The organism is Rhizobium sp. WYCCWR 11128, from assembly GCF_013416305.1.
GTDB classification, from domain to species: domain Bacteria; phylum Pseudomonadota; class Alphaproteobacteria; order Rhizobiales; family Rhizobiaceae; genus Rhizobium; species Rhizobium indicum.
In genome coordinates this window covers 282,627-397,969 of record NZ_JACCEZ010000003.1, presented here as the reverse complement: position 1 = coordinate 397,969, position 115,343 = coordinate 282,627, and the positions used below count along the sequence as shown (strand labels likewise).

98 protein-coding genes, 1 tRNA gene, 1 pseudogene and 1 riboswitch (2 of these 101 cut by a window edge) are annotated in these 115,343 nt (G+C 61.2%); of the genes and pseudogenes, 61 read left to right on the top strand and 39 right to left on the bottom strand.

Annotated elements, in window-relative coordinates:
* The 3 genes from HX898_RS14245 to rsfS all read right to left on the bottom strand — a co-directional run.
* Positions 1-1,046: the 5' portion of a murein hydrolase activator EnvC gene (locus HX898_RS14245; protein WP_138331943.1), read on the bottom strand. 355 nt of this gene lie to the left of the window's left edge; 1,046 of the gene's 1,401 nt are visible here — the first part of the coding sequence; the start codon lies at positions 1,044-1,046; its stop codon lies beyond the left edge, outside the window.
* A 173-nt stretch (positions 1,047-1,219) separates the two neighbouring features.
* Entirely contained in the window at positions 1,220-1,702 is a 483-nt protein-coding gene (gene rlmH, locus HX898_RS14240) for a 23S rRNA (pseudouridine(1915)-N(3))-methyltransferase RlmH (RefSeq protein WP_171600271.1), read from the bottom strand.
* 117 nt (positions 1,703-1,819) lie between these two features.
* On the bottom strand, positions 1,820-2,263 hold the full coding sequence (gene rsfS, locus HX898_RS14235; RefSeq protein WP_032984631.1) for a ribosome silencing factor: 444 nt from the start codon (positions 2,261-2,263) through the stop codon (positions 1,820-1,822).
* 210 nt (positions 2,264-2,473) lie between these two features.
* Here rsfS and HX898_RS14230 point away from each other — a divergent pair, with 210 nt between their 5' ends.
* Positions 2,474-2,851 (top strand): winged helix-turn-helix domain-containing protein, encoded by a 378-nt coding sequence (locus HX898_RS14230; RefSeq protein ID WP_027668016.1) that lies wholly within the window; start codon positions 2,474-2,476, stop codon positions 2,849-2,851.
* Here the strand turns inward: HX898_RS14230 and modC are convergent, their stop codons facing one another.
* From modC to obgE, 7 genes are all read right to left on the bottom strand, one after another.
* A complete protein-coding gene (gene modC / locus HX898_RS14225; RefSeq protein WP_180194931.1) occupies positions 2,852-3,919 on the bottom strand; it encodes a molybdenum ABC transporter ATP-binding protein in 1,068 nt (355 codons plus the stop codon).
* Positions 3,916-4,617, bottom strand: coding sequence for a molybdate ABC transporter permease subunit (modB, locus tag HX898_RS14220; protein WP_138332029.1), 702 nt, complete (start codon positions 4,615-4,617; stop codon positions 3,916-3,918). The genes modC and modB overlap by 4 nt, the downstream gene beginning before the upstream one ends.
* 253 nt (positions 4,618-4,870) lie before the next feature.
* Positions 4,871-5,662 (bottom strand): molybdate ABC transporter substrate-binding protein, encoded by a 792-nt coding sequence (gene modA, locus HX898_RS14215; RefSeq protein ID WP_180194930.1) that lies wholly within the window; start codon positions 5,660-5,662, stop codon positions 4,871-4,873.
* Between the two features lie 527 nt (positions 5,663-6,189).
* Positions 6,190-6,870 carry a nicotinate-nucleotide adenylyltransferase gene (locus HX898_RS14210; RefSeq protein WP_180194929.1) on the bottom strand — a complete coding sequence of 227 codons (681 nt, stop codon included), beginning with the start codon at positions 6,868-6,870 and terminating at the stop codon, positions 6,190-6,192.
* Positions 6,845-8,128, bottom strand: coding sequence for a glutamate-5-semialdehyde dehydrogenase (locus HX898_RS14205; RefSeq protein WP_180194928.1), 1,284 nt, complete (start codon positions 8,126-8,128; stop codon positions 6,845-6,847). Before HX898_RS14205 ends, HX898_RS14210 begins: the two co-directional genes overlap by 26 nt.
* Positions 8,121-9,290 carry a glutamate 5-kinase gene (proB, locus tag HX898_RS14200; protein ID WP_180194927.1) on the bottom strand — a complete coding sequence of 390 codons (1,170 nt, stop codon included), beginning with the start codon at positions 9,288-9,290 and terminating at the stop codon, positions 8,121-8,123. The genes HX898_RS14205 and proB overlap by 8 nt, the downstream gene beginning before the upstream one ends.
* Entirely contained in the window at positions 9,277-10,371 is a 1,095-nt protein-coding gene (gene obgE / locus HX898_RS14195; RefSeq protein ID WP_012759481.1) for a GTPase ObgE, read from the bottom strand. The genes proB and obgE overlap by 14 nt, the downstream gene beginning before the upstream one ends.
* A gap of 84 nt (positions 10,372-10,455) precedes the next feature.
* On the opposite strand from obgE, the gene HX898_RS14190 reads away from it, so the two are divergent.
* The gene (locus HX898_RS14190) at positions 10,456-11,322 is read left to right on the top strand and encodes an endonuclease/exonuclease/phosphatase family protein (protein ID WP_180194926.1); all 867 of its coding nucleotides are present in this window, start codon (positions 10,456-10,458) and stop codon (positions 11,320-11,322) included.
* A gap of 92 nt (positions 11,323-11,414) precedes the next feature.
* On the opposite strand, the gene HX898_RS14185 is transcribed toward HX898_RS14190, so the two are convergent.
* From HX898_RS14185 to rplU, 4 genes are all read right to left on the bottom strand, one after another.
* Entirely contained in the window at positions 11,415-12,002 is a 588-nt protein-coding gene (locus HX898_RS14185; protein ID WP_180194925.1) for a GNAT family N-acetyltransferase, read from the bottom strand.
* A complete protein-coding gene (locus tag HX898_RS14180) occupies positions 11,999-12,655 on the bottom strand; it encodes a GNAT family protein (RefSeq protein WP_027668026.1) in 657 nt (218 codons plus the stop codon). Before HX898_RS14180 ends, HX898_RS14185 begins: the two co-directional genes overlap by 4 nt.
* Positions 12,656-12,781: 126 nt before the next feature.
* The gene (gene rpmA / locus HX898_RS14175) at positions 12,782-13,051 is read right to left on the bottom strand and encodes a 50S ribosomal protein L27 (RefSeq protein WP_003543909.1); all 270 of its coding nucleotides are present in this window, start codon (positions 13,049-13,051) and stop codon (positions 12,782-12,784) included.
* Positions 13,052-13,085: 34 nt separating this feature from the next.
* Positions 13,086-13,403, bottom strand: a complete 318-nt coding sequence (rplU, locus tag HX898_RS14170; protein WP_003543907.1) for a 50S ribosomal protein L21 — start codon at positions 13,401-13,403, stop codon at positions 13,086-13,088.
* 304 nt (positions 13,404-13,707) lie between these two features.
* Here rplU and HX898_RS14165 point away from each other — a divergent pair.
* Positions 13,708-13,797, top strand: a tRNA-Ser gene (locus tag HX898_RS14165).
* A gap of 142 nt (positions 13,798-13,939) precedes the next feature.
* Here the strand turns inward: HX898_RS14165 and HX898_RS14160 are convergent.
* The 4 genes from HX898_RS14160 to HX898_RS14145 all read right to left on the bottom strand — a co-directional run bounded on the left by HX898_RS14160 (position 13,940) and on the right by HX898_RS14145 (position 18,043).
* On the bottom strand, positions 13,940-14,080 hold the full coding sequence (locus HX898_RS14160) for a hypothetical protein (protein ID WP_180194924.1): 141 nt from the start codon (positions 14,078-14,080) through the stop codon (positions 13,940-13,942).
* Positions 14,077-15,708: a glycosyltransferase family 39 protein gene (locus HX898_RS14155; protein ID WP_180194923.1), complete on the bottom strand. Its 1,632-nt coding sequence runs from the start codon at positions 15,706-15,708 to the stop codon at positions 14,077-14,079. Before HX898_RS14155 ends, HX898_RS14160 begins: the two co-directional genes overlap by 4 nt.
* A 301-nt stretch (positions 15,709-16,009) precedes the next feature.
* On the bottom strand, positions 16,010-16,570 hold the full coding sequence (locus HX898_RS14150; RefSeq protein WP_129422107.1) for a thioredoxin domain-containing protein: 561 nt from the start codon (positions 16,568-16,570) through the stop codon (positions 16,010-16,012).
* A gap of 36 nt (positions 16,571-16,606) precedes the next feature.
* Entirely contained in the window at positions 16,607-18,043 is a 1,437-nt protein-coding gene (locus HX898_RS14145) for a DUF6880 family protein (protein WP_138331933.1), read from the bottom strand.
* A 201-nt stretch (positions 18,044-18,244) separates the two neighbouring features.
* Here HX898_RS14145 and HX898_RS14140 point away from each other — a divergent pair, with 201 nt between their 5' ends.
* Positions 18,245-18,499, top strand: coding sequence for a DUF2934 domain-containing protein (locus tag HX898_RS14140; protein WP_130718321.1), 255 nt, complete (start codon positions 18,245-18,247; stop codon positions 18,497-18,499).
* A gap of 33 nt (positions 18,500-18,532) precedes the next feature.
* Here HX898_RS14140 and HX898_RS14135 read toward each other — a convergent pair whose 3' ends face one another.
* Positions 18,533-19,096, bottom strand: coding sequence for a GNAT family N-acetyltransferase (locus HX898_RS14135; protein WP_138331932.1), 564 nt, complete (start codon positions 19,094-19,096; stop codon positions 18,533-18,535).
* A 141-nt stretch (positions 19,097-19,237) separates the two neighbouring features.
* On the bottom strand, positions 19,238-19,882 hold the full coding sequence (locus tag HX898_RS14130; protein ID WP_138331931.1) for a ThuA domain-containing protein: 645 nt from the start codon (positions 19,880-19,882) through the stop codon (positions 19,238-19,240).
* A gap of 268 nt (positions 19,883-20,150) precedes the next feature.
* Here HX898_RS14130 and galE point away from each other — a divergent pair, with 268 nt between their 5' ends.
* Complete coding sequence (gene galE, locus HX898_RS14125) at positions 20,151-21,134, top strand: UDP-glucose 4-epimerase GalE (protein ID WP_138331930.1); 984 nt, start codon at positions 20,151-20,153, stop codon at positions 21,132-21,134.
* Complete coding sequence (locus HX898_RS14120; protein ID WP_180194922.1) at positions 21,112-22,656, top strand: alkaline phosphatase family protein; 1,545 nt, start codon at positions 21,112-21,114, stop codon at positions 22,654-22,656. Before galE ends, HX898_RS14120 begins: the two co-directional genes overlap by 23 nt.
* 124 nt (positions 22,657-22,780) lie before the next feature.
* Here the strand turns inward: HX898_RS14120 and HX898_RS14115 are convergent, their stop codons facing one another.
* The gene (locus HX898_RS14115) at positions 22,781-23,278 is read right to left on the bottom strand and encodes a DUF1993 domain-containing protein (RefSeq protein ID WP_138331928.1); all 498 of its coding nucleotides are present in this window, start codon (positions 23,276-23,278) and stop codon (positions 22,781-22,783) included.
* A gap of 375 nt (positions 23,279-23,653) precedes the next feature.
* On the opposite strand from HX898_RS14115, the gene HX898_RS14110 reads away from it, so the two are divergent.
* The 13 genes from HX898_RS14110 to opgC all read left to right on the top strand — a co-directional run bounded on the left by HX898_RS14110 (position 23,654) and on the right by opgC (position 44,987).
* A complete protein-coding gene (locus HX898_RS14110) occupies positions 23,654-24,583 on the top strand; it encodes a sugar ABC transporter substrate-binding protein (protein WP_180194921.1) in 930 nt (309 codons plus the stop codon).
* 69 nt (positions 24,584-24,652) lie between these two features.
* Positions 24,653-26,194, top strand: coding sequence for a sugar ABC transporter ATP-binding protein (locus tag HX898_RS14105; protein WP_138389377.1), 1,542 nt, complete (start codon positions 24,653-24,655; stop codon positions 26,192-26,194).
* A gap of 34 nt (positions 26,195-26,228) precedes the next feature.
* Positions 26,229-27,254, top strand: coding sequence for an ABC transporter permease (locus HX898_RS14100; protein ID WP_011653996.1), 1,026 nt, complete (start codon positions 26,229-26,231; stop codon positions 27,252-27,254).
* Between the two features lie 249 nt (positions 27,255-27,503).
* Positions 27,504-28,562, top strand: coding sequence for a dipeptidase (locus HX898_RS14095; RefSeq protein WP_029874673.1), 1,059 nt, complete (start codon positions 27,504-27,506; stop codon positions 28,560-28,562).
* A gap of 37 nt (positions 28,563-28,599) precedes the next feature.
* Positions 28,600-30,243, top strand: a complete 1,644-nt coding sequence (locus HX898_RS14090; protein WP_180194920.1) for an ABC transporter substrate-binding protein — start codon at positions 28,600-28,602, stop codon at positions 30,241-30,243.
* An 18-nt stretch (positions 30,244-30,261) separates the two neighbouring features.
* Positions 30,262-31,329 carry an ABC transporter permease gene (locus tag HX898_RS14085; RefSeq protein ID WP_062939914.1) on the top strand — a complete coding sequence of 356 codons (1,068 nt, stop codon included), beginning with the start codon at positions 30,262-30,264 and terminating at the stop codon, positions 31,327-31,329.
* Positions 31,326-32,261 (top strand): ABC transporter permease, encoded by a 936-nt coding sequence (locus HX898_RS14080; protein WP_180194919.1) that lies wholly within the window; start codon positions 31,326-31,328, stop codon positions 32,259-32,261. Before HX898_RS14085 ends, HX898_RS14080 begins: the two co-directional genes overlap by 4 nt.
* Positions 32,258-33,091: an ABC transporter ATP-binding protein gene (locus HX898_RS14075; RefSeq protein ID WP_180194918.1), complete on the top strand. Its 834-nt coding sequence runs from the start codon at positions 32,258-32,260 to the stop codon at positions 33,089-33,091. Before HX898_RS14080 ends, HX898_RS14075 begins: the two co-directional genes overlap by 4 nt.
* Positions 33,088-33,837, top strand: coding sequence for an ABC transporter ATP-binding protein (locus HX898_RS14070; protein WP_138389381.1), 750 nt, complete (start codon positions 33,088-33,090; stop codon positions 33,835-33,837). Before HX898_RS14075 ends, HX898_RS14070 begins: the two co-directional genes overlap by 4 nt.
* Before the next feature lie 162 nt (positions 33,838-33,999).
* Positions 34,000-34,188 carry a hypothetical protein gene (locus HX898_RS14065; RefSeq protein WP_020052143.1) on the top strand — a complete coding sequence of 63 codons (189 nt, stop codon included), beginning with the start codon at positions 34,000-34,002 and terminating at the stop codon, positions 34,186-34,188.
* Between the two features lie 127 nt (positions 34,189-34,315).
* The gene (locus tag HX898_RS14060) at positions 34,316-34,480 is read left to right on the top strand and encodes a hypothetical protein (RefSeq protein ID WP_003543858.1); all 165 of its coding nucleotides are present in this window, start codon (positions 34,316-34,318) and stop codon (positions 34,478-34,480) included.
* 648 nt (positions 34,481-35,128) lie between these two features.
* Positions 35,129-43,648 carry a glucoamylase family protein gene (locus HX898_RS14055; protein WP_180194917.1) on the top strand — a complete coding sequence of 2,840 codons (8,520 nt, stop codon included), beginning with the start codon at positions 35,129-35,131 and terminating at the stop codon, positions 43,646-43,648.
* Between the two features lie 100 nt (positions 43,649-43,748).
* Entirely contained in the window at positions 43,749-44,987 is a 1,239-nt protein-coding gene (gene opgC, locus HX898_RS14050; RefSeq protein ID WP_180194916.1) for an OpgC domain-containing protein, read from the top strand.
* 50 nt (positions 44,988-45,037) lie between these two features.
* Here the strand turns inward: opgC and HX898_RS14045 are convergent, their stop codons facing one another.
* The 3 genes and pseudogenes from HX898_RS14045 to HX898_RS14035 form a co-directional block, all read right to left on the bottom strand.
* Positions 45,038-45,391 (bottom strand): VOC family protein, encoded by a 354-nt coding sequence (locus HX898_RS14045; protein ID WP_138331916.1) that lies wholly within the window; start codon positions 45,389-45,391, stop codon positions 45,038-45,040.
* Between the two features lie 421 nt (positions 45,392-45,812).
* Positions 45,813-46,332: pseudogene (locus HX898_RS14040) on the bottom strand (IS5 family transposase); the annotation flags it as partial.
* 166 nt (positions 46,333-46,498) lie between these two features.
* Entirely contained in the window at positions 46,499-48,262 is a 1,764-nt protein-coding gene (locus tag HX898_RS14035) for a glucan ABC transporter ATP-binding protein/ permease (protein WP_138331914.1), read from the bottom strand.
* Between the two features lie 318 nt (positions 48,263-48,580).
* Between HX898_RS14035 and HX898_RS14030 the strand changes: the two genes are divergently transcribed.
* From HX898_RS14030 to HX898_RS14020, 3 genes are all read left to right on the top strand, one after another.
* Complete coding sequence (locus HX898_RS14030) at positions 48,581-49,336, top strand: LuxR family transcriptional regulator (RefSeq protein ID WP_138389385.1); 756 nt, start codon at positions 48,581-48,583, stop codon at positions 49,334-49,336.
* Positions 49,337-49,551: 215 nt separating this feature from the next.
* A complete protein-coding gene (pyc, locus tag HX898_RS14025) occupies positions 49,552-53,016 on the top strand; it encodes a pyruvate carboxylase (protein ID WP_138389386.1) in 3,465 nt (1,154 codons plus the stop codon).
* Positions 53,017-53,205: 189 nt separating this feature from the next.
* Complete coding sequence (locus HX898_RS14020) at positions 53,206-53,778, top strand: NAD(P)H-dependent oxidoreductase (RefSeq protein ID WP_180194914.1); 573 nt, start codon at positions 53,206-53,208, stop codon at positions 53,776-53,778.
* 157 nt (positions 53,779-53,935) lie between these two features.
* On the opposite strand, the gene HX898_RS14015 is transcribed toward HX898_RS14020, so the two are convergent.
* The 4 genes from HX898_RS14015 to HX898_RS14000 form a co-directional block, all read right to left on the bottom strand.
* Complete coding sequence (locus HX898_RS14015; RefSeq protein WP_138331910.1) at positions 53,936-54,697, bottom strand: amino acid ABC transporter ATP-binding protein; 762 nt, start codon at positions 54,695-54,697, stop codon at positions 53,936-53,938.
* The gene (locus HX898_RS14010; protein WP_180194913.1) at positions 54,694-55,374 is read right to left on the bottom strand and encodes an amino acid ABC transporter permease; all 681 of its coding nucleotides are present in this window, start codon (positions 55,372-55,374) and stop codon (positions 54,694-54,696) included. The genes HX898_RS14015 and HX898_RS14010 overlap by 4 nt, the downstream gene beginning before the upstream one ends.
* A gap of 201 nt (positions 55,375-55,575) precedes the next feature.
* A complete protein-coding gene (locus HX898_RS14005) occupies positions 55,576-56,349 on the bottom strand; it encodes an amino acid ABC transporter substrate-binding protein (RefSeq protein ID WP_131663109.1) in 774 nt (257 codons plus the stop codon).
* Positions 56,350-56,499: 150 nt separating this feature from the next.
* The gene (locus HX898_RS14000) at positions 56,500-57,369 is read right to left on the bottom strand and encodes a DMT family transporter (protein WP_180194912.1); all 870 of its coding nucleotides are present in this window, start codon (positions 57,367-57,369) and stop codon (positions 56,500-56,502) included.
* A 212-nt stretch (positions 57,370-57,581) separates the two neighbouring features.
* Between HX898_RS14000 and HX898_RS13995 the strand changes: the two genes are divergently transcribed.
* The 4 genes from HX898_RS13995 to hisC all read left to right on the top strand — a co-directional run bounded on the left by HX898_RS13995 (position 57,582) and on the right by hisC (position 62,037).
* Entirely contained in the window at positions 57,582-58,358 is a 777-nt protein-coding gene (locus HX898_RS13995) for a DeoR/GlpR family DNA-binding transcription regulator (RefSeq protein WP_180194911.1), read from the top strand.
* A 63-nt stretch (positions 58,359-58,421) separates the two neighbouring features.
* The gene (locus HX898_RS13990) at positions 58,422-59,612 is read left to right on the top strand and encodes an MFS transporter (RefSeq protein WP_180194910.1); all 1,191 of its coding nucleotides are present in this window, start codon (positions 58,422-58,424) and stop codon (positions 59,610-59,612) included.
* A gap of 96 nt (positions 59,613-59,708) precedes the next feature.
* On the top strand, positions 59,709-60,959 hold the full coding sequence (gene ispG, locus HX898_RS13985; RefSeq protein WP_180194909.1) for a flavodoxin-dependent (E)-4-hydroxy-3-methylbut-2-enyl-diphosphate synthase: 1,251 nt from the start codon (positions 59,709-59,711) through the stop codon (positions 60,957-60,959).
* Between the two features lie 16 nt (positions 60,960-60,975).
* Positions 60,976-62,037 (top strand): histidinol-phosphate transaminase, encoded by a 1,062-nt coding sequence (gene hisC, locus HX898_RS13980; RefSeq protein WP_180194908.1) that lies wholly within the window; start codon positions 60,976-60,978, stop codon positions 62,035-62,037.
* 9 nt (positions 62,038-62,046) lie between these two features.
* Here the strand turns inward: hisC and HX898_RS13975 are convergent, their stop codons facing one another.
* Positions 62,047-62,961 (bottom strand): polyprenyl synthetase family protein, encoded by a 915-nt coding sequence (locus HX898_RS13975; RefSeq protein ID WP_180194907.1) that lies wholly within the window; start codon positions 62,959-62,961, stop codon positions 62,047-62,049.
* Between the two features lie 135 nt (positions 62,962-63,096).
* On the opposite strand from HX898_RS13975, the gene mtgA reads away from it, so the two are divergent.
* The 5 genes from mtgA (at position 63,097) to HX898_RS13950 (ending at position 66,258) form a co-directional block, all read left to right on the top strand.
* Entirely contained in the window at positions 63,097-63,834 is a 738-nt protein-coding gene (mtgA, locus tag HX898_RS13970) for a monofunctional biosynthetic peptidoglycan transglycosylase (RefSeq protein ID WP_128460421.1), read from the top strand.
* A 146-nt stretch (positions 63,835-63,980) separates the two neighbouring features.
* Positions 63,981-64,703 (top strand): DUF1868 domain-containing protein, encoded by a 723-nt coding sequence (locus HX898_RS13965; RefSeq protein ID WP_138331903.1) that lies wholly within the window; start codon positions 63,981-63,983, stop codon positions 64,701-64,703.
* A 13-nt stretch (positions 64,704-64,716) separates the two neighbouring features.
* Positions 64,717-65,364 (top strand): glutathione S-transferase family protein, encoded by a 648-nt coding sequence (locus HX898_RS13960; RefSeq protein ID WP_138331902.1) that lies wholly within the window; start codon positions 64,717-64,719, stop codon positions 65,362-65,364.
* Positions 65,365-65,519: 155 nt separating this feature from the next.
* Complete coding sequence (rpmF, locus tag HX898_RS13955) at positions 65,520-65,705, top strand: 50S ribosomal protein L32 (protein WP_003543812.1); 186 nt, start codon at positions 65,520-65,522, stop codon at positions 65,703-65,705.
* A gap of 145 nt (positions 65,706-65,850) precedes the next feature.
* The gene (locus tag HX898_RS13950; RefSeq protein WP_138331901.1) at positions 65,851-66,258 is read left to right on the top strand and encodes a hypothetical protein; all 408 of its coding nucleotides are present in this window, start codon (positions 65,851-65,853) and stop codon (positions 66,256-66,258) included.
* On the opposite strand, the gene phaR is transcribed toward HX898_RS13950, so the two are convergent.
* Positions 66,253-66,825, bottom strand: a complete 573-nt coding sequence (gene phaR, locus HX898_RS13945; RefSeq protein WP_029870831.1) for a polyhydroxyalkanoate synthesis repressor PhaR — start codon at positions 66,823-66,825, stop codon at positions 66,253-66,255. The genes HX898_RS13950 and phaR overlap by 6 nt on opposite strands.
* Before the next feature lie 238 nt (positions 66,826-67,063).
* Between phaR and HX898_RS13940 the strand changes: the two genes are divergently transcribed.
* Positions 67,064-68,245, top strand: coding sequence for an acetyl-CoA C-acetyltransferase (locus HX898_RS13940; RefSeq protein WP_012759437.1), 1,182 nt, complete (start codon positions 67,064-67,066; stop codon positions 68,243-68,245).
* 71 nt (positions 68,246-68,316) lie between these two features.
* On the top strand, positions 68,317-69,042 hold the full coding sequence (locus tag HX898_RS13935) for a beta-ketoacyl-ACP reductase (protein WP_138331900.1): 726 nt from the start codon (positions 68,317-68,319) through the stop codon (positions 69,040-69,042).
* A 601-nt stretch (positions 69,043-69,643) separates the two neighbouring features.
* Here HX898_RS13935 and HX898_RS13930 read toward each other — a convergent pair.
* Complete coding sequence (locus HX898_RS13930) at positions 69,644-69,901, bottom strand: YMGG-like glycine zipper-containing protein (protein ID WP_003589657.1); 258 nt, start codon at positions 69,899-69,901, stop codon at positions 69,644-69,646.
* Between the two features lie 27 nt (positions 69,902-69,928).
* Positions 69,929-70,084 (bottom strand): DUF3309 family protein, encoded by a 156-nt coding sequence (locus tag HX898_RS13925; protein ID WP_007632343.1) that lies wholly within the window; start codon positions 70,082-70,084, stop codon positions 69,929-69,931.
* A gap of 823 nt (positions 70,085-70,907) precedes the next feature.
* Here HX898_RS13925 and HX898_RS13920 point away from each other — a divergent pair.
* The 5 genes from HX898_RS13920 (at position 70,908) to HX898_RS13900 (ending at position 77,295) form a co-directional block, all read left to right on the top strand.
* Entirely contained in the window at positions 70,908-74,144 is a 3,237-nt protein-coding gene (locus tag HX898_RS13920) for a helicase-related protein (RefSeq protein ID WP_180194906.1), read from the top strand.
* 2 nt (positions 74,145-74,146) lie between these two features.
* Positions 74,147-74,551: an RNA-binding S4 domain-containing protein gene (locus HX898_RS13915; RefSeq protein WP_180194905.1), complete on the top strand. Its 405-nt coding sequence runs from the start codon at positions 74,147-74,149 to the stop codon at positions 74,549-74,551.
* 194 nt (positions 74,552-74,745) lie between these two features.
* On the top strand, positions 74,746-75,084 hold the full coding sequence (gene fdxA, locus HX898_RS13910; protein WP_180194904.1) for a ferredoxin FdxA: 339 nt from the start codon (positions 74,746-74,748) through the stop codon (positions 75,082-75,084).
* Between the two features lie 393 nt (positions 75,085-75,477).
* Positions 75,478-76,050 carry a CarD family transcriptional regulator gene (locus HX898_RS13905; RefSeq protein ID WP_003543775.1) on the top strand — a complete coding sequence of 191 codons (573 nt, stop codon included), beginning with the start codon at positions 75,478-75,480 and terminating at the stop codon, positions 76,048-76,050.
* A gap of 381 nt (positions 76,051-76,431) precedes the next feature.
* A complete protein-coding gene (locus tag HX898_RS13900; protein ID WP_012759432.1) occupies positions 76,432-77,295 on the top strand; it encodes an RNA polymerase factor sigma-32 in 864 nt (287 codons plus the stop codon).
* Positions 77,296-77,349: 54 nt separating this feature from the next.
* Here the strand turns inward: HX898_RS13900 and HX898_RS13895 are convergent, their stop codons facing one another.
* The gene (locus HX898_RS13895; RefSeq protein WP_129422071.1) at positions 77,350-78,894 is read right to left on the bottom strand and encodes a M48 family metalloprotease; all 1,545 of its coding nucleotides are present in this window, start codon (positions 78,892-78,894) and stop codon (positions 77,350-77,352) included.
* Between the two features lie 391 nt (positions 78,895-79,285).
* Positions 79,286-80,824, bottom strand: a complete 1,539-nt coding sequence (locus HX898_RS13890; RefSeq protein WP_180194903.1) for an MDR family MFS transporter — start codon at positions 80,822-80,824, stop codon at positions 79,286-79,288.
* Positions 80,825-80,940: 116 nt separating this feature from the next.
* Between HX898_RS13890 and HX898_RS13885 the strand changes: the two genes are divergently transcribed.
* From HX898_RS13885 to HX898_RS13870, 4 genes are all read left to right on the top strand, one after another.
* The gene (locus HX898_RS13885; RefSeq protein ID WP_180194902.1) at positions 80,941-81,468 is read left to right on the top strand and encodes a MarR family winged helix-turn-helix transcriptional regulator; all 528 of its coding nucleotides are present in this window, start codon (positions 80,941-80,943) and stop codon (positions 81,466-81,468) included.
* Positions 81,469-81,525: 57 nt separating this feature from the next.
* A complete protein-coding gene (locus HX898_RS13880; protein WP_180194901.1) occupies positions 81,526-82,182 on the top strand; it encodes a thiamine diphosphokinase in 657 nt (218 codons plus the stop codon).
* Positions 82,183-82,185: 3 nt separating this feature from the next.
* A complete protein-coding gene (locus tag HX898_RS13875; protein ID WP_180194900.1) occupies positions 82,186-84,003 on the top strand; it encodes an ABC-F family ATP-binding cassette domain-containing protein in 1,818 nt (605 codons plus the stop codon).
* Positions 84,004-84,123: 120 nt separating this feature from the next.
* Complete coding sequence (locus HX898_RS13870) at positions 84,124-84,753, top strand: DUF5666 domain-containing protein (protein WP_180194899.1); 630 nt, start codon at positions 84,124-84,126, stop codon at positions 84,751-84,753.
* A gap of 71 nt (positions 84,754-84,824) precedes the next feature.
* Here the strand turns inward: HX898_RS13870 and HX898_RS13865 are convergent, their stop codons facing one another.
* Entirely contained in the window at positions 84,825-86,714 is a 1,890-nt protein-coding gene (locus tag HX898_RS13865) for an ABC transporter ATP-binding protein/permease (protein ID WP_171600246.1), read from the bottom strand.
* A gap of 114 nt (positions 86,715-86,828) precedes the next feature.
* Positions 86,829-86,906: riboswitch (SAM riboswitch) on the top strand.
* A gap of 48 nt (positions 86,907-86,954) precedes the next feature.
* Here HX898_RS13865 and metA point away from each other — a divergent pair.
* From metA to HX898_RS13835, 6 genes are all read left to right on the top strand, one after another.
* Positions 86,955-87,878, top strand: coding sequence for a homoserine O-succinyltransferase (gene metA / locus HX898_RS13860; protein WP_138331891.1), 924 nt, complete (start codon positions 86,955-86,957; stop codon positions 87,876-87,878).
* A gap of 226 nt (positions 87,879-88,104) precedes the next feature.
* Complete coding sequence (locus HX898_RS13855; RefSeq protein ID WP_180194898.1) at positions 88,105-89,127, top strand: aldose epimerase family protein; 1,023 nt, start codon at positions 88,105-88,107, stop codon at positions 89,125-89,127.
* A 165-nt stretch (positions 89,128-89,292) separates the two neighbouring features.
* Complete coding sequence (locus HX898_RS13850; protein WP_003543751.1) at positions 89,293-90,066, top strand: GntR family transcriptional regulator; 774 nt, start codon at positions 89,293-89,295, stop codon at positions 90,064-90,066.
* Positions 90,063-91,094, top strand: coding sequence for an SIS domain-containing protein (locus HX898_RS13845; protein WP_180194897.1), 1,032 nt, complete (start codon positions 90,063-90,065; stop codon positions 91,092-91,094). Before HX898_RS13850 ends, HX898_RS13845 begins: the two co-directional genes overlap by 4 nt.
* Positions 91,094-92,245 carry an N-acetylglucosamine-6-phosphate deacetylase gene (gene nagA / locus HX898_RS13840; RefSeq protein WP_180194896.1) on the top strand — a complete coding sequence of 384 codons (1,152 nt, stop codon included), beginning with the start codon at positions 91,094-91,096 and terminating at the stop codon, positions 92,243-92,245. Before HX898_RS13845 ends, nagA begins: the two co-directional genes overlap by 1 nt.
* Positions 92,246-92,262: 17 nt before the next feature.
* The gene (locus tag HX898_RS13835) at positions 92,263-92,991 is read left to right on the top strand and encodes an SIS domain-containing protein (protein WP_130822695.1); all 729 of its coding nucleotides are present in this window, start codon (positions 92,263-92,265) and stop codon (positions 92,989-92,991) included.
* A gap of 221 nt (positions 92,992-93,212) precedes the next feature.
* On the opposite strand, the gene efp is transcribed toward HX898_RS13835, so the two are convergent.
* Entirely contained in the window at positions 93,213-93,782 is a 570-nt protein-coding gene (gene efp / locus HX898_RS13830) for an elongation factor P (RefSeq protein WP_012759420.1), read from the bottom strand.
* 149 nt (positions 93,783-93,931) lie between these two features.
* On the opposite strand from efp, the gene epmA reads away from it, so the two are divergent.
* From epmA to HX898_RS13785, 9 genes are all read left to right on the top strand, one after another.
* Complete coding sequence (gene epmA / locus HX898_RS13825) at positions 93,932-94,993, top strand: EF-P lysine aminoacylase EpmA (protein ID WP_138331887.1); 1,062 nt, start codon at positions 93,932-93,934, stop codon at positions 94,991-94,993.
* Positions 94,990-96,042 (top strand): lysine-2,3-aminomutase-like protein, encoded by a 1,053-nt coding sequence (locus HX898_RS13820; RefSeq protein ID WP_171600242.1) that lies wholly within the window; start codon positions 94,990-94,992, stop codon positions 96,040-96,042. The genes epmA and HX898_RS13820 overlap by 4 nt, the downstream gene beginning before the upstream one ends.
* Positions 96,043-96,305: 263 nt before the next feature.
* Entirely contained in the window at positions 96,306-96,557 is a 252-nt protein-coding gene (locus HX898_RS13815; RefSeq protein ID WP_003543737.1) for an acyl carrier protein, read from the top strand.
* Positions 96,557-97,738, top strand: a complete 1,182-nt coding sequence (locus HX898_RS13810; RefSeq protein WP_138331885.1) for an acyl-CoA dehydrogenase family protein — start codon at positions 96,557-96,559, stop codon at positions 97,736-97,738. The genes HX898_RS13815 and HX898_RS13810 overlap by 1 nt, the downstream gene beginning before the upstream one ends.
* Before the next feature lie 5 nt (positions 97,739-97,743).
* Positions 97,744-98,652 (top strand): amino acid--[acyl-carrier-protein] ligase, encoded by a 909-nt coding sequence (locus tag HX898_RS13805; RefSeq protein ID WP_138331884.1) that lies wholly within the window; start codon positions 97,744-97,746, stop codon positions 98,650-98,652.
* Positions 98,643-99,635: a DUF1839 family protein gene (locus tag HX898_RS13800; RefSeq protein WP_180194895.1), complete on the top strand. Its 993-nt coding sequence runs from the start codon at positions 98,643-98,645 to the stop codon at positions 99,633-99,635. Before HX898_RS13805 ends, HX898_RS13800 begins: the two co-directional genes overlap by 10 nt.
* 16 nt (positions 99,636-99,651) lie before the next feature.
* Positions 99,652-102,132 (top strand): glycoside hydrolase family 2 protein, encoded by a 2,481-nt coding sequence (locus tag HX898_RS13795; RefSeq protein ID WP_180194894.1) that lies wholly within the window; start codon positions 99,652-99,654, stop codon positions 102,130-102,132.
* Positions 102,133-102,177: 45 nt separating this feature from the next.
* Complete coding sequence (locus HX898_RS13790; RefSeq protein WP_171600239.1) at positions 102,178-103,356, top strand: glycosyltransferase family 4 protein; 1,179 nt, start codon at positions 102,178-102,180, stop codon at positions 103,354-103,356.
* An 82-nt stretch (positions 103,357-103,438) separates the two neighbouring features.
* Positions 103,439-106,750: an oligosaccharide flippase family protein gene (locus tag HX898_RS13785; RefSeq protein WP_180194893.1), complete on the top strand. Its 3,312-nt coding sequence runs from the start codon at positions 103,439-103,441 to the stop codon at positions 106,748-106,750.
* 342 nt (positions 106,751-107,092) lie between these two features.
* Here the strand turns inward: HX898_RS13785 and HX898_RS13780 are convergent, their stop codons facing one another.
* The 3 genes from HX898_RS13780 to HX898_RS13770 all read right to left on the bottom strand — a co-directional run bounded on the left by HX898_RS13780 (position 107,093) and on the right by HX898_RS13770 (position 109,736).
* Complete coding sequence (locus HX898_RS13780) at positions 107,093-108,271, bottom strand: glycosyltransferase family 4 protein (protein ID WP_180194892.1); 1,179 nt, start codon at positions 108,269-108,271, stop codon at positions 107,093-107,095.
* 251 nt (positions 108,272-108,522) lie between these two features.
* Positions 108,523-108,759, bottom strand: a complete 237-nt coding sequence (locus tag HX898_RS13775; RefSeq protein WP_003543721.1) for an Lrp/AsnC ligand binding domain-containing protein — start codon at positions 108,757-108,759, stop codon at positions 108,523-108,525.
* A gap of 68 nt (positions 108,760-108,827) precedes the next feature.
* Positions 108,828-109,736 carry a LysR family transcriptional regulator gene (locus tag HX898_RS13770; RefSeq protein ID WP_180194891.1) on the bottom strand — a complete coding sequence of 303 codons (909 nt, stop codon included), beginning with the start codon at positions 109,734-109,736 and terminating at the stop codon, positions 108,828-108,830.
* An 84-nt stretch (positions 109,737-109,820) separates the two neighbouring features.
* Between HX898_RS13770 and HX898_RS13765 the strand changes: the two genes are divergently transcribed.
* The 4 genes from HX898_RS13765 to HX898_RS13750 form a co-directional block, all read left to right on the top strand.
* Positions 109,821-111,251, top strand: a complete 1,431-nt coding sequence (locus HX898_RS13765) for a VOC family protein (protein ID WP_180194890.1) — start codon at positions 109,821-109,823, stop codon at positions 111,249-111,251.
* Positions 111,252-111,318: 67 nt separating this feature from the next.
* Positions 111,319-112,602, top strand: a complete 1,284-nt coding sequence (locus HX898_RS13760) for an FAD-binding oxidoreductase (protein WP_138331875.1) — start codon at positions 111,319-111,321, stop codon at positions 112,600-112,602.
* A 26-nt stretch (positions 112,603-112,628) separates the two neighbouring features.
* Complete coding sequence (locus HX898_RS13755; RefSeq protein ID WP_171600236.1) at positions 112,629-114,167, top strand: aldehyde dehydrogenase family protein; 1,539 nt, start codon at positions 112,629-112,631, stop codon at positions 114,165-114,167.
* Positions 114,168-114,366: 199 nt separating this feature from the next.
* Positions 114,367-115,343, top strand: the 5' portion of a protein-coding gene (locus HX898_RS13750; protein ID WP_138331873.1) for an iron ABC transporter substrate-binding protein. The gene runs 40 nt beyond the window's last position; 977 of the gene's 1,017 nt are visible here — the first part of the coding sequence; the start codon lies at positions 114,367-114,369; its stop codon lies off the right edge, out of view.

The window sequence follows — 115,343 nt, the reverse complement described above, 5'->3', positions numbered from 1 at the left end:
ATGGCCTCGTGCCCGGTGCCGTCGGCATCGCCGAACTGGCGCAGGATATCGCCCGTAACGGGCACCTCCAATTTCGCCTTCAATTCTCCGAAGGGATATGCGGGCGCAATGCGGTTTTTATCGGGCACGCCGCTGTCGGCAAGCGCCTTGGCCTGGGCGCGCTGCTCGTCCGTCAGCAGCTTGCGGTTCTCCTCGGCCTGACGGGCGGCAGCGGCGGCATCCCGCACCGAAGCGATCTCGGATTCCATCGAGGCGACCAGGCCTTCAAGGCTCGTCGCCTTGCCCGCCAACTCCTCGGAACGTTTCCTTTCTGCTTCCAGTTCGGCGGCGTTGCTGCGGCTGAGCTTGTCGTTTTCGGCAAGCAGCAGGTCCATGCGCCGCTCTTCCTCGATGCCATCAGTCATCGTCCCGGTCAGCGAGGCCTTCTCGGCAGCACTTGCGGTCTGCAATGCGGCGAGGCTTGCGAGGTCTGCGGCAAGCTTGTCGGTTTCCTTGCGGATGCCGGGCACGACGGCGCCGAGCAGAATGGCGCTGCGCACGGAGGCGAGCGCGTCATCGGGGGTAACGAGCAAAGCGGGCGGCGGATTGCGGCCCATACGCTGGAGCGCTGCCAGCACCTCGGCCAGCAGGCCGCGGCGCTCGTGCAGGGAACGGCGGATGCCATCCTCCTTGACGCCAAGATCGGCAAGCTTCTTCTCGCTTTCGAGGATCTGCTTTTCGAGCGTCTTGCGGCGGGCGGCGGAATCAATCAGTGCCTGGCGGATGCTTTCCGTGCTCTTTTCGAGATCGGCAATGCTCTGCTGAAGCGCACTCACTTTGTCGGTGGAGAGGCTGATCGTTTTCGACAGGGTTTCGAGTTCGGCACGAGTCTGATCACGCTTGGTGGCAAGTTCGGCCGCCGGATCGGGCGGCGGCGGCTCGGCTGCCGGCTGCGGTGCTGATTGTGCCGCCTCGGGCGCGGCATCCTGCGCCCGGACGATGAACGGATTTGCCGACACGACAATCGCCGCTACACCGACGCCGGCCGCGATAGCCGGCAGGATCATGCGGTGTCGCCTGGTGGATGCTCTCGTCATGCGTGTTGGGGCACTTTCTCAAATCGCGCGGAGACTAAGCTGATTTGGTGCGCTTTGCCATAACGTTTGCAGGAGAACGGGCTGCCTAGCAAAACACGGCTGCGTGACATTGCGATTGTCGACGCATCGGGGCCGACGCGGCATCAGACGCGGTGATAGGGGTGGCCGGACAGGATGGTGACGGCGCGATAGAGCTGCTCGGCGATCAGTGTGCGCACGAGCTGGTGCGGCCAGGTCATTTTGCCCAGGCACAGCGTGGCGTCGGCACGGTCGTAAAGGGAGGGATCGAGGCCATCGGCGCCTCCGATCGCGATGGTCAGATCGCGTTTGCCCTGGTCGCGATAGGAGCCGAGCAGGTTTGCGAAGGCTTCGCTGTCGAGCGCCTTGCCGCGTTCATCGAGAAGAATGAGGATACTGCCATCGGCAAGCGATTTCAGAAGCATCGCCGCCTCATCCCGCTTGCGGGTCTCCGCATTGGACGCGCGGCTTTCGCCAACTTCGGCAACACGGGTCAGTTCGAGGCCGACGGCAGGGCCGGCCTTGGCGAAACGGTCGAAATAACGGGCGGCAAGATCCTTTTCAGGGCCGGACTTCAGCCGTCCCACCGCAAAAAGACCTATTCGCATTCATCCGCTCCCGCTCATGCAGCACATCGGGCGCACACCACGCCACCGGCCGGCTTATCTGTTTGCCGGCCAGCCAATGCCACGTCTCAGGCGCCGGACAGAATGCCGGCTCGCCTGTCAGTGCCGTGTTTCTTCATCCATATCCGGAGCCGCCCACATCTTTTCGATGTTGTAGAACTCGCGGATTTCGGGACGGAACACATGCACGATAATGTCACCGGTGTCGATCAGGACCCAATCGCCGCCTTCCTGACCTTCGACGCGGGCCGTACCGAGGCCGTCGTCCTTCAGGTCGGTGAGCAGGTGATCCGAGATCGCCATGACATGTCTGTTCGAGCGGCCGGAGACGACGATCATGTAGTCTCCCAGGGCCGATTTTCCGGCAATGTCGATGGTGACGATATCTTCAGCTTTGGAGTCCTCGAGGCTTGCGAGGACGGTTTCTAGGGCACGGGCGGCGGCATCGGCGCCACGTTCCGCACTCTTCGGGATAACGGCAAGCGTTTTTCCCTTGGCGTGTACTGTTGTCAGTGCTTTCCCTTTCCTGGAATGACAAACTATGCACAACACAGATCCGATCGAGACCGGATCATGGTTAAGATAGGCATCAAACCATTAATGTTTCAAGACATGCTAAGGTACAGAACGGCCGAAAATCCGCTCTACCGTTCGAATTGAAGTATTTGACTGCTTGGGGCGGCCTTGTGCGGGCGGTGTACAGTTTCCATGCCGCAGCGTAAAGTGCGGCAAATTCCACGATCTCCAGATTCAATGACCGACTCAGCCGCAAAAACACTCGTGCCCGTCCTGCGAATCAGTTTCCCGGACGAGGATCGTCTTGGCCATGGCAAGATGGAACTGCTGGAGCATATCCGCCAGACCGGATCGATCTCGGCGGCTGGGCGGGCGATGGACATGTCTTATCGGCGGGCATGGCTGCTGGTCAGCGAGATGAACCGGATGTTTAACGAACAGGTGGTGGAATCGCAGCGCGGCGGGCAAAAGGGCGGCGGCGCGGTGCTGACGCCGTTCGGCGAGGAATTGCTCGAGCGTTTCCGTCGGATGGAAAAGACGGTGCGCACCAGCCTTGCCGAGGACCTCGCCTGGCTCGAGGCCAAGCGCAACCTGCAGCAGGGCGAGCGCGGCTGATCAGGCCTCCAGGGCAACCGTCTTGATGACGGCGAAGACCGCCCTTCCCGGTTGAAGATCCAGACGCTCGCAGGACAGCGTGGTGATCCGGGAAAGAATGATATCGCCGCCGCAATCGAGCCGGATTTCCACCGTTCCGTCCTCGGTCGACGACATCCCGTCTATCCTTGCTTCCAGGATATTCAGCGCGCTCAGCCCCTCGGGCCTTGCTGTCGCCAGCATGACATCGCGGGAGGGAATGCGGATGCGGACCGATTTGCCGGGCGCAAGGGCCGCACCCGGAATATGGAGCTGACAGGATTTCAGCGCGACCGTCGATAGATGGTGACGCGCATCGAAGCTTTCCACCGTGCCTTCCAGCAGTGCGCCCGCTTCCCGCCGGTCGGAGGCGGTGGAGGGGCGGCTCAATATGCCGATAGCGGGGCCGGTCGCTTCCACCTTGCCGTCATGCATGACGACGACTTGGTTGGCCAGCCGTGCCACCTCGGCGATCGAGTGGCTGACATAGACGATCGGGATGTCGGTTTCGTCGCGCAATCGCTCCAGATAAGGCAGGATCTCGGCCTTGCGCGCCTCGTCGAGGGCGGCGAGCGGCTCGTCCATCAGCAGCAGGCGGGGCGAGGAGAGAAGGGCGCGGCCGATGGCGACGCGCTGCTTCTCGCCGCCTGAGAGTTTTGCGGGGCTGCGCTCCAGCAGCGTCTCGATGCCGAGCAGGTCGACGATGCGATCGAAGCTCTCGCCGCGCGCCGTTCTCGCCGCGAACCAGCGGCCATAGAATAGATTGGCGCGAACGCTGAGATGCGGGAAAAGCCGCGCTTCTTGAAAGACATAACCGAAGCGGCGGCGATGTTTTGGGACGAAGAGGCCGGTTTCGGTTTCGGTCAAGGCCTCGCCGTCGAGGACGACGCGGCCTTCGTCCGGGCGGGCGAGGCCGGCGATGATGCGAATCATCGAGGTCTTGCCGGAGCCGGAGCGGCCGAACAGCGCGGTGACGCCCCGCTCGGAGGTGAAGGCGGCATCGAGCGAAAAAGCACCGAGCCTCTGTTTTGCCGCGACGATCAGCGTCATTCCGGGTCGATCCTCCGGCCGGCGAGGCGGGCGAGGAATTCGGAAGCGAGCAGGGCGGCCATGGAAATGACGACCGCGACGAGCGTCAGGCGGAGCGCGCCGGCATCGCCGCCCGGCACCTGGGTGAAGGTGTAGATCGCCGCCGACAGCGTCTGGGTTTCGCCCGGAATGTTGGAGACGAAGGTGATCGTCGCGCCGAATTCACCCATCGCCTTGGCAAAGGAAAGGATCATGCCGGCGATGATGCCGGGCAGGGTCAGCGGCAGGGTGATCGTCAGGAAGACCCAGACAGGGCCGGCGCCGAGCGTTCCGGCCGCTTCTTCCAGCTTGCGGTCGACCGCCTCGATCGACAGGCGGATGCTGCGCACCATTAGCGGAAAGGCCATGACGGCGCAGGCCAAGGCCGCGCCCGTCCAGCGGAAGGAGAGAACAATGCCGAAATATTGGTCGAGCAGGCTGCCGATCGGACCGCGGCGGCCAAACAGGATGAGGAGAAGAAAACCCGTGACGACCGGAGGCAGGATCAGCGGCAGATGAACGACGCCATTCAGCACCGATTTGCCCCAGAAGCGGCCACGGGCAAGCAGCAGAGCGACGAGGATGCCGAAGGGCAGGCTCGCCAGCATGGCGACGATCGAGACGCGCAGGCTGAGCAGGATCGCCGTCCATTCCTCATTGCTCAAGCCCAGAGCGTCCAACAAGCGCTTTTTTTCCTCTCAAAAATGAAGGCTCGCACATGCAAGCCGTTTGTTGCCAAATCTCGCTCTTTACTCTGCGTCATCCTCGGCCTTGTGCCGAGGATCTGCTGCCTATCCAAAATCGACCGGATGCAGATGCTCGGGACAGGCCCGAGCATGACGATAGAGGAGTTGGCGGTCTTCGTCAGTAGACTGAAGCATCGTGATGTGAGCCTCAAGTCAGGCACTGAAAATCCGCAATCACCCCAGCTTATCACTTGAGGATGGTGAAACCCTGCGCCGTGAAGAAGGCGGCTGCCTTGTCGGATTTCAGGAAGTCGAGATAGGCTGATGCATCCGGGTTCTTGCTCTCGGCGAGGATTGCGATCGGATAGATGATCGGCGGATGGGAATCGGCGGGGAAGGTGCCGACGATGGCGACACCCTTATCGGCTGCGGCATCCGTCTGGTAGACGATGCCATAAGGCGCTTCGCCGCGCGAAACGAGGGCAAGGGCGGCGCGCACGCTTTCGGCGCCGGCGACCTTGGTTTCGACCGATTTCCAGACGCCGAGCTTTTCGAGCGCGGCCATGCCGTATTTACCGGCTGGAACCGATTTCGGCTCACCCATGGCAAGCCTGCCGTCACCCAAAAGCCCGGCAAGATCGAAGCCTTGCTTGATCTCGACCGGTTTTGCCTTGTCCTTTTCGGCAACGAGCACGATGCGGTTGCCGAGCAGGTTGGAACGGGTATCGGCCTTGATCAGGTTCTTCTTGGCGACGTAATCCATCCAGCCGAGGTCGGCCGAGATGAAGATATCGGCGGGGGCCGCGTTTTCGATCTGCTTGGCAAGCGCGCCGCTCGCCGCATAGGAGGTGACGGCGTCCTTGCCGCTTTCCTTCGTCCAGGCGGCATTGGCGGCGTCGAGTGCATCCTTGAGGCTCGCCGCCGCAAAGACGGTGAGTTTTTCGGCTGCGGCGGCAGGCGCCGGAAGCGCTGCTGCGCCAAGCCAGAAGGCCATGATCGCGGCGGTTGCCAGTTTCATCCATCGGCGGCGGTTTTGCATGATTCATTCCCCGGAGTTCGAAATATTGCGACGAATATAACGGGCGAGGCATCTTGGCTAGGGATATATCCAGGAAAATATAACCGTATTGGACCGCGGTGTCCGCAACGACCCAATCGTTACGCGTTGTCGAAGTGCATGGCTTGAGCCGCAGCGTGAGATCCATAGGGTTGAAATACCCGAGCGACAGGTTGGCAAACCGCAGGGACTCCCGGCGGCAGAGCATGCTCCGTCGATTTCTGCCAAGAAAAACGGCAATGCCAAAGCCATGAGGCTGCGCAGGATTGCACGCGATGCATTGCTGCAATGCACCAATCGATATTCATCTTCCTGCGAAATATGCTACAACACACTCATCGAAACGGCTTCTCCTCCTCCCATAGCCGTTCGGTAGGATCGACAACACTCCTCCTCCCAGTTGTCGATCGAGTTTATAAGCCCGACGGATCCTCCCCCGTCGGGCTTTCTCGTTTTCGGGATCTTCTGAAATCAGGCCGGCGCATGCGTCTTGCTGGGCGCGCGGCGCTCTATTCGGCGTCGCTGTGCGACGAGCCGTTGCGGATTGCCGTCGAGCTCAGGCCGGAGCGCGGTCCGTGGATGAAGGTCCAGGCCGGCGCACGCTTCTTCCAGAGAACACGGGCGTCATCCTCATCGACCCGGGCGAAATCAAAGGTCCTGGCCATTTTCGAGGACAGGAAGGACAGCGTCGCGCCCGGCCGATCGATCACCGCGATCGGGAAGGTGCGGGCAATCTCCTGCCATTTCTGCCATTTGTGAAAGGTCTGCAGGCTGTCTGCGCCCATGATCCAGATGAAATGCACATGCGGATTGCGGGCCTTGACGCGGGCAAGCGTGTTGGCGGTGTAGCTGGTGCCGAGCGTCTGTTCGAAGGCGGTGACCTTGATGCGGGGATCGGGGGCAACATGCTCGCTTTCGGCAATGCGCTCGGCAAGCGGTGCGAGCTGGTTGCGGCTCTTCAGCGGATTGCCCGGGGTGACCATCCACCAGAGCTGGTCGAGGCCAAGCCGCTTGAGGGCGATTTCGGCGACGAGCGCGTGGCCCTGATGCGGCGGATTGAACGAACCGCCGAACAGACCGACGACCATGCCGCGCTCGCTGTGCGGCATGCGGAGATAGTGCCGGTCCACATTCTCGGTCGTCACGTCAGGTTCGGTCGTCACGTCAGGGCCGCGTCTGTCCGGCACCATGCACCCGATATTTGAAGGAGGTGAGCTGTTCGACGCCGACGGGGCCGCGGGCATGCATCTTGCCGGTGGCGATGCCGATTTCCGCACCCATGCCGAACTCGCCGCCATCGGCAAACTGCGTCGAGGCATTGTGCAGCAGGATCGCCGAATCGACTTCGGTGAAGAAACGCGCGACGACGGCGGGGTCCTCGGCGATGACCGCCTCGGTGTGGTTGGAGGAATAGGTCTGGATATGGGCGATGGCGCCCGATATGCCGTCGACGACGGCAACCGAAATGATTGCGTCGAGATATTCGGTCGACCAGTCCTCCTCGGTCGCGGCCTTCAAACCCGGTGCGACCTTCAGCACTGTTGGCGAAGCGCGGATCTCGCAGCCGGCCTCCGTCAGAACCTCGAGCAGCGGCGTCAGATGCGTGCCGATCGCGGTGCCATCGACGAGCAGGGTTTCGGCTGCGCCGCAGATGCCGGTGCGGCGCATCTTGGCGTTGACGATGATCTTTCTCGCCATTTCGATATCGGCCGAGGCATCGACATAAATGTGGCAAAGGCCTTCGAGATGGGCAAAAACCGGCACACGGGCCTCGCTCTGCACGCGGGCAACCAGGCTCTTGCCACCGCGCGGCACGATGACGTCGATCGCCCCGTCGAGGCCCCGCAGCATGGCGCCGACGGCGGCGCGGTCGGTGACCGGCACGAGCTGGATAGCATGCTCTGGAAGTCCCGCCGCCTTCAAGCCTTCGACCAGACAGGCATGGATAGCCTGCGATGAACGGCGCGAATCCGAGCCGCAACGCAGGATAACGGCATTGCCCGCCTTGAGGCAGAGGGCGCCGGCATCCGCCGTGACGTTCGGTCGGCTTTCGAAGATCACGCCGATGACGCCGAGCGGCGTGCGAACGCGCTCGATCTTCAAGCCGTTCGGTCGGTCCCAGGCAGCGATGACTTCGCCGACCGGATCGGAAAGGGCGGCGATGGCGCGGATTCCCTCGGCCATTTCGGCGATGCGCTTGTCGTTCAGCGTCAGCCGGTCGACGAAGGAAGCGAGCATCTCGGTGCCTTCGATGTCCTTCAGGTCCTTGGCGTTCTCGGCAAGAATCTGTGCCTTATTCGCCAGGATCGCATCGGCCATGGCGTTCAGCGCGCTGTTCTTCGCCTCGGTGGACGCAAAGCCCAGCGGTCGTGCGGCAGCCTTTGCCTTGCGGCCGATGTCGTTCATCAGCACGTCAATGTCAGGGCCCGGCGCAACGGTATCAAGCATAGCTCGCGTCCTTCTTCTGCCTTTCCGATTTCGATCCGATCTGCGCGGTCATCACCATGTCGTCGCGATGGACCATGGCGGCGCGCCCGGCATAACCGAGAATGGCCTCGATCTCCGCCGACTTGCGGCCGGCAATGCGACGGGCGTCGTCGGCATCGTAGCTTACCAGACCGCGGGCGATCTCGCGGCCGGCCGGGCCGATGATCGCCACCGTGTCGCCGCGGCTGAAGAGGCCGGAAACGCTGCGAACGCCGGCGGGAAGCAGGCTCTTGCCGGCCCCGAGGGCGGTGACGGCGCCGTCGTCGACATGCAGTTCGCCGGCCGGCTGCAGCTGCCCGGCAATCCAGGTCTTGCGGGCGGTAACGGGTGTGCCCGATGGCGCGAACCAGGAGGAACGCGCGCCGTTTTCGATCGCCGACAGCGGGTTGTCGGTCTTGCCGGAGGCGATGATCATGGCGCAGCCTGATGCCGTCGCAATCTTGCCGGCATCGATCTTGGTGCGCATGCCGCCGCGCGAAAGCTCGGAGGCCGCACCTCCGGCCATCGCCTCGATCTCCGGGGTGATTTCGGCAATCGTTTCCAGGAACGTCGCGTTCGCATCGAGATGGGGCGGCGCGGTGTAGAGGCCGTCGATATCGGAGAGAAGAATGAGCAGATCGGCGCCGGTCATCGTCGCGACGCGGGCGGCCAGCCGGTCGTTGTCGCCATAGCGGATCTCGCTGGTGGCGACGGTGTCGTTTTCGTTGATGATCGGCACGGCGCCGATCTTCAAAAGCTGATTGATGGTGGCGCGTGCATTGAGATAACGGCGGCGCTCCTCGGTATCGCCGAGCGTCAGCAGGATCTGGCCGGCGACGATCTCGTCGCGTGACAGGCTTTCCGACCAGGCGCGCGCCAGGGCGATCTGGCCGACGGCCGCCGCCGCCTGGCTTTCCTCCAGCTTCAGCGCGCCCGAGGGCAGGTCGAGCACCGAGCGGCCGAGCGCGATTGCGCCCGAGGAGACGACGAGCACGTCGATGCCCTTGGCTTTCAGGCCTGATATATCGGCGCACATGGCGTCAAGCCAGGCTTTCTTCAGCCCGGCTTTGCGGTCGACCAGAAGCGCAGAGCCGATCTTGATGACAATGCGCCGGTAACGGCCAAGCGGCTTACGGCTGGTCATCGTCCTCGTCCCCACCCTTGTCCTCGCCCTCATCGGTGACGACCATGTCGCGATGGCGCAGCTTCGGCACCTTGGCCGGCTTCTCCTCGGTATTGGCTTCGACGATGATGTCGCGGAGTGCGCGCAGCACCTCGGTCATGCCCTTGCCGGTGACGGCCGAAATCTGGAATGGCGTCTTGCCGCAGGCCTTGGCCAATTCCTTGGTCTTCTTCTTCAGTTCGGCATCATCGAGCACGTCGATCTGCGACAGCGCCACGATCTCAGCCTTGTCGGTCAGATCGTTTCCATAGGCTTCGAGCTCGTGCTTGACCGTCTTATACGCCTTGCCGACCTTTTCCTCCTGGGCGGAGATGAGGTGGAGCAGCACGCGGGTGCGCTCGACATGGCCGAGGAAACGGTCGCCGATGCCGACACCTTCATGGGCGCCTTCGATCAGGCCCGGAATATCGGCAAGGATGAATTCGCGCTCGTCGATGGTGGCAACACCGAGATTGGGATGCAGCGTGGTGAAGGGATAGTTGGCGATCTTCGGCCGGGCCCGGGTGACTGATGCCAGGAAGGTCGACTTGCCGGCATTCGGCATGCCGACGAGGCCGGCATCGGCAATCAGCTTCAGGCGTAGCCAGATGGTCTTTTCCTCGCCGGGCAGACCGGGATTGGCCCAATCCGGCGCCTGGTTGGTCGAAGTCTTGAAATGGGCGTTGCCAAAGCCGCCATTGCCGCCATGGGCAAGGCAGTAACGCTGGCCTTCGACGGTCAGGTCGCAGATCAGCGTTTCCTGATCTTCCTCGAAGATCTGGGTGCCCACGGGAACCTTCAGCGTCACGTCGCTTCCATTGGCGCCGGTGCGGTTCCTGCCCATGCCATGGGTGCCGATCGTCGCCTTGAAATGCTGCTGAAAGCGGAAATCGATCAGCGTGTTCAGGCCGTTGACGGTCTCGACCCAGACGTCGCCGCCGCGTCCGCCGTCGCCGCCATCCGGGCCGCCGAACTCAATGAATTTCTCGCGTCGGAAGGAAACGCTGCCGCCGCCGCCGTCCCCGGACTTGATATAGACCTTTGCTTCGTCGAGAAATTTCATTTTACTTCCAATATTCAGTGGCAGTTGGACGGCCCGTCTTGGCCCATTCGATATAGGCGGTTCCGACGGAGGTCAAAGATTATCGTGAATTTTGCGAGCTATAACATACAGTACGGCTTCGGTCTCGACGGCAGATACGATCTGGCGCGCATTGCCCGAAGTCTCGAGGGAGCCGATGTCATCGCGCTGCAGGAGGTGACCCGCGGCTTCTCGCGCAACGGTTTTGCCGACATGGTGGCCGATGTTGCGGCCTTCTTTCCCGACTATTTCTGGGTGTATGGGCCGGCTTGCGACATGCATGTCGAAGCGGCGGGAGGCGGGCTTCAGCCGGTGCCGGGTACCCGTTTTCAGTTCGGCAATATGGTGCTGTCGCGCTGGCCGATCCTCTCGACCCGAACGCTGCTTCTGCCGCGCAGCCGGACGATCGGCAAGATCAATCTGCAGCGCGGCGCAACCGAGGCGGTGATCGACACACCCGGCGGTGCGATCCGCGTCTATTCCGTGCATCTCGACCATGTCTCCGCCGACGAGCGCATCCGCCAGCTGCAATTCTTGAACACGCATATCAATGCCTTCGTCCAGGAGGGTGGGTCGCTGACGGGGGGTGGTGAATTCGACCTGCCGGAGCCGCCGCTGCCGGAGGATTATGTCATCATGGGTGATTTCAACATGGAGCCGGAATCGCCGGAATATTGCGCGCTTGCTGGGGCTGGCAGCGGATATTACGGCCGTGTGGCAAGGATCGGCACGCCGGTCGACGCCTTTGCGGCGCTGGAGGCTTACTCTCCGGAGAGCTACAGCTGGATGGATCCTGAAGATCACGGCAAACGCATGCATCTCGATTATTGCTTCGTCAGTTGCGGCCTGCAAAGCCGGTTGAAATCCGCCCGGATCGATACGCGATCCGTCGGTTCCGACCATTTCCCTCTATGGGTCGAGATCGGTGATTGATGGAGACGCCGCCAGTGCGGCGACGCCTCCTTTCTAGTCCTGGAGCATGATGTTGTCCGAAAACCGCGTACACTTTTCGGCATCATGCTCTATCAGGCGACCTTTCGCGGCGGCAGCATGCCCGGCTGCAGCACGGTTTCGATGTGCGACACCATGGTGTTGCGGGCGAAACAGTAGATTTCGCCGCAACCCGTCATGCGGAAACCGAGCTTCTCCTGCAGTCGCAGCGAAGCCGGGTTGTCGGCGAAGACGCCGGAATGGACCGGTGTCTCCGGCATGCGGCGCGAGAAGCGCTCGATGATCGCTGCCACCGCTTCGCTCATATAGCCGCGCCGCCAGTAGTAGCGGTTCAGCCAGTAGCCGAGGTGCCAGCGACCGTGGCGCAACTCGATCGAGACGTTGCCGATATGGACATCGTCCTTGCCGGTGATCGCCAGCGGCCAATCGGGCAGGGTGCCCGAGGTGACCGGGATCAGCCAGTCCAGCGCATCCTGCCGGTCGAACGGCGCGGGTACGCGGGACAGCATGCGCGTGACCGCGAAATCGGAAAGCGATTCCGCGATATCAGGCGCATCGCTCAGCCTGTGGGGGCGGAGCGTCAGCCGGGCGGTCGAGATAACCGGCGCGGGGCCGGGCATCATCGGCTTGGCCTCAGGCCTTTGCAGCGCAGTCGTGCTCATGCGATGTTCCCCCAGCTTCTGAGGGACATCCAGGTCTTGCGGTCGAGCCTGTACCATTCGACCGGCACGTTGCTGCCGAGCGCCAGCGAGGCGGCGAGCCCCGAACCCTGGAACTGGAAGCCGCACTTCTGGATGACGCGGCGCGAGGCGACATTCATTACCCGGCAACGGGCGTCGATCTGGTCGACGTCCTGACGGGTCCTGAATACCATATCGACCAGGGCATGGCAGGCCTCGGTCGTATAACCCTTGTTCCAATAGGGCTCGCCCAGCCAATAGCCGATCTCGACGGTCTTGCCGTCTGTCTGCGGCTCAACACCGCAGCAGCCGATAAAGGCGCCGTTTTCGGCCTTGGTGATCGCATAGACGCACTTGCCAATCTCGCCATTTTTCGTGCGACGCACGAAGTCGGCAGCATCATCGGCGGTATAGGGGTGCGGCATACGCGATACCATGGTGGCGACTTTGGCGTTATTGGCGAGATGGGCAAGGGCGTCGATGTCTTCTTCGTGAGGCGCGCGCATGACGAGCCTTTCCGATAACAAGACAGGGCAATCGGTCCTTAACCGTTCCGGCCTCAGCCGCTCCGTGGAAGACCGCTGGTCTTCCCGGGGAGACCGTGATTGGTCTACCCTTAACAATTCGCCTTGCATGGTTCAGTCCTCCTTGAGGGGTAAAGAAAAAGGGGAGATGGCGCCCCATCTCCCCTGTTTTCTAGACTGAACCTGATACGGCCAGCCGGGTCGATGAGACGCCGGCTGTTTTTGAGCGCTACCGGCTTATTCCGCTGCTTCCGCTTTCGGCATGACAGACACGTAGACGCGACCGTTGGCCTTGGTTCGGTAGTTCACATTGCCGGCGGTAAGCGCAAAAATCGTGTGATCCTTGCCGAGGCCGACGTTGGAACCCGGATGCCACTCAGTACCGCGCTGACGCACGATGATGTTGCCTGCAATGACGGCTTCGCCGCCGAACTTCTTCACGCCAAGGCGCTTGGACTGAGAATCGCGACCGTTGCGCGATGAACCGCCAGCTTTTTTGTGTGCCATTGGAGTTCTCCTTTAAAACCTTGTCTCGTTGATCTTACTTGGCAGCCACGATGTCCGTGATACGGACGACCGTGTGATGCTGACGATGGCCGCGCGAACGCTTCGAATTCTGACGGCGGCGCTTCTTGAAGGCGATGACCTTCTTGCCGCGGTTCTGTTCGACGACTTCTGCCTTGACAGAGGCGCCGGTTACGAAGGGCGCACCGATCGCAGCGTCGGCGCCTTCGCCGATCACGAGCACTTCGGTGAATTCAATGGAGTCGCCAGCGGTGGCTTCCAGCTTTTCGATGGTCAGCACGTCGTTGGCTGCCACACGGTACTGTTTACCGCCGGTCTTGATGACTGCGAACATTTTTTATCCTTTCATGTTCGTTCCAGCGCTCCCCGCTAATTGAGCAGGTGGCTGTCTTTTTATCAGTCGAAGTTAAGCAGGGATTTCAGAGGTCTAATCCTCGAACTCGTCCTGCCGGTGAAGCCCCGCGCGAGCGCGGGACGGCCAAGGCGCGGATTTCTCCAAACCTATTGCGCAGTCGAGATACGCGAGTGACAAAAAGGTGTCAAGGCAAAAGGATGGAATGCTTCGACTTTTCGGCTTGCCAGCCTGTCATTTGCCCGTTATGAGAACGCCCGCGCCGAACAAGCGCCGACCAGACCGCGGAGAGGTGGCAGAGTGGTCGAATGCACCGCACTCGAAATGCGGCATACCTGCAAGGGTATCGTGGGTTCAAATCCCACCCTCTCCGCCATTGGCCTTCGACCGTAATGGATGTCCGCGTCCTCCTGCTATTTTTCGATCTTTCGGCGAAGCCTGCGTAGAACTGGACGTCGAGATTGGCCGTCTCCTTGACCATCTGCGCAGACACTCCGCGCGGGCTCAAGCCGCGGTCGTCAGAGCCATATGCTGCAGCCCGGCTGCTTGAGGTGAGCGGTGCGCGACCGATTGCGGCCGGCGCCGAAACGGCCGTGCACCACGTCGCGAAACTCGTCGCAGACGCGCAGCGCACCCAACCAGACAGTCGCGGCTCTCATGGACGGGTGATCCTATAGATCAGCAAATTATTCAAATCCACAAGCTTGGTTGCAGTCCTGTCCAGATGGTCGATAACCCCATCATGATGCTCGATGAACAGCCGGCCGTCCTTGTCGGCGGCGTTCTTGGCCACGCCGAACAGATCCGCGCCCTGCGCGCGCTGTTCCTCGAGTTGCGCGATCGCGGTGGCGTCATCCGCAACGAATTTCGACCATTCGGCATCGCCTCCGCCAGGCGGGAACACCCAGCCGCGCGCCCTGCTGTAGTAGACTGCGACGGGATCGCCGACCTCGGGCGCGATGGCGACGACGAGGTCGCCTGGTTGCGCCAACCGCGCCAGTTCCTCGCCAAGCAGTTTGCCGTTCATGGCGATTGGCTTCTTCATCGTCCTGACGAGAGGAACGGTCGACCAGGCAAGCGTGAGGGCCAAGATGCAGATCGAGCGAAGCACAACCGACGGCGTTAGAATGGTTCTCGATGCAAGCGTTGCCAGAAGAAGCGCGCCGTGGCCGCAGAACATAGCAACCGGCACATGGAAGATGTGGAGATTCCACACATTGCTGGTGATCTCGCCCGCCGCCGCCAGATAGATGATTAGGGCCGCAGCCAGCCACACATAGGGAATGGCCGAAAGGGTGCGTTGCTTCGGGTCTTCGGCGGGGCGGGGCGGTAGCCACAAGCCGACCGCGAGCAGCACCATGAACGGATAGCCGTAGAACCACAAAACCGAGGTGTTCCATACGGATTTGAAGTAGAAGCTGTTCCTGTAGTATGTCCAGAAGCCGAAATCCCAGATATAGCCGCCGGTGCCGGCGATATGAAACGGCGGATAGCTGCGGCCGAGATAAATCGCCCAGCTGAAATAAGCGCCAATGATGGCCAGGCTCAAAAGCCCCGACAGGAAGACCCATGTCGCGTGCTTTCCTTTACTTTCCAGAATCCAACAGACCATCAGATAGAAGATGACAGCGCCGGCCGCGATGCCGGGTGGCTTTGACAGCACGCCGAGCGAGAAGCTGACCGTGGCGAGCGGCAAGAGCCAGCCGCTGCCGCCGGCCCAGTATTTGGCGAACAGCCAGACGCCAAGAGTGACCAAGGCCAGCATAGCGGGATCGGGAAGAAACGAACTGTCGATCATGATCGCCGCCGGCATCAGCGCGTAGGCCAGTGCCGCCGCGTGGGCGTGCATCTCATCCCAGCATAGCGCCGTTAGCCTGTGGAGCGAAAATACTGTCACCAGACCGAAGGAGGCAGCAACCGCGCGGCCGAACCAGTCGTGCCAGCCGAAGAGTTGGTAGAGCAAGGCGGTCAGATAGCTGACGATCTGAAACTCGCGGCCCTGATAGCTTGGCCCGGGTCCGGTCCAGCTGACCTCTGGAAAAAAGATGTTCCAGCTGCGCTGCTGGAAATTGTCGGCCATCATTGCGGTGCTTATCTCGCGCCAGCTGAAGCTGTCGACCAGCGGCAAGGTGATCTTATGGAACCTGAAGATGATGGCAATACACAGGATCCCCAGCAAGATCACCGTGTTGAGGCTAGGGTAATTGCGAGCAGCCATGTCCCAGTCGCTCGTCTGCTGCTGACATTGCTGACCTTCGGCCCGATTCAATTTCGGGTCGTCGTTCATCTGAACTGTGTCCTTCCCACTGACGCCGGACACGGCGCGATATGCGCCGGCATCGAATCGAGAGGAAGATGAGGCTGAGCGGAATTTCGCCGCCGGCGCGGTCGGCTGCGGGGCGGCTCGTAGGCTTCACCGAGCAGTAGCTTCGAAGGCTTGCGGGGCGGCTTTGTCATGACGGCAGTTCATCAGCAATGCCTTAAAAAGCAATTAGCCCAGATTCATTACCGACTCCATCCGCCATGCGAACACAATAAGGGCATCGGCAAGACGACTCAGCTTGATAGTCTCAGGCACACGGCCAGCGTCAATTGCCCCGCGCCTTCTTCACCCAGGCGCCAACCTCATCGCCGCTGCTCATGTCGGGCTGCACCAGTCCGTCGATCATGAAAGTCGGCGAGACATGGATGCCGTTCTGCCTGGCATATTTGCAGTGCCACTTGATCTCCCGGTCGAGATCCGGGATTGCGAAGGCTTCTTTCAGCTTGATGCCGCTGTAGCCTTCCAGGCGCTCGATGATCTGGTTCGGCGTGACGTTCATATTCGGGCCGCCGGCATGGCGTTCAAACTCGAACTCCTCGCGATGGGCGGCGATGGCAGCCATCACCTTCTTTGCAGTTTCCTTGCCGCCTTCCAGAGTCGAAGCTGCGATGATGCAGCGGACGAGGACGCCGGAATACATGTGCCAGGGTTGCGACTGCAGGCGGATCTTCACGGTGATCTTGTCTTCGCCGGCCTGGCTCAGCAGTTCGTCGAACTTGTTGAACGCTCTGACCGAATAGGGGCAAGTCGGCTCCAGAAAAGCTTCGAAGATGCGGGGTCCAGTGCCCCAAGTCAGCGGATCTGCATGCCAGGAAGTGGTCGTCATGGAATTCCTCTCTGAGGGTAAGGTATCCGGAGAAACTTAGGTCACCAGGCTCCAGAAGCCATGCTTCTTGCCGTGTCGACGTTTAAGTTCTGCGACATAGACGTCATGGGGTCTGGTGTTGCCGAAGTCATCGATATGAGGCGCAAGCGACGCGCAGTCCGCGAGATGCCTCGCCGCATGCTTATGGCGGCTGGACCGGCCGCTATCGAGCGTGAAATCGATCATGGAGCGCAAGACGATGGTTGCCGCAAGCGGATGTTTCTCTGCCAGAGCTTCGGCCGCCGCCGGCATCAGCTCATAGAGATCGCCGTTCAGTTCCGCCTTCCGCCTCATCACGAGTTTCGCTGCCTCGGCAGGTGCCGTCCAATTCAGGAAAAATGTAAGTGCTTGGTGGACGTCCGGGAAAGCCTGGGCATAAGCGAATGCCTTCTCCTCCGCCTCCAGATCGTCGAAGTCCGGCAGTCGCTTGAGGAAAGCCTTCAGGTGCTCGCCATGCAGCGACTGCTCGAAACAAGTCCATCTGTAGGTTTGGGCCTCCTCGGTGCGCCCCAGGGCCTCGAGCGTCTCGACGCGCGCGAGCTGCCATTCGAATGGCATGTCGGCCTGGCCTTTCGTATCGACCTCATTCAGCGCCTCAAGTGCTTCCTTCGCCCGGCCGGCCGAGACCAGACGATTGGCGATGTCGGCCGCAATCATCGGCATCTTGCGCGTTTTCTCGGATTGCTGCGCGATATAGGCATCAACATCGCCCTGGGCGTCGGCAATTTCCTGCAAGGCTATGCGCACCGTCAGATCTCGCTGAGTGCCGTAAATCTCATCTTCGTAAAGGGGGCCTCCGCTGCCCCAGCCGATGATCTCGCGCTTGTCTTCCGTAGGCTTGTCTTTCGGCTCCTTGGACCATTGGACGAAGAGGGTTTTCAGGCAATCGAGACCATCCTTGCCGAGAGCTGGCGCCATCGCCGCAATCAGGTTGTCGTACTGGCCGTAACCATCGTCTTGCACGGCTTTGAACACCTTCTCGGCCAGGACATTGGAGTCGATCTTGGCGGACGCGGCGATTGCGGCAGCATCCTCGCAAGCCTGATGAAAACTTTGGATGAGAGAACCGCTGCTCTCGTTGGATCTCTCAAAGATCGAATTCGCCAATGCGAGGAACTGCCATATCAGTTCGAAAGCTTCTTGGGGATCATCGGCGGCAACGGTCTCTGCGATCGTTTTGCGCTGCGTTTCCAAATCGCTCTTCAGCGCCTTGACTTTGCGCCAGTTGATGACGGTGCGAGCCCGGGCAATGCTGACAAGCCGCTTTCGCACCTCACGCGCCACTTCGGCGCCGCCGTGATTGCCGGCAAGCTCCATTCGAAGCCGTCGCTTGTGGGCGGCACTGCCCATGCTGACCTCGATCAGCAGCTCGGCGAGGCGTTGCGCTCCAAGGGATTCGAGATTTTTCGCATTGAGTGTCGTCTTGGCTGCCATCGGTGATCGCTGTCGTTTCTGCGGGTGACCCTACCCCGGGGGCAGTACGAGGCCAAGCTCCTGGAATGTATGCACAGGATAATCCTTCGGCACCTCGCTATTAGCTAAAAACTAACGCTGCCTCGTAACGACTCCTAAAGCCGGTTTTGGCACCTTGTTGCCTGTCGAATATTGCTTCCAAATTTCTCGCTGGGGTTGATTATGAGTCATAATAAAGACGCCTGGGTCAGCCAGCGCGCTTATTCGTTGTGGGAATCGGAAGGCAGGCCGGATGGGCGCGGGGAAAGCCATTGGGCGCAGGCGTTGAGGGAGTTCGAGCAGCTTGAGCTGACGAAGGCCTCGCCTGATGGAAACGATCTCATCGAGAAGCTGAAAGCAGCCGGGCGGCTGATGCGGATCTATGATCAGGCGGCGCCCGCCGTCGAGAACGACCGGCAGATCAAAGCGGCTCGCTAGACCATGTTGCCGCTCCCCTGAGTGCCGAAATGTTCAGCGGCATTCCAGACGGACGATCGGTCTTGCCGGCAGGCGTCTTGCCACTTCGGCGAAACCGGCATCAAGGAAGGTGGAGAGTGTCCCCGGATAGAGCTCGGCCGCTCTCGAAGCGTGGAGCTGGTCGACGGGATAGGCCTCAAGGCATTCGGCCCCGTTTGCCTTCGCAAATTCGACGGCATGTTTCAGCAATAATTGCGATAATCCCTGCCGCCGGAACGGCTTGCGGACGATGAAGCAATTGATCGACCAGACCGGCTTGTCATCGACCGCCGCAAAGGGTTTTGAGCGGCGTAGCCGATCGAATACGGCGCGCGGCGCGACACCGCACCATCCGGCCGGCTCATTCTGGTGATAGCCGAGAATTCCGGGCGGGCGTTTGGCGAGTAGACTTCGGAACCAGTTGCGATTTCCCTCGCCCCATCCTGCCTTGTAGTCGGCATTCGGAAGATACCAGTAGGCGCAGCGACAATTCCGGCCGTCGGCGCAATCGTCGAAAACCGCTTCTATATCGGCCAGGCGGTCGGCGGTGGCGGGGAAGAAAGAGAAGCGATCTTGCATCCGGGCAAGTTATGGCGCGGGCGGATGATCGGCAAGCGGCCGCTCCTTGCCGGCCGATCAGGCGAGGCTGCCCCGTTCTTTAGCCGCCGACGGCGCCCGTATATCGTTGCCGATCCTCATCCGCGGGCGATCGTCCTGACGCTACTGGCGTGCGGCCCAGCTCAGGCCCCGCCGCAGGATGAGCGGCATATAGGGATGGTCGAATTCGGCTGCGACATGGCCGAGGGCGGAATAGAAGATGCGGCCGGCGCCGAAATGGCGCTTGAAGACGACGGGCATCACGATATTGCGGGCCGCCGGATCGTAGGCGCCGGTGAAGGTGGTGGTCGCAAGGATTTCGACTGTGGGATCGTAATGGAGATAATATTGCTCCGAACGATAGTCGAAATCGGGAATGCCCTCCATGACGGGATCGTCCTGGCGGGTGATGGCGACGCGGAAGTCGATGATGTTGCCGGGATGGGCGACCCAGGTGACGCCCGAGACATAGCGGAAAGGCGCGCTTTCCTTGAAGGACGTGGCAAGCGCGCCGTGATGGCCGGCAAGCCCGAGCCCGCCACGCACGGCTTCGACGAGGGCGGTGGCATGTTCCTTCTCAAGCTTTTCACCGGTGATGATCGGCACCAGCAGATCGGCTTTCGCCAGCGTCGGAGATCCGAATACGCCGAGATCGCCGGTCACCTCGACTGTAAAATCGTCCTCGCGCAGAAGATCGGCGACAATATGAGCGCATTGCTCCGGCTCATGGCCTTGCCAGCCGCCCCAAACGACCAATGCCTTCCTCATTCGCGCTCTCCCTGCCTGATGGCTGCAGACCGTTGATCATCACATGGTGGTGCAAGCCCCTTAGATCTGGCGGCTATGCAAATCACGCGAATAATTCATGTTTCTTCCTGATCCGGCACAAATTGCGCAGGCGGCGTATCGCTCCCGGTCGAGCGTGGCTTCGGCATTTGACGTATTGTCCGTTGACGCCGATCGCAGTTCCTTCTTTTTATTGACGTGTATCTCGTCTAGGTTTCTCCCATCTCTCAATGAATAGTAAGGGTGGTGCATGGCAGGTGAAACGGTTCTTGTCGTCGGCGGCGCCGGCTATATCGGCTCGCATACGTGCCTCGACCTGGCGAACAAGGGCTATACGCCTGTCGTCTTCGACAATTTTTCGAACGGTCATCGCGAGTTCGTCAAATGGGGGCCGGCTGAGGAAGGCGATATTCGCGATCGCGCCCGTCTGGATGAGGTGCTGGCCAAGCACAAGCCGGCGGCGATCCTGCATTTCGCGGCGCTGATCGAGGTTGGCGAATCGGTCAAGGATCCGGTTTCCTTCTACGAGAACAATGTGATCGGCACGTTGACGCTGCTTTCGGCGGCGCAGGCGGCTGATATCAACGCCTTCGTCTTCTCCTCCACCTGCGCGACCTACGGCCTGCCGCAGAGCGTGCCGCTCGACGAAACGCACCGGCAGGTGCCGATCAATCCTTACGGGCGGACGAAATATATCGTCGAGCAGGCGCTTGCCGATTACGACCAGTACAGGAGCCTGCGCTCGGTGGTGCTGCGCTATTTCAATGCAGCCGGCGCCGATTTCGAGGGCCGGATCGGCGAATGGCATCAGCCGGAAACGCATGCAATACCGCTAGCGATCGACGCGGCGCTCGGCCGCCGTCAGGGTTTCAAGGTGTTCGGCAGCGATTACGAAACACGCGACGGCACCTGTGTGCGCGACTATATCCATGTGCTCGATCTTGCCGATGCGCATGTGCGCGCCGTCGAATATTTGTTGAAGGGCGGCGATTCCGTCGCACTCAACCTCGGCACCGGCACCGGCACGACAGTCAAGGAATTGCTCGGCGCCATCGAGGACGTGTCGAACCGGCCTTTCCCGGTCGAATATATCGGCCGTCGCGAAGGCGATTCGCATACGCTGGTCGCCAATAACGACAAGGCGCGCGACGTGCTCGGCTGGGTGCCGCAATATGATCTGTCTCAGATCATCCGCTCCGCCTGGGACTGGCATGCAAAATCCAACCAGCATTGAGAAGGCACGTCGGCCGAACATCCTGCTGATCACGGCGGATCAGTGGCGTGGCGATTGCCTGTCGGCTATCGGTCATGCTTGCGTGAAGACGCCTGGTATCGATGCGCTGGCGCGCGAAGGCACGCTCTTCCGGCGGCACTATGCCGGGGCGGCACCCTGCTCACCGGCGCGGGCCACACTTTATACCGGCCTTTACCAGATGAACCACCGCGTCTGCCGCAACGGTTCGCCGCTCGATGCCCGCTTCGACAATCTGGCGTTGGCGGCCCGGCGGGCGGGATACGACCCGACGCTGTTCGGCTACACGGATACGGCGCCCGACCCGCGCGGGATGGATGCCGGCGATCCGCATCTGACGACCTACGAAGGCGTGCTGCCGGGCTTTACGGCTCGCCAGCTTTTGCCGGAGCATGAGAAACAATGGCTCTCCTGGCTCAGGTCCCGCGGCCACGCGGATGCCGTCAGCCGCGATATCCATATTCCTGTCGGTGCTGGAGCCGGAGACATTTCCGATGCGTCACCGGCCTATTCGCGCGACGAGACCCAGACGGCGTTCCTGGCCGGCGAGTTCATCCGCTGGGTGGGCGAACAGGACAGGCCGTGGTTCGCGCATGTCTCTTTCTTACGTCCGCATCCGCCATTCTCCGTGCCGGAGCCGTTCAACCGGATGTTCAAGCCGGGCGAGGGACCGGTTTTTGCACGCGCGGCAAACTGCGAAGCCGAACAGGACGGTCATCCCTACCTCGCCTATTCCATGCCGCGCTCTGACAAGGGCAACTTTATCCACGGTGCAAGGGGGCCGCTCAGCAGCTGGAACGCTGAGGACTTCGCCGCGATCCGGGCGATCTATTACGGCATGATATCAGAGGTCGATGCGCAGCTCGGCCGCATCTGGCAGGCCCTCAAGGATGCGGGCGCCTGGGACGATACGCTTATTGTCTTCACCTCTGACCACGCCGAGATGGCGGGCGATCACTGGACGCTCGGCAAGGGCGGCTTTTTCGATGGCAGCTATCATATTCCGCTTGTCATTCGCGATCCCGCAAGCAGTGCTGCGGGTGGGGTCGTCGACAAATTCACCAGCGCTGCGGATATTTTTCCGACACTTTGCCAAAGGCTCGGCATCGACGCGAAGAACGGGCTCGATGGCAGGTCGCTCATGCCGTTTGTCAGGGGTGGGAGCGGACAGGGTTGGCGGGATGCGGCATTCTGGGAATTCGATTTCCGCGACATTGCCCATGGCGAGGCCGAGCAGCATTTCCGGCTGCGGTCCAACGAATGCAACCTCGCGGTAATCCGCGACGCGCGGTTCAAATACGTGCATTTTACCGCATTCCCGCCGCTGCTCTTCAATCTTCGCGACGATCCGAAGGAGCTCGACAATGTCGCGGCGGATCCGGCCTATGCGGCGATACGGCTCGACTATGCCGAGAAGCTGCTGTCGCTCCGAGCGCGCCATCTCGATCAGACGCTCGCCTATACCGAGCTGACGGAAAGAGGGCCGGTGACGCACCGGCCCTGATAGAGTATCGCCGTCTTCTTCGAATGACGGCGATACTCTCTTTCTCTTTTACGCAATTCCCGGCAAAAGCGTTTCACGCTTTGCCTGGCAAAACCGCTGCACACTTTTGCTGGAATTGCTTTGTTCAGCCGAGATAATCGCGCTTACCGATCGGCGCACCCTGGTTGCGCAGGATGGCGTGGGCCGTCGCGACATGGAAATAGAAATTCGGCAGGGCGAAGGTGGCGATATATTCGTCACCCGGCAGCACGATACCACTCTTTCCCGGCAGGGTGATCTGGCGGGTTTGCGTGTCTTCCAATGCTTCCGCCGAGAAGCCGGCGAGATAGGCGTCGGTCTTTGCCAGGCGCTCGCGCAGGTCGTCGAACGTCTTTTCGTTGTCCTCGAACTTCGGGGCGTCGGTCGCCGTCAGGCGGGCGAGCGCAAATTTGGCGCTGTCGCTGGCGCGTTGATACTGGCCGGAGAGCGGCAGCATGTCGGGCGCCAGGCGAGCGGCGACCAATATTGCAGGATCGATATTCTTTTCCTTCGCATAGGCTTCGGCCTTGTCGAGGTAGGTTTTCAGGCTGGCGAGGCCGCGCTGGAACATCGGAACGGTGAGGCGATACATCGAAATGGACATTTGTCCTGTCTCCAAAATCTTCAAATGATTGGGTCGCGGCGAGAGGTCGAAGGCGCCTGCGGCCGTGAGCCTGCCTTCGATCCTCCCATAGATGGATGCTCGCTTGGTCTTTCACAACACGAGGAATGTGGGCGTCGGTCGTGAGGTCCCACGGCATTTCGCTCTCATCCATATCTCGTCGCCGCTAAAGATACTTGACGCCGTTCCCAGAAAATGGAATGAATATTCCGCAGAACAGATTTAACGGTTTGTTTGTTCCGTTTTGCGGAGCGCCGCGGGAGAGGTGGCGCAGGGGAATTGCGGCTTCAGAGCAAATGCCTGGAGCTCCGGCGTGAGGAGGGTGCAGCCGGGCACCGCTTTGTGGAGGAAGTGAAAATGAAAAAGTTAATCCTGGGCACTGCGATGGCGCTCGTCATGTCGACGGCCGCTCACGCGGAAACTGTCGGCGTCTCGATGGCGAAATTCGACGACAATTTCCTGACGGTTCTGCGCAATGGCATGACCGATTATGCAAAGACACTGAGCGGTGTGACGCTGCAGGTCGAAGACGCACAGAACGACGTTTCCAAGCAGCAAAGCCAGATCCAGAATTTCATCGCCTCCAAGGTCGATGCAATCGTCGTCAACCCTGTCGATACCGATGCGACCACGGCAATGTCGAAGCTCGCGGCCGATGCTGGTATTCCGCTTGTCTATGTCAACCGTGAACCGGTCAACGTCGACACGCTGCCGGACAATCAGGCCTTCGTCGCTTCCAACGAGCAGGAATCCGGCACGCTGGAAACCAAAGAAATCTGCCGCATTCTCGGTGGCAAGGGCAAGGCCGTCGTCATCATGGGCGAGCTCTCCAACCAGGCTGCACGCATGCGGACGCAGGACATCCATGACGTCATCAAGACGGATGAGTGCAAGGGCCTGGAGATCGTCGAAGAGCAGACCGCCAACTGGGACCGCACCCAGGGCGCCGACCTGATGACCAACTGGCTCTCCAGCGGTATTGAATTCGACGCTGTGATCTCCAACAACGACGAAATGGCGATCGGCGCCATCCAGGCGCTGAAGGCGGCCGGTAAGGATATGAGCAAGGTCGTCGTCGGCGGTGTCGACGCCACGCAGGACGCGCTTGCCGCCATGCAGGCGGGCGATCTCGACGTCACGGTGTTCCAGGATGCCGCCGGCCAGGGCAAGGGCTCGCTCGATGCAGCGCTCAAGCTCGCCAAGGGCGAAAAGATCGAGAAGAAGGTCTACATTCCCTTCCAGCTCGTCACGCCTGCCAACGTCAAGGACTTCGTCAGCAAGAACTGAGGCGAACGGCACACAGGATGCGGGCTTTGCCCGCATCCTTTTCGCCTACCCGTATCCGGAGGAGATGATATGGCCGTCAGCCCGACAACCATGGCCGCCGTGCGCGCGAGCGGCGCGGTCCCGAATGCGGAATATCTCTTGAGCGCCGAGGGTGTCCGCAAGGAATTTCCTGGAGTCGTCGCACTTGACGACGTGCAGTTCCGGCTGAAGCGCGCCACCGTGCATGCGCTGATGGGCGAAAACGGCGCCGGCAAATCGACATTGATGAAGATCCTCGCCGGCATCTACACGCCGGACAAGGGCGATATTCGCCTGAAGGGGATCGAGATCCAGCTGAAATCTCCGCTCGACGCGCTGGAGAACGGCATTGCCATGATCCATCAGGAGCTGAACCTGATGCCGTTCATGACGGTCGCAGAAAATATCTGGATTCGCCGCGAACCGAAGAACCGCCTCGGTTTCATCGATCACGGCGTGATGCACCGCATGACCGAGGAATTGTTTACTCGGCTCAATATCGCCATCGATCCCGATATCGAGGTCCGGTTCCTGTCGGTCGCCAACCGGCAGATGGTCGAGATCGCCAAGGCGGTTTCCTATAATTCCGACGTGTTGATCATGGACGAGCCGACTTCGGCCCTGACGGAGCGCGAGGTCGAGCATCTTTTCCGTATCATCCGCGACCTCAAGGCCCAGGGTATCGGCATCGTCTACATCACCCACAAGATGAACGAGCTTTTCGAGATCGCCGACGAGTTCTCCGTCTTCCGCGACGGCCGATATATCGGCACGCATGCCTCGACCGACGTCACACGCGACGACATCATCCGCATGATGGTCGGGCGCGAGATCACCCAGATGTTTCCCAAGGAAGAGGTGCCGATCGGCGAGGTCGTGCTTTCCGTCAAGGATCTTTGTCTCAAGGGCGTCTTCAACAACGTCTCCTTCGAGGTCAGGGCCGGCGAAATCCTCGGCGTGGCCGGCCTGGTCGGCTCCGGCCGGTCGAATGTCGCCGAAACGCTGTTTGGCGTGACGCCGGCAAGTTCCGGCTCGATCGAGCTCTACGGCAAGCCGGCGGCCATTTCTTCGCCGACCGAGGCCATCCGCAATCGGATGGCGTTCCTGACCGAAGACCGCAAAGATACCGGCTGCCTGCTGATTCTCGATATTCTCGAGAACATGCAGATCGCCGTTCTGCAGGACAGATACGTCAGGGGCGGCTTCGTACAGCAGGGCGCAGTCGAGGCAACCTGCGAAGACATGGCAAAAAAGCTGCGCGTCAAAACGCCCAATCTGTACGAGCGGGTGGAAAATCTTTCGGGCGGCAATCAACAGAAGGTGCTGATCGGGCGCTGGCTGCTCACCAATCCGCGCATTCTCATCCTCGACGAGCCGACGCGCGGCATCGATGTCGGCGCCAAGGCGGAAATCCACCGATTGGTCACGGAAATGGCGCGAGATGGTGTGGCGGTGGTGATGATCTCGTCCGAGATGCCCGAAGTTCTCGGGATGAGCGACCGCATCATGGTCATGCACGAGGGACGCGTGACCGGTTTCCTCAATCGCGACGAAGCAACGCAGATCAAGGTGATGGAGCTGGCTGCGCAGTGATGCGTTGACGGCGATCGCCCAAGGGAGGTTTGACATGACTACCAAGGCAGCAGAGGGCGCGGCTCCGCTCGCAACCCGGCAAAGGCGGCGGCGCATACCGACGGAACTCAGCATTTTCCTCGTGCTCGTCGGTATCGCGCTCATTTACGAAGTGCTCGGCTGGATGTTCATCGGCCAAAGCTTCCTGATGAATTCGCAGCGTCTGACGATCATGATCCTGCAGGTCTCCGTCATCGGCATTATCGCCGTCGGCGTCACGCAGGTCATTATCACCGGCGGCATCGATCTTTCGTCGGGTTCGGTCGTCGGCATGACGGCGATGATCGCAACGAGCTTTGCCCAGTCCTCGACCTGGGGACGGGCCGTTTTTCCCTCGCTGACCGACCTGCCGGCTTTCGTGCCGATCGTCGTTGGTCTGCTGATCGGGGCGGCCGCCGGCCTCGCGAACGGCGCGCTCATCGCCTACACGAAGATCCCGCCGTTCATTGCCACGCTTGGCATGTTCGTTTCAGCCAGGGGCGTGGCGAAGTGGTATACGAAGGGGCAGCCGGTTTCCGGGATCACCGAGCAGTTTCATTTCATCGGAACGAAAGCCTGGCCGGTCGTCGTCTTCCTGGTGGTTGCGCTGATCTTTCATATTGCGCTGCGCTACACCCGTTATGGAAAGTTCACCTATGCCATCGGCGCGAACCCGCAGGCCGCGCGCGTTTCCGGCATCAACATCGAGGCGCATCTCGTCAAGGTCTATGTGATTGCCGGATTGCTCGCCGGCCTTGCCGGTATCGTCACGGCGGCACGCGCTGAAACCGCACAGGCCAGCATGGGTGTCGGATATGAACTCGACGCGATCGCCGCGACCGTCATCGGCGGCACCTCGCTCACCGGCGGTGTCGGGCGCATCACCGGCACCGTCATCGGCACGATCATTCTCGGCGTCATGACCTCGGGCTTCACGTTCCTCAGGATCGACGCCTATTACCAGGAGATCGTCAAGGGCCTCATCATCGTCGCGGCTGTCGTCATCGACGTCTACAGACAGAAGAAACGCCGCAAGCACTGATTTCTGGCATGCAATGATTTTTTACGGGAGCTTCGGCTCCCGTTTCATTTTCAGCATCGACGGAATTCTGAAAAAAGAGGTGGCGAATTCCGTCAGCTTTTCTATTCTGCCGCTTCATTCGCCCTCTACAGCGCCGCGCGTCTGAAAAGACGCGCAAAGGACGCTGTAGCACTTTGAATGCTGCATAATTTTATTCTTAAATCGATTCTGATTTAAGGAATTATGCAGTAGGGCAGCGCAGGAAGACAGATGCAATTCGTATTTGATGGTCACAACGACGTTCTCCTTCGACTCTGGACACATTCAAAAGATGGCAGCGACCCGATCGCGGAATTCGCAGACGGCACGACGGTCGGCCATATCGATGCGCATCGGGCTAGAGAGGGCGGTCTTTCAGGCGGTCTCTGCGCCATCTATATTCCTTCAGGCGATCTCGTCTTCGCCGATCCGGATGCCGATGGCCGCTATATGACGCCGATGGCGGCCCCTCTCGATCCGCTGCCTTCGCTTGCCATCGCCAATGAAATGGCGGCGATCGCGCTGCGGCTCGACCAGGCCGGCGCCTGGCGGCTCTGCAGGACGGTGAAGGATATCCGCGGCGCCATGGCGGACGACATTTTCGCCGCCGTCATGCATATGGAAGGCTGCGAGGCGATCGGCGCCGATCTCTCGGCGCTGGAGGTGTTCTATGCGGCAGGGCTGCGGTCGCTCGGTCCGGTCTGGAGCCGGCACAATGTCTTCGGTCACGGCGTGCCCTTCGCCTTCCCGATGTCGCCGGATACGGCGCCCGGCCTCACCGATGCCGGCTTCGCGCTGGTCAGGGAATGCAATCGTCTCGGTATCCTGATCGATCTTGCCCATATCACCGAGAAGGGTTTCTGGGACGTGGCGAAGAAGACGGATCAGCCGCTGGTCGCCAGCCATTCCAATGCCCACGCCCTGACGCCGGTTGCGCGCAACCTGACGGACAGGCAGCTCGATGCGATCCGCGAAAGCCGCGGGCTCGTCGGCATCAATTATGCCACCGCCATGCTGCGTGCCGATGGCCGCTCGGACAGCGATACGCCGCTTGCCGACATGATCCGCCATATCGATTATCTTGTGAACCGCATCGGCATCGACTGCGTGGCGCTCGGATCGGACTTCGACGGGGCCACCATTCCCGAGGAAATCGGTGATGCAGCCGGTAATCAGAAGCTGATTGCCGCTCTCAGAGAGGTTGGCTATGCTGACGCCGACCTGGCAAAACTTGCCCGTGAAAACTGGCTTCGCATTCTGGCTCAGGCTTGGCGGGAGGACCACGCCTAAGCCTTTCGTATCCAATCAAAAAACAGGGGAACAGACCATGATGATGACCAAGCTCAACCGCAATTTCCGCATGCTTTCCGCGGGAGCTGCGCTTTCACTGCTGATGATGGCCGCACCCTCGGCCTTTGCCGAGACGCCGAAGGATACGCTGGTCGAAGGCTTCGCCATCGACGACATCATCACGATGGATCCGGGCGAGGCTTTCGAGCTTTCGACGGCCGAAATCACCACCAACAGCTACAGCCTGCTCGTCCGTCTCGACATGGACGACACATCCAAGGTGAAGGGCGATCTGGCCGAGAGCTGGAGCGTTTCCGATGACGGTCTTACCTATACGTTCAAGCTAAAGTCCGGCCTGAAATTCGCCTCCGGCAACCCGATCACCGCCGAAGATGTTGCCTGGTCGTTCGAGCGCGCCGTCAAGCTCGACAAGAGCCCGGCCTTCATCCTCACCCAATTCGGCCTGACCGGCGACAACGTCGCGGAAAAGGCCAAGGCGGCCGATGCCGGCACCTTCGTCTTCACGGTCGACAAGGCCTATGCACCGAGTTTCGTGCTCAACTGCCTGACGGCAACCGTCGCTTCCGTCGTCGACAAGAAGCTGGTGCTGGAGCATGTGAAGGCGGTGACGCCCGATGCCGACCACAAATACGACAACGACTTCGGCAATGAATGGCTGAAGACCGGCTATGCCGGCTCCGGCCCCTATAAGATGCGCGAATGGCGCGCCAACGAAGTCGTCGTGCTGGAGCGCAACGACAATTATTATGGCGACAAGGCAAAGCTCAACCGCGTCATCTACCGCTACATGAAGGAAAGCGCTGCCCAACGCCTGGCGCTCGAAGCCGGTGATATCGATATCGCCCGTAATCTCGAGCCGGGCGATATCGACGCGGTTTCGAAGAATGCCGATCTCGCGACAACGAGTGCGCCGAAGGGCACGATCTATTATGTCAGCCTGAACAACAAGAACGAGAACCTGAAGAAGCCGGAAGTCCAAGAAGCCTTCAAATATCTGGTCGATTACGATGCTATCGGCGCAACGCTGATCAAGGGTATCGGCGAGATCCATCAGACCTTCCTGCCGAAGGGTCAGCTCGGCGCACTCGACGAGAATCCCTACAAGCTCGATGTCGCCAAGGCCAAGGAACTGCTGGCCAAGGCCGGCGTACCCGACGGTTTCTCGATCACGATGGACGTGCGCAACAGCCAGCCGGTGACTGGTATCGCCGAATCCATGCAGCAGACGCTGGCGCAGGCCGGCGTGAAGATGGAAATCATCCCCGGCGACGGCAAGCAGACGCTGACCAAGTACCGCGCCCGTACCCATGACATGTATATCGGCCAATGGGGTTCGGACTATTTCGACCCGAATTCCAATGCCGACACCTTTACCGGCAATCCTGACAATTCCGATGCCGGCACGGTGAAGACGCTCGCATGGCGCAACACCTGGGAAGCGCCGGAGCTCGACAAGCAAGCCAAGGCAGCACTTCTGGAACGCGACGCTGCCAAGCGCGCCGCCATATATCAGGACATCCAGAAGAAGTATCTGGCAAACAGCCCCTTCGTCTTCATCTTCCAGCAAACCGAGGTGGCCGGCTACCGCAAGAGCGTGAAGGACTTCAAGCTGGGTCCGAGCTTCGACACCAATTTCGTCGGTCCGATCGCCAAGGAATAGTCCGGCAGGATTGGTCGCTTGAGCACCGTCGAAACAACGCAGGAGGCGCGGCCCCGAAAGGGCCGTGCTAGGGCCTTTGCAAAGGCGTTAGGGCGGTTTCTGTTTGCCGCCGTCACCACCTATCTCGGCCTTCTGGCCGTCACCTTTTTCATCGGCCGCGTCGTGCCGATCGATCCCGTGCTCGCCATCCTCGGCGACCGCGCGCCCAACCATGTCGTCGAGCGCGTACGCCAGGAAATGGGCTTCAATCTGCCGCTCTATCAGCAGTTCTTCATCTATATCAAAGGCATCCTGTCCGGTGACTTCGGCAATTCGGTGCTGACGACCAATCCTGTGATGGTCGATATCCGCCGTGTCCTGCCGGCGACAATCGAGCTCGCAACGCTCGGAACGATCATCGGCGCCGTTGTCGGCGTACCGCTCGGCGTTCTCGCCGCCGTGCGCCGCGGCAGCATTGCCGACCAGGTGGTGCGCGTCGTCGGCCTCATCGGTTATTCGGTGCCGATCTTCTGGCTGGCGCTGATCTCGCTCGTCATCTTCTATGCGCGACTGCGCTGGGTGGCCTTTCCCGGCCGCATCGACATCGTCTTCGAATATACGTTCACGCCGATCACCGGCCTCTACCTGCTCGACAGCGCCTGGCAGGGACAATGGGATGTCTTCTATGATGTCTTCCGCCACATCATCCTGCCGGCCTCGCTGCTCGGCTATTTCTCGCTCGCCTATATCAGCCGCATGACGCGCAGCTTCATGCTGAACGAGCTTTCCCAGGAATATATCGTTGCCGCCCGCGCCAAAGGGCTTTCGGAAACGCGGGTGATCTGGGGCCATGCGCTACGCAATGCCGCTGTGCCGCTCGTCACCGTGATTGCGCTTTCCTATGCCGGCCTGCTCGAAGGATCGGTGTTGACCGAGACCGTTTTTTCCTGGCCGGGCATCGGGCTCTACATCACCAATTCGCTGCAGAACGCCGATATGAACGCCGTGCTCGGCGGCACGATCGTCATCGGTACGGTCTTCATCGGCATCAACCTTCTGTCCGATCTTCTCTACCGGACGCTTGATCCGAGGACGCGAAACCGATGACGGCCAATGCCAGCCCATCTCCTGCGATGAGCCGCCGCGAATGGCTGCTTTCCGACCGGCCGCAATCGCGCCTGCAAGCCCGCCTCGGCCGTGCCTACGTCACATGGCGACAGTTCACGGCCAACAGGCTCGCCGTCGTCGGCCTGCTGATCATCGTGGCGCTGCTTTTCATCGCCGCTTTTGCCGATGTGCTCGCCACGCATAATCCGGTGGTCGGCGATCTGCGCAATGCTCGGCTGCTGCCGCCCGGCACGGGGGAATTCTGGCTCGGTTCGGACGATCAGGGTCGTGATATCTATTCGCGGCTGATCTACGGATCGCGATTGACGCTGCTCGTCGTCGTGCTCGTCGCCGTCATCTCGGCGCCGGTCGGGCTGATCGTCGGCACCGTCTCCGGTTATGCCGGAGGCTGGGTGGATGCGACGCTGATGCGCATCACCGATATCTTCCTCGCCTTTCCGAAGCTGGTGCTGGCGCTCGCCTTCGTCGCAGCTCTCGGTCCCGGCATCCAGAACGCGATCATCGCCATCGCCATCACCTCCTGGCCGCCCTATGCCCGCATCGCGCGCGCCGAGACGCTGACGGTTCGGCGTTCCGACTATATTTCGGCGGTGAGGCTGATGGGCGCCTCTCCTCTCCGTATTATCGTCCGCCATGTCATGCCGCTCTGCATTTCCTCGCTGATCGTGCGTGTGACGCTTGACATGGCGGGCATCATCCTGACGGCTGCCGGTCTCGGCTTCCTCGGCCTCGGGGCGCAGCCGCCGCTGCCGGAATGGGGGGCGATGATCGCCTCGGGACGGCGCTTCATCCTCGATCAATGGTGGGTCGCGGCGATGCCCGGTATCGCCATCCTTATCGTCAGCCTCGGCTTCAATCTTCTCGGCGACGGCCTGCGCGACGCGCTCGATCCGAAGGAGAGCGGCCAATGACGACACTTCTGACCGTGGACAAGCTCAAGGTCAGCTACCCCACGCGCACCGGCGTGATCGAGGCCGTGCGCGGCGTCTCCTTCACGCTCGGCAAGGAAAGGCTCGGCATCGTCGGCGAATCCGGTTCCGGTAAGTCGCAGACCGGACGGGCAATCATGGGTCTGACGCCGAAACACGGTGTCGTCACGGCCGAGAGGCTTGATTTCAACGGCATCGATCTCATCAATGTCTCCGCCGGCGAAAGGCGCAGGCTGCGCGGCAAGCGCATCGCCATGATCCTGCAGGATCCGAAATATTCGCTCGATCCCGTCATGTCGATCGGACGGCAGATCTGCGAAACGCTGCGCACGCATGAGAAGGTCGGCAAGGCGGAGGCGCGCGAGCGCGCGCTCGCCATGCTGGAAGCGGTGCAGATCCGCGATCCGAAACGTGTCTTCGACCTGCATCCGCACGAGGTTTCGGGCGGCATGGGGCAGCGTGCGATGATCGCCATGATGCTGATTGCCGGGCCTGAACTGCTGATTGCCGACGAGCCGACCTCGGCGCTTGACGTGACGGTGCAACTCGATGTGCTGCGGATCATGGACAGGCTGGTGTCCGAGCGCGGCATGGGGCTGATCTTCGTCTCCCACGATCTGAGGCTGGTCTCCTCCTTCTGCGACCGCGTCATCGTCATGTATGCCGGCAAGGTCGTCGAGGAGCTGGCGGCGGCCGATCTCAGACATGCGCAGCATCCCTATACACAGGGGCTGCTGAACTGCATGCCCGAGATCGGCGCGAACCGTCATCCTTTGCCGGTGCTCGACCGCAAGCCGGAGTGGGCGGCATGAGCGCAGCTCTCGAGATCGACGATCTCAGCGTCGTTTACGACCATTTTCATGCGCTGAAGGATGTCAGCATTACTGTCGAACGCGGCGAATCCTTTGGTCTCGTCGGCGAGTCCGGCTCGGGAAAATCGACCTTGCTGCGGGCCGTTGCCGGACTTGCGCCGATCAGCGGCGGCGCGATCAACATCGACGGTGAGGCGCTGAAGGGTTCGAAGCGCAGCAAAGTCTTCTATCGACGCGTGCAAATGGTCTTCCAGGATCCTTATGGTTCGCTGCATCCGCGCCAGACTATCGATCGGCTTCTGCTCGAACCGCTTGCGATCCACGGCATCGCCGACAGCGAGAAGCGGATCGCCCGCGCGCTGGACGAGGTCGGCCTCGGCAATGGTTTCCGTTTCCGCTACCCGCATCAGCTCTCCGGCGGCCAGCGCCAGCGCGTGGCGATCGCTCGGGCGCTGATCGTGGAACCGTCGATCCTGCTGCTCGACGAGCCGACATCGGCGCTCGACGCCTCGGTGCAGGCCGAGGTGCTGAACCTGCTGGAAGAGATCCGACGCGACCGCAAGCTCACCTTCGTGATGGTCAGCCATGATCTCGGGGTCGTCACCCATATGTGTGAAAGGCTCGCCGTGATGCGCAACGGAGCCGTCGTCGAGCGGCTGAGCTCGCAAGAACTGGCGCAAGGCGCGGTTCACGAGGAATATACGAGAAATTTGATGATCGCGAGCAAGGGTTTCGTCAAAGCCTGAAAGTCAATCTTTTCAAACCGTTGAAAAGAAAAGACCGGCAGCGGTGTTAAGGATAATGCTTCCCTAAAAGACGACCATTCAGCTAGACTATTGACAGCTGCCTCGCTTCTGTCATGATCCCGTTAACGATTGTTAGCTTTCGTGATCGATGGAGGTTGATGCATGTTCTTTCTCGGTGGGATGACCATGGGTTACCTCGATCCTCCTGTTCGAGCCGATCGCCGGGAACAGATTTCGGCATCCATTCCTGCGGAAAAGGACCGTCGGCTGATCGAGACTTCCTCCAACCCGTCGCAGAACGAGAACGCCGTCGAGCGCTCGTTGATCTGGGCATGGCGCACGCTCTGCTAAAAGGGCTGGTTGAATTTTCTCTTCCGCTCGCTCTAGACGGAAATTTATCTCTACCTACTTGATAGAGAAAGTAAGAATATAAACGCGAGCCGCACAACCGGCCGCACGAGAACAACGGAGGCGACATATGGCAGATCTGGGTATTTCGCATGCTCACGTGAACCAGTATGGTTCCGTACCGACCAAGAAGCCGCTTACCACACGCCACAGGCTTCAGACGATGCTCCACGGCGCGATCTTCACTGCAGCATTCCTGTTCGTCGTAGCCATGGTTTGCGGCGTCGTCGGATAATCCGGCCTGAGCAAGCGTCGGCAGATGCCGGCGCTGCGGCGGTTTCCGCCTTTATTGAATTTCGGAACATTTAATTTGTCTCGGCATTCTCCTGGCACTCGAATGTCAAAGGGAGAATGGTCACGAGAGGCATTTTGGCATGGCGATCGGCATTCCGATCCCCATCATTCTTCCGTACTTTTTTTCACGCCATCCAAAACACGCCCGAGCGATCTTGATCTCAAACGGAAGCGGCGTGGGTCACAAGCCGTCCAAACCGCCGCCACGCATGGTCAGGCGCTCATGCGTCTTTCGTTTTTCTGAAATCGAAGAGCTCTTGCCTTGTCGGAACCAGGTGCCGGCATTTTCGTCATTTCCACCGCCCAGACAAGCTCGCCGGGCCGCGGCGCATGCCTCTTGACTTGAATTTTCCCGAGGGTGTCCAAATTTTCGACATGGCTTTCGCGCAGAGGGTATCGATGGTCTTGATCCCGTCGGGTCACGTCCTGAACAGGGCGTAGCCCGTTTGTATTGCTTGGCCCGAGTGTCGTTCACCCCGGCTTCATCGATCTTTGAAGAATAGGGCCCCGTTCATGTAGCAGTCATGATAAGCAGTGCAAAAGGCTGAGCAAAACAGCCATAACTTCGTTTGGATCCAGAACCGAACCCATGTCTATTTCTCATCTTTCTCCGAGCCTTCCGCGCGAACCCGATATGAAGCAGATCGATCACAACGGTTCGATCCGTTCGACCTATCTGTCGATCGAGGACATCAAGGCGATGGGCGATGCGGTCGCCCGCAACGGCGTCGACCAGCTGCCGGCTTTCGCCCCCTTCGATTTCTTTGCGCGCCATAAGGAAAACGAGAAGGAAATCCTGCGCGTCTACCGGACCACGGCGACCGACGTCGAGGCCGGCGAGACGATCACGCCGGCGGCAGAATGGCTGCTGGATAATCACTATATCGTCGAAGAGGCGATCCAGGAGGTGCGGCGCGACTTCCCCCGACGCTTCTATCGCGAATTGCCGACCATGGTCGTCGGCGGCGTCGAGGTGCCGCGCACCCTCGTACTTGCCTGGCTCTATGTCGCCCATACCCACAGCACGATCTCGCAGGAAAGTCTGACGGCGCTGGTCGACGGCTTCCAGGCCAGCGAGACGCTGAGGATCGGCGAACTCTGGGCGTTGCCCTCTCTCGTCCGCTACGTGCTCGTGGAAAACCTTCGCCGTATTTCGAGCCGCGTCGAAGCCAGCCGCCGGCTGCGCCGCCGCGCCAACGAGGCGGCCGACGAATTGGTGCGCCTGACCGATCCGGCCGGGGCGGCCGCCTATCTGAAGACGCTGGAACCGCTTGCCGAGGACAATACCTTCTCGACGCAGTTCCTCTATCGCTTGCGCGACGGCTCGCAGACGTCGAGCCTGGCGATCACCTGGCTTGACGAGCGGTTGGAAGAGCTCGGCCGCAACACCGAAGAGGCGACCACGGCCGAACACAGCCGGCTCTCTTCCGGCAACGTGACGATGGGCAACATCATCCGCAGCCTTCGCGAGATCGATGATGCCGAATGGTCGGTCTGGGTCGAGCAGGTCAGCCATGTCGACAAGCTGCTCTGGGAGCATTCGGATTACGGCATCCTCGATTCCGGCTCGCGCAACAAATATCGCAAGCAGATCGAGAAGCTGGCCAAGCGCTCGCCGCTGTCGGAAATGGAAATCGCCCAGCTGGCGCTCGACATGACCGATGCCGCCAAGGCCTCCGACGAGCCGCAGCCGCATGAACCGAATGTCGGCGGCTTCCTGTCGGGCGCGCAGCGGCCGAAGCTCGAGGCGCGGGCGAATTATCGCCCGACGGTCACCCAGCATTTCGTGCGCGCTGTGCGCCGGTTCAACTGGCTGGCGATTGCCGTGCCCGTCATGCTGCTGACGGTTATCGCCATGGCGATCGTCGGCAAGTTCATGGCGAATGCCGGCATGGGTGCGGTCGAAATCGTCCTGCTGCTGATCATGTTCTCGGTGCCGGCGTCGGAAGGGGCGACAGGCCTCTTCAACACCTTGCTGTCCTTCTTCGTGACGCCGGCGCGCCTCGTCGGTTACGAGTTCAAGGAAGGCATTCCGGAAGATGCGCGCACGCTGCTCGTCGTGCCCTGCCTGATCTCGAACCGCGACAGTGTCGACGACCACGTACGCAATCTCGAGGTCCATTATCTCGCCAATCCGCGCGGCGAGATCTATTTCGCGATGCTGAGCGACTGGCCAGACAGCGACGTCGAGGAAACGCCTGCCGATCTCGAGGTTCTCGATTATGCCAGGCGCGAGATCGCCAATCTCTCCGCTCGTTATGCCTATGACGGCAAGACGCGTTTCTATCTGTTGCATCGCCGCCGCCTCTACAATCCCTCGGAAGGCGTCTGGATGGGCTGGGAACGCAAGCGCGGCAAGCTGCATGAGCTGAACATGCTTCTGCGCGGCGACCGCGACACGACCTACCTGCCGGGCGCCAATACCGTGCCGGCCAATGTGCAATATGTCATGACGCTCGATGCCGATACGCGCCTGATGCGCGATGCCGTCACCAAGCTCGTCGGCAAGCTCTATCATCCGATCAACCGCCCGGTCATCAACCCGAAAACCGGCCGCGTCGAAAGTGGCTATGGCGTGCTGCAGCCGCGTGTCACCCCGTCGCTGACGACGGGCAAGGACGCGTCGGTCTTCCAGCGCGTCTTTTCGATCAACCGCGGCCTCGATCCTTATGTCTTCACCGTTTCCGACGTCTATCAGGATCTCGCCGGCGAAGGCACCTTCACCGGCAAGGGCCTTTACCATGTCGATGCCTTCGAAGCGTCGCTGAAGGGCCGGATCGACGAGAACTCCGTGCTCAGCCACGATCTTCTCGAAGGTTCGATGGCGCGTTGCGCGCTCGTCACAGATCTCGAACTGGTGGAGGATTTCCCGATCCGCTATGAGGTGGAAACCTCGCGCCAGCATCGCTGGGCGCGTGGCGACTGGCAGCTTCTCCCCTACATGTTCAATCCGAAATACGGCGTCACGGCACTCGGCCGCTGGAAGATGTTCGACAATCTGCGCCGCTCGCTGACGCCGATCGCCTGGTTCTTCGCCTCGGTGCTCGGCTGGTATTTCATGGGGCCGCTCGGCGCGCTCATCTGGCAGATTCTGCTGATCTTCTGCCTCTTCGTCGCGCCGACACTGTCGCTCATCAACGGCATCATCCCGCGCACCAGCGATATCATTGCCCGCGCTCATCTCTATACGGTCTGGGCCGATATCACGGCCGCCAATGCGCAGGTTGCGCTGCGCATCGTCTTCATCGCCGATTCGGCTTGCATGATGGCGGATGCGATCGGCCGTTCGCTCTACCGCCTGTTCGTCAGCCGCAAGCTGATGCTGCAATGGCGGACCGCCGCCAGCGTTCAGGCCGGCGGCCAGGGCACGTTGATCTCCTACTACAAGGCGATGTGGCATGCACCGGCGCTGGCTCTGCTGGCACTCGGTTTCGCAGCCCTTCCCGGCGACAACGCCTTCCTCGTCGGCATTCCCTTCGCGCTGCTGTGGATATTATCGCCGGTTGTCGCCTGGTATGTCAGCCAGTCGGCGGAGACCGAGGACCGGCTCGAGGTTGCCGATTCCGTCTCGAGCGAACTGCGCAAGATCGCCCGGCGCACCTGGCGTTATTTCGAGACCTTCACGACGGCCGAGCAGAACTATCTGCCGCCGGACAATGTCCAGGAAACGCCGCATGTGATCGTCGCGGCGCGCACCTCGCCGACCAATATCGGCGTCTATCTGCTTTCCGTCGTTTCCGGCCGGCATTTCGGCTGGTTCTCCTTCGAGGAGACGCTCGAGCGGCTGGAGCAGACGATCGCGACGATCGACAAAATGGAGAAATTCCGCGGTCACCTGTTCAACTGGTACCACACCGATACGCTGCAGACGCTTGGTCCCCGTTATGTCTCGGCCGTCGACAGCGGCAATCTCGCCGGCCATCTGATCGCCATTTCATCGGCCTGCCGCAACTGGGCCGAGGCGCCGTCCGCTCATATGCAGGGCAATCTCGACGGCGTCGGCGACACGGCCGGCATTCTCGGCGAAGTGCTGGCGGACCTGCCCGACGATCGCAAGACCGTGCGCCCGCTGCGCCGACGCCTGGAGGAGCGCATTGTCGGTTTCCAGAACGCGCTTGCCGCCGTCAAGCGCGAGCACGAATTCGCCTCCATCCGCATCATCAACCTCGCCGTTCTCGCGCGCGACATCGAGAAGCTCGCCGCCAATCTCGACCATGAGGTCAAGTCGAAGCAGAGCGAAGAGGTCACCTTGTGGGCGGCATCGCTGGTGAAGGTCTGCGAGGCGCATATTTCCGACAGCACCTTCGATCTTTCCAAGGTCGATGCGCTGAGGCCGCGGCTGGTGGCGCTGCGCGACAAGGCGCGCGATCTCGCCTTCTCGATGGATTTCGGCTTCCTGTTCCGGCCAGAGCGGCGTCTGCTGTCGATCGGCTATCGCGTCGAAAGCGGTGAACTCGACCAGGCCTGCTATGACCTTCTCGCCTCGGAATGCCGCCTGACCAGCCTCTTCGGCATCGCCAAGGGTGACCTGCCGACGGAACACTGGTACCGCCTCGGTCGTCAGGTCGTGCCCGTCGGCTCACGCGGTGCGCTGGTTTCCTGGTCCGGCTCGATGTTCGAATATCTGATGCCGCCGCTCGTCATGCAGGAGCGCGGCGGGGGGATTCTCAACCAGACGAACAATCTGGTCGTCGTCGAGCAGATGAATTACGCCCGCAAGCTCGGTATTCCCTGGGGCATTTCGGAAGCGGCCTTCAATGCCCGCGACCATAACCTCAACTATCAGTACACGAATTTCGGCGTGCCGACGCTCGGCCTGAAGCGCGGTCTCGGCCACAATGCCGTCATCGCGCCCTACGCCTCACTGCTCGCCGCCCAGTACGACCCGCCGGCCGCGCTGGAAAACCTGCAGAGGCTGCGCAAGGTCGGGGCGCTCGGCAAGTTCGGCTTCCACGACGCCGTCGACTTCACGCCGACACGCGTGCCGGAAGGCAAGAAATGCGCGGTGGTCTACAATTATTATGCCCACCATCACGGCATGTCGATCGCGGCGGTCGCCAACGTCGCCTTCAACGGTCATCTGCGCGAGCTCTTCCACGCCGATCCCGTCATCGAGGCAGCGGAGCTGCTGCTGCAGGAAAAGGCGCCGCGCGACATTCCGGTCATGAGCGGCAAGCATGAATCCGACACGCCGGCCAGCATCCAGGACGATCTCCTGCGGCCGGAGCTCAGGAAGATCAGCGATCCGGCTTCGCGCGACCGCGAACTCGTGTTCCTGTCGAACGGCCATTATTCGGTGATGCTGACGGCGACGGGCGCCGGTTATTCCCGCTGGAACAATCTTTCCGTTTCCCGTTGGAAGCCTGATCCGACTGAAGACCGCTGGGGCAGTTTCATCTTCCTGCGCGATACCGCCACCAACGAATGGTGGTCGGCGACATCAGAGCCGAAGGGCGTCGAAGGCGAAAAGATCAAGGTCGAATTCGCCGACGAGAAGGCGCAGTTCACCAAGATGGTCGGCGACCTCACAAGCGAGGTGGAGTGCATCGTCGCGACCGAGCATGATGCCGAGGCCCGCCGCGTCACGCTGCTCAACATGGGTACGGAAGACCGTTTCATTGAGGTCACCTCCTATCTCGAACCGGTGATCACCTCCGACGATACCGACAATGCGCATCCGGCATTCGCCCGCATGTTCGTCAAGACAGAGATCGGCAAGCGCGGCGACGTCATTCGCGCCGAACGCAACAGGCGCGACCCGAACGAGCCCAATATCAGCATCGCACATCTGATCGTCGACAATGCCGGCGACACCCGCCATACCGAATTCGAGACCGACCGGCGCAAGTTCATCGGCCGTGGCCGCAGTCTTGCCGATGCGGCCGCCTTCGATCCAGGTGCCACGCTTTCCGGCAGCGACGGCTTCATGCTCGATGCCGTGATGTCGCTGCGTCGAACCGTCCGCGTACCGGCCGGCAAGAAAGTCAGCGTGATCTTCTGGACGATTGCGGCGCCAAGCCGCGAGGAAGTCGACAAGGCGGTCAATCGCTACCGTCATCCCGATGCCTTCACTCACGAGCTCGTCCAGGCCTGGACACGCACGCAGGTGCAGATGCGCCATGTCGGCGTCACCTCGCAGCAGGCGGCCGCCTTCCAGCATCTCGGACGCTATCTCGTCTATCCCGACATGCAACTGCGCAAGGACGAGGCGACCGTCGAGGCCGGCCTGCAGTCGCAATCGGCGCTTTGGCCGCTGGCAATCTCCGGCGACTTCCCGATCTTCACGCTGCGCATCAACGACGACATGGATCTCGACATCGCTCGCGAGGCGCTGCTGGCGCAGGAATATCTGCGCTCGCGCGGCGTCACCGCCGATCTCGTCATCATGAACGAACGCGCCTCGTCCTATGCGCAAGATATGCAGCATGCGCTCGACGCCATGTGCGAAAACGTGCGCCGCATGGGCCAGGCCGACGGATTGCGCCAGCATATCTTTGCGGTTCGCAAGGACCTGATGGAGGAAGCCACCTATCATGCGCTGATCGCGGCTTCCCGCGTCACGCTGCACACCAAGAACGGCAAGGTGGTCGACCAGATCAACCGCGCCGTCGCGTTGTTTGCACCCTCCAAGGAGGAGTTGCAGGAGATGGAGCGGGCCGAGCGCAACAAGGCCCCTGTCAAGCGTGTTGCGCCGGTGCCGCCGCCTGTCGTGCCCGCTGTCGTCATCGAGGAGGAAGGCGATCTCGACTTCTGGAACGGCATCGGCGGCTTTGCCCGCGACGGACGCGAATATGTCGTTCGGCTGCCTGGAGGTCATGCGACGCCGCAGCCCTGGATCAATGTCATTTCCAACGACAGCTTCGGCTTCCACGTGTCGGCCGAAGGCTCGGGCTTCACCTGGAGCGTCAATTCGCGCGACTATCAGCTGACCTCCTGGTCGAACGATGCGGTGGTCAACCGTTCGGGCGAGGCGTTCTATCTCACCGATCTGGACAGCGGTGCCGTCATGACGCCGTTCGCGGCGCTTTCCCGCCGGCCGGACATTCGTTTCGAAGCCCGCCACGGGCTCGGTTATTCCGTCTTCTCCAGCGTTCAGCACGATATCGCGCTCGAGCTGACGCAGACGATCGACCGCGAAAAGCCGGTGAAACTGCAACGCCTGCGCCTGCGCAACACAGGTTCGACCAGCCGCAAGCTGCGTCTCTACGGTTATGTCGAATGGATCCTCGGCAGCAATCCGGGACGCACGATGCCTTTCATCCTCTCGAGCCATGATGAGGAAACGGGGGCGCTGTTTGCCACCAATCCCTACAGCATCGATTTTTCCAACCGCACCGCCTTCTTCGCGGCGAGCGAGACGCTTTCGAGTTTCTCGGCAAGCCGGCGCGAATTCATCGGCAAGGCGGGGACGATCCAGGCACCGCAGGCCGTCACTTCCGCCGCCGCCCTTTCCGGCGCGACGGAACTCGACGGTGATCCGGCCGCGGCGCTTGCAATCGACATTGAGCTCGGCGCCGGCGAGGAGCGCGACTTCACATTCTTCCTCGGCGATACGCCGACGGAAGAAGAAGCGCGCACTGTTATCGTCGATATCCGCAAGGCTTCGTTCGACGATGCCGTCGAGGCGAACCGCGCCTTCTGGCGGGACTTCACCGGCAGGCTGCAGATATCGACGCCGGATCGCGGGATGAACAATCTCGTCAACACCTGGCTGCCTTATCAGAGCCTCGGCTGCCGCATCATGGCGCGCACCGCCTTCTACCAGGCAAGCGGAGCCTTCGGCTTCCGCGATCAGCTGCAGGACACGCTGGCCTTCGTGTTGCACGAACCCTCGCTTGCCCGCCGGCAGATCCTGAATGCCGCTTCGCGGCAATTCCGCGAAGGCGATGTCCAGCATTGGTGGCTGCCGGGAACGGGTGCCGGCGTGCGCACGCTGATCTCGGACGACGTCGTCTGGCTCAGCTATGCAATCCATCACTATTGCAGCGTTACCGGCGACAAGGACGTGCTCGACGAGGAGATCGCCTTCCTGGAAGGGCCGGCACTGCTCGAAGGCCAGCACGACTCATTCTACAAGCCGGAAATTTCCGAGGACAAGGCGAGCGTCTACGAACACGCGGCGCTGGCGCTCGATCTCGCCATTGCCCGCAAGGGGGAAAACGGCCTGCCGCTATTCCTTGGCGGCGACTGGAACGACGGCATGAACCGCGTCGGCATCGGTGGGCGCGGCACCAGCGTCTGGCTCGGCTGGTTCCTGGCGGGTGCATTGCGCTCCTTCATTCCCTATGCCGAAGAGCGCGGCGACACGGTCCGGGCAGAGCGCTGGTCGGCGCATCTCACCGAGCTGAAGAAGGCGCTCGAAACAGCTGCCTGGGATGGCGGCTACTATCGCCGCGGCACGTTCGACGACGGTGCACTGCTCGGCTCCAGGGAAAGTCCGGAATGCCGGATCGATTCGATCGCGCAGTCCTGGAGCGTGCTGTCGGGCGAGGGCGATCCGGCCCGCGCCGTCACGGCAATGGAGGCCGTGCTCGATCAGCTGGTCGACGAGGATGCCCGGATCATCCGGCTGTTCACGCCACCTTTCATCAATTCCGCTAGGGATCCCGGCTATATCAAGGCCTATCCGCCGGGTGTGCGCGAAAATGGTGGGCAATATACCCATGCCGCAACCTGGGTGGTGATGGCGCTGGCGGAGCTGAAGCGGGGCGACGATGCTTTCCGCTGTTTCCAGATCCTCAATCCGATCACCCACTCGCTCGACAAGGCTTCAGCGGAGCAATACCGCGTCGAACCCTATGTCGTCGCGGCTGACGTCTACGGCCATGATCCCTATACGTCGCGCGGCGGCTGGACCTGGTATACCGGGTCTGCCGGCTGGCTCTACCGTGCCGCCGTCGAGGGCATCCTCGGCATCCGGCTGAAGGACGGCCGGCTCTATGTGCGCCCGTCGCTCCCGTCGGAATGGGACGGTTTTGCGGCAGAGGTGGAGCAAGGCGGCGGCAAATACCGCATTTCGGTCTCAAAAGCGTCCAATGACAGCGGCTACACTCTGTCAATCAACGGCTGCGAAGTCACCGATCCCGAAGAGGGATATCCGCTCGGATAACAGCGTTCTCCACGCTGAAAAACACGGCGATTCGCGACGGCCAAAAGGGAACCCTTTTGGCCGTCGTCGCGTTTGCAAATCGGATAATAAGGAGAAACCCATGGCAAGCACGCCGACCGAAGCCATCGTCACGGGGCGCAGTTCCCTATCCGCAGCTGCGCCAGTGCGTGACACGAGGCTCGACGTCTTGCGCGGCGTGGCGCTGATCATGATCTTCATCAATCATGTTCCCGGACAGATCTTCGAATATGTGACGACGAAGAATTTCGGTTTCTCCGATGCCGCCGAAGCCTTCGTGCTGATCTCGGGCATTGCCGTCGGCCTTGCCTATGGGTCCCGCTTCCAGCCAGGCAGCCGGCTGACGGTGGCGATCAAGGCAGTAAAGCGCGCCTTCACGCTCTATCTCGCCCATATGATCACCACCTTCATGACGCTGGCGCTCTTCATCTGCGGTGCCTGGCTGTTCCATCGGCCGGGATTGCTGGTCGAAATCAATATCCTGGCGGTTCTGATGAACCTGAAGGAAGGCATTCCGGCACTGCTCCTGCTCGGCCACCAGATCGGCTACAACAATATCCTGCCGATGTACGGCGCGCTGATGCTGATGGTGCCTATTATCCTGCTCTTAAATGCGCGCAGCCCTTGGCTGGCGCTCGGCGTATCGGCCACGGTCTGGCTGCTTGCGGGCATCTATGAAGTGGCGCCGCACAACATGCTGATCGAGAGCTACTGGTTCCTCAATCCGCTCTCCTGGCAGTTCCTATTTTCGATCGGCATCGTCTCGATGCTGCATATCAAGCGCGGCGGCACGATCCCGCAGCATCCGCTGCTGCTGACGGCCGCTGCCGGTTACGTCGTGCTGTCCTTCGTCTGGGTGACCGGCCATCTCTGGATTTTCGGCAACTCGCTGGCAGCACTCGGCCTGCCGACTGTTATCACCGGTTTCGACAAGACCTTCCTGTCGCTGCCGCGGCTGCTGCATGTGCTGGCGCTGACCTATCTCGTTATCAGCATCCCCGCGCTCTCGCGTATCCTGCGCCGTCCTGTGGACCATCCGCTGACGATCCTCGGCCGCCATTCGCTGAACATCTTCGTCGCCGGCACGATCCTCGCCATGATCGGCCAGGTGGTGCTCTACATCACCAACAAGGACCAACTGGTCGGTCCGCTCTTCGTGATTGCAGGGATCGCGATACAATTCGCCTATGCCTATTATCTCGAGCGCAAACGCCAGCAGGGCAAGGTCAAGGGGAAACTTGTCACCGATACCGCCACCATCCCTGTTCCGGTCCGCATTGGCGGAACGGCAAATGCCTATCGCCGGAACGATCGGAAATAGGGCTCGGATTTTTCCCGACATGAAGGAGCCGGTGGCCGATGGCCGCCGGCTCAATTTTTATGGACGAGGATGTTCACCAGCTTGCCGAAGGGATCGCGCACATAAAAGCGCCTGACGCCCCAAGGCTCGTCGGCCGGGCCGTACTCGATCGGGAAGCCTGAGGCCGACATCGCCGCGAAAGCAGCATCGAGGTCATCGACTTCGATCGAGAGGTCGGGCACCTCCGTTCCGGAACCGCCTTCACTGGCGATGCTGAGCTGAACGTTCATCGAGCGCGCCGCGCCGAACGTCGTGATCCACCCGTGATCCATGATGACGTCAAGACCGAGGATATCCTGATAGAAGCGCCGGGCCGGGGTGATATCCGCTGCCTGGATATTGGCGACGATGCGCAGGACCTTCATGGGTTCGCTCCCTATGCTCCGTTTGACTGGCGAAGGTTAAGGGAGATCGGCGGGGTGATCAATCGTGTGGGTGGAGCGGAGATGTTGTGCCGTGCGGTACCCCCTCTGCCCTTCCCCACAGGTGGGGAGATTGGATGGAGTGACGGCTTCGTCAAACAACTGGCCCTCACATGAATTTAAACTGAAGGCGATTTGGCACGGCAACCGAAGTGGTTGATGCTTTACGGGGAGGAGCTCCTTGCCGATCTCCCTCCTTGTTTTAAAGCCCGGATACATACCTGACAGATGTACGGAGACAAGCCTGACACTTCCGCGATGATTTCTCGGGAGGTCGGCATGGTTTGGCGGAGAGATGCCCGGCAGGACGCGACACCGTCTCTCGGTTTTGGGAACAGTTTGAGGCTGTGACCGCCTCGGCCTCCATCGTCGCGATCGTTGCGCTCAAGGCATTGCTGTCATGCGCTTTATCGCCCAGATGGCCTGAGCTGTCTGGTTATTGAGCTTGCGTGATGTCGCGACTTGGCCGGCCATCGCGATAAAGCTCAAGGGACGCCCAAGTGCATCGACCAGCATATGGACCTTGGCCGTCAGTCCACCTCTGGAACGCCCCAGCGCCTGATCCTTGGCCCCTCTTTTACGCTCGCAGCCTGTTGATGGGTACGTATGATGGTGGTGTCGATCATTAAGTACCGATTGTCCCGGTCAGCAGTGAGGGCATCAAAGACTTGCTCCCATACGCCGGCATGGCACCAGCGACTGAACCGGCGGCGGACCGTCTTCCATTTGCCGTAGCGCTCCGGCAGGTCCTGCCAGTGTGCGCCCGAGCGCAGTATCCATAAACACCCGTTCACAAACGTCCGGTTGTCTACTTCCGTTCGACCCGGATCGCTGGATTTGTCTGGCAACAAAGGCGCAATTCTCGACCATTGCGCATCGTTCAACTCGTATCGCTTCGCCCATCAAAGGCCTTCGTGCTGCACACGGTATCCTATGAATCAGTGATCAACCGAGTTGAGAATCCCGAATGCCGATCGATCCTCAGTTCCAGGCAAACAAAAAGGCCGGAAGGAGTTACCCTTCCGGCCTTTATCTTGAAACCCGAACCGATTAGGCGGCTTCGGTGGTATGGGCCTTGCGGACCTCTTCGTCCGTCAGGATGCCGCTGGCGCGCAACAGGGCAGCGAAGCGGCCGTTGCTGTGGCTGAGTTCGTCGAAGCTGCCCTGTTCGACGACGCGGCCGTCATCCAGGAAGAGCACCATATCGGCTTCGCGGACCGTCGACAGGCGGTGGGCGATGATGAAGGTGGTGCGGTTCTGGCGCAGATTGTCGATTGCGGCCTTGACGCGGTTTTCGGTTTCGACGTCGAGCGCCGAGGTCGCCTCGTCGAGCACCAGGATTGGCGCGTCCTTGAGGATGGCGCGGGCAATCGCGATGCGCTGGCGCTCGCCGCCGGAGAGCTTGTTGCCGCGTTCGCCGACATGCGTATCGTAGCGATCCTCACGCGTCTCGATGAAGTCGGCGGCGGCGGCGGCTTCGGCCGCACGGCGCATGTCTTCCTCGCTGGCGCCCTCGCGGCCAAGGCGGATATTGTCGCTGATCGAACGGTTCAGCAGGCCCGCATCCTGGAAGACGGTGGCGATGTGGCGACGCAGCGACTTGCGGGTCACCTTGGTGATATCGGTGCCATCGACGAGAATCTTGCCGCCCTGGGCATCGTAGACACGCTGCAGTAGGTTGACGAGCGTCGTCTTGCCGGCGCCGGTCGGGCCGACGATCGCGACCGTCTGGCCTGCCTTCACCGAGAAGGAGACGTTATGCAGACCTTGCGAGCTGTTGCCGAAACCGAAGGAGACGTCGCGGAATTCGATCGCACCCTTAACGTCCTTGATCTCGCCGTTGCCGGCAGGCTCTTCACGTTCACGCACCGAGTCTTCCAGCGCATAGAATTCCTCAAGCTTGGAACGGGCCTCGAAAATCTGCGTGGCGAACTGGCGCATCAGGTCGAGACGGCCGATCAACAGGTTGGCAAAGCCGATGAAGGCGATGACGTCGCCGACGCGCAGCTGGCCGGCCTGGACGAGCATAGTGCCGATGATCAGGACCACCATCATCGCGATGGTCGACGCCATGCGGTTCAGTGCGCTGGCGATCGCCCACCAGTCGAGCACCGGATACTGGGCTTCGAGCAGACGGTCGGCAAAGGATTTCAGCGCCCTGGTTTCGGCCTCGATGCGGTTATAGCTGTGCAGGACCGAAACGTTGCTGATCGAGTCGCTGACATGCGAAAAGACGGTGTGATAATGGTTCTCGACCGAAGCCTGACCGTCCTTGGTGCGGCTCATGACGACGCGGCCGATCAGCCAGTAGGCGATGGCAAGCACCATGAGCACGGCGGAAAGGCGCATGTCCATCGCCATTGCGGTCGGTATCAGAAGGGCAAGCGCGATAACCGTCGACAGGTGGTTGCGCATGAATTCCAGCCAGAGGCCGAACAGCGTTTCGCAGGCGCGCAGCAATGTATGCAGCGCGTTGGAGGTGCCGCGCTGATGGTGCCAGCCGAGCGGCATGGAAATGATGCGGCCGAAGGCTTCCGTCAACAGCGTCGCCCGCCGGCCATGGGCCAACCGGTCGGCCTCGCGGGCCACCAGGACGAAGGCAATGGTGTTGAAGACGGCGAAAGTCGCCCACATGAAGAGGATGGGCTTGACCTCACCCTTGCCCGAAATCGCATCGATGATACGACCGAACAGGATCGGCTCCGCGATGGTGATCGTCGCAAGAACAATGTTTGCGACAACGACCAGGGATACGCGCAGCTTGTAGGCGCCAAGATAGCGCAGAGCTCTTGCATAGACCTTAAATAGCGTCACGTCGAACCTCTTGTGCATCTGCGAAAACGGGATGATGCGATGCTACAAAAGGCTACCTGAACGGGCGATTAACGGAGTATTCAGGCTTCAACCGATGTGATGATTGATACGATCGTACTATTGCAGGACGCGACGAGATGGCCATGGCGCCGAAATTGCCGTTCGGCTATATCTCGCGACAATTTGCGCTTGCATTTTATTAAATGTTTAGCGCAGCATTAAGTTACAGACTGCATTTATTGAAGACCGTTTCGCGACCAGATTGACCAGCCGCCGACGGCCTCATGCGGGCATCAGGTCCGGGCAAGGGGCATTTTTGTGAATATTAATTCGTTAATTCAATTGCTTGTAATTCTGGAAGAATGCTCAAATCCTGAAGCTGTCGTCACCGAACTGGAGCAGATCCTCCACGGTTGTGGCTTCGAATATTACGGTCTGCCACGCCATTTGCCGCAGACCCCGATGCAGCAGAATCCGGAGCCTTGGGCCGCGGCGCTTGCCGGCCGCTGGCCGGAACAATGGCCGCAGATATATACCGCGAAAAAATATGCTCTGATCGATCCGATGGTGCGCTATCTCGCTCATGCGCAGCGGCCTTTCCGCTGGCGGGAGGCGATGGCGGCATTCCGCAAGGACGCCTATAATCGCCGCATGGAGCAGATGATGGTCGATGCCTTCGGGCACGGGTTGGAGGATGGCTACATCTTTCCCATCCACGGACGCAACGGCATTCTCGCCAGCCTTAGTCTCGCCGGCAAGCCGATCGAGCTGTCGCCGGTGGAAATCGCATTGCTGGAGGCGGTGGCGCGCAAGGCCTTCTGGCGGTTGCTCGATCTGAAAGGCGAGGCGCAGGCACTGGAAACCGTGCTGCCGGCCGACACGCCGCTGACGCGGCGCGAGATGGAAATCCTGCATTATCTCGCCGAAGGCATGACTTCGATGGAGATCAGCAAGATGCTGAAGATCTCAAACCACACCGTCGACTGGTATATGAACGGCTTGCAGGACAAGCTGAAGGCGAAAAACAGGCAGCAGGCGGTAGCGCTTGCCTTCCGTCATGGCCTGATAAGTTAGAGCAATTCCGCTTCTCATCGAAGCGAAACCGCTGTGCTTTTATTTTTTACGCAACTCCGGACGCAAACCGCTTGGCGCTTTTCCTGGAATTGCTTCAGCATGTCGAAAAATTGCATTTCGCAGTCGCAAGATAAATTGAACTTTCTGTGACAAGAAGTTAAGAATTTCCTTCGCGGGTGCAGCATTCCCGTGTCTGAACGTCTGAGGAGACCGTTTTGCCCATTTCCAAGATTCTCGTTGCCAATCGTTCCGAAATTGCCATCCGCGTGTTCCGCGCGGCCAACGAGCTTGGAATAAAAACCGTGGCGATCTGGGCGGAAGAGGACAAGCTGGCGCTGCACCGCTTCAAGGCGGACGAGAGCTACCAGGTCGGCCGCGGCCCGCATCTTTCCAAGGACATGGGCCCGATCGAGAGCTATCTATCGATCGAGGAGGTGATCCGCGTTGCGAAACTCTCCGGCGCCGATGCCATCCATCCCGGCTACGGCCTGCTGTCGGAAAGCCCCGAATTCGTCGATGCCTGCAACAAGGCCGGCATCATTTTCATCGGCCCGAGGGCCGATACGATGCGCCAGCTCGGCAATAAGGTTGCGGCGCGCAACCTGGCGATCTCGGTCGGCGTTCCCGTGGTGCCGGCCACCGGGCCGCTGCCGGAGGACATGGCCGAAGTGGCGAAGATGGCGGAGGGGATTGGCTACCCCGTCATGCTGAAGGCCTCCTGGGGCGGCGGCGGGCGCGGCATGCGCGCGATCCGCGATCCAAAGGATCTCGCCCGCGAGGTGACGGAAGCCAAACGCGAGGCGATGGCGGCCTTCGGCAAGGACGAGGTCTATCTGGAAAAGCTCGTCGAGCGCGCCCGCCATGTCGAAAGCCAGGTTCTCGGCGATACGCACGGCAATGTCGTGCATCTCTTCGAGCGTGACTGCTCGATCCAGCGTCGCAACCAGAAGGTCGTCGAGCGCGCGCCGGCGCCCTATCTCTCGGAGGCGCAACGCCAGGAACTCGCCGCCTATTCGCTGAAGATCGCGGCTGCGACCAATTATGTCGGCGCCGGTACCGTCGAATATCTGATGGATGCCGATACCGGCAAATTTTACTTCATCGAAGTCAATCCGCGTATCCAGGTCGAGCATACGGTGACCGAAGTTGTCACCGGCATCGACATCGTCAAGGCGCAGATCCACATCCTCGACGGCTTTGCGATCGGCACGCCGGAATCGGGCGTGCCGCGCCAGGAAGATATCCGTCTCAACGGTCATGCGCTGCAGTGCCGCATCACCACGGAAGATCCGGAGCATAATTTCATTCCGGATTACGGCCGCATCACCGCCTATCGCTCGGCGTCCGGTTTCGGCATCCGCCTCGATGGCGGCACCTCCTATTCAGGTGCGATCATCACCCGCTTTTATGATCCGCTTCTCGTTAAGGTCACGGCATGGGCGCCCAATCCGTCCGAAGCGATCGCCCGCATGGACCGGGCGCTGCGCGAATTCCGTATTCGCGGCGTGGCAACCAACCTGACCTTCCTCGAAGCGATTATCGGCCATCCGAAATTCCGGGATAACAGCTACACGACACGCTTCATCGACACGACGCCGGAACTCTTCCAGCAGGTCAAGCGCCAGGATCGCGCCACGAAGCTCCTGACCTATCTCGCCGACGTCACCGTCAATGGCCATCCCGAGGCCAAGGATAGGCCGAGGCCGCTGGAAAACGCTGCCGAGCCGGTGGTTCCCTACGCCAACGGCAATGCGGTCAAGGATGGAACGAAGCAGCTTCTCGACACGCTCGGCCCGAAGAAATTCGGCGAATGGATGCGCAACGAAAAGCGCGTGCTTTTGACCGACACAACGATGCGTGATGGCCACCAGTCGCTGCTCGCCACCCGCATGCGCACCTATGACATCGCCCGCATTGCCGACACCTATGCGCATGCGCTGCCGAACCTTCTGTCGCTCGAATGCTGGGGCGGCGCGACCTTTGACGTCTCCATGCGCTTTCTGACCGAGGACCCTTGGGAGCGCCTGGCGCTGATCCGCGAGGGCGCGCCGAACCTTCTGCTGCAGATGCTGCTGCGCGGCGCCAACGGCGTCGGCTATACCAATTATCCCGACAATGTCGTCAAATATTTCGTCCGCCAGGCGGCCAGAGGCGGCATCGATCTCTTCCGCGTGTTCGATTGCCTGAACTGGGTCGAGAACATGCGTGTCTCGATGGATGCCATTGCCGAAGAGAACAAGCTCTGCGAGGCGGCGATCTGCTATACCGGCGATATCCTGAACTCGGCCCGTCCGAAATACGATCTGAAATACTACACCGACCTTGCGGTCGAGCTCGAGAAGGCAGGCGCGCATATCATCGCGCTCAAGGATATGGCGGGCCTTCTCAAGCCTGCGGCTGCGAAGGTTCTGTTCAAGGCGCTGCGCGAGGCGACCAGCCTGCCGATCCATTTCCACACGCATGATACGTCGGGTATTGCGGCCGCGACCGTTCTTGCCGCTGTCGATGCCGGCGTCGATGCTGTCGATGCGGCCATGGACGCGCTTTCCGGCAATACCTCGCAGCCCTGTCTCGGTTCGATCGTCGAGGCGTTGCGCGGTACGGAGCGTGATCCGGGCCTCGATCCGGAATGGATCCGCCGTATCTCCTTCTATTGGGAAGCGGCGCGTAACCAATATGCCGCCTTCGAAAGCGATCTGAAGGGTCCGGCATCCGAAGTCTATCTGCACGAAATGCCGGGTGGCCAGTTCACCAACCTCAAGGAACAGGCCCGCTCGCTCGGCCTCGAGACCCGCTGGCATCGGGTGGCGCAGGCCTATGCCGACGCCAACCAGATGTTCGGTGATATCGTCAAGGTGACGCCGTCTTCCAAGGTCGTCGGCGACATGGCGCTGATGATGGTGTCCCAGGATCTGACGGTCGCCGACGTCGTCAGCCCCGACAAGGAAGTCTCCTTCCCGGAATCGGTGGTCTCGATGCTGAAGGGCGATCTCGGCCAGCCGCCGTCAGGATGGCCCGAAGCGCTGCAGAAGAAGGCGTTGAAGGGCGACAAGCCCTATACCGTGCGCCCCGGCTCGCTGCTCAAGGAGGCCGATCTCGATGCGGAACGTAAAGTCATCGAGACGAAACTCGAGCGCGAGGTCAGCGACTTCGAATTCGCGTCCTACCTGATGTATCCGAAGGTCTTCACCGACTTCGCGCTCGCCTCCGATACCTACGGCCCGGTCTCGGTGCTGCCGACGCCCGCCTATTTCTACGGTCTCAAGGATGGCGAGGAGCTGTTTGCCGACATCGAGCGCGGCAAGACGCTCGTCATCGTCAACCAGGCGATGAGCGCCACCGACAGCCAGGGCATGGTGACCATCTTCTTCGAGCTCAACGGCCAGCCGCGCCGCATCAAGGTGCCGGACCGGGCCCATGGGGCAACAGGTGCCGCCGTCCGCCGCAAGGCCGAACCAGGCAATGCCGTTCATGTCGGCGCGCCGATGCCGGGTGTCATCAGCCGTGTCTTCGTCTCACCCGGCCAGGCCGTCAATGCCGGTGACGTGCTCGTCTCCATCGAGGCGATGAAGATGGAAACGGCGCTGCATGCGGAAAAGGATGGGACGATTTCCGAAGTACTGGTGCGGGCCGGCGATCAGATCGATGCCAAGGACCTGCTCGTCGTCTACGCAGGCTGAAGGGCTGCCGTCTTCGCAAAGGCGTCCGTCAGCCGACTTTGCGAGCGGGCTCCCTTCACTCGATTGTGTATGATCGGCCTGTCAAAAAGCTGATTTTCCGAAGCCTTCGCGCCTTGCCCGGCGCGGAGGCTTTCTCATAAACTTGCGCTCCCACCATCCGCCCCCAAGACCAATCAGGAAATGATATCCATGAGCAAGTTGAAGATTGCCGTCATCGTCGGCAGCACGCGTATTGGCCGTTTTGCCGAGCATCCGGCCAAGTGGATTGCCGCTATCGCCGCAGAGCGCCAGGACATCGAGGTCGAGGTTCTCGACCTGCTCGACTACCCCATGCATTTTTTCGGTGAGCAGCGTGCCACGACTGCTGAAAGCGAGACGGCAGAGCGCTGGAAAAAGAAGCTGCGTGAATTCGACGGCTTCATCTTCACCGTCGCCGAGTACAATCACGCACCGACGGCGGTTCTGAAGAACGCCATCGACCTCGGCGAGTTCATTCACAAACCGGTCGGTTTCGTCGGCTATGGCGGCGTCGGCGGCGCGCGTGCCGTCGAGCATCTCCGCCTGATCTTCGTGGAAATGGGTGCGGCTTCGGTGAAAACCGGCGTGCATATCGCGCTTGGCGAATATCTCGGCGTCATCAAGGAAGGCAAGAGCCTCAGCGACTACGCGCATCTCAACGAAGCGGCGAAGAACCAGCTCGACCAACTCACCTGGTGGGGCAATGCGCTGAAGGCAGCACGCTCGGTCGTGACGGCCTCCTGATTGGAGTTCCGGCCATGCCGGGATGTTCGCATCCCGGCATTAGATCCGAATGATTTTAGACCAGGTCGGCCTAAAATCTGAATCCGGATGTAAATCAAAGAAATAGAGCATGATGTCGTCCGAAAACCGCTCACACTTTTCGGCATCATGCTCTAGCTCAAATATCGTAAGTATGGGCGGCGTTGATCGTCGAGATGAAACGTTTGGTGCGTTCGCGCTCCGGCGCACTGAAGATTGCTCTGGCGCTGCCCGTTTCCACCACGCTGCCGGCTTCCAGGAAAACCACGTCATTGGCGATCTTCGAGGCGAGCCGGAGATCGTGGGTCGCCATCACCATCGTCGTGCCTTCGCTGGCAAGCTTGCCCAGCACATCGACCACTTCGGCCGAAAGCTCGGGATCGAGGGCGGATGTCGGCTCGTCGCACAGAAGCACGCGCGGCGACGGCGCCAGCGCGCGGGCGATCGCGACGCGCTGCTGCTGGCCGCCCGACAATGTCGAAGGCCAGGCATCGGCCTTGTGGGTCATGCCGACCTTGGTCAGCAATTCCATCGCACGCTCGCGAGCTTTTTCTTTCGGCCATCTCAGCACCGTCACCAGGCCTTCCATGACATTCTCGATCGCGGTCTGATGCGGGAAGAGCTGGAAATTCTGGAAGACCATGCCGGTCTGGCGGCGGATCTTCTGGATCGCCGGCCAGCTCGTTCGTTTGCCCGGTGCAAAGGCCAGCTTCTCCTCTCCGAGGCGGATGGAGCCGGCGGTCGGAATTTCGAGCAGGTTGATGCAGCGCAGCAGCGTACTCTTGCCACCGCCGGAAGGCCCGACCAGCGCGGTGACACTGCCTTCGGGGATACGGATACTGATATCCTTGAGGATGACGGCGTCGCCGAAACGCTTTTCGATGTTGGAAAGCTCGATCATGCATTTGCCTCCAGCATGCCGCCATAACGCGCGAAGCGGCGTTCCAGCCGCACCTGCAGCTGCGAGAGGACGGAGCTCAGGACGAGATAGACCAGCGCCGCCTCGATATAGAGGATCAGCGGCTCATAGGTAGTGGCGACGATGCGCTGTGCTGCCTGGAAGAGCTCGGGCACGGTGATGGCGGCGGCAAGCGAGGTGTCTTTGACCAGCGAGATGAAGGTGTTCGACAAAGGTGGCACGGCGACGCGGGCGGCCTGCGGCAGGATGGTGCGGCTCATCGCCTGGCGCCAGCTCATGCCGATCGAATAGGCGGCTTCCCACTGGCCCTTCGGTACCGAGGAAATGACGGCGCGGATGATCTCGGAGCTATAGGCGCCGATATTCAGCGTGAAACCGATGAGGGCGGCCGGAAAGGCATCGAGCAGGATGCCGAGGCTCGGCAGGCCGTAGAAGATGACAAAGAGCTGCACGAGCAGCGGCGTGCCGCGAATGACCCAGACATAGAAGCGCGCGATGACGGACAGCGGCATCGGCCCGAAGAGCCGGGCGATCGCGGTGGCGAGCCCGAGCGTCAGCCCGAAGGCGAAGGACAGCAGGGTCAGCGGAATGGTGAAGATCAATCCCGCCCAGAGGAGCGAGGGTAGCGATTCCGCCATCAGTTGGAGCCAGTGCGGCAAGGGCGTTCCTTCTGGTCGGTTGGGTGGTGATATCTCGGAATACCCCTCCCCAACCCCTCCCCACAAGGGGGAGGGACTTATCTAGGTGCCGCCCTGCACGAAATAGCAACCGAACTTGCTAGCCGAAACGATGGCGATCCGCCGCCAAAGTCCCTCCCCCTTGTGGGGAGGGGTTGGGGAGGGGATTTTCTTGAACGAAGCTTACTTGGAAACGTCCTGGCCGAAATACTTGTCGGCGATCTTCTTGTAGGTGCCGTCGGCCTTGATGTCGGCAAGCGCCTTGTTGATTTCGGCGAGAAGCTCCGGCTCGTTCTTGCGGATGATGATGCCGGAGTAATCGGCATTTTCCTGCTCGGCGACGATCTTCACCGGTGCGTCCGGCTTGTGCTTCTTGAAATCGAGGAAGGAGAGGCTGTCGTTGATCGTGGCGTCGGCGCGCTTGGTCAACACCAGCTGGATCGACTGATCGAAACCGTCGGTGCCGACGAGCTCGGCGCCGGCTTCGGTTGCGAGCTTGCCGAAGTTGCTGGTCAGCGACTGGGCGGACTTCTTGCCCTTCAGGTCGGCGAAAGACTTGATGCTGTCGTCGCCGTCGCGGGCGATCAATACGGCCTTGGAGGCGATATAGGGCTCGGAGAAATCGTATTTCTGCTTGCGGGTTTCGGTGATGCCGACCTGGTTGATGACGGTGTCGTAGCGCTTGGCATCGAGGCCGGCGATCAGGCCATCCCACTTGCCTTCGACGAACTCGGCTTTGACGCCGAGCTTGGCGGCGATCGCTTCGCCGATCTCGACATCGAAGCCGACGAGCTTGCCGCTTTCGTCATGATAGGTGAAGGGCGCATAGGTGCCTTCGGTGCCGATCTTGAAGACGCCGGCCGATTTGATGGCGGCGAGGTTTTCACCGGCATGGGCAGGCAGGAGGGCCGCGGCCTGAATGAGGGCAGCGGCGGCGACAGTTTTCAACCAGTTCATTGTTTTATCCATCCTTGGGAGGTGTTTCGGATGGGGATAGTTGGCAGAAAATTGTGGCGCCGGAAGCGTAGAAAACTGCGAATAAAAGCAGCAACTGCAAATATTTTTCTCAAACGGCCGCTCGAACCATGAAACCTGCAGAAACAGGCATCAGGCGGTGATGCGGCGGCGCAGTTTTTCGCTGACGATGATGATCAATCCGGCGCCGAGGATCATCGCCGCGCCGACGACCACATTGTGCGTGGGGATATCGGCCCAGATTAGATAACCCAAGAGGAAGGCCCAGATGAGAGAGCTATATTCGAATGGCGCAAGCACGGAGACGGGCGCCTGACGCATGCCTTCGAAAAGGGCGAACTGCGCGCAGCCGGCAACGATGCCGGTGGCGATGAGGAGCGCGAGCTGCGTCATATCGGGGGTCTGCCATGTCCAGATCACGGCAACGCCGGTCATGGCAAGGAAAAAGACGTTGGAAACGGTGAGCTGGATAATCGTCTTCTCATGCAGCGAGGTCTTGCGCAGCAGCACCATGGCAGAGGCCCAGAGCACGGCCGCCTGCAGCGCCAGATAGACCGGCCAGGAGATGGTGAGGCCGATCGGATTGCAGGCAATGAGGACGCCGACGAAGCCGACGCCAACGGCCAGCCAGCGCGCCGGCGTGACCTTCTCCTTCAGGATGAACCAAGCAAGCAAGGTGCCGACAACAGGTGCGGCGTAATAGAGCGTGGTCACTTCGGCAAGCTGCAGGCGGCTTGCAGCGGAATAATAGGAAAGCCAGGCGCAGAGAAGAAGGATGCTGCGGGCGATCATCGGCTTGATGATCGGCGACGTCATCGTCTGACGGACGAGCTTGCCGCGACCATAGGCGAGACAACCGACGAGGATGGTGAGACTGCGGAAAAACAGGATCTGCCAGACGGGAATGCTTGAAGCCAGGACCTTGATGATCGCGTCATGGAAGGTGAACGCCATATAGGCGACGGTCGTGAGCAGGATGCCCAGGCTGACGGAGTTTTTCACGGGGAGAACGGACCAGGTGGCGGATATGCCGGCGGGAATCGGGAATGATCAATCGATATTCCCGCCTCTCGGACCGGTCAATAGGGCATGTTCGCTCTGGTGGTGCAGCTTTGTTTCCGAACGTCAGAAAACGTGTGTTCGTGCATATTGCCTGCATGATTATAAGCGTTTATGCACGTTTCTAATTCGTAAGCTACGGACCCGGTAGGAACATGCAGGATTTTCTGTTGCGAGAGCGCCAAGGCGTGATTTCCGAGAGGCTGCGGCTGAATGGCCGCGTGCTGGCGACGGAGCTTGCGCTCGAATTCGGCGTCTCCGAGGACACGGTGCGACGGGATCTGCGGGAGATGGCGGCGGCAGGGCTCTGCGAGCGGGTCTATGGCGGTGCATTGCCGGTCTCGCCGGCGCACGGAAGCCTGACGCAGCGCATCGGCTTTGCCGCTGACCGGAAACAGGCGCTGGCGCGCGCTGCGGCAAAGCAGATTGCCGCCGGTTCGACCGTGTTCTTCGACGCCGGCAGCACCAATCTGGCGATTGCCAATGCGTTGCCGGCCGAACTTGTACTGACGGCTGCGACCAATGCGCCGGCGATTGCTGCAGCGCTAATCGACAAGCCTGGCGTCAACGTCATCCTGATCGGCGGGATGGTCGACCGGCAGACCGGCGGTTCGCTCGGCGCCAAGGCCTTGCGGGATATGGAACAGATTTCGCCTGATCTCTGCATTCTCGGCGCCTGTGGCGTCGATCTCGAAGCCGGCATCACGGTGTTCGGCTTCGAGGATGCGGAGTTCAAGCGGTTTGCGGCATCCAGGAGCAGAAAAGTGTTGGTGGCTGCAACCTCGGAGAAATTCGGCACGGCTGCCCCCCATAGCATCCTGCCGGTTGCGCATTGCGAATGCCTGGTCGTCGAGCACGATGCCGATCCGGCCATTCTCGCCCGTTACCGCGAGCGCGGATGCAGAACTGTTCTCGCCGAGAAAACGAACTGAGGCGACGTCATAGAGTTTAGGGAAACCGGGCGGGTGAAAGCCCGGCAATGAGGAAGACCGGAAATGGATAGTCATGTGAGTGCGCCGGGAGCCCGGAGCGGCTTCATTACCAGAAGCAGGGCGGCGGTTTCCCTGCTCTTTCTTATGAATGGTTTTGTTGTCGGCTGCTGGGCGCCGAAGATCCCGGATTTTGCCGAGCGTCTGGCGCTGACCAAGTTCGAGCTTGGGCTGATGATCCTGGTCTTCGGCGTCGGCTCGCTGGTCATGATGCCGATCGCCGGTGCGCAGATCGCCAAACACGGCTCGCGTGTCGTCGTTCAGGTCCTAGCTGTCTGTGTGCTGCCGTTGCTGCTGGCGTTGACGCTCGCGCCAAACGTGCTCACCGGGGCAATCTCGCTCTTCCTGTTCGGCGGCTTCATCGGCGCAATGGATGTGGCGATGAATGCCAATGCAGTGTCGGTCGAGAAATCCATGCGCCGCGCCATCATGTCGTCCTGCCACGCTTTCTGGAGCCTTGGCGGACTGATCGGCTCAGGTCTCGGCGGCATCGTGATCTCCAAGCTCGGCATTCTCGGCCATGCGCAGCTGGCGACGGTGCTGGCGGCAATCTTCCTTGCCGTCGCCTGGCCGATGATCCTTGCGGATCCGCCGCATCCCGACACCAAGAAGGAAAAGACGAAGCTGCCGATGGTGCCGCTGCCGTGGCTGCTCGGATTGATGGCGCTGTTCAGCATGGTGCCGGAAGGCGCTGTTCTCGACTGGGGCGCGCTCTATCTTCGGCAGGAAATGGATGCGTCCGTCGCGCTTTCCGGTCTTGGTTTCGCAGCCTTTTCGGCCACCATGGCAATCATGCGCTTTGCCGGCGACCTGGTGCGCGACCGCCTGGGCGGCGTCAAGACGCTACGCATCTGCACTTTATTTGCCATTGTCGGCATGCTGCTTGCAGGCTTGGCGCCCAATGCCGAGCTTGCCATCCTGGGCTTTGCGTTTTGCGGTATCGGCATTTCCAACATGGTGCCGATCGCTTTCTCGGCGGCGGGCAATATTCCAGGACTCAAGCCCGGCATCGGCATCTCGGTGGTCACGACCATGGGTTATTCCGGCATGCTGGTTGCGCCATCGTTGATCGGCTTCGTCGCCGAGCATATCGGTTTTGCCGTCGTTTTCATGGCGCTACCGGTGCTGCTGCTCGTCGTTCTGCTGCTGTCCAACCTGGCCCATTATGCCGATGAGACCTCCGGAGGCGGTCACTAAGCCGCCTCCCAACAAAAGTGATATCAGGGGCGGTTGACAAGCAGCCGGCCTTGATCCACCTGAAAAGCACTGTTTTTAGGGGTGCAAGAACTCTCCATGTTGTCAGCCGCCGATTTTGATCCGAAACCGCGCCGCGCTTCCGTTGCCGTCGATGTCGGCGGCGTCATCGTCGGCGGCGGGGCGCCGGTCGTCGTGCAGTCCATGACGAACACCGATACGGCCGATATCGATTCCACCGTCGCGCAGGTCGCCGCTCTCCACCGGGCGGGTTCGGAGTTGGTGCGCATTACCGTCGACCGCGACGAGAGTGCGGCCGCCGTGCCGAAGATCCGCGAGCGGCTGCTGCGTCTCGGCATGGACGTGCCATTGATCGGCGACTTCCACTATATCGGCCACAAGCTGCTCGCCGATCATCCGGATTGTGCCGAAGCGCTGGCGAAATACCGCATCAACCCCGGCAATGTCGGCTTCAAGGACAAGAAGGACAAGCAGTTCGCCGAGATCATCGAGATGGCGATCCGCTATGACAAGCCGGTGCGCATCGGCGTCAACTGGGGCTCGCTCGATCAGGATCTGCTGACGGCGCTGATGGACCAGAATGCCGAAGCGGGATCGCCGCTTTCGGCCCGGCAGGTGACGCGCGAGGCGATCGTGCAGTCGGCGCTGCTGTCGGCAGCCCTTGCCGAAGAGATCGGCCTGCCGCGCAACCGCATCATCCTGTCGGCCAAGGTTAGCCAGGTGCAAGACCTGATCGCCGTCAATTCCATGCTCGCCGAACGCTCCAATCATGCGCTGCATCTCGGCCTGACCGAAGCCGGCATGGGCACCAAGGGCATCGTCGCCTCGTCGGCGGCGATGGGCTTCGTGCTGCAGCACGGCATCGGCGATACGATCCGCGTGTCGCTGACGCCGGAGCCGAACGGCGACCGCACGCGCGAAGTCCAGGTAGCGCAGGAAATCCTGCAGGTCATGGGCTTTCGCCAGTTCATACCCGTCGTTGCGGCCTGTCCGGGCTGTGGACGCACGACGTCGACGGTGTTCCAGGAGCTTGCCCAGAACATCCAGAACGACATCCGCAAGAACATGCCGGTCTGGCGCGAGAAATATCCTGGGGTCGAGGCGCTGAACGTCGCCGTCATGGGCTGTATCGTCAACGGGCCGGGCGAAAGCAAACATGCCGATATCGGCATTTCGCTTCCGGGCACCGGTGAAACGCCGGCCGCCCCCGTCTTCATCGACGGCAGGAAGGCGCTGACGCTGCGCGGTGCCAATATCGCTGCCGATTTCGAGGCGCTGGTTGTCGACTATATCGAGAAGCGTTTCGGTCAGCGGACGGCGGCGGAATGAGCGCCCGCAACTTCGGATGAGCCAGTACTGGTCGCCAATCGTCAGCAAGCTTCGGCCCTATGTCGCGGGCGAGCAGCCCCGTCTCGCGAACATGGCCAAGCTCAATACCAACGAAAATCCTTACGGGCCGTCTCCGAAGGCGCTCGAGGCGATCCGGGACGCGGCGGACGATCGTCTGCGGCTCTATCCCGATCCCACTGCCACGGAATTGCGCGAGACGATCGCGGCTCGTTTCGGCCTGACGGCTGAGGAAGTATTCGTCGGCAATGGCTCCGACGAGGTTCTCGCGCATGCGTTCCAGGCGCTGCTGAAACACGAGCGGCCGCTTCTCTACCCCGATGTGACCTACGCCTTCTATTCGACCTATAGCCTGCTATACGGCGTCGAAGCGATCGAGGTGGCTGTTGACGATGGGTTCCGGATCCGGCTGGAAGATTACGACAGGCCCTGCGGCGCGATCATCATCCCCAATCCGAATGCGCCGACCGGCATCGGCTTGCCGCTTGCCAGTATCGAAGCACTTCTTGCCACCCATCCGGATGCGGTCGTCGTCATAGACGAGGCCTATATCGATTTCGGCGGCGAGAGCGCCGCCGGGCTCGTTTCAACCTATCCCAACCTACTGGTGATCCAGACCCTGTCGAAGTCCCGTTCGCTTGCCGGTCTGCGCATCGGCTTCGCGCTGGGGCAGCGGCCGCTGATTGAGGCGCTGGAGCGGGTCAAGGACAGCTTCAATTCCTATCCGCTCGATCGTCTGGCGCAGCTTGCGGCGACGGCGGCGATCAAGGACGAGGCGTGGTTCGAGACAGGCCGGAGGAACATCATCGCCAGCCGGGAAAGCCTCGTCTCTGAACTCGAAGCTTCGGGTTTCGAGGTCTTGCCGTCGCAGGCGAATTTCGTTTTCGCGAGGCACCAAAGCCGTTCAGGGGCAGCGCTTCAAGCCGCCCTGCGGGAGCGCGGCATTCTCGTCCGGCATTTTGCCAAGCCGCGTATTTCGGACTTCCTGCGGATCAGCATCGGCACGGATGAAGAGTGTGCCCGTCTGGTCTCCGCTCTCAAGGAGATATTGTCCGCCTGACCTGTCGCTTCAGCTTTTTCGGTCGGCGATGAAATGCGCCGCAGCAATGAGGATCGAGGCACGGGCGCCGTAGGGAGCAAGCAGCGCTTCGGCATCGCGGACGTGCTCACGGAGCTGGGTCTCGGCCCATTCCATGCCGCGCAGGGCGACGAGTGTTCCCTTGCCGCGGGCCGCATCCTTGCCGGTCGCCTTGCCCATGGTCGCCGCATCCGAGGTCAGGTCGAGAATGTCGTCGGCAAGCTGGAAGGCAAGGCCGATCTTTTCGCCGAAGGCGCGCAGGCGGCGACGATCTTCGGCCAAGCTTCCCGAGATGACGGCGCCGGCTTCACAGGCGAAGCGGATCAGCGCGCCTGTTTTCATCGCCTGCAGGCGGATGATGCCGGCCTCGTCGGGGGCCTGCTTTTCCGCCGCGAGGTCGAGCGCCTGGCCGCCGGCCATGCCGCCGAGACCGGCTGCGCGGGCAAGGGCCAGCACCAGCGATGCCTTGCTCGTATCGGCAAGGGTCGTTTCCGGCGCGGCGATGATGTCGAAGGCGTAGGTCAGCAGGCTGTCGCCTGCGAGGATCGCCGTCGCTTCGTCGAACTTTATGTGTACCGTCGGTTTGCCGCGGCGCAGGTCGTCATCGTCCATGGCCGGCAGGTCGTCATGCACGAGGGAATAACAGTGGACGCATTCGAGAGCGGCGCCGACGCGAAGTGCCGCCTCGGCGTCGCCGCCGAGAAGGGCTGCACTTTCGACGACGAGAAACGGGCGTAGCCGCTTGCCGCCGTTCAGCACGGCATAATGCATGGCATCGCGCAGCGTCTCGGGCCTGGCGATTTCATCGGAAAGGGCACTCGGTGAAAGCAATGCGTCGAGCAGCGCCTCGATGTCGCGGGCGTTGTTCTTCAGCCTCGTCTCGAAAGTGTCCCGGTTCGCGTCCATGGGCGCTGTTTGGCATGAGCGCCCCCGGGCTTGCAACGGAATTGTCGATGGCGGCAGCAAGATTCGCCGCACACTCTGGCATAAGCTCTGCACAGGCGTTATGAGAACGACAGGAGCGAAATCGGACTGGGGACATTGGATATAGCGCCGGAAAGAGAGGACAGCGTCGACATGCCGGCTCGTCGGCGATGGTTCGGAGACGGGCGTGTGTTGAAACGCATTGTTCTTGCCGTACTCGTCTTGCTGATTCTTCCCTATGCGCTGATCTTTTTCTATCTGCTGCCTTTCATTCATCCCGTCTCGACGCTGATGCTGCGCGATCTCGTGCTGCTGCGGGGTTATGACAGGCAATGGGTGTCGCTTGATAACATTGCCCCGGTTGTGGTGCAGTCGGTGATGATGTCGGAGGACGGGCAATATTGCTTTCACGGCGGTGTCGACTGGGCGGAAATGCGCATGCTGGTCGAGGATACGCTGAAAGGTCAGGCGACACGTGGCGGCAGCACCATCCCGATGCAGACGGCGAAAAACCTCTTCCTCTGGAACGGCCGCTCCTTCGTGCGCAAGGCGCTGGAACTTCCGCTCGCGGTGAGCACGGATTTCGTCCTGTCGAAACGGCGGCTGATGGAAATCTATCTCAATATCGCCGAATGGGGTCCCGGCATTTACGGTATCGAGGCGGCGGCCCAGCATCATTTCAAGGTGCCGGCCTCGAAGCTGACGCGGCGCCAGGCATCGCTGCTTGCCGTCTCGCTGCCGAACCCGATCGACCGCAATGCCGGCAAGCCCGGACGAGGTCTTCGCCGGCTCGCCGGCGTAATCGAGAGACGCGCACAAGGTTCGGGCGATTACATCAGGTGCATCTATGATTGAGATCAGAACTTATCGTTAGAACAGGATGTCGTCCGAAAACCGCTCACACTTTTCGGTATCGTGCTCGAGACGTGGCAAGTGTCATCTGACATTCTTGGTTCTGCCATATGGGCGAATGCAGTCCAACCAGAGCCCCCGAGTCGCCCATGACCATCACGACATTTTCGCCCGAGCTTCTCTTTTATTCGAAGAGGCACAATCCAACCCCGCCCGCCCATCTCGGCAGCCGTTATCGCAAGGTCGGCGGCTTTCTGCCGGAAGCCGGCAACACCATCGTTTGCCATATCGAGAAGGGTTCGCAAACGCAGGCGGTGCTGATCGAGGCGCGTGAGAAATATCTGGCGATGCCCGAAGCCCCGCAGTTCCTCTTCACGCCGATATCAAGCATTCACATGACACTTTTCGAAGGTGTCATCGAGACCAGGCGCCGCCAGGATTGCTGGCCGGGCGACCTGCCTCTCGATACGCCGATCGACGACATGATAGCGCTGATGGCGGCCCGGCTCGAAGGTTTCTCGATGGCCGATCCCTTCAAGGTCGCCATCGTCGAAGCTCGCCCGTCGGGCCTGCTCGTCGACGGGGCGACGGAGAGAGACCGCAAGGTCATGCGCGCCTGGCGCAATGCGCTGGCCGAGCTTCTGGGCTATCGCCAGCCGAACCATGAGGACTATAAGTTCCACATGACCTTCGCCTATGCGATCGAACGGTTGGAGGACGAAGCCTTGCCGCGATGGCAGGCAATGCTCGACAACGTGGCCGACGATGTCCGCCGCAAGGCCCCTGTTTTCGAGCTGACCCCGCCGGCATTCTGCCTGTTCGAGGACATGAACCATTTCCACGAATTGTTGATCTTCGATTTTGAAGCCTGAACGGGAGAAGCCCATGGATAGACCGACGCTCTACATCGCCAACAAGAACTATTCCTCCTGGTCGTTCCGGCCGTGGATGGCGCTGACGGGCGCCGGCGTCGATTTCGAGGAAGTCCTGATCCCCTTCGACTATCCTGGTGGCAACCCCGATATCAAGGCGGTCTCACCGACCGGGCGAGTACCACTTCTGCAGCACGGCGCATTGAAGATCTGGGAATCGCTGGCGATCATCGAATATGTCGCCGAGCTTTATCCGGACGCCGGCCTTCTGCCGAGGGATCGCGCCGAGCGGGCGCTCGCCCGTTCGGTTTCGATGGAAATGCTTTCGGGCTTCCGGGCGCTGCGCGGTGCCTGCCCGATGAATATCCGCCGGCCGAAGGGCAAGATCGCGTTGCCGGATGGTGTCGACGCCGATATCAGCCGCATCGAGACGATCTGGCGCGACCTGCTGCAGCAATCCGGCGGACCGTTTCTGTTTGGCGCGTTCAGCGGGGCGGATGCGATGTTTGCGCCTGTCGTCAACCGGTTCGAAATCTATGATCTCGTCAGCCAAAACGATACGCTGGCCTATATGGAGACCATGAAGGCGCATCCGGCCTGGCGGAAATGGGAAGAGGCGGCCCGCGCCGAGCCCTGGATCGTGCCGGAAGACGAAGTCTGAGCCTGGAATCATCGGCTTTGCAAAAAATACGCATGGGGACTGGTCAAGGTCACCCCTTGCATGTATAAGCGCGCCAAATTCCGAAATCGCGACATGTCCGTTTCGGCCGCCGGTGTGGCCGTGGGAATGTTTTGCCCGCAAGTGGAGTAAGAGAAATGGCTGTACCGAAGAGAAAAACAAGCCCGTCCAAGCGCGGTATGCGCCGTTCGGCAGACGCCCTGAAGGCTCCGACCTACGTCGAAGACAAGAATTCCGGCGAACTGCGCCGCCCGCATCATATCGATCTGAAGACCGGTATGTATCGCGGACGCCAGGTTCTGACGCCGAAGGAAAGCGCATAATTTCCCGATCCGGCTTGTCCGATCGAAGTTTCAAGGCCGGCGTCACGCCGGCCTTTTGCATTTCGACAATATAATATTTGCAATGACTTGCGGTGGGGCAAGGGTTTGCGGCAGTATTGTTCCATGATGCACTGGGAGATTGCCGATGATAGCCGCCATGCCCCTGATGATTATCCCATTTATTCTTTACAATCTTGCGATGCTAGGCCTGATGGGCAATGGCGGCATTCCAGCACTGCAACATGATATCATCGTGCTGTCGATGATCTCGGGCGCGATCTGGAGCATGGCGCTCGGTGATCTTTTCATCGTCATCGCACTTGTCGTGCTGTTCTTCGAAATCCTCAAAGCGACCAGAACTGGTCCCGGCAATCTCGTCAACCACATGCTGTCGATGCTGGTGTTCATCGCTTTCCTGGTCGAGTTTTTGCTCGTCCGGGATGCTGCGACGCAGGTCTTCTTCATTTTGATGACGATCGCTCTGATCGATGTCATCGGCGGTTTTGCCGTATCGATCCGAAGCGCCGGGCGGGATGTCTCGATCGGATTATAGGTTGTCGAGTTTGTTCTGAAGGGCGCGGAGCTGTTCCTTCAGCTCATCGATATCCTTGGCCTCGGCCTTGCGGCTTTCCTTGGCAGGCGGCGTCATGAAGGGCGAGAACATCTGCATCGCCTGCTGAAACAGCTCGGTGTTGCGGCGAACATGGTCCTCGACCATCTGCATCGGCAACTGCAGGTTCTTGCCGAGCGGCGTTTCGCCGAAGGCGCGGTTTACTTGCTCGCGCATCTGGGCCTGTTGTTCGGTGAAGGAGCGCATCGAATGTTCGAGAAAGCTCGGCACGACCATTTGCATCTGGTCGCCGTAATAGGTGATGAGCTGGCGCAGGAAGGAGATCGGGAGCAATGTGTTGCCGGTCTTCGATTCCTGTTCGAAGATGATCTGGGTCAGCACCGAATGGGTGATGTCATCTCCGCTTTTTGCATCTTGTACGTTAAATTCTTCGCCCTTCTTCACCATCTCCGCCAGGTCTTCCAGCGTCACATAGGTGCTGGTGCCTGTGTTGTATAGGCGGCGATTGGCGTATTTCTTGATAACGATCTGACCCTCATGCTTCGCCATATCAGTCTCCTGAACCCCCGTCTGATTTATGGATATTCCTCCACTTGAGACTGTAAACGCAAAAGAAGGCCGGTGACAATCTCTTTGTGCGATGCGGCAAACCTATAACAGAGCAGATGAATTGGGCTTTGAAAGGCTTTGCCGAAAAATGACAGCAGCCGGTCTTCGCGTTTGACTTGTGCTCCAAGCTTTGCCAGTTTCCACTTATGTAAGTGAGACGAAAACGAGGAGCGTCCCCATGAGCAATCCATCCATCGTCATCGCCAGCGCAGGGCGAACAGCAGTCGGCGCCTTCAACGGTGCTTTCGCGACGGTCCTCGCGCATGAGCTCGGGGCGGCCGTCATCAAGGGCGCGCTTGAGCGTGCCGGCGTCGATGCCGGCGAGGTGGATGAGGTCATCCTCGGCCAGGTGCTTGCCGCCGGCGAGGGTCAGAACCCGGCCCGCCAGGCGGCGATGAAGGCCGGCATTCCGCAGGAAGCGACGGCCTGGGGCGTTAACCAGCTCTGCGGCTCGGGCTTGCGCGCCGTCGCGCTCGGCATGCAGCAGATCGCCACCGGCGACGCCAAGATCATCGTTGCCGGCGGCCAGGAATCCATGTCGATGGCCCCGCATGCCGCGCACTTACGCGGCGGCGTCAAGATGGGCGACATGAAGATGATCGACACGATGATCAAGGACGGCTTGACCGACGCTTTCCACGGCTACCACATGGGCATCACCGCCGAGAATGTTGCGCGCCAGTGGCAGCTTTCGCGCGACGACCAGGATCAGTTCGCCGTCAGTTCGCAGAACAAGGCGGAGGCAGCGCAGAAGGCCGGTCGCTTTGTCGACGAGATCATCCCCTACGTCATCAAGACACGTAAGGGCGACGTTACGGTCGATGCTGACGAATATATCCGTCACGGCGCGACTATCGAGGCGATGGGGAAGCTGCGCCCGGCCTTCGACAAGGACGGCACGGTCACGGCCGCGAACGCGTCCGGCCTCAACGACGGTGCCGCTGTGGCGGTGCTGATGAGCGAAGCGGAGGCGGTCCGGCGCGGCGTCCAGCCGCTCGCCCGCATCGTTTCCTGGGCAACAGCGGGTGTCGATCCGCAGATCATGGGCACCGGACCGATCCCGGCTTCGCGCAAGGCGCTCGAGAAGGCCGGCTGGTCGGTCAACGATCTCGATCTCGTCGAAGCCAATGAGGCCTTCGCGGCGCAAGCCTGCGCCGTCACCAAGGATCTCGGGTGGGATCCGTCGATCGTCAACGTCAATGGCGGAGCGATCGCGATCGGCCATCCGATCGGCGCCTCCGGTGCGCGCGTTCTCAACACGCTGCTGTTCGAAATGAAGCGCCGCGGCGCCAAGAAGGGTCTTGCCACGCTTTGCATCGGCGGTGGCATGGGTGTGGCCATGTGCTTTGAAGCGCTTTAAATAGCATACGATCCATATTTGATTGAAGATCCCGCCAAGCGGCGGGGCGAAAAACAAAAGGGGAGCGGAACATGAGCAGAGTGGCTTTGGTCACCGGGGGTACACGCGGCATCGGCGCGGCAATATCCATGGCACTGAGAAATGCCGGATACAGGGTCGCCGCCAGCTATGCCGGCAACGACGAGAAGGCCAAAGCCTTCCACGATGTTACCGGCGTTCCGGTGTTCAAATGGGATGTTTCGGATTACCTCGCCTGCGGCGAGGGAATTGCCAGGGTCGAAAGCGAGATCGGTCCGGTCGAAATCCTCGTCAACAATGCCGGCATCACCCGCGACGCGATGTTCCACAAGATGACGCAGCAGCAATGGCACGAGGTGATCAATACCAACCTCACCGGCCTGTTCAACATGACGCATCAGGTCTGGACCGGCATGCGTGACCGCAGCTTCGGCCGTATCGTCAATATCTCGTCGATCAACGGCCAAAAGGGCCAGATGGGCCAAGTGAATTATTCGGCGGCCAAGGCGGGCGATCTCGGTTTTACCAAGGCGTTGGCTCAGGAGGGGGCGAACAAGAACATCACCGTCAACGCCATTTGCCCCGGTTACATCGGAACGGAAATGGTGCTTGCCGTGCCGGAGAAGGTGCTGAACGAACGTATTATTCCGCAGATCCCCGTCGGCCGGCTCGGCGAACCGGAAGAGATCGCGCGCTGCGTCACCTTCCTCGTCTCCGACGATGCCGGCTTCATCACCGGTTCGACGCTGACGGCCAATGGCGGACAGTTCTTCGCCTAGGCTTTCTGTCTTCACGTCGACAGTAGGAATTAGATTCAAAGCGATGGCGCGTCCGGCAGGATCGCGCCATCGCTGTTTATGGGCGTCTCGTGATGCCGGTTGCGATTTTGTGGCCGGAGCAGTCGCGCTGTTTCGGGAAGATCAAGAGCGGCGGTCTGTGTTCGGACGTCGCTGTGTCCGAACTCTGGCCGGCACTTTGCGCAGTGAAAGATCATTGGCGCTGAGGGCTGATATTGCGGTTGTCAGGAAAGCCCACGCGATGAGAACGGCGACGAGGGAATTCAGCAAAATCTGAATCATGGAAGCGTTTCCTTTCCGGTGCGTCGGGAGGCTCTGCCTGTCCGTTGCGCTCCAAAACAGGATGATCTTAGGCCGGGTCGGCCTAAAATCATCCTGTTCTACATTTACAGTGAGAGCATGATGTCGTCCGAAAACCGCTCACACTTTTCGGCATCATGCTCTGAAGGAAATATGTGCCTGCCCGTTGGGCGGCGCTAGATTTGACTTTCGCAACCGATTGTCAACGTCTCGTTGACGGATACGACCGGCAAAGAAAACGGGCGCCGAAGCGCCCGTTGGGAGTCCGATATGCTTGTGCCGATCAGCGGCAACGAGCCTCATAGCGGCGACCGTAGCGGTCGCGATAGACGCAGTAGCCGCGGCGTTCGACCGACTGGCCGATCAGAGCGCCAGTCAGACCGCCGGCAACGGCGCCGACGGCGGCACCACCCCAGCTGTTGGTGACGACACCGCCGATAACAGCGCCAGTGCCGGCGCCGATCGCCGTGCCTTGCTCGGTCGCTGTGCAAGATGCGAGTGCGCCCACGAGCGCACCAATAAGAACAATCTTCTTCATCATGTCGTAACTCCCCAGGTTAGTTGGCCTTTAGACGCGGCCCATTAGTACAAGGATAATGATAATCACGAGAACTAGCCCCAAACCGCCAGAAGGTCCATAGCCCCAGCCACGGCTATAACCCCAATTCGGCAAGGCTCCAATCAAGAGCAGAATGAGGATAACAAGTAGTATCGTGCCAAGCATGGTGTGTTTCCTTCATTTCATCCGCAATTTGGATGGACTGGAAACACGTATTGGCGATTTTTGTTCCCGGTTAAGCTCTGGAAATGTGACGAAGCCTGATTCACGGTTTAATTTCCGTCATTTCCGAAAATTGCCGCTATGGTTAAAAAGACATTTAAATACAATATGTTGCGGTGAACAAAGCGGGAAAATCGCGATGTCGCCGATTCGTCAGCGATTCGTTCCGTTTTTGATCGGCGAGCCGAGAGTGGCCGCCCCTGAGTTAACGCTGCGACTTAACGCCGTCTGAATCCGGTTTCCGAAAGATTAATGCCGATCTGACGAGGGCGGGGCGAAGGATCTGCCGCCCATGCGCATCTAGGACCTGGACCTGATAGCGCCACAAGATGTGGGCGTGAACGAAAGGCGAAAACGGCGGAGTCAGCGATTCGTCTCCGATTCGTTCCGGCTTTGGTCGAGAGGTTAATTTCGGGCGGATTTTCGCCTATCCAAGATCGGGCGGGAATTGCGGAGTCGCGATAGCGAAAATATGAACAGGTGAGAGTCTCGCGATTCAGCATCTAGTGGGAAAAAGTGATTCAAAATCAATACTTAGCCGTGAACAAAAGCTGAATCAGCGGGAGTCATCGATTCGTCGCTGATTCGTTCTTGCGCTGTTCCGAATCGGAAATTCGGGCGTTCCACGGGACTCGCAAAGGTCGTAATCCCCGATGCATTTTGAAATCTGCCCTTGCGTTTGCGACGGCAGCTGTCCATGTGTTGTCCAGCTTCCATCGAGGAGCCGAGATTTTCCTGAGGCCACCCGCCTCATTTGCATGGACTCATGACTCTGATTTCGCAGCCGATGATTCTGAGCGGGCGCGGTGTGACCGCGGTGCTCGGGCCGACCAATACCGGCAAGACCCATTATGCCATCGAGCGCATGGTTGCGCACGGGACGGGCGTGATCGGCCTGCCACTTCGGCTTCTGGCGCGCGAGGTCTATACGCGGGTGGTAGAGAAGGTCGGCGCGCAGAATGTGGCGCTGGTCACCGGCGAGGAAAAGATTTCGCCGCCCAATGCGCGTTTTTCCGTCTGCACTGTCGAAGCGATGCCGCGCGAGACCAAGGCCGCCTTCGTCGCGATCGACGAGGTGCAGCTCGCCGGCGATCTCGAACGCGGCCATATCTTCACCGACCGCATCCTGCATCTTCGCGGCCGCGAGGAAACGCTGCTGCTCGGCGCGGCAACGATGCGGCCGATCCTGCAGCAGCTCCTGCCCGGCATCACTATCGTCGAGCGGCCGCGGCTTTCGCATCTTTTCTATGCCGGGCAGAAGAAGATCACCCGACTGCCGCAGCGCTCGGCCATCGTCGCCTTCTCCGCTGACGAGGTCTATGCCATCGCCGAGCTCATCCGCCGGCAGCGCGGCGGCGCGGCGGTGGTGCTCGGCGCGCTCAGCCCGCGCACCCGCAATGCGCAGGTGGCGCTCTATCAGGCGGGCGACGTCGAATATCTGGTGGCGACCGATGCGATCGGCATGGGCCTCAACCTCGATGTCGATCACGTCGCCTTTGCCCAGGACCGGAAATTCGACGGTTACCAGTTCCGCAATCTCAATCCGGGCGAACTCGGCCAAGTCGCCGGGCGCGCCGGACGGCATGTGCGGGACGGGACCTTCGGCGTCACCGGGCAAGTCTCGCCCTTCGACGACGAACTGGTGCAGCGCATCGAGGGGCACGAATTCGACAACGTTAAGGTTTTGCAGTGGCGGACGACGGAGATGGACTTCTCCTCAATCGCATCGCTGCGCGCCAGCCTTGAGGTGGGACCGCGCGTGCCGGGGCTGACGCGGGCGTTGCCTGCGGTCGACCAGCAGGCGCTGGAACAGCTTTCGCGCTATCCCGAGGTCATCGATCTTGCCGACAGGCCGGCGCGCGTCGAAAAACTCTGGGAGGCTTGCGCGCTTCCCGATTATCGGCGTATCACCCCAGCACAACATGCCGATCTTATCTCGACCCTCTTTTCCGATCTTGTCCGCTATGGCACGGTGAATGAGCAGTTTCTTGCGGAGCAGGTTCATCGCTCCGATCGAACAGATGGGGAAATTGACACGCTTTCGGCGCGAATCGCGCAGATAAGGACCTGGACCTACGTTTCGAATCGGCCCGGTTGGCTTGCCGATCCGACACACTGGCAGGAAAAGACGCGGGAAATCGAAGATCGATTGTCCGACGCGTTACATGAAAGGTTGACGAAACGCTTTGTTGATCGCAGGACATCTGTGCTCATGAAGCGCCTGAGAGAGAATGCGATGCTGGAAGCTGAAATCAGTGTGAATGGCGATGTCTTCGTTGAAGGACATCATGTAGGGCAATTGAGCGGGTTCCGTTTCACGCCGGTGGCGGGAACGGACGGACCGGATGCCAAGGCGGTTCAGGCTGCGTCGCAGAAGGCGCTCGGGCTCGAGTTCGAAGCCCGCGCGGCCCGGATGCATGCCGCCGGCAACAGCGATCTGGTGATCGGTTCGGATGGGTTGATCCGTTGGCTGGGCGACCCGGTGGCGCGGCTTTCGGGCAGCGATCACATCATGCGTCCGCGCGTGATCCTGCTGGCCGACGAACAACTGACGGGCAATGCCCGCGATCACGTCGCCGCCCGCATCGAGCGCTTCGTCAATCATCATATCAGCACGGTGCTGAAGCCGCTCGATGATCTGTCGCGCGCCGAGGATCTGCAGGGCCTTGCCAAAGGGCTTGCCTTCCAGCTCGTCGAGAATCTCGGGGTGCTCTTCCGCCGCGACGTGACCGAAGAGGTGAAGTCGCTGGACCAGGAGGCCCGTGCCTCCATGCGCCGCTACGGCGTGCGTTTCGGCGCCTATCATATCTTCGTTCCCGCACTTCTGAAGCCGGCGCCGGCCGAGCTCATCACGCTGCTCTGGGCGCTGAAGAACGACGGTCTCGACAAGCCCGGCTACGGTGATCTCATTCCGGTGCTTGCCGCTGGCCGCACCTCCGTCGTCACGGATCCGACCTTCGAGCGGATGTTCTACAAGCTCGCCGGCTTCCGTTTCCTCGGCAAGCGAGCCGTACGCATCGACATCCTGGAACGGCTGGCCGATATCATCCGTCCGCTGCTGCAATGGAAGCCCGGCCAAAACAACCGTCCGGAGGGCGCCTATGATGGCCGCCGCTTCACGACGACGACGGCGATGCTGTCGATCCTCGGTGCGACGCTCGAGGACATGGAAGAAATCCTCAAGGGTCTCGGCTATCGCGCCGATGCCGTGAAGGCGGAAGAGGCATCACTACATCTTGCAGCGCAGGATGTGGCCTCGGTGCCTGCCGCCAGCGCACAAACGCCTGCGGAAGAGACAGCCGAGAAGGCCGATCACGACGATGCCGATGGCGCTGCGGAAGAGACTGCTGCCGAGCCATCCGCAACCGAGGCGGCTTCGGCGGTCGCCGACGCGCCGGTGACGGAAGCGGTCGAAACTCCCGCTCCGGCCGAACCGATCGAGACATCCGCTCCTGCGGAAGCGGTATCGGCTTCCGAGGAAGCAGGATCTGCTCCTGGGGAAGCCGGCGAGCCGACGGAACCGAAGCCGGTTCTTCTGTGGCGTCTTGGCGGTCGCAACGACAATCAGCGCCAGGCGCGCGGCGGGCATGGCGAACGCCGTGGCGGCCAGGGCGAGCAGCGCGGTCAGAACCAGGAGCGCGGCGACCGCAATCGCCGGCCGGGCGGCGGTGAAGGCGGCGAGGGCAATCGCAATGGCGACGGCCGCGACAACAATCGCCAGAACCGTGGCAAGGAAGGCGGCGGTCGCGATGGTGGCCGGCCGCAGCAGGCAAGAGGCGACCGCAATAACCAACCACGGGGCGACCAGCCGCGCGGTGACCGGCAGGACCGTGGTGATCGCAAGGATCGCGGCGAGCGTAACGATCGCAACGACCGCAACAACAATCGTGGCGGCTCGCAGCCGTTGCGCTTCGAGGCCAAGCCGCCGCGCAAGGAGAAGCCGATCGATCCGGATTCGCCTTTCGCCAAGCTCGCAGCTCTCAAGGAGCAGATGAAGAAGTAATCATGAGCGGGGAGACACAGCCGACAAGCGGTTCGCGCCAGCGCATCGACAAGTGGCTGTTCTTCGCGCGCATGGTGAAGTCGCGCTCGCTGGCGCAGAGCCATATCCAATCGGGCCATGTGCGCATCAACGGCGAGCGTTGCAGCCATCCAAGCCAGATGGTCAAGCCGGGCGACCGTATCGAGCTGACGCTGGAGCGGCGGGATGTCGTTCTCGTCATGCGCCTTGCCGGCGAACGGCGGGGGCCTTACGAGGAGGCGCGTCTGCTCTACGACGACCAATCCCCGCCGCCCGATGAGGCAAAACGTCTCACGGCCTACGAGCAGGCGATCCGGGCCAGCGGCACCGGCCGTCCGACCAAAAAGGAAAGACGTGCAATCGACAGGCTGATGTCGGACGAGGATTAGAAAACTCTGTCTGCGGCGGCGGCTTTTGCAGATCGTTTATCCTTGAAATCCGGCGATAAAGCCGATAGGTCACTGACAACCTGCCGGAAGCGTGCTTGCCTCCCAAGCCTGCTCACGCTTTTCCTCCGGCACGGGGATAGGCGCGACGTTCCAGGTTGCCCGGCCCCATCCGCATGGAAATCCTGGAGTTCTTCATGACCTATGTCGTGACCGACAATTGCATCAAGTGCAAATACACCGATTGCGTGGAAGTCTGCCCTGTCGACTGTTTCTATGAGGGCGAGAATTTCCTCGTCATCCATCCCGACGAATGCATCGATTGCGGCGTCTGCGAACCTGAATGTCCCGCCGAGGCGATCAAGCCCGATACCGAGCCGGGCCTCGACAAATGGCTGAAGATCAACACCGAATATGCCACGATCTGGCCGAATATCACGGTCAAGAAGGACCCTTTGCCCGAGGCCAAGGACATGGATGGCGAGACCGGAAAATTCGAAAAGTATTTTTCGGACAAGCCCGGTTCCGGCGATTGAGACAGCGCCCACATTCGGTCCCCGGATTCGGGGGACCGCGGGGCAAAACGTTTTAAAAGCTGCGTGAGGCATATGGGTGACATGTGTTGCCCGCATGACTCAAGCGAAGCAAATTATTGATTTCCTCATATTTTTATGATAGGTTTCGTCTACTGTTCCATTTGTGGCATGACGCATGCCCAAAACCATCACGAAAGCAAAACAAATCCGTACACGGTTTCCGTGACATATCAACGCTTTGAGCGCCGGGTCCCAAGATCGTGCGCAAGAAGTCTTTGCTTTTGCCCGATGGGACCAGAGTGAAGTCACCCGACGGATACTACCGTCTCACCCGGGCCTGACTGACCCGGCTCCGGCCGCCGCCGGAAGCGTAACAGGGAGTTTTTGAATAGAATGACGACTCAGCAGAAAAAGCCTTCTACAGCACGTCACGGCTTCAAGACCGGTGAATCGATCGTCTACCCCGCTCATGGCGTCGGTACCATCACCGCTATCGAAGAGCAAGAAGTTGCCGGCATGAAGCTCGAACTTTTCGTTATCGATTTCGAGAAGGACAAGATGCGTCTGAAGGTTCCGGTCGCGAAGGCGATGAGCATTGGTATGCGCAAGCTTTCGGAAACGGATTTCGTCGAGCGTGCTTTGAAGGTCGTGCAGGGCAAGGCGCGCGTCAAGCGCACCATGTGGTCCCGCCGCGCCCAGGAATATGATGCCAAGATCAATTCCGGCGACCTGATTTCCATCGCTGAAGTCGTGCGCGATCTCTATCGTGCCGAGAACCAGCCCGAGCAGTCCTATTCCGAGCGCCAGCTTTATGAGGCTGCGCTCGACCGCATGGCGCGCGAAATCGCCGCTGTCAACAAGATGTCGGAAACCGAAGCCGTTCGCCTCGTCGAGACCAATCTCAACAAGGGTCCGAAGCGCGGCAAGGCGATCGAAGAAGACGATTCACAGGACGAAGCCGCATAAAAGCGACGCCTGTCTTCTATCAAAAAACCCGGCCTTCGAGCCGGGTTTTTTTATTGGAACTTTTTCCCGACTGCCGCGTTTATCACACGTAATTGCGAACTGCTCGTCGGGCAACGGCCTCAACGGGCGAACTGCTATTCCGTCAATGTTCGATGAGGAGCGGATCATGCCTTTTCTATATTGCCCATCCGGCAAAGTGAAGAAACAGGTCCAGCCCGGCCGTCTTACCGGCACATGATGAGAAATAGGGCCTCCCCCTGAAAAGTCCAGGGGCGAGGCTTTTATGCATTCAGAACCCCATTCAATCCGGACAGCGATGTTCCGGAAGATGAGTTTTATTGTTCATTTCAGGGCGAGAGAGGCCTGTTTCGGGAGATCGAAATGAAGAACATGTCTGCAGATCGGCGCATGATCAAAATCGCGATGGCCGCGCCTTATCTCGCCCGCCAGGAAGAGCACGATCTCGCCACCCGTTGGAAGGATCATGACGACCGCGGCGCGCGCAACCAGATCGCCATGGCTCATATGCGCCTCGTCATATCGATGGCCGGCAAGTTCCGCAATTTCGGCCTGCCGATGAGCGATCTGGTGCAGGAGGGCTATGTCGGTCTGCTCGAGGCCGCCGCCCGCTTCGAGCCGGAACGCGACGTGCGCTTTTCCACCTATGCAAGCTGGTGGATCAGGGCGTCGATCCAGGATTATATCCTGCGCAACTGGTCGATCGTGCGCGGCGGCACGAGTTCGGCGCAAAAAGCGCTGTTCTTCAATCTGCGCCGTCTGCGCGCCAAGCTCGCCAAGGGCGACACCCAGCTGACGCTGCAATCCATTCACCAGGAAATCGCCGCTGCCCTCGGCGTCAGCCTCTCGGATGTGCAGACAATGGATGCCAGGCTTTCCGGCAACGACGCCTCGCTGCAGGCGCCATCGGTCTCCGGCGATGCCGAGAGCGCGGAGAAGATGGACTTCCTCGTCAGCGACGATCCTCTGCCGGATGAGCAGGTTTCCAACATGATCGACGGCGAGCGCCGTCGCGTCTGGCTGGCCTCGGCGCTGAAGCACCTCAACGAACGCGAGATGAAGATCATCAGCGCCCGGCGCCTGGCGGAAGACGGTGCCACGCTCGAAGAGCTGGGCGCCGATCTCGGCATCTCCAAGGAGCGCGTGCGTCAGATCGAAAGCCGGGCGATGGAGAAGCTTCGCAGCGCCCTCGTCAGCGCCGACCCGCACATGGCCGCCTACGCCTAAAATTCATTCCCCTCTCCAGCAGCACAGACTGGCCCGGCGCAAGCCGGGCTTTTTTCATTCGGCGATGATCTTGACGCGATCGCCTGTTGCAACGGCTGCACCCGTGGGCAGGGCATTGATGAGCTTGAAGAGATCGAGCTTGCGGTCTGTGCCCATCATGCGGGCGGCGAGTGTCGAGATGTTTTCACCCGGCCGGACGGTGACAACGCGGATGCGCAGCGGCTTCAGCGAGGCCGCCTCTGCCGGCGTCATGCGGCGGAAACTCGCGCGCAGCACATTTGCCGTTGGCTCAAGGGCGCCGCTGCCTTTCGGCACGGCGGTCAGGAACCGGAAGATCTGCGAATTGTTGCGGATCACGGTCACATCGAAATCCCAGCGGTCGGCGCTGGCACGCGCGGTAGCTGCTTCCATGCCGTTGATGGTGATCGGCTGGATGGTCGACGGGTCGAGGCCGGTCACCCAGCCGCTGGATATATAGTTGGTGAGGCTCTGGTTCTGATTGTCGGCGACGCCGTCGAAGCGGACGGCGATGTCGTTCGGGCCGGTGGCCATCACGGCTTCGACCTTGTTGTCGATGTGGAAATCCGGTGGCACGTCGAAGCGGATGCCGAGACCGCCATGCAGGAAGGTCTGGCCGCGCACATAGCCTTCTTCCGGGCTGTCGCCGTAGAGCAGCCCGTCTATGCCGTCGAGATAATAATTGCGACCCTTGTCGCCGACCGAGCCTTCCTGGCCGAAGGCGCGGGCGTGGGTGCGGGCAAGTTCTATGCGTTGGGCCGAATTCGGATGGCTCGACAGAAAGTCAAGGCTCTGGTCGGCTTCGGGATCAACCGACATGAAGCGACTGTAAGCCGCCATTGAATCGAGGAACCGGGCGGCAGCATAGGGGTCGTAGCCGGCTTCGCCGAGCATGCGCACGCCGATGACATCGGCCTGCAGCTCCTGCTGGCGGGAGAAGGCGGCGAGCCGCAGCTTGCCGCGGGCAAGCGCCTGCTTGCCGGCGATGTCGCTGGAGAGGACCTCGGCGACGACGCGGCTGGCGATGACCTCGGCCTCTTCGCGCTTCTGCCGCTCGATGCCGTGGTTTGCCGTCACATGGCCCATTTCGTGCGACAGCACGGCGGCGACTTCCGAGGCGTCGTTGGCAAGGGCGAGCAGGCCGCGGGTCACATAGAGATAACCGCCCGGCAGCGCGAAGGCGTTGATCGCCGGCGAATTCAGAATGGTGATGCGGTAGGACTGGCTCGGATTTTCCGACACCGCCGTCAGCGCGCCGGCGATGCGGGCGACGAGGCGCTCGGTTTTGGCGTCCTTGTATTCGCCGCCGTAGCTCGCCACGATGCGCGGATGCTCACGAGCACCCATCGCCGCGCGCGGATCGTTCTTCTGCACCTCGTCGACGATCTGCGGATTGGACGAAGGCGAAACACTGGGCTGATAGGATTGGTCGATCAGCGATTGACAGCCATTCAGCGCCATTGCGAGGGCCGAAAGCAGCATCATGCGACGCGCGAAGCGCCGCGGCGCGGAGATGGCATCACTGGAAAGCGCGGGCGATTTCCACGTCGTCAAGCTGTCCAGTCTGATTCTCCGCATCATGTCGCTGTTTTGCCGGTTTGCCGCAGATTCAGACCGACCGTGGCAAGGGGAACTCAACAGGTGCGCACCCCTGATCTCGCGCTGCACAATCGGCCGATACAAGTCGTTGCTGTAGCTGATTTACGCATCGGTTGCATAGCGAGACTCTGTTTAAATGTGGCGCCGTTGCATTTTAGCAAGCCTCAGGCACTAAGGCTTCCTTTCGCTCGGATGAAATTATGGCGAAAGTTCCGTCACAAAGCCGAGATTCGACGGCGGCGCGGAAAAAGAACGGCCCGATTGAAGCAACCGGCTCGATAGCGACAGTCCTGCGAGAAAATTGCAACCCTTGATACAGGCATCGAGAGGGAACGCCTCCTGATGAAGCATTCTCTCGCAGGTAACGATTCGACTATTCGGCGGCTTCCGCCGTCGCCGGTTGCGGCTTCGTCGCCTCGCCGGCGCGGGGCAGTTGTACGGGTTTCAGCATGATGGCGGCGGCAAGGCCGATCAGCGCAATGGCGCAGGAAGTCATGAAGAGCGGCGAGAAAGCGGCGGCATAGGTATCGGCGACGGCCTGGCGGCTCGCTTCGGGAAGGGCGGCCATCATTTTCGGCGTCAGCTGCTTGATATCGGCGACGCCGGGAATGGAGACGCCGACCTTGCCGAGCTCAGAGGCGATGATGGCGCCATAGATGGAAATGGCGATCGAGGCGCCGCCCATGCGCGACAACGTCACCGAGCCGGTGGCGGCCCCGACGTCGCGGGCGGGTGCTGCATTCTGTACGCCGATGACGGGAACCTGCTGGGCAAGACCGATGCCGATGCCGTGCAGCATCATGACCGCGCCGATGAAGGCGATCGGCGTTCCGGCGTGAATCTGCGACATCAGCGCAAAGGCGATGGCGCTGCAGGTGAGGCTTGCGATGGCGAAGGGCTTGTAGCGCCCCGTCTTCGAGATGATGCGGCCTGCGGAAAGCGACCCGCAGACGAGGCCGCCGGTGAGAAGGATGAAGAGCAGACCGGCGGCTGACGGCGAAAGGCCGGTCGTGGTCTGCAGGAAGAGGGCGAGATAATTGACCATGCCGATGGCGATGGCGCCGCCCATGATCGAGATCACCAGGAGCAGGCTGAAGGTCGAATTGCGAAACAGCTGCAGGGGAACGATCGGCTCCGGTGCGCGGCGCTCGACGAACACCCAGGTGACGGCGCAGACGACACCGAAGGCGACGATGCCGATGCTCTCAGGCGAAATCAATGCACCAAACAGTTCGCTGCTGTCGGTGGCAAGCACGATGCTTGTCGTCGTCATGGCAAGCAGGAGCGCACCGGCATAATCGATCTTGGGGCGGCGATGCGGTTTGCGGTATGGCAGCATGAAGGCAAGGCCGATGAGCACGATGAAGCCGATCGGCACGTTGACGAGGAAGATCGAGCGCCAGCCGAAGAGATCGCTCATCGTGCCGCCGAGCACCGGGCCGATCGCGCCCGATGCCATCAGCACGAGGCTGGAATAGCTTTGGTAGCGCGCCCGCTCGCGCGGCTCGAACAGGTCGGCGTTGACGGCGAAGATCGATACCATGATGCCGCCGCCGCCAAGGCCCTGCAGCACACGGGCGGCGATCAGCGTGTCCATCGAGACCGCAAGGCCGCAGACTGTCGATCCGACGGTGAAGATCATGATCGCCGTCATCATCACGTATTTGCGGCCGAACAGATCGCCGAGCTTGCCGTAGACCGGCATGACGGCGCTGAGCGACAGGAGATAGGCCGAGCCGATCCAGCCGAAGCGCTCGAGATGGCCGAATTCGCCAACGATCGTCGGCAGCGCCGTGGAGACGATCTGATTATCGAGCGTCGCCATGAACATGGCGGTCATCAGAAAGAAGAAGAGGATAAGCCGGCGACGAGGATCCGTCACGAGCGGCGCAGGCGCGAGTTGCATGTCCATGGGAGGCATCGTTCCGGGTTGAGATGCTTTTATGTGCTAACAGCATATAGTTGTCAATGGCATATTAATGACATCGGCATATTCAATTTTTGAATCGGCTCTGTTATGGTCCTGTGATGAGCGACGTCCTGACCAAGACCCCTTCCGTGGAGCCGGCCGAGCCGGATTGTGAAAACGTGCCGTGTATCGGCCGGAGCATGGCGCGCATGCGGCTGATGACCGGGCGGCGGCTGATCGGCCGGCTGGCGATCCAAAGTGCTGCACCAGGCCTCGAGCTTTCGCATCTCGACGTGCTCGATGCCGTGCGCAGGGCGCAGCCTGCCGGCGAGGTCACGGTCGGCATGATCGCGGAGATGCTGCGCATCGATCCGTCACGGGCAAGCCGGGTGGTGGCCGACATGGTCGGGCGCAACGTGCTGCGCCGCGAGGCCTCGCAGGCCGATGCGCGGCGGATCGTCGTCGTCATGACCGAGGTCGGCCAGGAACTGCTTGCCGAGATCGTCGCGCAGAAGCTTGCGATCATTTCCGAAATCGTTTCCGACTGGCCGCAGGAAGATGTCGAGCGCTTCGCAGCGCTTTTCGAGCGCTTCATCGGCGGCTACGAGGCGGTTTTCCTGTCGCGCGACAAGGATACACCGGGCTGAGGCAGACGCCGTCGTTCGCCGGCCCTTCCCCTCGACCCCTCGTTTGCGCTAAGGGCAATGCCCATGAGCCAATCCACCTTCACCATTCTCCTCGGCGGCGAACTCAGCCTGACGGATCGCCTGCGCGATGCCATCGAAGACAGCCGCTTCATTGCGGCCGATGGCGGCATGCGGCATGCGGCAGCACTCGGTATTACGCCGGAGCTCTGGGTCGGCGATTTCGATTCGACGCCTGATGATCTCGCGGATGCATTTCCCGATGTGCTGAAACAGCCCTATCCGGCTGCTAAGGCGGCGACGGACGGTGAAATCGCCGTGGCGGAGGCAATCGCGCGGGGCGCGCGGCGGCTGATCCTCGCCGGTGCGCTCGGCGGTGAACGTTCCGACCACGCGCTTCAGCATCTGCTGTCGGCCGTCAGCCTGGCGGAAGAGGGTTTCGAGCTGCTGCTGACCTCGGGCAAGGAAGAGGCAGCGCCGCTGGTTGCCGGTACGATCGAACTGGACCTTCCCAAGGGCAGCCTGTTTTCCGTACCCGGATTCAGCGAGCTGAGAGGGCTTTCCATCGAAAATGCGCGTTATCCGCTCACGGATTTCCACCTGCCTTTCGGCTCGTCGCGCACCATTTCCAATGTTGCGGAAGGCAAGGTTCGCTTTTCGCTCCGCAGCGGCCGTGCAATCGTGCTCGCCCGGCCCTATGATCTTTCCGGAGTCTGATTTTTGGCCCCTCCCATTCTGAAACTCGACGATATCTTCCTGAGCTTTGGCGGTGCACCGCTTCTGGCGGGTGCTGGCCTGCAGATCGAGCCCGGTGACAAAATCTGTCTCGTCGGGCGCAACGGCTCGGGAAAATCGACGCTGCTGAAGATTGCCGCCGGCCTGGTCGAGGCGCAGTCCGGCGAGGTCTTCCGCCATCCTTCCTCGACGGTGCGTTATCTCGAACAGGCGCCGGATTTTGCCGGCTTCAACACGGTGCAGGCCTATGCCGAGGCCGGCCTCGGGCCAGGCGATGACCCCTATCGTGTCACCTATCTGCTGTCGCATCTCGGGCTGAGCGGCGATGAAGACCCCAGAATGCTGTCCGGTGGCGAATCGCGGCGCGCAGCCCTTGCCCGCGTTATGGCACCCGAGCCGGACATTCTTCTGCTCGACGAACCGACCAACCATCTCGACCTGCCGACCATCGAATGGCTGGAAGGCGAGCTGCAGAAGACACGCAGCGCCTTGGTGCTGATTTCGCATGACCGGCGTTTCCTCGAAAAGGTCTCGACGGCAACCGTCTGGCTCGACCGCGGCACCTCGCGGCGACTCGACAGAGGCTTTGCGCATTTCGAAGCCTGGCGCGACCAGGTGCTGGAGGCCGAGGAGCTGGAGCAGCACAAGCTCGGCAAGTCGATCGAGCGTGAGGAGCACTGGCTGCGCTACGGCGTCACGGCGCGGCGCAAGCGTAACATGCGCCGTCTCGGCGAGCTGCAGACGATGCGATCGAACTATCGCGGGCACAAGGGGCCGCAGGGCACGGTGCAGGCGACGGTTTCGGACGCGCAGGAATCCGGCAAGCTGGTGATCGAGGCCGACAAGATCACCAAGAGCTTCGGCGAGCGGGCAATCGTCACGCCGTTTTCGATCCGCGTGCATCGGGGCGACTGCATTGGTCTGGTCGGGCCGAACGGGGCCGGCAAGACGACGCTGCTGAAGATGCTGACCGGGCAGCTTTCACCCGATAGCGGCATCGTCAAGCTCGGCACCAATCTGGAGATTGCGACGCTCGACCAGAAACGCGAGGATCTCGATCCCGAGGATACGCTTGCCAACTATCTGACGGATGGGCGCGGCGAAAACCTGCTCGTCAACGGCGAGCAGCGCCATGTCACCGGCTATATGAAGGAATTTCTGTTCCAGCCGGAACAGGCGCGTACGCCGATCAGAAACCTCTCCGGCGGCGAACGCGCCCGGCTGATGCTGGCGCGCATCCTTTCGCGCCCGACGAACCTCTTGATCCTCGACGAGCCGACCAACGATCTCGATATCGAAACGCTCGATCTCCTGCAGGAGATTGTCGCCGGTTTTCCCGGCACCGTCATTCTCGTCAGCCACGACCGCGATTTCCTCGACCGCACCGTGACCTCGACGATTGCACCCGCTGTGCCGGATGCGCCTGATGGTCGCTGGATCGAATATGCCGGCGGCTACTCGGACATGCTTGTACAGCGCAAGGGCGCGCTCGAGGAGCGTAAGAGGGCCGAGAAGGCGGCGGAGAAGCCGAAGACGCAGCAAGCAACAGCTTCAGGCAGCTCGAAGGTCAAGCTCTCCTTCAAGCAGAAATTCGCACTGGAAAATCTGCCGAAGGAAATGGCGAAGGCGGAAGCCGAAATCGCCAAGCGCGAACAGGTGATGGCAGATCCCAATCTTTTCACGCGCGATCCCGCAGCCTTCAACCGGCTTGCCGGCGAGATGGAAAAACTGCGCGCCAGCCTGACCGACATGGAAGAGGAGTGGCTGGAGCTCGAAATGCTGCGGGAAGAGCTGGAAGGCTGAGATTTTCTCGAGGCTCGAGGCTCACTTTTCCTTGATTCGTCAGTGTGTCGTCCTGCGGCATAAGGTGCCGTCCGGCAGCCGGGGATATTGCCGATCGCAATGGCGACAAGGAAAAGTCATATGTCTCGCAAGCCTCATTCCCGTTTTCTCACAGCACTTACTGTCGGCGGCCTCGTGGCGCTTGCCCTGTCGCAAGCCGCACAGGCGCAGGATGCCCAGCGCATTCGTGTTCGCGGCGCAATCGAAAGCCTCAGCGGCGATACGCTGGTCGTCAAGACGCGCGAGGGCAGCGATGCGACGGTCGCGCTGAAAGCCGGCTGGAAGGTCGGCGGCATCAAAAAAGCTTCGGTTGAGGATATCAAACCCGGCGATTTCGTCGGCGTCGCTTCGCTTCCGAAGGGCACGGGCCCGGACGGGGCGATCGAGGTGCTGATCTTTCCGGCGTCGATGAAGGGAACCGGTGAGGGCAACCGTCCCTGGGATGCGCAGCCGAACAGCCAGATGACCAACGCGACTGTCAGCAACGCCGTCAAATCCGTCGACGGCCACACGATCACGCTGACCTATCAGGGCAAGGAAAAGACCATCTCGATTGCCGATGGCACGCCGATCGTGACGTTGGCGCCTGCGACCAAGGATGATCTGAAGCCCGGCGCCGGCGTCGTCGTCACCGGCGAGAAGGCGGCGGATGGCAGCATCTCGGCCAGCCAGATCGCCGTCGGTCTCAACGGCGTCATACCGCCGATGTGACCAGCGGCTCAAATCCTTGTCTTATGCGTGCCGTCATCCCAAAACCGCTCCACACTTTTGGGCGGCATGCATTAAAGCGCCGGCGCGGGCACGGCGGCAGCGCCCGCACTGGCGCTGGCGCCGGTCTGGACGGCAGGCGGCTCCTCGGATGCTGACGGCAGCGCCTGCAGATGCAGCACGCGCGGCCTCAGCGCCTCGAGATAGGCCTCGGAGCGGCCGATATAGATCATGCCGCTTTCGGGCATCGAGGTGAGCAGTTTGGCCATCGTTTCCTGTAATTCCGGCTCCATGCCTTCCAGCACTTCGTCGAAGATGATCCAGCGCGGGCGCACGAGAAGCAGCCGGGCAAATCCGATCGCTTTCTGCTGGTCGCCGTCGAGCATCTTGTCCCAGCGGGCGCGGGTATCGAGCCTTGCGATCAGCGAATGGAGACCAACCTTGTCGAGGGCCGCCTCGACGGCGGCTTTCTCGTAGGCTTCGGGACGTTCGGGAAAGGCCAGCGCCTCGCGCAGCGTGCCGCCGGGAACATAGGCAACCTGCGGAACGAAGAGCATGTCGTCGATTGGCGGCAGGCCTATCGTGCCGCTGCCGCACGGCCAGAGGCCGGCCATCGCCTGGAAGAGCAGCTTGCGATTGACGCTGTGATCGCCGTTGATCATGATCTTTTCGCCGGCCTTGATCACGACATCGGTTTCACGCAGGCGAAAACCGCCGCATTCCTCGATGTCTTCGCCGACCTTGGCGACGATCACCACATCCTTCAACGTCAGCGTGTCGGGCGCGGCGTTTTCATAGGCGATGCTGTCCTTGAGGTCGAAGTCCTCTTCCATCTCGACCAGCGCCTGGCGGAAATCGGTGACGCGCATCAGCGTGGCGCGCCATTCGGCGATCGGGCCGAAATTGGAGACATACCAGCGCAGCGCCGTGTTGACCTGGTTGAAGGCACCGACCGACATCATCAGCTGGCCGAGGGTGAGGCCGCCAGAGAAATAGGCGGGGGCGGCAACGATGATCGGGATGACGATCACCAGCCAGCCATAGCCGGCCGAAACCCAGGTGAGATTGGTATTGGCCATGGCAAGCCGCTTGACGACTGTCAGGACCGAGCTGATGTCGGTGTTGATGCGCCGGCGTTCGTTCTCCTCGCCGCGGGCAACAGTAATTGCCGGCATGTTCTCATTGGCATGCATCAGCGTGAAGCGAAGCTCGGCCTCTTTCGAAAAACGGTCGGCATTGAGCTTCACCAGCTTCCGACCGACGACCTGGCTCAGCACCGAGGCGGAAGCGGCATAGAAAATCGCCGCCCAGACCATGTAGCCTGGAATGGAGAAGCTATGGCCGCTGATGCGGAAGATGAAGCCGCTGGAAAGTTCCCAGAGCACGCCGATGAAGCTCACCAGAAGAATGGTCGACTGCAGCAGGCCGAGAACCAATCCCGTCGTGCTTTCGGCGAGGTTGCGGGAATCTTCGTGCAGGCGCTGGTCCGGATTGACGCCGATCAGGCCGCTGGAGGCAAGCCGCAGCGCCCGCTTGCGCTTCAGCCACTGGTCAACCAGATCGCGGGACAAGCCTTCGCGCATATAGAGTGCCGTCATCTGATTCAGCCAGGCCTGCAGCACGTTGAGCAGCAGCAGTGTGCCGGCGATCATCGCGAAGATTTCGAGTTGGTGGAAGAATTCGCCGAGGTCGCGGCGCTCCAGCGAGTCGTAGAAGGGCGCATTCCACTCGTTCAAAATGACCTGGCCGTAGGACGTCGCCAGGATAACGAGGATCAGCACGGTCGCCAGAAACAGCACCTTGCCACGCACTTCCGAATTCCAGAATGCTGAGAACATGACGCCGAGGCGATATGTCAGGCTTAAATCATACCCTACCCTATCCTGCCTCCGGATGCCCGGCCTCCCCTCGATTTTATCTGCCATTACGCTTTTCCAAATCGCCCATACCCTTATAAATAACATGGTGGCGTTACCGGTCTATCAACAGATTCTATCAGTCATTAAAGTGTGATGATGCTTGCATGAGTCTCTCCTGCATGTATTCGCCAGTTGATTCGCAATCCGACTGGGTCTAATTAAGGCCTCCGTGGTGATTTGGCCGGCCGGCTTGCAGCCACGTTAAAAAAGTCGCTAAAGGGCCGCGTGCGGACCGGTAGCGATTTTTGTCGCCGCCGGTTTTTTGTTTTTGATCGAGTGACCGCAATGCCCATCAAGATCCCCGATACGCTGCCCGCCTTCGAAACCCTGGTTCAGGAGGGTGTGCGGGTGATGACCGAGACGTTGGCGATCCGTCAGGATATCCGACCGTTGCAGATCGGGCTGCTCAACCTCATGCCGAACAAGATCAAGACCGAACTGCAGATGGCCCGTCTCGTCGGCGCCTCGCCGCTGCAGGTGGAGCTGTCGCTTATCCGTATCGGCGGCCACAAGGCGAAGAATACGTCCGAGGACCATCTGCTTGCCTTCTACCAGACCTGGGAAGAAGTAAAGCACCGCAAGTTCGACGGCTTCATCATCACCGGGGCGCCGATCGAGCTTTTGCCCTATGAGGATGTCACCTATTGGCCGGAGATGCAGGAGATTCTTGACTGGACGGAAACGAATGTCCATTCGACGATGAACGTCTGCTGGGGCGCGATGGCGGCAGTCTATCATTTTCACGGCGTTCCGAAATACGAGCTGAAAGAGAAGGCCTTCGGCGTCTACCGCCACCTGAACCTGAAGCCTTCCTCGATCTATCTCAACGGCTTTTCCGACAATTTCGAAGTGCCGGTGTCGCGCTGGACCGAAGTGCGCCGCGCCGATATCGAGAAATCCGAAAGCCTGGAGATCCTGATGGAGTCCAGCGAAATGGGCGTCTGCCTCGTGCATGAGAAGAGGGGCCGGCGGCTCTACATGTTCAACCATGTCGAATATGATTCTACGTCGCTTTCCGACGAGTATTTCCGCGACGTCAATGCCGGCGTGCCGATCAAGATGCCGCACAATTACTTCCCGCATAACGATCCGGCGCTTGCGCCGCAGAACCGCTGGCGCAGCCATGCGCATCTTTTGTTCGGCAACTGGATCAACGAAATCTACCAGACGACGCCCTTTGATGTGGAAGAGATCGGCAGCGATCTCTGACCGTTGCCGATCACGCCTGGAGCCGATGCCGCCGCACCACTGCTGTGGCTTTTCTTTCTGATCCGCCGGTTGCGGATCGAAGCAAATCCGGGCAGGTTCCTGTCCTGAAGCCTACCACACCGCGCGTCTTCGTCGGACGTGCAATGCACACTTTCAATCGCTGCACATTCCTCAAATCGATTCCGAATTGAGGAATTTTCAGCAGGGACAGAATGGACGGTCGATCATGTCGGATAAGTTGGAGCGGGACGTTTTCGGGCAGACGCAGGCGGGCGAGACCGTCTATCGCGTCGTGATCAAGGGCGGCGGGCTGACGGCCAAGATCATCAGCTGGGGCGCGGTCATCCAGGATCTGCGTCTCGAGGGACATGATGCGCCGCTGCAGCTCGGCTTCGACGATTTCGACAGCTACCTCCTCTATTCGTCCTACTTCGGCGCGACGCCCGGCCGCTGCGCCAACCGCGTCGGCGGCGGCAGGTTCACGCTTGACGGCAAGGACTATCAGCTCGAGCCGAATGAAAACGGCGTCACGCATCTGCATGGCGGCAGCGACAATATCGCCAAACGCAATTGGACGATCGTCGAGCATGACCACGACCGCGTGGTGCTGAAGATCGTCGATCCCGATGGCCGCGCCGGCTATCCCGGCAATTGCACCATCCAGGCGACTTTCTGGGTGCATGGCAATGGTGAACTGTCGATCACCTACGAATCGACCAGCGACCAGCCGACGCTCGCCAATGTCTGCCAGCACGCCTATTTCAATCTCGACGGCCGCGAAGATGCACTTGGCCATGACATCATGATAGCCGCCGATCACTATCTGCCGACTGATGAGAAGCAGGTGCCGACCGGTGAGATCCGTCCCGTTGAGGGCACGGAATTCGATTTCCGCGAGATGGCGTCGATGAAGCGTTTCGTCGGCAGCCAACAAGCGTTTTACGACCATAATTTCTGCCTGTCGGGCGAGCGTACCGCCAAGCGGAGCGTCGCGCTTGCCCGCAGCCTCTATTCCGGTGTGTCGCTGGAAGTGCGCAGCACGGAGCCAGGCGTGCAGTTCTATGCCGGCTTCAAGCTCGATGTCGCGGCGCCCGGCATCGGCGGGCGCAAATACGGCCCATTCGCCGGCTTCTGCCTAGAGACGCAGGTCTGGCCGGATGCCATCAACCACCAAGGTTTTCCGAATGCGGTTCTGCGCCCCGGCGAAGTGCTGCGTCAGGAGACGGATTATATCTTCACCAGGAACTGAGCATCCTCCAGCGCCGGCGCGTTTCTAAACGCGCGGCGCTGCGGACGCACGACTGTCAAATTTGAGCGCTATGAAACCCTTGCCGGTCCGCCCGGCGAGGGTTTTTTGATTCCGTGCTCGATTCCGACTTGCCGATTGGTTCTATATAGGTTCTATTGTATCCCCATGGATAGAACCAGTCTGATAGCGGAACTGAACAGCCGCGGCCTGCGTGACGAGGCACTGACCGGGCCGCTTTACAAGCGGCTGGCGCAGACGCTGACCGGCCTCATTCAGGAAGGGCTACTGAAGCCTGGCACGGCGCTGCCGGGCGAGCGCGACCTTGCCGAGGCTCTGAAACTCGGCCGCGTTACCGTGCGCACCGCCTATCGCGATCTGATGGCATCCGGCGCACTGGAATCGCGCCATGGAAGCGGTACTTTCGTGTCAAGCAGGGTGGAACGCATGGAACAGTCGCTGTGGCGGCTTTCCTCCTTCTCCGCCGACATGCGCTCGCGCGGGCGTCTGCCGGCCGCACGGATATTGTCGCGGGCGGTCAACACGCCGTCGCCGGAGGAATCCTTCCTGCTCGGCCTCGGTGGCGACGAGCCGGTGCTGAGGCTCGACCGCTTGCGCCTTGCCGACGGCCTGCCGCTGGCGATCGAACGCGCCGTGGTGCCGATCAAGTTCCTGGGGCACGACGCCGGCGGCGAGGGATCGCTCTATGATGCGCTGACGGCCAGTGGCCACAGGCCCGTGCGCGCGCTGCAGCGGCTGACCGCGGTCACGCTCGACCCGTCCTCCGCCGCGATCCTGAACGTCAAATCAGGCGCGCCGGCGCTTCTGATCGAACGTGTCTCGCGCCTGGAAGACCAGCGCGTCGTCGAATACACCCGCTCGCATTATCGCGGCGATGCCTATGATTTCGTTGCCGAATTGAGAATCGGAGATGACCTATGAATGACAACCAGTCGCTGATGCTGCAGGAAGCCGGCCAATCGCCCGAGGTGGTGGCCACGCTGCTCGAAAAGGAAAAACCGGTCTTTGCCGAGATCGCCCGGCTGTTTTCGTCCGCCCGCCCGAGCGTGGTGACGACGGCGGCGCGCGGCTCCTCGGACCACGCCGCCACCTTCTTCAAATATCTCTTCGAGATCACCTGCGGCGTTCCGGTCGCCTCGGTCGGCCCGTCGATCGCTTCGGTCTATGGTGCGGCGCTGCATCTGAAGGGTGGTGTCCATTTCACCGTCTCGCAGTCGGGTGCCAGCCCCGACATCGTCGCGTTGCAGGACGCGGCGAAGAAGGGCGGCGCAACGACGATCGCCGTCGTCAACGTCACCGACAGCCCGCTTGCGAAGCAGGCCGATATTGTTCTCGGTCTCAATGCCGGCGCGGAAAAGAGTGTCGCGGCGACAAAATCCTTCATCGCCTCGGTCGCCGCCCTTTCCGGGGTAACGGCTGCGATCGGCGGCGCGTCCGATCTGCAGGCTGCCCTCGGTAAGCTGCCAGAGGCGCTTTCGGCAACGGCCGGCATCAACACGGCGGCAGCCGAGGAAGTGCTCTTCAACGCGACCTCGCTCTATACCGCCGGCCGCGGCCCGGCTTTCGCGATCGCGCTCGAAGCGGCGTTGAAGGCCAAGGAGACCTCCGGCCTGCATGCCGAGGCCTTCTCGCTGGCGGAACTGATGCATGGTCCGATGCGCCTGGTGCAGCCGGGCTTCCCGATCGTCGCCTTTGCGCCCGACGATGCGGCCTTCGCCAACAATGTGCAGGCGCTGGAACGCCTGCAGAAACTCGGCGCCACCACCGTCGGCTTCTCGACGCAGCCGCTTTCCGGCGTCCATCTGCGCGTACCGACGACGGGCAACGGCCTTGTCGATCCGCTGGTGTCGCTGCTTGTCTACTACCGGCTGATCGAGTCGGTGACGCGCCGCAAGGGCTTCGATCCCGACAAGCCGGCAAACCTGCTCAAGGTGACGGAGACGGTCTGATGGCCCGCAAGATCTTCCTCGGCGCCCGCATCTTCGACGGCGAGCGCTTCCACGACGACAAAGCCCTCATCGTTGCCGGCGGCCGCGTCGAAGCGATCGTCGCAAGAAATGATCTGCCGGACGGCGAGGTGGTGACGCTTGCCGGTGGTGTTTTGTCGGCCGGCTTCATCGATGCGCAGGTCAATGGCGGCGCCGGGCGGATGCTGAACGACCAGCCTTCCGTTGCCTCGATGGACATCATCGCCGGCGGGCACCGTCCCTATGGCACGACGTCGCTGCTGCCGACGCTGATCACCGACACATCAGAGGCCTCCATTGCCGCCATCGAGGCCGCCAAGGAGGCAGTGAAAATGAACCGCGGCGTCGCCGGCTTGCATCTCGAAGGCCCGCATCTGGCGCCTGCGAGGAAGGGCGCGCATCTGGCCGAACTGATGCGGCCGGTGGAGGACCGCGATGTCAAGGCCTTCATCCGGGCGCGCGAGGCGATCGGCACGCTGCTGGTCACCATGGCCGCCGAGCAGGTGACGGTTGCCCAGGTGCGCGAGCTTGCGGAAGCCGGCGTCACCATCAGCATCGGCCATTCCGATTGTTCGAGCGAGGCGGCGGAAGAACGTTTCGATGCCGGCGCGCGGGGCGTCACGCATCTCTTCAACGCCATGAGCCAGTTGGGACACCGGGCGCCCGGTCTCGTCGGCGCGGCGATCGATCATCCTTCGGCCTGGTGCGGCATCATCGCCGACGGCCATCATGTCGATCCGAAGGCCCTGCGCACGGCGCTACGCGCCAAACGCGGCGAAGGCAAGCTGTTCTTCGTCACCGACGCGATGTCGCTCGTCGGGTCGGAAAAGGACTCGTTCACGCTGAACGGGCGCACCGTCCGGCGCGAAAGGGGCGGCTTCTGCTCGAAGCTGGTGCTGTCCGACGGCACGCTGGCCGGTTCCGACGTCGACATGATCTCGACGATCCGTTACGGCGTCACCTATCTCGACCTGACGCTCGCCGAGGCCTTGCGCATGGCGACCCTTTATCCCGCGCGGTTTCTCAGGCTTGCCGATCGCGGCCATCTTTCGCCGGGCGCGCGTGCCGATCTCGTGCATCTCACCGATGCGCTTGCCGTCACCGCCATCTGGCTCAGCGGCGAAGTAGCCTGAAATCAAGGATAAGCCGGATGACTGACATTACCGATGCCTACTTCTCCAATCTGATCGGCCGGCTGGAAGAACTCAAGCAGACGCTTGCCCAGCCGATGGCGCAGGCAGCAGCGGTCATCCTCGATGCTGCCCATGGCGACAAGCGCGTCTATGTCTTCGGCACCGGCCATTCGCATATGCTGGCGGAAGAGGTGCACTATCGTGCCGGCGGGCTCGCCTTCACCGTGCCGGTACTCGTCGGCTCGGCCATGCTGCACGAGGGCGCGGTCATCAGTTCGGTCTATGAGCGCACGCAGGGCCTGGTGCGGCCGATGCTGGAGCGTTACGGCATGCAGCCGGGCGATGTCATCATCATCGCCTCCAATTCGGGTGTGAACGCCGCGCCGATCGAGGCCGCCGACTATGCGCGCGAAATCGGCGCAAAGGTGATTGCCATCACGTCGATCGCCTATTCCTCAGCGATCGCCAATGGCCGCCGGCGGCTTGCCGACGTGGCCGATGTGGTGCTCGACAACGGGCTGCCGCCGGGTGACGCCGTTGTCGATCTCGAAGGCACGGGGCTTCGGGTTGGGCCAGTCTCGACGGCGGTCGGGGTGACCGTCATCAATGCGATCTTCGCCGAAGTCGCCTCGGAGCTTTCCAAATCCGGCGATGCGCCAATTTATCTCAGCGCCAACATGCCGGGTGCTGCCGAGATCAACCAGAAGCTCGTCAAGAAATACCGGCCGCGCAACCCGCATCTCTAAAGCATGTCGGGCAAAAGTGTGCCGCGGTTTTGCGATAACGACATGCGTAAAAACAAAGACCTAAAGCGCGACGAGCGAATCTGAAAGATCGCGACGCGCTTTAGAGCATGATGCCGAAAAGTGTGTGCGGTTTTCGGCATCATGCTCTGATTATTTAATTGAGACGGCGGATATAAAAAAGGCCGGCGCGAGCCGGCCTCTTCGATAGGCTGAAACCAGGATCAGTCCTTGGCGCGTTCGACGTAGGAATTGTCTTCCGTGGCGATGACGACGCGGGTGCCGGCATTGATGTGCGGCGGCACCATGGCGCGCACGCCGTTCGACAAAATCGCCGGCTTGTAGGAGGACGATGCCGTCTGGCCCTTGACGACCGGTTCCGTCTCCATGATTTCGAGCGTGACGTGGCGCGGCAGTTGGAGCGCCAGCGCAATACCTTCATGCATCGAGAGGATGCAGGACATGCCTTCCTGCAGATAAGCCTTGTCGTCACCCATCGTGGCGACATCGACGACGACCTGGTCGTAGCTCGCCGGGTTCATGAAGTGGAAGCCTTCGCCGTCTTCATAGAGAAACTGGAAGGAGACGTCTTCGACGAAGGCGCGCTCGACCTGTTCGGTGGTGCGCCAGCGCTCGGAAACCTTCACGCCGTCGACGATGCGGCGCATGTCGACCTGGGTGACCGGCGTGCCTTTGCCCGGATGAAAGTTCTGGGCGGTGAGAACGACGTAGAGCTTGCCGTCGACATCGAGAACGTTGCCCTTGCGGACCGAAGAGGCGATGACCTTGACCATAAGACTTCCTTGTAACTCGGCTTTCGGCGTCGTAAATGACTGTCGAGACGCCCCCGAAGACGCAAATGTTTTTCTTTGGGGCGCAACTAACCTAAAATCCGGGAAATAGCCACCCCCCATACCGGCCTCTCCGGCGAAGAAAGCTTGGAATGAACTCTTCGGCGAAAGCGTCCCCCTGGTGGACCCCGTCCGTGCATGCCGACCGCCGTCCGCTCCTGATCGGACGTAATGCGATCCAGGCGGCGTTGCGCGGGTTTTTCGCGCGCGAGGATTTCATCGAGGTGGATACGGCCGTGCTGCAGGTCTCTCCCGGCAACGAGGCGCATCTGCATGCCTTCGCCACGGAAGCGCTGACGACGGATGGGCAAAAGGCGCCGTTCTACCTTCATACCTCGCCGGAATTTGCCTGCAAGAAGCTGCTTGCGGCGGGCGAGGAGCGCATCTCGTGTTTTGCCCATGTCTATCGCAATCGCGAGCGCGGGCCGCTGCATCATCCTGAGTTCACCATGCTCGAATGGTATCGGGCCGGCGAAAGCTACGAGAGCCTGATGATGGATTGCGTGCGCATCCTGGCGCTGGCGACTGAGACGGTGAAGACCGGGAAGCTTGCCTATCGCGGCGCCGAGAGCGATCCCTTCGCCGGGCCGGAGCGGATTAGCGTTGCCGAAGCATTCGAGCGTCATGCCGGCATCGATCTTCTCGCCTCCGTCGCCACCGACGGATCGACCGATCGCGACCATCTGGCGGCCGAGACGAAGCGCGTCGGCATGCGTGTTGCCGATGACGACGGCTGGGCCGATCTCTTCAGCCGGGTGCTGGTCGAAAAGATCGAGCCGCATCTCGGTTTCGGACGCATCACCATTCTCGACGAATATCCGGTCTCGGAGGCAGCCCTTGCCCGTCCCTCGGCGCGCGACTCCAGGGTTGCCGAACGTTTCGAGCTCTATGCCTGCGGCGTCGAGCTTGCGAACGGCTTCGGTGAACTCACCAACGCTGCCGAACAGCGGCGACGGTTCGAGATCGAGATGGCCGAGAAGGCGCGGGTCTACGGCGAGACCTATCCGATTGACGAGGATTTCCTCGCCGCGCTGTCGCTGATGCCTGAGGCAAGCGGTATCGCGCTCGGCTTCGACCGGTTGGTGATGCTGGCGACGGGAGCATCGCGCATCGACCAGGTGCTCTGGGCGCCGGTGGCGGAGTATGGAAGATGAATGTCGTCAAATCGATCAAGAGCGTCGACGATCTTGTGAAGGCGGGGCTGGTCGTGCCTGCCGATCGTGCGAGGCTTGAGGAGGTTGCGGCGCGCTACGCGATTGCGTTGACGCCTGCGATCAGCAAGCTCATCGATCGAGCCGATCCCGATGATCCGATCGCTCGGCAATTCGTGCCCGATGCGGCAGAACTCACGATCGCCCCGGAAGAACGCACCGATCCGATCGGCGATCATGCCCACAGTCCCGTCGAAGGCATCGTTCACCGCTATCCCGATCGTGTCTTGCTCAAGGCCGTGCATGTCTGCCCGGTCTATTGCCGCTTCTGCTTCCGGCGCGAAATGGTCGGGCCGCAAGGCCTCGGCACGCTCGATGCGGCGGCGATGCAGGCCGCTTTCGATTACATCCGCGGTCATGAGGAGATCTGGGAGGTCATCCTCACCGGCGGCGATCCGCTGGTGCTTTCGCCGCGCCGGCTCCGCGAGATCATGGAGGCGCTTGCCGAGATCGCGCATGTGAAGATCGTGCGTTTCCATACGCGTGTTCCGGTCGTCGACCCCGAGAAGATCGATGCGGCGCTGATCGCCGCTCTGAAGGCGAGCGGCAAGACGGTCTATGTCGCGTTGCATGCCAACCACCCCCGGGAACTGACGCCGGAAGCGCGGGCGGCTTGCGGCCGCCTCGTCGATGCCGGCATCGCCATGGTCAGCCAGTCGGTGCTGCTCAAGGGTGTCAACGACGATCCCGACGTGCTGGCGAAGCTGATGAAGGCCTTCGTCGAAATCCGCGTCAAACCCTATTACCTGCATCATCCGGATCTGGCGCCTGGCACCAGCCATTTCAGAGTGACGATCGAGGAGGGGCAGGAGATCGTCGCGGCGCTGCGCGGGCGGATTTCCGGTCTCTGCCAGCCGGCCTACATCCTCGATATCCCCGGCGGTCACGGCAAGGCCGTCGTCAGTGGGAGCGCGATCCGGGCAACAGGCGACGGATGTTATTCCGTCACCGATTATCGCGGCGGCGAGCATTCCTATCCACCGGCCGATTGAGACAAAACGCGGCGTTTGCGTGTCATTTCTGTACTCTCCACGCCAGAAACCAGAGTGTGTCGCAGTATCGAAATTACCTTAAGTCATTGATTTAAAGTGGTTGTTTACGACGGAGCGGGAGTGATCGCTAAAATCCTAACTGTGAGCCTCAGTCATATTTAACTCAATTAATTAGCGGAATGTTCTGTTTTCCGCACTAAAAGAACGCTCATGACAAGGCGATGAACGCCGGTTCGGGATCATGAGAATCTTGGAGTGATGGGATGAATAAGGCAATCCGCGACCTCGTAGCCAAATTCGGCAAGCTTCCTGGGTCGATCGACCAGGTCGCCGACGACGCCGATCTTTATGCGGCAGGTTTGACGTCCTTTGCTTCAGTGCAGTTGATGCTTGGCCTCGAAGAGGCCTTCGACATCGAATTTCCCGACAATCTCCTGAACCGCAAATCCTTCGCGAGCATCTCGGCCATCGCCAGGACCGTCGATCTGATCCGGGACAGCCGGAAGGTCGCCTGATGAATTTCCCCGTCAAGATCATGCAGGACGGTCTTGTCACAAGGGTAGCCCGTGTCGCCGAAATCGCGGCGAAACACGCGGATACCGTTGATGCCGAGGCCCGCTTCCCCCGGGAAGCCGTCGATGCGATGAAGGCCGAAAGGCTGCTCGGCATCCAGGTGCCGCGCCACTTCGGCGGCGAATCCGCCTCGATCACCGAGATCGCCGAATTGTGCTCGATGCTCGGCCAGGCCTGCGCTGCAAGCGCCATGGTCTTCGCCATGCACCACATCAAGCTGTCGAGCCTCGTTGAACATGGCGCCGACAGCGAATGGCATCGCGGTTTCATGCGCCGCATCGCAGCCGAGCAGTTGCTGATCGCATCCGCCACCACCGAAGGCGGTATCGGCGGAAATCTGCGCAACAGCATCTGCGCGGTCGAGGTCGATGGCGACACGTGCCGCCTCGAAAAGGATGCGACCGTCATTTCCTACGGCTCGCACGCCGACGCCATCCTTATCACCTCGCGCGCCCACGCGCAGGCGGCTTCCTCCGATCAGGTGCTGACGGCCTTCCTCAAGGACCAGTACACGATCGAGAAAACGCATGTCTGGAATACCCTCGGCATGCGCGGCACCTGCTCCGATGGTTTCCTGTTCAAGGGCGAAGCGCCGGCTTGCCAGATCCTGCCGAAGCCTTTCGCTGAGATCGCGGCGCAATCCATGCTCGCCTCTTCGCATCTGCTTTGGAGCGGCGTCTGGTACGGCATCGCCGTCGATGCCGTTGTGCGCGCCCAGGCTTTCGTGCGCGCTGCCGCCCGCAAGGCGCCGGATGCCCAGCCGCCGGGCGCGCTGCGCCTCGCCGAGGTTTCGAACCTGCTGCAGATGGTGAAATCCAACGTGGTTGCCGGCCTCAAGGCCTATGAGGATGCCAAGGCCGATGCCGACAGGCTGTCTTCGATGGGATTTGCGGTGGCGATGAACAATGTCAAAATTGCCTCGTCCGAGACGATCCTGGAGATCGTCAACCATGCCATGCTGATCTGCGGCATCATGGGCTACAAGAACGGCACGCCCTTCAGCCTCGGACGCCATCTGCGCGACGCGCATTCCGCACAGCTCATGATTTCGAATGACCGCATCCTCGGCAACACGTCGAGCATGCTTCTTGTCCATAAGCAGGACACTAGCCTACTGGGGTGACAGTCATGGATATGCAGACCTCGTTTCTGGACCGGCTTTTCGAATCCGGCTTGTTGATCGATACCGGCATCGACGGGCTCTACGGCCGCAGCGGCCAGTTCGAAGACGTGATCGCTGCCTTCGAGCGCCTGATCGACACGTTCGGCGGCGCCGATGGTGCCGAAGCCATGCGTTTTCCGCCCGGCATGAACCGCGCCTTCTTCGAAAAGAGCGGCTACATGAAGAGCTTTCCGCAGCTCGCCGGCACGGTGCACAGCTTCTGCGGCAGCGAGCTCGATCATGTCAGCCTGCTGCAATGCATGGAAGTCGGGGAAGACTGGACCAAGGGACAGGAGGCGACCGACATCGTGCTGACGCCGGCTGCCTGCTATCCGCTCTATCCGACGATCGCCAAGCGCGGCAATCTGCCGGAGACGGGCGGCCTCTTCGACCTGCAATCCTATTGCTTCCGCCATGAGCCGTCGAAAGACCCTGCCCGACAGCAGCTGTTCCGCATGCGTGAATATGTCTGCATGGGCACAGAGCTGCACGTCACCGATTTCCGCCAGCGCTGGATGGATCGCGGCGTCGAGATGATGAAGACCGTCGGCCTCGAGGTGACGATCGACGTTGCCAATGATCCGTTCTTCGGCCGCGCCGGCAAGATGCTCGCCAACAATCAGCGCGACCAGAACCTGAAGTTCGAGCTGCTGATCCCGATCACCTCGGCTGCCAATCCGACCGCCTGCATGAGCTTCAACTACCATCAGGATGCCTTCGGCACGAAATGGGGTCTCAATCTCGAGGACGGCAGTGTCGCGCACACCGCCTGCGTCGGCTTCGGACTGGAGCGCATCGCCCTTGCCCTCTTCCATCATCACGGACTCGATGTGAAGCACTGGCCGGCCAGCGTACGGAAAGCGCTGTGGGGCTGAGCAAATCGATGACATCCGTATTTTCGGGGGTATTTTCGGGAATCGACCCGGAAACCTACCGGGCGCATGCGCTGCATACCGGCGAGCGCGCCTGGCCGGAAACCAATTGCTATGTCGATCTCTGGATCGAGGTTCTGGCGACATCAGGCGTTGCGCCCGAGGCGATGCTGGGTTTTACCCTGACGCAGGATTTCGAGGGCGACCAGTTCACCTTCTTCAAGGTGCCGCTTGAGGATCTGGAAGCGCTCTACGGCATTCGTGTGACCGAGCTTGCCATCTACGACCGTGTCGAACGCCATGTCGAGGTTCAGATCGCGCGGGCTCGTCTCTGCCTGATCGAAATGGATTCCTTCTACATGCCGGATACGCGCGGCACGGCCTACCGGCAGGAGCACGGCAAGACGACGGTTGCTATCAACCGCCTGGACGTTGCGGCCAAGCGCGTCGATTATTTCCACAATGCCGGTTATTTCCGTCTCGAAGGCGAGGATTTCGACGGTTTGTTCCAGCTGCATCTGACGGAAAACGACCCGCCATTCCTGCCCTACACGGAATTTGCGCGTTTCCCGGAAAGGCCGGCAGATGAGGCGCATCTGCGCGCGAGCGCACGGCGGCTTGCCGGTTTTCATTTTGCCCGGCGTCCCCGCGAAAACCCGATCCGCGCCTTTGCAAGCGTCTTTCCGCAACAGGTCGAATCGCTGGCGGAACGGCCGTTCGGCTTCTTCCACAAATACGCCTTCAACACGCTTCGCCAGGTGGGCGCCAATTTCGAGCTGGCGGCCGATTACCTCACCTGGCTTTCCCCTGGTGAATTCGCCGCTGCCGCCGAGCATGCCAGGCGTATTTCGGAGGTGGCGAAATCGGTGCAGTTCCAGCTTGCCCGCGCCGTCACCCGCAGGAAGTTCGAGCCGTTGCAGGCAGCACTTGATCCGGCCGCCGATGCATGGGATTCCATGATGGCGTCGCTTGCGGGGCGAATCTGAGGCCGGAGATCTGACCATGCGGGGGCGTTTGGCGAGCATCGGTGCCGAGGAAAGTCTACTTTCCGAAGGCTGGAACCTGATCCTGACGGAGCCGGGCGCCTGCGCCGTGCCGCACGACATCCCGCTCTCCGCACAGTTCATACCAGCACCCGTTCCCGGCACCGTCGCCGCCGCGCTCGAAAAAGCCGGGCTCTTCGACCGTGAAAATCCCGAGCCGCTGAACACGCGGGATGCCTGGTATCTTTGCCGGCTTTTCGATGCCGAGCCCGGCGACGCGATCCTGCGTTTCGAAGGGCTGGCGACGCTTTGCCATGTCTTCCTGAACGGCCAGGAAATCCTGTTTTCCGAGAGCATGTTCACGGCGCACGAGATTCCGGTGACGCTTTCGGGCGGCGACGAACTGGCACTGTGCTTCCGGGCGCTCGGCCCCCGTCTGTCGGAGCCGGGCCCGCGCGCGCGCTGGCGGCCGCAGATGATCACGCCGGCGGGCTTGAAGAATTTCCGCACGACGCTGCTCGGCCATATGCCGGGCTGGTGCCCCGATATCCATGCCGTCGGCCCATGGCGGCCGATTGCGATGGTGCGGCGTCATCCCGTCTCGATCGACAATGTCTCCATCCGCGCCGTATTGGAGGAGAGTGGTGTCGGCCGCCTCAGCGTTTCCCTGCATAGCAATGCCGAGAATCCCTCAATGCTGCTGCGCTGCAGCGGGATGGAGCAGCCTTTCGAGAAGGTCGGCGACAGTCATTACTCGGCTATCCTCAAGCTTTCCGACATCGAGGCCTGGTGGCCGCATACGCATGGCGCTCCGCGTCTCTACGCGCTGACGCTGGTTTCCGACGGCGTGGAATATCCGCTCGGCAGGACCGGCTTTCGACGTATCGACATCGACCGTGGTGCCCATGGCGATGACTTCGCGCTCCTCGTCAACGGCGAACGCATCTTCTGCCGCGGCGCGGTGTGGACGACGGCCGATATCGCGCGATTGCCGGGCGGGCGGGCGGACTATGAGCCGTTCCTGCGGCTTGCCGCTGCAGCTGGCATGAACATGATCCGCATCGGCGGCACCATGGCCTACGAAACGCCGGATTTCTTCGCGCTCTGCAACGAACTCGGTCTGCTCGTCTGGCAGGATTTCATGTTCGCCAATTTTGATTATCCGCGCAACGACAAGGCTTTTCTTGGCCACGTGCATGCGGAGGTCGAGGAATTCCTGCACGGCGTGCAGGCGTCGCCTTCGCTGGCCGTGCTCTGCGGCGGCAGCGAAGTCCACCAGCAGGCGGCAATGCTCGGTCTGCCGGCGGAATTTTGGAGCGGGCCGGTCACCGATGAAATCATCCCGGCGGTCGTCGCCCGCATGCGCCCCGATGTGCCCTATGTGCCGAACTCGCCATATGGCGGAGCGATGCCCTTTTCGCCCAATGCCGGTATCGCGCATTATTACGGCGTCGGTGCCTATATGCGGCCGATTGCCGATGCGCGCCGCGCCGATGTGCGTTTTGCCTCGGAAAGCCTCGCCTTCGCGCATGTGCCGCAGCAAAGGACGCTGCAGCGTCATCTCGATGTGCCCGCCGTCCACAGCCCGCTATGGAAGGCTCGCGTGCCCCGCGACCGCAGTGCATCGTGGGATTTCGAGGATGTTCGCGACTTCTACCTGCAGCTTCTCTACGGTTTCGATCCGGCTGAGCTGCGCCGCGAAGATCCGGAACGCTATCTCGATCTCTCCCGCGCCGTTACCGGCGAGGTGATCGAGGAGACTTTTGCCGAATGGCGGCGCAAGGGCTCCGCCTGCAATGGCGCGCTCGTCTGGACGCTGCAGGATCTGCTGCCCGGCCCCGGCTGGGGAGTGATCGACTCCACCGGAGAGCCGAAGCCGGTCTGGTATGCGATGCGCCGTGCATTCCGGCCGGTGCAAGTGGTTTTCACCGACGAGGGAACGAACGGTCTCGACGTGCATGTCGTCAACGAGACGGATGAAGCACTCGATGTCGAGCTCGAGGTCGTCTGTCTGCGCGGTGGAAAACAGCAGGTCGTCAGCGGCAGCAGGGCCTTCAAGCTGGCGGCAAGAGATACGGAGCGCCTTGCCTGCACCGCGCTGTTCGGCGCCTTCTTCGACACGACCTATGCCTTCCGTTTCGGGCCGCCGGCGCATGATGCCAGTGTGGCGCGCCTGCGCTCGCTGGCGGACGGCGCCATTCTCGCCGAGAGCTTCCACTTCCCGTGCGGACGGGGGAAGGCGCTGCATGATGCAGGTATCGAAGCATCATTCACCAGAGACGGCGACAACTGGTTCGTTGACCTCAGGGCCGACCGGCTGGCGCAATCTGTGCATATCGACGTCGAAGGCTATCGGGCCGACGACGACTGGTTCCACCTTGCCCCCGGCGCGATGCGGCGCGTGAAGCTCCACGCGCTGTCCGGCGTGGAAAGCGACATTCCGCCTGCGGGCGAGATCAGAAGTCTAGGCAGTTCGCATCGCGTCGCAATCGAGGGCTGACGCCGCTGCGAAGGATGATGCCGATCCATTGGGAAAGACCGTGATTTGAGAACGATATACCGCTTTCTGCGCGCCCATGTTCTGCAGCGGCTGATCCCGCGGTCGCGTCTTGCTTTCAATCCGCGCAGGCCGGTGGAAATCGTCGGCTATCTCTCGATGGCGGTCGGCGTCGGCGAATCGGCAAGGCTCTGCGCCGGCGCATTGTCGGAGGCGGGGCGGGCGATTTCGCTCTCCGACGTCAGCACGCATCCTGACGAGAATTCCTTCGCCGGATGGATGCCGTCGCATCTCTCCACCGAACCCGCGGGAAGCCGGATCTGGCATCTCAATCCGCCGATGCTGCCGCGCGCCATCCTGAAGAAGGGCGTGGCGAATTTCACCCGCGCCTTCAACATCGGCTATTTCGCCTGGGAGCTCGAAGTCGTGCCGGCCGAGTGGCGCAATGCGATGCATTACATGAATGCCGTCTTCGTGCCGTCGGAATTCACCAGGCGGGCGATTGCGCCCCTCACTGCGGCACCGGTCATCGTCGTTCCGCATCCCGTCACCGAGAAGCCTGCGACGGAAGGCATGCGTCAGAGATTCGGCATCAAGGAAGACGCCTTTCTCGTCAGCTTCATCTTCAGCGCCGGCTCCTCGATCAACCGGAAGAATCCGCAAGCCGTCATCGAGGCCTTCCGGATATTTGCCGCCGAATGCCCCAGCGCCTTCCTGTTGATGAAGGCCAGCGGCGATATCAACAAGGATGAGGGCCTGCGCGAACTGGTCGCCTCGGTCGCGGGCAATACCCGGATCAGGATCGTTACCGACAGGATGTCGGATTCCGATATCAATGGCCTCATCCGCTGCTCAGATGCCTATCTTTCACTGCATCGTTCCGAGGGTTTCGGGCTGACGGTGGCCGAGGCGATCATGCAGCGTACACCCGTCATTTCCACGGCCTGGTCGGGCACGGTGGATTTCTGCGATCCCGACAATAGCTGGCTGGTTGCCTCTCCCCTCATTCCGGTGGTCGATACCCATCCCGAATTTGCCGGGCTCGAAGGCGCGGTCTGGGCCGATCCCTCACCCGAGGCGGCGGCCGCGCACCTGCAAGATATCTTCCGCACACCCGAGCGTGCACGAGAGAAGGCCGAGAAGGCGCGGGAGTTCCTGCTACGTTACCTCGCGGAAAACAGCTACGAGAAGGCGCTTCAGACGCTGGCGGCGATGCAGGCCAGCTAAGGTGCCACTCCGCTTTATTTTAACATTTTCGCATTAGAGATGGCGGGTATGCGGCGGTAGGCCGATCCTGACGGATGGACAGATGTCGAAGGGTATTATCGCAAACTCGGTGATGAACGCGGCGGCAGGCATGCTGCTGCTTCTGACGGGCTTTGTGTCATCGATCATAACCGCGCGGCTGCTCGGGCCGGAAGCCAACGGCATCGTCGCCTTCTCGCTCTGGCTGGTGGTGACCGGCGCCTCGATCGCCGAGCTCGGCTCCAGCATCACGCTGCTGAAGACGTTGCCGCAACTTTCGGCGGAAGGCTTCGACGCGCGCCGCCGGCGGGGTTTTGCCGCCATCCTCGTCAGCTTCATGATGTTCTCGACCGTCGGGCTGCTGGCGCTCTACGCGCTGTTCTTCCTCACCTCCGAAAAGATGCACTGGGCCGACACCGCGCCATCCGTCGCTCTGGTCACGGGCGTGCTGTTCTTTATCCAGGCGATCGGATCCTTCGTCAAATTCTACCTGATCGGCGAAAAGAAGCTCGGCGCTTTCTTTAAGCTGACGGTCGCCGTCTCGATCGTGCAGCTTGCCGGCGTTGCCGTCGGCGCCGTTTTCTACGGCGTCGAGGGCGTTCTCGTCGGTTATGCGCTCGGCCAGCTCGTGCTGTTTTTCGCCACGCTGCCGATCCTTCTGGCGCGGCGCGACTGGTGCGGGGTCTCGCTGAAATATCTCGCCTCCTCTTCCGTCATCCTGTCGATCCAGTTCATCATCGATTCCATTTTCCTCAACCGCCTCGAGCTTCTCTTCCTGCAGCAGTTCTGGTCGGTGGAGATGGTCGGCTATTATGCCGTCGGCCTGTCGATCGCCAATATCGCGCTGCAACTGCCGATCCAGATGACCGGCAGCCTGCTGCCCTATTATTCCGAGCGGCGGCACAGCAGCGACGATTCGACATTGCCGGTCGAGGTCTTTACCGCCGTTACCCGCAGCATGGCCTATATCGTGCTGCCGATGAGCCTGGGGCTCGCCGCGATCTCTAGCGAACTGGTGCTCGTGGTGTTCGGCGAAGCATTCCGCCGCAGCGGGACGGTAGTGGCGCTGCTTGCGCTCGTTGCTCCCGCCTATACCTTCATGCAGATCCTCAGCCTCTATTTGCTGTCGATGGACAGGGCCCGCTCCCGCCTGAACATCAGTGTGATAGGTGGCCTACTGATGGTAGCGGGTTGTTTACTGATCGTACCTAGGCTTGCCGCCGAGGGTGCCGCACTCGTGCGCATCCTCGTATTCGTTGCGATGTCGGTGATGATGATCAGACAGACAGGATTCGGATCCCAGCTTTCGGGTCTCTACGCAAGCCTGACGAAGGTGACGCTCGCCTCCGTGCTGTGTGCTTGCGGAGCGACTTCCGTGCTGGAATTCGTCCAGGGTCCGGCCGGATTGGTCGGCGCCATCATCGCCGGCGCATTCGCCTATTTTGCAGCACTCCGGGTGCTGCGCGCCGTGCCGGGCGAGGATGTCGAAGTCATGCGCTCCATTCTCGAGAAGATGCCGTCCCTGCTGCGGCGACCGGTTGGCTACGCGATCAATTTCATCGCGCCGCGGCTTCCCGGCGATCCCGATCGTGCGAAGGTCGCGCCCGGTGAATTCTCGCTCGAACCGGCCGAGGGGGCGGGACGCAGCGCCGCCCTGCCTGTGGTCTTCGACGGCACGATCGGGCTGTTCATGCCTGAAAATCCTCTCGCCAAGAAACGTTCGGCCGCGGTGCTCTTCGTCAGTCCCTGGGGTTTCGAGGAGATGTGCAGCCGTAAATTCTTCCGCGTCGCGGCCGAGCATTTCTCGGATATCGGCGTGCCGAGCCTGCGCTTCGACTATCGCGGCACCGGCGATGCGCTCGATTTCGGCGCACTGCCGGCGAGGCTGGAAACCTGGGAAGATTCGATCCGTGCGGCCGCCGATAAGCTCAAGTCGCTGAGCGGCTGCGACCGCATCATCCTCATCGCCCAGGGCCTCGGTGCGACGCTTGCCCACCGCGTCGGCTCCTCGATCGAAGGCGTCGACAGCCTCGTCATGCTGGCGCCGGTGCTGAGCGGCCGGGCCTATCTGCGCGAACTCAACATGTGGTCCAAGATCATCGATGCCGATCTTGGCCTCGGCAAGGAGCATGTCCAGATCGCCAAGGTGCAGATCGCCGGGCTCGTCATGCCCGAAGAGATCGCCGCCGAGCTCGGCAAGCTCAACATTGCCTCGCCGCAGGGGCTCGCAACCTCCCGCTATCTGATCCTCGAACGTCCTGCCAAGGCCGAGGATACCGGCTTTGCCGATGCGCTGAAGGCGCTTGGCGCCGATGTCGAGCAGAAGGCCTTCGACGGCTATGACGAGCTCGCTACCAATCCGCTGTTTGCCAAGACGCCGATGGCTGTCGTGGCACTGCTGACGACGTGGCTGGAGGCAACGACGACAGAGACATCCGTCGCCCATTCACCGGCGGCGATCGACAACCCGCCGCTTGCCGGCGATGGGTTTGCCGAAGCTCCGGTGCGTTTCGGAAGCCATAATCATCTGGTCGGCGTCGTCAGCCGGCCGCTCGGCGAGATCAAGGGCAATGCCGTGCTCTTCTTGTCGACGGCCTATGATCGGCATGCCGGCTGGGGACGGACGACGGTTGATATGGCGCGCGAGCTTGCCCGCCAAGGCGTCGTTTCGCTGCGCTTCGATTCCGCCAATGTCGGCGACAGCCCGCCGCGGCCGGATGCGCCGGAACAGGTGCTTTATTCGGATACGCAGACCGGAGATGCAGTCGCCGCGCTCGATCTGCTCGAAGGTGTCGTCGCCGGCCCCGTCATGGTCGCCGGCCGATGCAGCGGCGGCTATGTCGCCTTCCGCGCCGGCGTCGCCGATGAGCGCTTGAAGGCTGTCGTGTCGATCAATCCCTTCGTCTATTACTGGGATCCTGACATGCCGGTGCGCCGGGAGCATGTCGTCTCCGTTCCCCGTAGCCTCGATGATTACAGCCAGCGTCTGGCGCGGCTCGACACGCTGAAGCGGCTGCTGCGCGGCCAGGTGGATGTCGTTGCGGCGCTGCAGAATATCGTCATCGCCGCCGGCCGCCGGCTGTCGCCTTGGATCGCGCCGCTGCTCGAGCTGCTCCCCGACCGGCGCCATATTGCCCGCGAGGTCCGGCACTCCTTCGCGTTGTTCGGCAAACGCAAGGTGCCGCTGACGCTGATCTACAGCGAGGGTGATGTCGGGCTCGACCATGTCTATTTCCACTTCGGGCCGCGCGGCGCCAGGCTTTCGCGCTATCCGAACGTGCGCCTGCTGATGCTACCGGATGCCGACCACAATCTGACGCCGCCGCAATCGCGCAAATTCGTGCTCGACGAGATCATCCGTCTGGCGAGAGCGTGACTAGAGCCTTTCCGGGTTAGATTGAAGCATTCTGTTGGCTCAAACGGAGTCGGATGGTCGACCGGCCGGCGCGCGTCGTAGCCGGCTCTACGGCCAAGCCGGCCGGTCGATCAGCCGGCCCGTTTCAGCCAACCCGAAGGGCCGGGCATCTTTCCGCCAGGATCAAAGGCGATCGGCTCGGACGTACCAAGAGGTATGCCCGTCGCCAATCGCCTTTGCCCTGACGAAAACCTGCTCCGGCAGAATGCTTCAATCTAACCCGGAAAGGCTCTAGGGATTTTACAGCTCACGCGTCTTTTCACACGCGCAAGGCTGTAGCGCTTATGCGGTAGGAAGACAGGATCAGATGCTTTCTGCGGCGCTGACATCAAGCGATCTGTAGAGATCAATATAATGTCCGGCGACGATATCCCAGGAATAGCCGCGGGCGGCGTCGAGAAGCTCGGCGCGAACGGCGTCCGGTTGGCGCGAAAGAGCTTGATGGGCCGCTTCGATCGCCGTGGCGGCGCTCTCAGGATTGGTGAAATCGGCAAGCATGAGAACGGGATGCCGGGCGGCAAGCGTCGCAAATGCATCGTTGGCGTTCAGCACCGGCAGGAGGCCGGCGCTCATCGCCTCCAGCGCCACCAGGCCGAAACCTTCATATTCCGAGGCGGAGGCGAGAATCGAGGCTTCTGCGATGATGCGCCGGATGGTGTCGTTCTCGGGCGACACATGCAGGGTGACGCGGCCGGACAGATGACGGCTTTCGATTGCGCCTTCGACATCCGCCCGGTTCAGGTCGGATTCGGCGCCGACGATGTCGAGATGCCATTCCGGATCGCGGGTCTTCAACATGGCCATCGCATCGAGCAGGTGGTCCAGCCGTTTGTTCACCGAGAACCGGCCGATCGTGACGATGCGGCGCTTTGCCCGGCGTGAAGCGGTGTCGGCAAACTTGCCGATATCGGCGCCGTTTTCGATCAGCAGGCTGTCGGGCACGATTTCTGAAAACTGCTTGAGGTCGGAGGCGCTGCAGCAGACGACGCGGCGATAGGCCATCGCCGAAGCGCGGGTCAGCGTCCGGAACCAGATCTTCTTGATCGCCGCGTATTTCCGCGTGTGGAAGAAGCCGCCATGGGTGGTGACGATCATCGGTTTTCCGTGCAGCAGCCGGCCCCAGGCGAGCGCGTCGAAGAAGAAGTCGATGGCATGGACATGGACGAGATCGGCGTCGGCGAGATGGCGGAAAACCTGCGGTGCCAGCGGATAACGGCTGGTGCCAAACCAGGGAATGCGCACCACCTCGATGCCGTCGATATCTTCGCGAAGCGGCAGCTTGTCCTCTGGCGCGGTGAAGAGCGAATCCAGCGTGACGACGCGCACGCGATAGCCGCGGCGCACGGTCTGGTGGCCGAGATTGGCGACGACGTCTTCCAGGCCGCCGCGATTGGGCAGGAATTGGCGCACGACATGGACGATCAGCGGTGCCGTTTCCAACTGCGGGTTCTCGCGCGCCCTATCTGCCTCGACGATCGACATTTTCCACCTATCGCTGCACGTGCCGGCCCGCGCTGACGCGGGCCCGTGATATAACAACGACCAGATATGCTCGGCGTTAAGGCGCGGTTTAGGCGACGTCCTGCGCGGGCGATTCTTCGCGAAAAAGGTTAACCGTGTCTGACGTGAATTCGGAGCGTTTCCGCTTTTCTCGAATCACTGAAACGCTCTATCTCTTTTGTTTTCACGCAATTCCGGACGCAAAACCGCTGCACACTTTTGCTGGAATTGCTCTAAAATGCCTTGAAGGTCAGCGTCGTCAGCGAGCGGACGATGCCGGGAATATTGGCGATGTTGTCGTTGATGAATTTGCCGATATCCTGGCCTTCCTCGATATAGACCTTCAGCAGCAGATCGTAGTCGCCGCTGGTCGAATAGAGCTCCGAGACCAGTTCGGTCTGGTAGATGGCGTCGGCGACATCATAGGTCTTGCCGGGTGCGCATTGGAGCTGGACGAAGATCGGCTTCATGGAGATTTCCTGCAAAGTTGTTTGGTAGGCATAATGGTCGAAAGCGCCCTGCCGATGCAAGCCGTTCGTCACGCAGCCGGGTTAGTGGTGGCTTCTACGACGATCCAGTCGCGAAAGGCGGCAAGCGGCGCATAATCGGCGCGCTCGGGCGGAAAGGCGAGATAATAACGCTCGCGGCTTTCCATTTCACGGTCGACAGCGGCGACGAGATCGCCGCGCCTGATCTCCTCCTGCATCAGGAATGTCGGCAGCAGGGCGACGCCGAGGCCGGCGATTGCCGCCTGCGCGGCGGTGGCGAACTGGTCGAAGAGCATGCCGTGCACGTTTTCGAAAGAAACGCCGTTGCTGGCGAACCATTGCTCCCAGGCGTCGGGACGTGTCGTCAGATGCAGAAGCGGAACGGCGAGCAGATCCTCCGGTCCTGAGATCGCGTATCGCTTGAGAAAATCCGGACTGCAAGCCGGCACCGTGCGCTCCGACATCAGAAGCGCGAGTTCGGCGCCCGGCCAGTGCGGATGGCCGAAATGGATGGCGGCGTCGATCGAATCGAGGCGGAAATCAAAGGGCGAAAGTCGGGTCACCAGATTGATGGTCACGCCGGCATTGGCGGCGAGAAAGCGTCGCAGGCGCGGCGCCAGCCAACGCGTGCCGAAAGTCGGCAGGATGGCGAGATTAAGCGTGCCGCCATGCGGATTGGCGCGCAGATTCAGCGAGGCGCTCGATATACGCCGCAGCGCCTCGCGAATCTCGCGGGCATATCCGCCGCCGGCAAGCGTCAGCCGCATGGTCTGGCGTTCGCGCCGGAAGAGCTCGACGCCAAGCTGCTCTTCCAGCGCGCTGACCTGGCGGCTGACGGCGCTCTGCGTCAGATCGAGTTCGCGCGCCGCTGCCGTCACGCTGCCGGTACGGGCAACCGCTTCGAAGGCGGCGAGATGCGAAATCGATGGCAGAAAACGTCTGGACGTCAGCATGGTCATTCCGTTTCAGAATGGGCTATTTCCGAAATAGCGATATTTGCGGCTTTGTCGCGTGTGTAAAGAGGTTCATCCTGCAAAAACGGAATGATCCGGAGTTTCTCAATGCCGCAAGCCTTCGTTTCCCCAGACCGCATCCGATCGCTGTTCACCGAGGCGATGTCGCAGATGTACCGGGCGGAGGTGCCGCAATACGGCACGCTGATCGAACTGGTGGCGGATGTGAATGCCGGCTGCCTCGAAAACGATCCCGATCTGCGCGAACGTCTGGCTCAAGCCGGCGAGCTGGAGCGCATCGATGTCGAGCGCCACGGCGCCATCCGGCTCGGTACGGCTGACGAGCTCTTCACCATTCGCCGGCTGTTTGCGGTCATGGGCATGCAGCCGGTCGGCTATTACGATCTTTCGGTCGCCGGTGTGCCGGTTCATTCCACCAGCTTCCGGCCAATCGACGAGGCAGCGCTCAACGTCAACCCGTTCCGCGTCTTCACCTCGCTGCTGCGATTGGAGCTGATCGAGGACGAAGGGCTGCGCCGCGAGGCCGAAGCCATTCTGGCGAAACGGCGGATCTATACGCCGCGCGCCGTCACGCTGATCGAGCGCCACGAGCAGAACGGCGGCCTGACCGATGCAGAGGCGACGGAATTCGTTGCCGAGGCGCTGGAAACCTTCCGCTGGCATGGTGAAGCGACAGTCAGCGCCGAAACCTATAAGCGCCTGCATGATGCCCACCGGCTGATCGCCGACGTCGTCAGCTTCAAAGGGCCGCATATCAACCATCTGACGCCGCGCACGCTCGATATCGACGCGGTCCAGGCGCGCATGCCGGAACGCGGCATCACGCCGAAGGCCGTCATCGAAGGGCCGCCGCGCCGTCATTGCGATATCCTGCTGCGACAGACGAGTTTCAAGGCGCTGGAAGAAATGATCGCCTTTTCCGGTGATGACGGTGCGATTCAAGGGACACATACCGCCCGCTTCGGCGAGATCGAACAGCGCGGCGTGGCGCTGACGGCGAAGGGCCGGACGCTCTACGACCAGCTGCTCGCCTCGGTTCGCGGCGAGGTGCAGGTGGGCGCCAGCGGCACCAAGGCCGGTGCCTACGACGACGAACTCGCCGCACGTTTCAGGGCACTGCCGGACAGCTGGGATGAGTTGCGCAACGAGGATCTGGCCTTCTTCCGCTATGCCGCGACGCCTGCGGGCATTGCCGCTGCGGCCGGCAGCACGCTGCCCGGCGATCCGGAGTCGCTGATTGCCAAGGGTTACCTCGCCTTCACCCCGATCGTCTACGAAGACTTCCTGCCCGTCAGCGCGGCCGGCATCTTCCAGTCGAACCTCGGCACCGACCAGCAGCAGAACTACGCGACCCGCTCGAACCGTGACGCCTTCGAGGCAGCACTTGGCGCTACCGTTCAGGACGAGCTGGCACTTTACGCCGAACGCCAGGCGGCATCGCTGGATTCGGCGCTGGCCGCGCTCGGCCTTGCGGGCCTGCCGTTGAAGACCGTTGCGTGAATGCCAGGTTCAACACTTTCTTTTTTGCATTAGAGTATCCGCGATTTCGCTCCGATCGGACTGAGCCATGCTGAATGATCCGCGCTCCCACGGCCTCTGGGAAAAGACAGCGCCCGAAGCGCCGACGACCTCGCCTCTCGACGGTGCGATGTCGGCCGACGTCGTCATCGTCGGCGGCGGTTACACCGGCCTCTCTTCCGCCCTGCATCTTGCCGAGGCCGGGTCGAAGGTGGTGCTGCTGGAGGCCAAGGAGATCGGCTTCGGCGGCGCCGGGCGCAATGTCGGGCTGATCAATGCCGGCATGTGGGTGATGCCGAACGATCTGCCCAACGTGCTCGGCCCGGTGCATGGCGAACGTCTGCTCGATCTGCTCGGCAATGCGCCGAAGCTCGTCATGGAGCTGATCGACAAACATCAGATTGCCTGCGAACTCGAACGGAACGGCACGCTGCATTGCGCGGTCGGCGCGGACGGGCTGAAGGAAATCGAGGATCGCGCGGCGCAATGGTCCGCCCGCGGCGCAGCCGTGACGCTGCTCGATGCGGCGGAAACGGCAAAACGCATCGGCAGCGATGCCTACACCGGCTCGCTGCTCGACAAACGCGCCGGCACGCTGCAGCCGCTTGCCTATGCGCGCGGCCTTGCCCATGCCGCCGTCAAGGCCGGCGTCGCCATTCACACATCCAGCCCGGTCATCGCGACGGAGCGCAATGGCAGCCGCTGGACCGTGAAGACGGCAAGCGGCGAAGTCAGCGCCGAGTGGATCATCGTCGCAACGGATGCCTACAGCACCGGCCCGTGGGAGCAGGTGCGCAGCGAACAGGTGCATCTGCCCTATTTCAATTTCGCCACCGTGCCGCTGGGCCACAATCTGCGTCAGTCGATCCTGCCAGGGCGGGAAGGCGCATGGGATACCAAGGAAATCCTCTCCTCTTTCCGCATGGACCAGGCCGGCCGGCTCGTTTTCGGCAGTGTCGGGGCGCTGCGCAATACCGGGCTTGCCGTACACAAGGGCTGGGCCAAACGCGCATTGAAGCGGCTTTTCCCTGTGGTCGGCGATGTCGAATTCGAGTGCGAATGGTATGGCCAGATCGGCATGACCGACAATGCGCTGCCGCGCTTCCACAAATTCGCGCCTGGGGTCGTCGGCTTTTCGGGTTACAATGGCCGCGGCATTGCACCCGGCACGGTCTTTGGTCGCACGCTGGCAGAGCATATCCTCGGCCGGCTTCCGGAAGCCGATCTGCCGCTACCGCTGACTGCGCCCACCGAACCAAGCTTCCGTGCACTCAAGGAAATATGGTACGAAGCCGGCGCTCAGGTTGCCCATTTCGCCGATGCCCGCTTCTAAAGCACAATAAGATTGGAAACACGACAATGACCATCGCCGTCCTCGATCTCGCCACCGAAACCGCCAAGCTGCTTGCCGAACTCGGCGTCGATGCCGGCCGCTATCACGGCGGCACGCTTTCCGTCACCTCGCCGGTCACCGGCAAGGAAATCGGCAAACTCAGGGAACATTCCGTTTCCGAGACGAAGGCGGCAATCGAAGCGGCGCACCAGGCCTTCCTCGAATGGCGTGCCGTGCCGGCGCCGAAGCGCGGCGAACTGGTCCGCCTGCTCGGCGAAGAGCTGCGCGCCTCCAAGGCGGCGCTCGGCCGTCTCGTTTCGATCGAGGTTGGCAAGATCACTTCGGAAGGTCTGGGCGAAGTGCAGGAGATGATCGACATCTGCGATTTCGCGGTCGGCCTATCCCGTCAGCTTTACGGCCTGACGATCGCCACCGAACGCTCCGAGCACCGGATGATGGAAAGCTGGCATCCGCTCGGCGTGATCGGCATCATTTCCGCCTTCAATTTCCCCGTTGCCGTCTGGTCGTGGAATGCAGCACTTGCGATGGTCTGCGGCAATTCCACCGTCTGGAAGCCCTCGGAAAAGACCCCGTTGACGGCGCTTGCCGTGCAGGCTCTGTTCGAAAAGGCGCTGAAGCGTTTCGTCGCCGAGGGCGGTACCGCACCGGCCAATCTGTCGACGCTGATCATCGGCGGCCGTGAGGTCGGCGAAGTGCTGGTCGACCATCCGAAGATCCCACTCGTTTCCGCCACGGGCTCGACGGCCATGGGCCGCTCCGTCGGTCCGCGCCTGTCGCAGCGTTTTGCCCGCGCCATTCTTGAGCTCGGCGGTAACAATGCGGCGATCGTCTGCCCGAGCGCCGATCTCGACCTGACGCTGCGTGGCGTCGCCTTCTCCGCGATGGGCACGGCCGGCCAGCGCTGCACGACGCTGCGCCGTCTCTTCGTGCATGACAGCATCTACGACCAGTTGGTGCCGCGCCTGCAGAAGGCCTACGGCTCCGTCACCATCGGCAATCCGCTGGAGACCGGCACGCTTGTAGGACCGTTGATCGACGGCCAGGCTTTTAAGAACATGCAGGCAGCGCTTGGCGAGGCGAAGTCGGCCGGCGGCACGGTGACCGGCGGCGACCGCGTCGAAACCGGCTCGACCGAGGCCTTCTACGTTCGCCCGGCGCTTGTCGAAATGCCCGATCAGACCGGACCGGTCGAGCATGAGACCTTCGCGCCGATCCTCTATGTGATGAAATACAGCGATTTCGACGAAGTGCTGGCGCTGCACAATGCCGTGCCGCAAGGGCTGTCGTCGTCGATCTTCACCAACGACATGCGCGAGGCTGAAACCTTCGTCTCGGCGCGCGGTTCGGATTGCGGCATCGCCAACGTCAATCTCGGGCCATCGGGTGCCGAAATCGGCGGCGCCTTTGGCGGCGAGAAGGAGACTGGCGGCGGCCGCGAATCCGGCTCTGATGCCTGGAAGGCCTATATGCGCCGCTCCACCAATACGATCAATTACGGCAGGACGCTGCCGCTGGCGCAAGGCGTCAAGTTCGACGTCGAATAGGCGGGCTGAAAGAGAGGCGGCGCTCGGGAGTGCCGCCTTTTTGTTCAAATCGAGACTTATTCCCTTGTAATATGAAATATTTAGTCAAGATATTGTGATGTCTTTTCCTGCCAAGCCAAACTTGAAATTGCCAGTCAGGAAAAATATACGCCTCTGATCGCCCTTGGAGAGCTCGGGTGACATCGCTACGGAGGCCATCATGAAAATTGCTCTTAACCGTTTTTCCCTCGCGCTTGCCGCTTCGCTTCTTTCCGCCACCGCGCTTTCAGGCAGCGCCAATGCGCAGGATGAAGGTCTCGTCGTCTACAATGCCCAGCACGAAAGCCTCGGCCGCGAATGGATCGATGCCTTCACCAAGGAGACCGGCATCAAGGTCACCATGCGCCAGGGCAGCGACATGCAGTTCGCCAACCAGATCATCCAGGAAGGCGACGCCTCTCCGGCCGACGTATTCCTGACCGAGAATTCGCCGGCGATGACGCTGGTCGATGGCGCGGGCCTTTTCGCTCCCATCGAAAAGGAAACGCTGGATCAGGTTCCGGATCAGTATCGCCCGGCTGACGGCATGTGGACCGGCATTGCCGCCCGCACCACCGTTTTTGCCTATGACAAGACGAAGCTCACCGAAGACAAGCTGCCGAAGTCGCTGCTCGACCTCCAGGATCCGGCCTGGAAGGGCCGCTGGGGTGCGGCACCTGCCGGCGCCGACTTCCAGGCTATCGTCGCAGCCCTGCTGCAGCTGAAGGGCGAAGATGCCACCAAGGCATGGCTGAAGGGCCTCAAGGACAACGCCACCCCCTACAAGGGCAACAGCGTCGCCATGAAGGCCGTCAATGCGGGCGAAGTCGAAGGCGCGGTCATCTATCACTACTACTGGTTCGGCGATCAGGCGAAAACCGGCGAGAACAGCAAGAATGTCGGCATGCATTACTTCAAGAACCAGGATCCGGGCGCTTTCGTCAGCGTTTCGGGCGGCGGCGTCCTGAAGTCTACCCAGCACATGAAGGAAGCCCAGGCTTTCCTGAAGTTCGTCACCGGTAAGGCAGGCCAGGGAGTTCTCAAGGACGGCACCTCCTATGAATATGCCATCGGCAAGGATGCGCCTTCCAACGACAAGCTCACGCCGCTTGCCGACCTCAACGCGCCGAAGGTCGAAGCTTCGACCCTCGACAGCAA

Bases quoted from the DNA above. Each gene is read 5' to 3' on its own strand.
- rlmH (WP_171600271.1), bottom strand. From the start codon at position 1,702: ATGCGAATAGGTCTTTTTGCGGTGGGACGGCTGAAGTCCGGCCCTGAA.
- HX898_RS14230 (WP_027668016.1), top strand. From the start codon at position 2,474: ATGACCGACTCAGCCGCAAAAACACTCGTGCCCGTCCTGCGAATCAGT.
- modC (WP_180194931.1), bottom strand. From the start codon at position 3,919: ATGACGCTGATCGTCGCGGCAAAACAGAGGCTCGGTGCTTTTTCGCTC.
- modA (WP_180194930.1), bottom strand. From the start codon at position 5,662: ATGCAAAACCGCCGCCGATGGATGAAACTGGCAACCGCCGCGATCATG.
- HX898_RS14210 (WP_180194929.1), bottom strand. From the start codon at position 6,870: ATGGTGCCGGACAGACGCGGCCCTGACGTGACGACCGAACCTGACGTG.
- HX898_RS14205 (WP_180194928.1), bottom strand. From the start codon at position 8,128: ATGCTTGATACCGTTGCGCCGGGCCCTGACATTGACGTGCTGATGAAC.
- proB (WP_180194927.1), bottom strand. From the start codon at position 9,290: ATGACCAGCCGTAAGCCGCTTGGCCGTTACCGGCGCATTGTCATCAAG.
- obgE (WP_012759481.1), bottom strand. From the start codon at position 10,371: ATGAAATTTCTCGACGAAGCAAAGGTCTATATCAAGTCCGGGGACGGC.
- HX898_RS14185 (WP_180194925.1), bottom strand. From the start codon at position 12,002: ATGAGCACGACTGCGCTGCAAAGGCCTGAGGCCAAGCCGATGATGCCC.
- HX898_RS14180 (WP_027668026.1), bottom strand. From the start codon at position 12,655: ATGCAAGGCGAATTGTTAAGGGTAGACCAATCACGGTCTCCCCGGGAA.
- rpmA (WP_003543909.1), bottom strand. From the start codon at position 13,051: ATGGCACACAAAAAAGCTGGCGGTTCATCGCGCAACGGTCGCGATTCT.
- rplU (WP_003543907.1), bottom strand. From the start codon at position 13,403: ATGTTCGCAGTCATCAAGACCGGCGGTAAACAGTACCGTGTGGCAGCC.
- HX898_RS14160 (WP_180194924.1), bottom strand. From the start codon at position 14,080: ATGAGAGCCGCGACTGTCTGGTTGGGTGCGCTGCGCGTCTGCGACGAG.
- HX898_RS14155 (WP_180194923.1), bottom strand. From the start codon at position 15,708: ATGAACGACGACCCGAAATTGAATCGGGCCGAAGGTCAGCAATGTCAG.
- HX898_RS14150 (WP_129422107.1), bottom strand. From the start codon at position 16,570: ATGACGACCACTTCCTGGCATGCAGATCCGCTGACTTGGGGCACTGGA.
- HX898_RS14145 (WP_138331933.1), bottom strand. From the start codon at position 18,043: ATGGCAGCCAAGACGACACTCAATGCGAAAAATCTCGAATCCCTTGGA.
- HX898_RS14140 (WP_130718321.1), top strand. From the start codon at position 18,245: ATGAGTCATAATAAAGACGCCTGGGTCAGCCAGCGCGCTTATTCGTTG.
- HX898_RS14135 (WP_138331932.1), bottom strand. From the start codon at position 19,096: ATGCAAGATCGCTTCTCTTTCTTCCCCGCCACCGCCGACCGCCTGGCC.
- HX898_RS14130 (WP_138331931.1), bottom strand. From the start codon at position 19,882: ATGAGGAAGGCATTGGTCGTTTGGGGCGGCTGGCAAGGCCATGAGCCG.
- galE (WP_138331930.1), top strand. From the start codon at position 20,151: ATGGCAGGTGAAACGGTTCTTGTCGTCGGCGGCGCCGGCTATATCGGC.
- HX898_RS14120 (WP_180194922.1), top strand. From the start codon at position 21,112: ATGCAAAATCCAACCAGCATTGAGAAGGCACGTCGGCCGAACATCCTG.
- HX898_RS14115 (WP_138331928.1), bottom strand. From the start codon at position 23,278: ATGTCCATTTCGATGTATCGCCTCACCGTTCCGATGTTCCAGCGCGGC.
- HX898_RS14110 (WP_180194921.1), top strand. From the start codon at position 23,654: ATGAAAAAGTTAATCCTGGGCACTGCGATGGCGCTCGTCATGTCGACG.
- HX898_RS14105 (WP_138389377.1), top strand. From the start codon at position 24,653: ATGGCCGTCAGCCCGACAACCATGGCCGCCGTGCGCGCGAGCGGCGCG.
- HX898_RS14100 (WP_011653996.1), top strand. From the start codon at position 26,229: ATGACTACCAAGGCAGCAGAGGGCGCGGCTCCGCTCGCAACCCGGCAA.
- HX898_RS14095 (WP_029874673.1), top strand. From the start codon at position 27,504: ATGCAATTCGTATTTGATGGTCACAACGACGTTCTCCTTCGACTCTGG.
- HX898_RS14090 (WP_180194920.1), top strand. From the start codon at position 28,600: ATGATGATGACCAAGCTCAACCGCAATTTCCGCATGCTTTCCGCGGGA.
- HX898_RS14080 (WP_180194919.1), top strand. From the start codon at position 31,326: ATGACGGCCAATGCCAGCCCATCTCCTGCGATGAGCCGCCGCGAATGG.
- HX898_RS14075 (WP_180194918.1), top strand. From the start codon at position 32,258: ATGACGACACTTCTGACCGTGGACAAGCTCAAGGTCAGCTACCCCACG.
- HX898_RS14070 (WP_138389381.1), top strand. From the start codon at position 33,088: ATGAGCGCAGCTCTCGAGATCGACGATCTCAGCGTCGTTTACGACCAT.
- HX898_RS14065 (WP_020052143.1), top strand. From the start codon at position 34,000: ATGTTCTTTCTCGGTGGGATGACCATGGGTTACCTCGATCCTCCTGTT.
- HX898_RS14060 (WP_003543858.1), top strand. From the start codon at position 34,316: ATGGCAGATCTGGGTATTTCGCATGCTCACGTGAACCAGTATGGTTCC.
- HX898_RS14055 (WP_180194917.1), top strand. From the start codon at position 35,129: ATGTCTATTTCTCATCTTTCTCCGAGCCTTCCGCGCGAACCCGATATG.
- opgC (WP_180194916.1), top strand. From the start codon at position 43,749: ATGGCAAGCACGCCGACCGAAGCCATCGTCACGGGGCGCAGTTCCCTA.
- HX898_RS14045 (WP_138331916.1), bottom strand. From the start codon at position 45,391: ATGAAGGTCCTGCGCATCGTCGCCAATATCCAGGCAGCGGATATCACC.
- HX898_RS14020 (WP_180194914.1), top strand. From the start codon at position 53,206: ATGAGCAAGTTGAAGATTGCCGTCATCGTCGGCAGCACGCGTATTGGC.
- HX898_RS14015 (WP_138331910.1), bottom strand. From the start codon at position 54,697: ATGATCGAGCTTTCCAACATCGAAAAGCGTTTCGGCGACGCCGTCATC.
- HX898_RS14005 (WP_131663109.1), bottom strand. From the start codon at position 56,349: ATGAACTGGTTGAAAACTGTCGCCGCCGCTGCCCTCATTCAGGCCGCG.
- HX898_RS13995 (WP_180194911.1), top strand. From the start codon at position 57,582: ATGCAGGATTTTCTGTTGCGAGAGCGCCAAGGCGTGATTTCCGAGAGG.
- HX898_RS13990 (WP_180194910.1), top strand. From the start codon at position 58,422: ATGGATAGTCATGTGAGTGCGCCGGGAGCCCGGAGCGGCTTCATTACC.
- ispG (WP_180194909.1), top strand. From the start codon at position 59,709: ATGTTGTCAGCCGCCGATTTTGATCCGAAACCGCGCCGCGCTTCCGTT.
- hisC (WP_180194908.1), top strand. From the start codon at position 60,976: ATGAGCCAGTACTGGTCGCCAATCGTCAGCAAGCTTCGGCCCTATGTC.
- HX898_RS13975 (WP_180194907.1), bottom strand. From the start codon at position 62,961: ATGGACGCGAACCGGGACACTTTCGAGACGAGGCTGAAGAACAACGCC.
- HX898_RS13965 (WP_138331903.1), top strand. From the start codon at position 63,981: ATGACCATCACGACATTTTCGCCCGAGCTTCTCTTTTATTCGAAGAGG.
- HX898_RS13960 (WP_138331902.1), top strand. From the start codon at position 64,717: ATGGATAGACCGACGCTCTACATCGCCAACAAGAACTATTCCTCCTGG.
- rpmF (WP_003543812.1), top strand. From the start codon at position 65,520: ATGGCTGTACCGAAGAGAAAAACAAGCCCGTCCAAGCGCGGTATGCGC.
- HX898_RS13950 (WP_138331901.1), top strand. From the start codon at position 65,851: ATGATAGCCGCCATGCCCCTGATGATTATCCCATTTATTCTTTACAAT.
- phaR (WP_029870831.1), bottom strand. From the start codon at position 66,825: ATGGCGAAGCATGAGGGTCAGATCGTTATCAAGAAATACGCCAATCGC.
- HX898_RS13940 (WP_012759437.1), top strand. From the start codon at position 67,064: ATGAGCAATCCATCCATCGTCATCGCCAGCGCAGGGCGAACAGCAGTC.
- HX898_RS13935 (WP_138331900.1), top strand. From the start codon at position 68,317: ATGAGCAGAGTGGCTTTGGTCACCGGGGGTACACGCGGCATCGGCGCG.
- HX898_RS13930 (WP_003589657.1), bottom strand. From the start codon at position 69,901: ATGATGAAGAAGATTGTTCTTATTGGTGCGCTCGTGGGCGCACTCGCA.
- HX898_RS13925 (WP_007632343.1), bottom strand. From the start codon at position 70,084: ATGCTTGGCACGATACTACTTGTTATCCTCATTCTGCTCTTGATTGGA.
- HX898_RS13920 (WP_180194906.1), top strand. From the start codon at position 70,908: ATGACTCTGATTTCGCAGCCGATGATTCTGAGCGGGCGCGGTGTGACC.
- HX898_RS13915 (WP_180194905.1), top strand. From the start codon at position 74,147: ATGAGCGGGGAGACACAGCCGACAAGCGGTTCGCGCCAGCGCATCGAC.
- fdxA (WP_180194904.1), top strand. From the start codon at position 74,746: ATGACCTATGTCGTGACCGACAATTGCATCAAGTGCAAATACACCGAT.
- HX898_RS13905 (WP_003543775.1), top strand. From the start codon at position 75,478: ATGACGACTCAGCAGAAAAAGCCTTCTACAGCACGTCACGGCTTCAAG.
- HX898_RS13900 (WP_012759432.1), top strand. From the start codon at position 76,432: ATGAAGAACATGTCTGCAGATCGGCGCATGATCAAAATCGCGATGGCC.
- HX898_RS13895 (WP_129422071.1), bottom strand. From the start codon at position 78,894: ATGATGCGGAGAATCAGACTGGACAGCTTGACGACGTGGAAATCGCCC.
- HX898_RS13890 (WP_180194903.1), bottom strand. From the start codon at position 80,824: ATGGACATGCAACTCGCGCCTGCGCCGCTCGTGACGGATCCTCGTCGC.
- HX898_RS13885 (WP_180194902.1), top strand. From the start codon at position 80,941: ATGAGCGACGTCCTGACCAAGACCCCTTCCGTGGAGCCGGCCGAGCCG.
- HX898_RS13880 (WP_180194901.1), top strand. From the start codon at position 81,526: ATGCCCATGAGCCAATCCACCTTCACCATTCTCCTCGGCGGCGAACTC.
- HX898_RS13870 (WP_180194899.1), top strand. From the start codon at position 84,124: ATGTCTCGCAAGCCTCATTCCCGTTTTCTCACAGCACTTACTGTCGGC.
- HX898_RS13865 (WP_171600246.1), bottom strand. From the start codon at position 86,714: ATGTTATTTATAAGGGTATGGGCGATTTGGAAAAGCGTAATGGCAGAT.
- metA (WP_138331891.1), top strand. From the start codon at position 86,955: ATGCCCATCAAGATCCCCGATACGCTGCCCGCCTTCGAAACCCTGGTT.
- HX898_RS13855 (WP_180194898.1), top strand. From the start codon at position 88,105: ATGTCGGATAAGTTGGAGCGGGACGTTTTCGGGCAGACGCAGGCGGGC.
- HX898_RS13850 (WP_003543751.1), top strand. From the start codon at position 89,293: ATGGATAGAACCAGTCTGATAGCGGAACTGAACAGCCGCGGCCTGCGT.
- HX898_RS13845 (WP_180194897.1), top strand. From the start codon at position 90,063: ATGAATGACAACCAGTCGCTGATGCTGCAGGAAGCCGGCCAATCGCCC.
- nagA (WP_180194896.1), top strand. From the start codon at position 91,094: ATGGCCCGCAAGATCTTCCTCGGCGCCCGCATCTTCGACGGCGAGCGC.
- HX898_RS13835 (WP_130822695.1), top strand. From the start codon at position 92,263: ATGACTGACATTACCGATGCCTACTTCTCCAATCTGATCGGCCGGCTG.
- efp (WP_012759420.1), bottom strand. From the start codon at position 93,782: ATGGTCAAGGTCATCGCCTCTTCGGTCCGCAAGGGCAACGTTCTCGAT.
- epmA (WP_138331887.1), top strand. From the start codon at position 93,932: ATGAACTCTTCGGCGAAAGCGTCCCCCTGGTGGACCCCGTCCGTGCAT.
- HX898_RS13820 (WP_171600242.1), top strand. From the start codon at position 94,990: ATGAATGTCGTCAAATCGATCAAGAGCGTCGACGATCTTGTGAAGGCG.
- HX898_RS13815 (WP_003543737.1), top strand. From the start codon at position 96,306: ATGAATAAGGCAATCCGCGACCTCGTAGCCAAATTCGGCAAGCTTCCT.
- HX898_RS13810 (WP_138331885.1), top strand. From the start codon at position 96,557: ATGAATTTCCCCGTCAAGATCATGCAGGACGGTCTTGTCACAAGGGTA.
- HX898_RS13805 (WP_138331884.1), top strand. From the start codon at position 97,744: ATGGATATGCAGACCTCGTTTCTGGACCGGCTTTTCGAATCCGGCTTG.
- HX898_RS13795 (WP_180194894.1), top strand. From the start codon at position 99,652: ATGCGGGGGCGTTTGGCGAGCATCGGTGCCGAGGAAAGTCTACTTTCC.
- HX898_RS13785 (WP_180194893.1), top strand. From the start codon at position 103,439: ATGTCGAAGGGTATTATCGCAAACTCGGTGATGAACGCGGCGGCAGGC.
- HX898_RS13780 (WP_180194892.1), bottom strand. From the start codon at position 108,271: ATGTCGATCGTCGAGGCAGATAGGGCGCGCGAGAACCCGCAGTTGGAA.
- HX898_RS13775 (WP_003543721.1), bottom strand. From the start codon at position 108,759: ATGAAGCCGATCTTCGTCCAGCTCCAATGCGCACCCGGCAAGACCTAT.
- HX898_RS13770 (WP_180194891.1), bottom strand. From the start codon at position 109,736: ATGACCATGCTGACGTCCAGACGTTTTCTGCCATCGATTTCGCATCTC.
- HX898_RS13765 (WP_180194890.1), top strand. From the start codon at position 109,821: ATGATCCGGAGTTTCTCAATGCCGCAAGCCTTCGTTTCCCCAGACCGC.
- HX898_RS13760 (WP_138331875.1), top strand. From the start codon at position 111,319: ATGCTGAATGATCCGCGCTCCCACGGCCTCTGGGAAAAGACAGCGCCC.
- HX898_RS13755 (WP_171600236.1), top strand. From the start codon at position 112,629: ATGACCATCGCCGTCCTCGATCTCGCCACCGAAACCGCCAAGCTGCTT.